Origin of the sequence: Kordiimonas sp. UBA4487, from assembly GCF_002389025.1 — a bacterium.
Lineage (GTDB): Bacteria > Pseudomonadota > Alphaproteobacteria > Sphingomonadales > Kordiimonadaceae > Kordiimonas > Kordiimonas lacus.
Map to the genome: position 1 here is coordinate 57672 of NZ_DGNR01000012.1, position 115343 is coordinate 173014.

Genomic DNA, 115343 nt, shown 5'->3' on the forward strand with positions numbered 1-115343 from the left:
TGTGGCCATCTATGCTGTCACACTGTTTTCTTTGGCCCAGTGGGTATCGCGCGAACGCGCCGGCCACGACAAAGATGCGTCCGACTATTTCCTTGCGGGCAAGAGCCTGCCTTGGTGGGCCATCGGTGCCTCGCTGATCGCGTCCAACATTTCGGCCGAGCAGATTGTCGGCATGTCCGGCTCTGGTTATGCGCTCGGGCTTGCCATCGCATCCTACGAATGGATGGCGGCGATCACGCTGATCATTGTGGGTAAGTTCCTGCTGCCGGTGTTCCTGAAGCGCGGCATCTACACCATGCCGCAGTTCCTGGAGCAGCGCTACGATCACCGCGTGCGGATGGTCATGGCCTTCTTCTGGATGGGCGTTTATGTGTTCGTGAACCTCACGTCCATCCTGTGGCTTGGCGCGCTGGCGATCAATTCCGTGACCGGCCTAGACCTGACGACCAGCCTTGTGGCGCTGGGCGTATTCGCGGCAGGCTATTCGCTTTATGGCGGCCTGAAGGCTGTGGCCTTCACCGACATCATCCAGGTGGTGCTCCTGGTGTTTGGCGGCCTGATGATCGCCTACATCATGCTCGATAAAGTCTCTGACGGCGCCGGCGTTATCGCAGGCTTCACCATGCTGATGGATCAGGCACCCGAGAAGTTCGACATGATCCTGTCCAAGGACAATCCATACTATAACGACCTGCCGGGTATTTCGGTGCTGATCGGCGGCATGTGGATCATGAATATCTCCTACTGGGGCTTCAACCAATATATCATCCAGCGCGCGCTGGCGGCCAAAAGCCTGCAGGAAGCCCAGAAGGGTATCACCTTCGCCGCCTTCCTGAAGCTCTTGATGCCGCTGATTGTGGTGCTGCCCGGCATCGCCATGTATGTGCTGGACCCGGGCCTTGAGAAGCCTGATGCGGCCTATCCAACCGCGATGAAACTGCTGCCAACAGGTCTGTTGGGCCTCGTGTTCGCGGCGCTGATTGCGGCGATCGTGTCGTCCTTGGGCTCCATGACCAACTCCATCTCCACCATCTTCACGATGGATCTTTATCCAAGCTTCGTGAAAGAGGAAAAGCGTAAGGACCCTGTTCTGGTTGGTCGTGTGGTGGCGCTGTCCGCCATGGTGCTGGCCATGATCACGGCGCAGCCGCTTCTGGGCAACTTCGATCAGGCGTTCCAGTATATCCAGGAATTCACCGGCTTCTTCACGCCGGGTATCGTGGTGATCTTCCTGATGGGGATCTTCTGGAAAAAGACAACGGCCAACGGCGCGCTTGCCGCTGCGCTTGGGTCTTTCATCCTGTCGCTGGCATTCAAATATTTCCTGCCGGGCGTGCCTTTCATCGACCGGGTCGGGATCGTGTTCCTTCTCTGCGTCGGTCTGGCTGTGGCCTTCTCTGTTGTGGGTAACGGCCATGACCAGGAAAACGCTGTGGACGTCAAGGACATCAGCTTCGCAACCACAAAAGGCTTCAATTTTGCGACCTTTTTGGTTGTGCTCATTCTGGTGGGGCTCTATGGAACATGGTGGTAGGGAGGCTGCCGGCATGGAATTTGAACCAACAATCATGACCGGAGCTACAGCTTAGGATGTTGAAGATGCGGTCAGTTACCATTGATGACGTGGCGAAAGCGGCGGGCGTTTCAATCAAAACCGTTTCACGGGTTGTGAACCGGGAGCCAAACGTACGCGCGGCGACCAAGGAAAAGGTCGAAGCAGCCATCAAGGAACTGAACTACCGGCCAAATCAAAGCGCGCGCGGGCTTGCCTCGCGCCGCTCCTATATGATCGGCCTGGTCTACGACAGCCCCAGCCCCAACTATCTGGCGAACCTGCAGGCAGGCATGATTGAAGCCTGCCGCGAAAGCCATTACGGCATGGCGTTGAACCCTGTGTCCTATCACGCCCCCGACATGGTGGACCAGGTCATGCACTGGGCACGTCAGGCCTTCCTTGACGGCGTGGTGCTGACCCCGCCTTTGACGGACAGCGAACCGCTTCTCGAGGCCCTGAGGGCGCAGGACATTCCTGTGGTGATCCTCTCCTCCAGAAGCACACTCGGCACCCCCGCCGTACTGATCGACGAAGTTGAAGCTGCTTACCAGATGACCCGTCACTTGATTGAGGCCGGCCACAGCCGCGTGGCGCTCGTCAAGGGACATCCGGACCACTATGCCAGCCGCTGCCGGGAGGAAGGTTTCCTCAAGGCCATGAAGGAAGCAGGCCTCGATATCCTCGATGGCTATGTCGCCCAGGGCTATTTCGATTTCGCCTCGGGCCGCAAGGCCGCGGCTGACCTGCTGTCGCTGCCGGTGCCGCCGACAGCGATCTTTGCGTCGAACGATGACATGGCCGCCGCTGCCATCTATGAGGCCCACAGCCGCAAGCTGAATGTGCCGGGCGATCTGGCCGTTGCGGGCTTCGACGATACGCCACTGTCGCGTCAGGTCTGGCCGGGCATGACCACCGTCAGGCAGCCGATCCGCGCCATGGGCCGCCAGGCCGCCGAAGCGCTGATGGACGCCATGACCGCCGAAGGCCGCGAAAAGCTGGCCGAACAGGGCGAAATGATCATCGATTTCGAGCTGCAGTTGCGGGGCTCCACAGCCCGCTAACCCGCCTATCCATTAATTGAACCTTGCCACAGCTGGCCAAATCATGGTTGGCTGTGCAACCGAATGCATGGTTTTTCGTACCCTTGCGTCCTGTATCTGAGTTCTGCGGAAAATTAATCGAATCAATTACTGGACTTATGGGTCTAGTAATTATATGAGAGCTGTCATGCAGGTGTGCTATGCTGCTGCCTGCCATTGGATTCACGCTTCATCAAAAGGTCTGGCCCATGTCTCTTCGTGCTGCCCTCAACCGCCCGTTCGCCTTTGTCACTCTTATCGCTGCGTCGCTTCTGCTGGCGTCTTGCGGTGATACCAAAAAGGAAGAGCGCGACCCGCCCGTAAGGGGGCTGAAGGTGTTCGAGGTAACGGAAAGCGCCGCCACCATGACCCGGCGCTACCCATCTGTGGTGCAGCCGGCAGACGAGACGCCGCTGTCTTTTGAAATTTCAGGCCAGCTCGCGGAAGTGACGCTTGAGGTGGGCATACAGGTGGATGCGGGCGATACGCTTCTGACGCTGGACCCAACGACGCTGCAGTATGAATTGCAGCAGGCCCGGGCCGCGATGGAACAGGCCGAAGCGTCCCTGAAGAACGCGCGCACTGATTTCTCCCGCAAGGAAGAACTGCTGAAAAGCGGTAACGTGACCAAGGCGGCTTACGACCAGTCTGAAACCAACCTCAAGAGCGCTGAAGCCGAGGCCGAACAGGCGCGCCAGCAATATGCCATCAGCCAGGAACGCCTCGATAAGGCCGTTCTGAAAGCGCCGTTTGACGGTGTGATCTCCAGTGTCGATGCGAAATCCTTTTCCAACATCTCACCCGGCCAGACGGTGCTGTCGCTCTATAGCGAAAACGCCTTCGAGGTAGAATTCAGCGTGCCTGCCACCGTGATCAACGCGCTCCACACCGGCGACCCGGCCAGGGTGGAAATTACTGATATTCCCAACACCTTCCTGCAGGGCCGGATCAAGGAGCTTGGGTCGCGCGCAGGGCAGGTGTCTGCCTTCCCGGCGGTGGTGTTGATCGAAGAAAACCATCCTGGCCTGAAGGCCGGGATGGCGGCGGAAGTAGCGCTGGATATCGGCCTGCTGATTGGCGAGGAAGGCTTCCTGGTGCCGGTGCATTGTTTTGCGCTTGAGGGCTCGGAAACGCTCCGCCGCGGCGAATCGATCCAGGATCATCAGGGCGGGCAGGCGCAGGTATTTGTGTTTGATCCGGCAACCTCAACCGTTCACACCCGCAACGTGCAGACGGCAGGCGTGCGCGAGAATATGATCATCGTCAGCAGCGGGCTTGAAGCGGGCGATATCATCGCCGCCGCGGGCGTATCCTACCTGCATGACGGCCAGAAGGTTCGTCTGCTCGGCACTCAAGCAAACTAGGGGGCGGCCATGTCATTCCTGACCAAGTTCGGCCTCACCCGAAGCCGTTTCACCATGCTTCTGATGCTGGCGCTTGTGGCGTCCGGCTTCCTCCTTTATGTGGATTTCTCCAAGCGTGAAGCACCTGAGATCACCATTCGCACTGCGATTGTCGAAGCGCTTTATCCCGGCATGCCGCCCATCCGGGTGGAAAACCTGGTGGCCGAGAGGGTGGAGCGCAAGATCCGCGAAATCGCCGAGGTGAAAGAAATCCGCACGGTGCTGACCACCGGGCGCATGCGCACCTATGTGGACCTGAAAGACGAGGTGACCAACCTGGAACCCATCTGGCAGTCGCTCCGCGACAAGATGACAGATGTCAGCCGGGACCTGCCCGAAGGCGCGCACGGCCCGTTCGTGAACACCGAGTTCGGTGAGGTCTCTATCGCCTCCATCGCCATGACGGCGGAAGGCTTCAGCTACCGCGAGATGGAAGAAACCGCCAAGGACCTGCAGCGGCGGCTCTATACCGTTGACGGCATCTCCAAGGCGGAACTGTTCGGCGTTCAGGAAGAGCGCATCTGGCTGGAGCTGGACAGCCGCCGCCTGCAGGCCATCGGCGGTCAGATCAATGTGTTGATCGACGACCTGCAGAACCAGAATGTGGTGTTGCCGGCAGGGGAGATCAACGCCGAAGGCTCATCGATCCTCCTCGAATCCACCGGTGATTTCAAAAGCGTTGCCGAAATCGAGAATATGCTGACCCGCGCGCAGGGGTCTGAAGACTTTGTGCGTCTCAAGGACCTTGTCACCGTGCGGCGGGGCTATGAAAGCCCAGCCGACGCGAAGGTCTATTATAATGGCCGCCCGGCGGTCGTGGTGAGCGTGCAGATGCAACCCGGCTATGACATTGGCGACGTGGGCGAACGCCTGCAGGACGCGGTGCAATCATTTGAGGACGGCCTGCCCATCGGGTATGCGCTCAATTTTGCCACCTACCAGCCGGAGGAGGTTGAAAAGACGGTCGTGGGGGCGCTCAGTAACGTTGGGCAAACCTTCGCGGTGGTGCTCCTTGTGGTGCTGCTGTTCCTGGGGCTGCGCTCGGGACTGGTGATTGCCTCCATCGTGCCGTTTGCCATCATGTTCGCGCTTCTGGGCATGAGTGTGCTGGATATCTCACTCGAGCAGGTCTCGATCGCGGCGGTGATCATCTCGCTTGGCCTTCTGGTCGATAACGGCGTGGTGATTGTGGAAGACATCCTGACCCGGGTGGATGCGGGCGCCCGGCGGCGCGACGCCGCGCTTGAGGCGGGCAAACAGTATGCCGTGCCACTACTGGTGTCGTCGCTGACCACCATTTTCGCCTTCACGCCCTTCTTCCTGATCGACGGCGCCAAGGGCGAATATGCCTTCTCGCTCGGCGCCGTGTTGGCGCTGACGCTGATCGGCTCATGGATTTCTGCCATGTATTTCCTGCCGCTGATCTCTGCCAAGTTCCTGAAGAAACGCACCGAAGGCCCGGAAGGCGAAGCGGTTGAGGTGGATGACGTGATCCCGGCCTATGCCCGTTTCTATGAAAAGCTGTTGAGCCCCATGCTGCGGGCGTCGGCGCTGGTAATCGTGGCGGTGTATGGCCTCGTGTTCATCATGATGCAGCTGTTTTCCACGCTGCCGAACGAGATGTTCCCGGAAAGCGACCGGTCTGAGGTGCTGATCTATCTGGATATGCCGAAAAGCGCGCACTTTGAAGCCACCGAGCAGATCGCGCTCGCGGTTACCGACTGGATCGCGGATGAGGCCATCAATCCCGAAGTGAAGGACCAGATTGCCTATATCGGGCAGGGCGGGCCACGCTTTTACCTCAGCCTCAACCCGATCAATCCGTCGCCCTCCAAGGCCTTCATTCTGGTCAATGGCCATACGCCGGAACAGTCGATCGAGTTCGCCGAGCGCGCCAAGCGCTACTTCTACGAAAATGTCCCGGACGCCCGCTTCACCATCAAGCGGCTGGCCATGGGGGCCAGCGAAAGCGGCCTGGTGGATATTGAAATCTCGGGACCCGACCATGAGAGGCTCCTGACCCTGGGGCGCGGCGTTGAGGAGATTTTCGCCAAGGTGCCCGGCATCATGCAGAATGAGACCGACTGGGGCGAAAAGCTGGTCAAGATGGTCATCGACGTGGACCAGGACAAGGCCCGTAGGCTTGGCATGTCATCCCAGACGCTGGCCCAGAACCTGAACGCCTATTTCGACGGCTTTGAAGTCTCCACCTACCGCGATGAGGACAGCACGATCCCGATCATGCTCAGAGCGCTTGAAGAAGACCGCGACAGCCTTGAGGACCTGCTGAACATCATCCTGCCCGCCGGCGGCAATGTGGTACCGCTGGAGCAGACGGCGGTCCTCAGGCCGACGCTGGAATATAGCCAGACCTGGCGCAAGGACCAGGAACGCACCATCACCGTGACCGGCAAAAGCTCCCTGTTCACGGCGGACCACCTGTATGACTATGTCAAAGACGACATCGCCAAGCTGGGCATCACTGGCGACTATAAGATGAAGATCGGCGGCGAGATTGAAGAAAGCCAGGAAATCTATGGTGACCTGGGCGCCGGCCTACCGTTCGCGGGCCTCCTGATGGTGCTGGCGGTGATGTTCCAGTTCAACAGCCTGCGTCGCACCGCCATCATTTTCATGAGCGTGCCTCTGGTGCTGGTGGGCGTACCTGTTGGGCTGATGGTGCTGGGCCAGCCCATTTCCTTCTTCGCCATGCTCGGGCTGATCAGCCTGGCGGGTATCGTGATCAACAACTCCATCGTGCTGGTGGACCAGATTGATATCGAACGTGCCGACAAGGGCCTGATAGATGCCATCACCAAGGCGGCGGGCATGCGGCTCAGGCCCATCCTGCTCACAAGCATCACGACCGTGATCGGCCTTGTGCCCTTGTATCTGTTCGGTGGCCCTTTGTGGGAGCCGCTGGCGGCGGTGATGATGTTCGGGCTGGCATTCGCGTCTGTCCTGACGCTCTTCTTCGTGCCAGCAGCCTACTTCCTGCTGTTCCGCAAGGAAGCCTAGGCGTTCAGCTCGCGTCCAGCGCTTGTTGACGGTATTCCTTCGGGGTCATGCCGTGCCTTTCCTTGAAGGCACGGTTGAATGGCCCGATGGAGTTGAAACCCGCGTCCAGCGCGAGGGTCAGGATGGGCGTCTTGGCCTGGGCCGGGTCGCTCAGCCCCTTTTCCACTTCGTCCAGGCGGTAACCATTCAGAAAGCTGGTGAAATTGCGCTGGCCCAATGCGCCGTTGATCAGGCGGCGCAACAGATATTCTTGTGTGCCCAGGCGCTCGGCGAGAGCTGCGATGGTCAGCTTTTCATCGCGGTAGGCTTTCGCTTCTTCCATCTCTCGCATCACAGCGGCGAGGTCATCTTGTGAAATTGCAGGCGCGCCACTGGCACCCATGGTCGCCTTCTCAGGATCGTCATCGTTCGCCGGCTGGCCGAAGGTATTGCTGTCCTGTATTGACGCAGGGAACAGGTCCCGCCGCAGCCGGGTGATCATCAGAATCAGTCCGATGCATAAAATCAGGATGGCCGCCGAGACAATCACCCCCGCCTGGCCCTGTGGGGCTTGCCCGTCGCTGATGATGTTATTCACCACAAGAACAGTAAACAGGGTGCCGACAGCCCCCACCATATAGAGCCGGATTTTGCGACGGCGTTCGATCAGGTCATTCCTGTATTCGCGGATCACATCGAACATGACATATAGCCCAAACCCGAGCCCCGTCAGCCGGAACAGGTCATTTACGGCTTCTGTCGTTTGGCTGTGGTTGCCCGCGTTGCCCTGCATTTGCGCCCAGATATAAGCAATAACAAGGGGTGTATAGGCCAACGTGCCAATAACCTCGATTTTTCCGACCTTCGCAAGGTCACCAAAAACCGCGCGGGAGAAGAGCCAGAAAACCAGGGGGATGTAATGGCATACTGTCGCGGAAACCCACCAGGCAGGCCCTTCGTGCATCATCCAGGGCGCTGTGCAGATCAGGAAACCGGCGATGGTTAAGGCCTGCAACGTGCCAAAAAGCCCGATTGGGGAGCCAAGTCCTCGACGGGTGAACAGGAAACCCAGTGTGATAGCGGTGGCGATGCCGCCGCCACGCAGCATGGCGTCGATGATGTCCATGGCGCCGCATTCTTCCTTCGTGACGTGAACCTGTCACAAGTGTCGCACAGGAAAAGACAGCGGTTCAAGCTGGAAGGTTTTTGGTGGCGCGGAAAAAGGACACCCGGCATCGCCGGATGTCCATCTCGCTGTCGGACTATATTGATTAGAAAAGTATGTCCATTGTTGTCAGGTCGGCGATTGTTAGCCCGATGAAAAAGATGCTGTCGCCGCCACCTGTGTCCAGAAGCAGGCCATCTGTGCCGTCAACCGCTGTTTCGGTGGCGGCTGCCTGAACGGAAGCCAGATCCGTGAAGTTGGTAAAGGTTTCTGAGAGGTCGGTGGTATCAACTGTCAACTCAAAACCCGAAACGCGATCGTCGCCGTGGCCACTTTCAAACACCAGAACATCGGCGCCGCCACCAGCGCGGTACATATCATCGCCGTCGCCGCCATTCAGCGTGTCGTCGCCCGCGCCGCCATAAAGCGTGTCTGTGCCCGCGCCGCCGGACACAATGTCATCGCCCACGCCGCCATAAAGCTCGTCCGCGCCTGCGCCCCCTGACACAGTGTCGTTATCCGATCCGCCGAAAATGACGTCTGTGCCGGCACCCCCGGCAAGGTTGTCGGCGCCGGACCGGCCGGCATAGATGGTGTCGTTGCCGCCGCCGCCATCGATTGTGTCGTCACCGTCGCCGCCGCCGAGCTGGTCCGCGCCCCCTGCGCCAAACACCCGATCATCGCCTGAACCGGCCCACAATTGATTGGCGGCCGTTTCTGCTGTCGTGGCGATGCCGTCGTTCCACCCGTGCGCCACAAGCAGGTCATCGCCCGACCCACCAAAGACAATGTCAGCGCCGACGCCGCCCGCCAGGGTGTCGTTGCCGCCACCACCAGCGATAATGTCATTGCCATTGTCGCCACTGACGATATCAGCGCCGATGTCACCGGGGCCGGCCCAGATAAAGTCATTGCCGTCACCGCCTGCCACAATGTCATTGCCTTGACCGCCAACGAGTGTGTCGTTGCCGGCATCGCCGACGATGATGTCGTCACCGTCGCCACCTTTAAGGACATTGGACAGGTCGTTGCCGACAATGATGTCATTACCTGCTGCGGTGGTAACATTTTCAAGTCGCGTTTCAGGGGAAACATAAACCGTCTGGTCGCGCTGGCCGACAAGTTGGTTCGAGCCATCAAAGTAGGATACGGTTGTGCCGACATCGATGAACTGCCCGCCAAGGCTGTCCTGGGCAACGCTCAGGTCGATAATCACGCTGTCGGCTTCTATGCTGCCTTTTGTGCCTAGGATCTCAATGGTGTCCGTGCCGCCGAGGTCATAGAGGGTCATGTAATGGTCTTCCGACAAGTCGAATGTGTAGGTGGTGTTGCCTGCATTTGCGTTTGGATTGACGCCATACATGTGCTGGATGGCCAGGATGTCGGCATACATGTAGGTGGATGGATAGATGTTGGTTGATGTGGCGGTGCTGAAAAAGGCCGAATCGAAATTGGTGTCCATGATGGTATATTCATCGCCATCGAATTCAGCGGGCATGGTAAAGGCCTCGGCGAATCCTTCGCCCGGGTGCGCCAACCCGATCGCATGGCCCAGTTCATGAATGACAACGCGCTGCAGAAAGCTTTGATCGAAGTCCAGCGCGCGGTCATCAAAGAAGATGTCGCCGGTGCGGTTCAGGTGAAAGGCGTCAGCGTCACCGAAAACGCCGGCGCCCATGTTGTCGGGCAGATCTGTCGTGCCGGCCAAGCGGATATGGCCAAAGTTGGCGCCGTTATCGGCAACTTCTGTTAGCGTCAGCCCACTGAAGGAGGAAATGGATGCGGCGGCTTCCCTGAACCAATCAGCCATCTGGTCGGTCACGGGGAAGAAATTGTCCGATACATCAACGCCGTTGAGGGGATACTCATCGTTAAAGACCGCGCCTTCTCCCGGGATGCTGAAGGTGACCTGATAGGACTGGTCTTCTTCCGCCGAATATTGAAAGCCGAAAAGCATTGAATCCAGCATCTGGTTGCCAGAGGGGCCGAAAAAGGTGACATCATGTACATTGTCTGTTGCAGTGCCTGGCATGCTATACTCCTACGTGCGGTTGCCATTACGTGCAGCCATTGCAGGGTTTTCTGCTATGGCGTTCATGGCGATAGGGCTATCGCGCGGTGGGGAAAGCTTCTTGCCGAAACCAAATAAAACATCGCCGATTTCGAAATCGGCGATAGTTTTACGGGTTTGCCGTTTTTCTGAAGCAGCCAGGGAAGTGGCGGAAGGCTATCGTGCGGTTTTCAATTGGTCCTATGTTCTGCAGCCTAATTTCGGGCCGCAGATCAACAGTTTGTAATAAAATTTGCTAAACTGGTCCTGTTTGGGACATTTTATGGCGTGACTTTGTGGCGATTTCTGCTACAAAGGCGCCAATTGACAGCGGTGTCAAAACTTCAAAGATGAGGATTTCAGTATGTTTGATCATCCATCCAAGGGCAAAGGCGAAGCAAGACGGGAACACCTTTCGGCGGCGTTCGATATTGCCGACGCGCTGATGGAGGGACGTCAAACACTCGAGGATCTGTCGGCAGACCTGGCGGCGCGCGGCAAGCCCTGTCTGGATGATCGGCTGTCGCGACTTGCGCGCCAATGGTCGGCGGTGCCGATGAAGGACAATCTGGCGCGCCTGGCTGCGCTGGTGGAAAAAATCGCGACGAACGCAGACGGCAGCCGCAAACCGTTTGATGAGTTCCAAGCGCTGGTGGAAGACGAGGTGGCAGGCTTCGTGGTGACCGCTCACCCGACCTTCTCCTTGTCTGACACGGCCTGGACCTACGCCAAGGCCTATATGGGTGCGGTTGCGGACGGCGAGCAGGCGGTGCAGACCGCCACGGCCAACCTGGATGTGGGCACGGTGCACCCAACCACGTCACCGACGCTCCATCAGGAACTGGATTATGCCGGGCTGGCCGTTGGCAACATGCGCCGGTCTGTGCGCACGCTGTACCGTGTGATCTTCACCGAAGCCGCCAAGCTGTATCCGGATGACTACCGGTCCTTGCGCCCGCGCCTTGCCACCATTGCAAGCTGGGTGGGCTTCGACCTTGACGGCCGGACAGATATTGATTGGTCCTTGGGCCTCCTGTTCCGCTACCGTTCCGCGCTTGCGGGCCTCGATGCCTGCCTGGGCCAAACCAGCGGCATAAGGTTCGAGGGCGAGGCGGTCGAGCACTGGACAACCATCCGCGCGGGCTTTGAAGACCTGCGCGCCTGTTTCGAGCTCGGGGCCCGCACGCTTGAAGAACACCAGAACAGCGTTGACGGCAGCAGTAAAGGCCTGGGCAAGCTGAACCAACTGGCGGTCGAGAATCAGTCCCGTAAGGAAGCCGCGGTCGAGCGGATTGGTACGGCGTTTGAAGCGCTTCTCGCCCTTGATCTTGATGACGACGCCTGGTGTGGGGCCGCGACGCTCTACAGCGAATGGCGCGCCATCGGTATGGGTCTGTCGCACATCCATTTCCGGCTGAATGCAGCCCAGCTCCATAACGCCATCTCGGCGGAAATCCAGTTGACCAAATCGCCTGACCAGTCGGCCATGCGTCGCCACTTCCTGGCCGCGATTTCGGAAAAGCTGGATCAGGTCGAAACCAAGACAATCCATTATGGCACCCTGTCGCGCGAACAAACCACGGCGCGGCGCGTGTTCATGCTGGCGGCCCAGTTCCAGAAGCACTTTGATGCCACCACGCCCATCCGCATGCTGGTGGCGGAATCCGATACGCCCTTCACGCTGCTGACCGCGCTATATTATGCCAAGCTGTTTGGCGTTGAAGACCATGTGGAGATTTCCCCGCTGTTCGAGACTGCCGTAGGCCTTGAGCGCGGTGACCGGGTGATCGCGGAACTGGTCGACAACCCCCACTTCCTGGCCTACATCCGCAAGCAGGGCCGCTTCTGCCTGCAGCTTGGTTTCTCGGACAGCGGCCGCTATATCGGCCAGCCGGCTGCGACGCTGGCGATCGAGCGTTTCAAGCTCAGGCTGATCCGGCTCTGGAAAGCGCGCGGGCTTGAAGACGTGCAGCTCTTGTTCTTTGATACCCACGGCGAAAGCGTGGGCCGGGGCGCCTTTCCCGAAAGCCTGAAGAAGCGCTTCCTCTATACCCACCCACCACGGGTGCGCCAGCAGCTGGCCACTTTGGGTCGGCCTGAAAAGCATGAGGTCAGCTTCCAGGGCGGGGAGGGGTATCTCTGGTTCCTGGCGGAAGAAATGGCGCTTGCGTCCCTGACCGACTTCCTTGAGGTGCGTTTCACGGACTATGACGCCAGCAAAGACAAATTCTATGATGAAAAGGGCTGGTCGCTCGATTTCTTCCTGACGCTGGTGGAGTACCAGAACCATCTGACGGACCATAAAGGTTATGTGCGCCTGATCGACAGCATCGGCCGCAGCCTCTTGTTCCCGACCGGGTCACGGTCGCTCAGGCGCCAGGGTGGCGGGGCTGTGCACCAGCGGCTTGACCGCATCAGCCAGATCCGCGCCATCCCGAACAATGCGGTCCTGCAACAGCTGGGCTATCTGGCCAACAGCTGTGGCGGTTTCGGCACCGCCATCGCGCGCTCGCCGGACCTGTTTGAAGCGATCCACAGCCAGTCGGACCGGCTGAAGATGGTCACCAGCCTGGCGGTCAATGCGCTGGCGCGCTCGGACGTGGGGGTGATTGAGGCCTACGCAAAGCTCCTCAGCCCGGGCTATTGGCTTGACCGCGCCGACGAGGTTTCCGATGTCGGCCGCCGCGAACAGCTCCGCCGCCTGTCGCGCCTTCTCGAGGGCCTGTTTGAAAGCGACAGCGTTGACGCCTGCATCCGCAAGCTCCGCCGCGACGCCGGCACCCTGACAGACTGCGTGCAGGACGAGGGCGTGATGGCCGCGTTCGATAGCGCATCCCCGGACGCAGAACTGTTTGAGCTGCACCAAATCAGGATCGGCCTCATTCAGTATATCTTCCTCAAGGCCATGGAAATCCCGCGCTTCAGCAGCCGGTTCGATGTGTCGCTTGAGGATGTGCTTGTGGAACTGCTCCATCTTGAGGTGGACGATACGGTCACGCAGCTCAGGAAAATCTTCCCGGAATCGCCGGTCAGGAACGATGACGAGCAGTTCGGCGAAGAGACGACCTATGAAGGCAGTGCATCATCGGGCTATGAGGACGCGCACCGGAATATCTTCGACAAGATCGAGCAGGCCTACGCCCAGGTGCTGGAAATCAGCGGCCTGATCGCGCTCAAGGCCGGCGCGTTCGGTTAAAGAGCCCTGTCATGCCGGGGCTTGACCCCGGCATCTCCACCCCCTTGCAGTGCAGAGTTACAGGGAAGGGTTGCATCGCCCTCGGTCCGCGCTACTGTTGTCACATGCGGCAACAGGAACCTTCTTATGAGTGATGGCAACACCCCAACTGAGCACCTCGGCAAATCATCCCGCGGCCGCCTTGGCGCCCTGATCGCGGTCATTCTGCTGCCGATCCTGGCATATGGCACGATCAAGTTCCTGCAGCGCCCGGACCATAAACCCACCTTCCACGCGCAAGTCACCGTGGACGTGGAGGTAAACGGCCAACCGGTGCATATCGAACGGGTCATCACCTGCCAGACCTTCGCAACTGGCGACAGCATCCAGATCAGCCTCTTGAATTTCTGGAAGACGCTGACGTCGCGCCGGGAAACCCAGTGGATATCCATCCCCCGCGCCTTTGGCGAAGTGCTGCCGGACGGCAGCGCCCTCATGGTTCGCACGCCCTATTTTTGTGGCTACCACCTTATTGGCAATCCGAATGATGCCTCCAGCTATGCAATACAAGACAGCGCGACCAATCGCACTCCCATCGTTGGCTGGACGCCGGACGCCAAGAAAGCTGAAACAATAGAATTTTACATGTCCGACGCGTTCAAGACGGCTCCGGGTGCGCGCTTCAAGAACTTCTCCATTGAGACCAAGCTGGTCGAGGACAGGAAGGCATCGCCAATTGATCAATTCGCCTGGTTTTCCGGCCTCTATCACCCGGAAGCCTTACGCAAGGGGCCGGATGAAAACGGCAATTATCCAGAGGACATGTTCTGGGGGGTGCCCGCGAAGGAAAAGCGCTCGATCGTAACCATCGGGTACAAGGGATACGCCGGATGGCGCCTAGAACATGCAGAATGGCGCGGCAAGGTTGAGGGACTCGATGCTCTCCTGGAAGGCATGACGAAACCCGCCGCACTGCCGAGCGGCGAGTTCGACTGGAAGATCAGAGAGATTGCTCAACAAAGGTTTGGCCCAGAGCGTACAAATATACGGGCGGTTGTGGTTCCCCAACAACGATGGGGGGGCTTGCGGTCAAGTCATACAAGCTGGAGCCGCGCAGCCCAAGAAGGAATGTCTCTCCACCCCGGTCTGCGCGATATGCTCTCCTTTCCAGTAATTGAAAATGAAGTTTGGCTGGATGGCCCTCTGCCGAAAGGTTACATAATCCTGCACAGGGAACACCTTTCCGACGAAGAAAAGAGGCAGTTGACCCTGCACGAATCCAACAAGCTAGCGCCGCCGATGGTCTTCCATCTGGGGGGACAGACCTTCGACCAACCTCGCTTTACGACCAAAGCATTCTTCGACCCATCTACCCAGCAGCTCTTTTTTGCCGAAGCTCATTATTTTGGCGCCCGCGTGCCACCCGACAACCCACTTGTCGATCCGTAATCATTCCATCGTTTTTTGGGGGAAACTATGCCTATTTCCAATGTCGGATATGCGCTGTTGCCAACGCATGTGCATGACATGGGCCTCTTTATGACAAATGAGCCGGTCAGATAATCTAAGAATGCCAGGAAACTGGGAAAGACAGTTCCACTAATTGTGTCGCTTTGCCGATTGGGCTAGGCCGTCGAAGGGCGCTCGATCAGCTCGGGTACGAACTCGGCTGTTGTGGTTTGCACTTCGCCTTCCGCCAACGCCTGTGGGCGCATCTCGGCAATCAGCAGCATCATGGCCTGGCGGGCGATCTCCCCAATCGACTGGGCGGCGGTTGTCAGCGGCGGGCGGCTGTGCTGGCTGAAGGGACTGTTCTCGAACCCCGCGATGGCCACATCGCCTGGCACCGTGAGGCCGGATGTCTTGACGGCTGCCAGCGCGCCAGCCGCGATTTCATCGTTACAGCCGAAGATGGCGCTGGGGCGGTCGCTGCGTTCCATCAGTTTGGTCGCGCGCTCGAACCCACTGTCGAACGAATAGGCGCCGGGTAGCACCAGGCTGTCGTCGACGCTGATGCCGTGGGCCTTCAGGGCTTCCTTGAAACCGGCGCGGCGTTCGGGGGTGGAAAGGTGTTCCTCTTCGCCCGACAGGAAAGCAATCCGCGTGTGGCCATGGTCGATCAGATGCTCGGCCACGCTTCTGGCCGCTGCGCGGTCATTGACATACACGCAGGGTGCTTTGCCTTTGGGCGGCTCGGAGGCAGAGATGATGCGCACGAAATGGATGCCGTGTTCCGCGAGTGCATTTGTGATGGCTTCATTTTCCGACACCGGGGGCGCGATCACGAGCCCTGCGAGCCGGGAATTGTTCACCAGGTCGCAAAGTTCCTGCACGATGCCGTCATGGGCGGCGTCGCACGGGTGAATCTGCAGGCTGTAGCCCATTTCGCGGCAGGCCTTCAGCACGCCTTCCTGCACATCCACCACATAGTAGGGGTTCGGGTTATCATAAACGAGCCCGATGGCGTATGACTTGTTGCCGCGCAGGTTCCGGGCCGACATGTCCGGCTGATATTTCAGGTCGTCGATCACAGCCCGCACTTTCTTGCGGGTGGCTTCCTTCACCGTGGGCTCATTGTTGATGACGCGAGAAACGGTCTTCAGCGATACCCCGGCAACGCGGGCAACATCTTTGATCGTGGCCTTGGACAAAACGCAGCCTTTTCTTCCCTAAGGGGCATTCTATCTGCCCGAATTTCAAAAGGGCATCTGGTGCCCGATTCTCCCCCGGTTTGGTCCGGAATGGTTGTGAAATTCGTTATGACCCGGCCTGACTGAATAGTCAACGTTGTCATGTTGACCAGAAGGTCAGGAATCCGGGATTCCGAGAGGATTCAATCAGTTAATAATGATAACGATGTCACAAAAATGACAACGTGAGCATTTTTTTATAAAAAGCTATGGACAACGTTGTCATTTTATCTCATGAAAAGATGGCTCTGTGAGGCCTTCCCGGGGAAGCGAGCTTGTCTCCTTCCCCACCCCTTCCGGGGAGTGAGGTGGCCTGAGCAGAAGATGAATTGGGGGTCGTAGGTCGTTTTTGGTGTTTTTCGACCGGACCCGATGAGCCTGGGGAGGGTATGTGTTTGAGTATTGGTTTAAATATATCCGCTGCGCGGGACCGGAGGCTGGGCATGGTTGAACAGGCCCCCGTTGTCGCCGCGGATATCGGTGGCACCCACTCCAGGCTCAGCTTAATTGCACGGGCTGACCGCACGGCGCGCCCGCTGACGGTGCGCAAGTACCATAAGTATCGCAACGCCGACTATCCCGGCCTGGATGCGATCCTGGACGATTTCCTGTCCGGTATGAACGCGAAAGAAATTTCCGGCGCATCAATTGCCAGCTGTGGCTATTTCATAGGCGACGACCTGATCGCCGCCAACATGCCCTGGCGCGTGTCGCTGGCGGATGTGCGCAAGAAGCTGGGCCTCGCTGAGGTCTGCGCCATCAATGATTTTGTCGCCGTGGCCTACGGCACGCAGTATCTGAACCCCGCCGATGTGCTGGTGCTGAACCGCCGGGCTGTGCGCCCCGAGCGCGGCGCCGTGGCCGTGATCGGCCCGGGCACCGGCCTTGGGGCTTCGGTTCTGATCCAGGGGCCGGCGAGCCCCGCGGCGCTGAATACGGAAGCCGGCCAGGCCTCCTTCGCGCCAGAGACAGACCTTGAGATTGAGATTTATAAGGCGCTCCGCGCCAAGCTCGGTTTCGTGTCGGTCGAGCATGTGCTGTCGGGCCCCGGACTTTTGAACCTTTATCAGGCGCTGGCGACGGTCTCTGGCCGCGCGGCGGTGCTGACCACGCCTGAAGCCATTTCGGAGGCCGCGCTTGGCGGCAAAGACAAGGATGCCGCTGAGACGCTGGCGCTCTTTTGTGAGCTGCTTGGCAGTGCCGCAGGCAATTTTGCGCTCAGCTACGGCGCGCGCGGCGGCCTGTATCTCGCGGGCGGCATCCTGCCGAAAATCAGAGAATTTTTGATCGAAAGCCGGTTCATGGACCGCTTCACGGCAAAGGGCGAGATGCGCCCTTTTCTGGAAGCGATCCCCGTGAACCTGATCGAACACGGTCAGCTTGGCGTCATTGGCGCGGCTGGCTGGTACATGGATTCGCTTAGTTGCTCATCATAAGCCATGAAAAACGAAAGAGGGCACTGATGCGAAGGGAGATAAAGAAGGCCAAAAACAGGGCGGCTGTGATTGCAGCGCCAGCGGCCGCTCAAAGGTTGGGAACCAGGAGGAAAAAATGAGTTTCACCAAACGTACGCTTTACCGCTCGGTAAGTGCGATTGCTCTGGCAAGTGTCGCCATGGCTGCGCAGGCTCAGGAGAGCCAGGACAGCGGGATGGAAGAATTCGAAGAGATCACCATCACGGGTATCCGTGGTGCTCTGCGCCAAAGTCTTGAGACCAAGCGCTCCAGCTATGCCATCGTGGATGCGATCTCTGCGGAAGATATCGGTAAGTTCCCGGACAAGAACGTGGCAGAATCCCTGCAGCGCATTTCCGGTGTGACCATTCAGCGCCAGTTCGGCGAAGGCCAAGGTGTAGCCATTCGCGGCGCCAGCCAGAATATGACACTGACCACGCTCAACGGCCAGAATGTGGCTTCCACCGGTTGGTTCGTGTTCGAGCCGGCACGCCGCAGTTTCAACTATTCGCTGCTGCCGTCTGAGCTTGTGGGCAACATCGAAGTTTATAAATCGTCGCAGGCTGACCTGAATGAAGGCGGCGTGGGCGGTACGGTTGTGATCAACACCCGCAAGCCGCTTGAGATGGACGACCTGTCGATCTATGCATCGGCTGAAGGCGCCCACACCAACGACAGCGGCGAGATTGACCCGCAGCTTTCCGGCCTCGTGAGCTGGAAGAACGAGCGCGGTAATTTCGGCGTGCTGATGTCTGCCGTTTACCAGCGCCGCCAGATGCAGCGCCAGGGTAACGAGGCATTCTGGGAATGGGGCGCAGGCCCGGTTGCGTTCGAGCAGGACCGCAAGCGTCGTGCCTTCAACACCACCGTGCAGTTCGAGCCAACAGACGCCCTGACGCTGACCGCCAACTGGGTGGACATGCAGATGAAAGCAGACAACACCAACTATGCCCTGTGGCTGACCCAAGGCAACACGTCCTGGTCTGGTGTTGATGTGCCGGAAAACTGCCTGCAGAACGCAACACCTGTGTGCGGCCCGCTTGGTGTCGCCTACTATCAGGCGCGTCCCCGTGAAGCGACCATGAAATCCCGCGTGTATGATTTCGATGCTGAATATCGTGGCGACGGCTATCAGGTGGATTTCCAGATCGGCAAGACGACGTCTTCCGGCGGCACGGACTTCGAGATGGTTCTCGAGGACGGTACGGGCGGCACGGCCATTCCTGGCGGCACCTACGATTTCACAGGCGGCAACCAGACATGGGATACGGCGTCGTTCGACATCACATCCTATGATCCCGGTTCCCTGGTGATGGGTACAGGTTCGGCCTTCAACAAGACGCCGAAGACCGACGAAGAGTTTTATGCGCAAGCCGACGTCGAGTATGACGTGGACCTGGGCCTGATCAAGTCGATCAAGACCGGCCTTCGCTATGCCGACCACAACACCACCAGCCGTCAGTTCACCTTCAACCAGGAAGCTGGTTTCGATCCGCGCATTTCCACCAGCGGCCTGAATGCGGGCCTGATTGATGTGGGTGCGGGCGACTATCAGATCCTGCGTATTGATGCCGATGCGGTGAAGGATTGGGCCAAGGCCAGTATCACGGGTGAGACCGAGATTCTGGGTGCCTACAGCGAAATCGACGAAAAGAACACGGCCGCCTACGTTATGGCCACGTTCGAAGGCGACGGCTTCCGCGGTAACGCCGGTGTACGCTATGTGCACACCAGCGCCACCAGCACCTACTATCTGAACAACCAGCTGACGTCCACGAACGCCAAATATTCCCAGTTCCTGCCAAGCTTCAACGTGGCGATGGACCTGAAGGAAGATCTGGTTCTGCGCGCCTCTGCTGCCCGCGTGATGACACGCCCACAATATGTGGACATGTATGTGAACCCGAACGTTGTGGGCGCGAATGACGACCTGCCGGACAACCAGTTCTGGATTGTTGGTAATGTGGGCCTGAAGCCTTTCATCTCCGACCAGTTCGATGTGTCGCTCGAGTATTACTTCGCTGAGGGCTCAATCCTGTCCGCAGGCTTCTTCCTCAAGGACGTGAAGAACTTCGTGTCGAACACCGAATATTCTGCAACAACGGCCGAAATTGGCTTCCCGGGCACGATGCGCGATACAGAGGTTCCGTTCGGCTGGACTGTTCAGGAAAAGATCAACGGCAAGTCGGCCAATATCAAGGGCTTCGAGCTGCAGTATCAGCAAGAGTTCGCGAACGGCTTTGGTACAGTACTGAACTATACCTACACCGACAGTGCCGCTGATGACGCCGATACCTTCACTGATGGCCAGGAAGTTCTCTCCGACGCGTCCAAGCACAGCTTCAACGCAACCGGCTACTATGAGAATGAAGACTTCCGGGCGCGCCTTTCCTACAACTACCGCAGCAAATATATGCTGCGTGAGACAGGCGCATACGGCAACCGTCTGCACAAGGCTTATGGCTCGCTGGACTTCAGCGCATCCTACTATGTCACCAGCCAGATTTCGGTGAATGTGGATGTGATCAATATCCTGGAGAAAAGCGCCAAGCAGTTCGGCAACAACGCAACGCCGACAGCCAACAGCGGCTTCACCGGTGGTTTCCCGCTCTATGAGTATGAAATGCCGCGCCGCATCCTGGTTGGTGTGAGCTTCAAATACTAAGGCTCGGAAAAAAGATTAGGGAAGGGGAGCAAGACTCCCCTTTTCCTGCAAATGCGATATAAGGAGCCGAACCTTTTATTGCATTTTAATTGTGGAGCGTAACCCGTGACCAATCTTGTAGCCCTGAATGTCGAGCAGCACGCCGACCTTAAAGTTAACGACAATATCGGTTTCGATCATGTCGCCAACCAGCATGTTGTGCCTGTTGTTGCGCACGAATTCGTTCAGGTTTCCACTGACGTGCCTGTTGTGTTTGTCAAGCATGCCGAGACCGGCCAGTTCCAGTCTGTGGCCATGCTGGGCCTGCAGCCAGGCGAAAACCTGCTGGTGAAAGACGGCAAATGGCTGGGCATGTATATTCCGGGTATCGTGGCAACCTTCCCGTTCCGTCTGATGCCGACGCAGCATGACGAAACCCAGCTGATGCTGGCGCTGGATACAGATGCCAAGCAGGTCGGCAGTGAAGGCCAGGCCCTGTTCCTTGACGGCAAGGAAACCGATTATCTGACGAACCGCAAAGAGGCCATCACAGCCTATTTCGAGCACAGCCAGATCACCCAGGGCTTGATCCAGCTGATCGCTGAGCTGGACCTCCTGGTGGAGCGTAACCTGACGGTTGAAGTGAACGGCCAGCAGATCAACCTCAACGGCATTTATGTGATCGACGAGAAGAAGCTCAATGAGCTTGACGATGAAAAATCCCTCGACCTGAAGAAGCGTGGCGTTCTGCACGTGATTTACGCGCATCTGATTTCCATCAATCAGATCCGCCGGCTTGGCAAGCTCAAGAGCGAACTGGGCGAAAGCGAGGCGTAATGGCAGCAGGTGGCGGGCATGATACATTAATCAAACATGTGCTGGTCGTCGGCGGGGGAACCGCTGGCTGGCTGGCCGCCTGTCATCTGGCTAAAGCTTTAAGGTCTGCGGACGCTACGGGCGTCCGCGTGACCCTGGTGGAATCGGCTGATATTCCCACCATCGGCGTGGGCGAGGGCACTGTCCCTGCCATCCGAAAAAGCCTTCAGCATCTGGGCATCGATGAGGCGGATTTCATCCGCGAATGCGATGCCACTTTCAAGCAAAGCATCAAATTTGTCGATTGGCTGCACGCCCCGAACCGGACCAGCCATGCCTACCATCATGTGTTCGACTATCCGGCCAACAATGGCCTAGATTTGACGCCCTACTGGCTGATGGGCGGGGCGGGCAATGCGTCTTTCGTGGACGCCGTCTCGGTGCAGGGCCAGGTGTGTGACGCGGGGCTCGGGCCCAAGGTGATGACCAACCGCCAGTATGAGGGGCTCACAAGCTACGCCTATCATCTGGACGCCGCCAAGCTTGCTGCCTTCCTGACCAAACATGCGACCTCAAAGCTCGGTGTTGAGCATAAACTGGCGAATGTCACGGACGTGGTGTTGGTCCAAGACGGGTCAATTCAGGCGGTCACGACGGACGCGTGTGGCGACTTGGAAGCCGACCTGTTTGTGGACTGCACGGGCTTCTCGTCGCTTCTTCTGGGGCAGAAGATGGGGGTCGGGTTCATAGACAAGCGCGATACGCTGTTTGTCGACCACGCGGTGGCGGCGCAGGTGCCGTACGCCAGTCCGGACGCGCCCATTCCGTGCCACACGATCTCGACCGCCAGGGAAGCTGGCTGGATCTGGGATATCGGGCTCACCGAGCGCCGCGGTACCGGCTATGTCTATGCCGCTGACTATACCGACCATGACCGCGCCGAGGCGGTGCTGCGGGACTATCTGCGCGAAAGCATCGGTGACGCGGCCGATGAGGTGGCCACCCGCCGCATCCCCATGCGCATCGGCTACCGCGAAAAATTCTGGGAAAAAAACTGTGTCGCCATCGGCATGAGCCAGGGCTTTGTCGAACCGCTGGAGGCCACGGGCCTTTTGGTGTTTGACGCCACGGCGCGCATGCTGGCAGACCAGTTCCCGCCTACGCAAGCCGCCATGCCCTTGTTGGCCAAGCGCTTCAATGACCGGGTCCGCAACGCTTGGGACCGGGTGATCGACTTCATCAAGCTGCATTATTGCCTCTCAAAGCGGGATGACACCGCTTTCTGGCGCGATAACCGCGATGAAGCCAAGCTGCCGGAAGGCCTCAGGGAAAATCTGGCGCTGTGGCGCACCCAGCCGCCGACCGTTTATGACTTCCCCAACAAGTTCGACGTGTTCGGGATCGAGAATTATCTCTATGTGCTCTACGGCATGGGGTTTGAAACCAACATGGCCCCGCTTGAGCACCGCTATACCGATACCGCCCTTGCACGCGAGGATTTCGGCTATGTGCGCCAGATGGCGGACCAGATGATGGGCCAACTGCTGCCGCACCGTCAGCTGATCGACCGCATCAAGCAGTATGGCATCCAGAAGGTGTAGGCATGGAATCTGATACCAGAAAATCGATATTGGTTGCGGGTGGCGGGTCTGCCGGCTGGATGACGGCGCTTTACCTGAACCGGCTGTATAACCACGCGGAAAAGACGGTCGATATCACCGTGGTGGAAAGCCCCGACATCGGCATCATCGGCGTAGGGGAAGCCACGGTCCACAGCGTGCGTTTCTTCTTTGCCGCTATGGGGCTGGATGAAGCCGAACTGATGCGCGAGACGAACGCGACGCTGAAGCTGGGCATCATGTTCAGGAACTGGATGAAGCCGGTGGGTGGGGAGACGCACGAATATTTCCACCCGTTCGAGCACCAACGGCTGGGGCGTGTGCTGGATATTTCCAGTATGTGGTTCCTCTCGGGCCGCGCGGCGACTGAGCGTTTTGACGAAGGCGTGTGCCTGTCTGCCGAAATGATCAAACGTGGGCACGGGCCGAAGGGGCCAAACACCCCCGCCTATCAGGGCGTGGTGCCCTATGGTTACCATCTTGATGCGACGCTTCTGGCGCGGTTCCTTCGGCGCAAGGCAGTTGAGGCGGGCGTGGTGCATGTGGAAGCCACCATCGACGATATCGATGTGGCGGGCGAGACGATCACCGCGATCCATACCAACACCGGCCAGACTTTCAGCGCCGACTGGTTCATTGATTGCACGGGTTTCCGGGGCCTGCTGATTGACAAGGTGGCGCCTGATAATTGGGACAGCTTCGAGGACGCCCTGCCGTGTAACCGCGCGGTCGCGCTACAGCGGGAGCTCGCGCCCGGCGAAGCCCCGAACCCCTATACGGTTGCAACGGCGCTGAAGAACGGCTGGGCCTGGCAGATTGACCTGACGAACCGGCAGGGCACGGGCTACGTTTATGACGGCAACCGCATGACCGCGGATGAGGCCGAAGCGGAGCTGCGGGCCTTCCTGGGGCCACAGTCGAAGGTGCTTAAATCCACGCACCTGAAGATGCGCATCGGTTGCCGCAAACGCTTCTGGGTCGGCAATGTGATCGCCACTGGGCTGGCGGGCGGCTTTATCGAGCCGCTGGAGTCCACCGGCCTGCATCTGATCAATCTGGCGGCGGGGCTGATGGGTACGCATCTGGCGGGCGCCGTGCCAACAGACGACAGCCGCATGAGCTTTAACCGGTTGATGCGCGGCTTCTACCAGGACCTGAAGCAGTTCATTGTGCTGCACTATTGCCTGACAGATCGGGACGATACCGCTTTCTGGCGCGCGGCGCCTCAGACGGTCGAGCATACCCCGTGGCTGAAGGCGCAGCTTGAGGTGTGGAAGCACAAGGTCTGTGAATATCACGACCTGGCGGGGGCTTTTTCCACCACCTTCACGGACGAGAATTACCGCTACATCCTATACGGCATGCAGCATACGCCCGCCCTTGGCCTGACGGCCAATGGGGCAGAGAGCGAGCGCATGTTCAGCCAGCTCCGCCAGATGCAGGAAAACGCCTGTGCGCTCACAATGACGCACGCGGACTATCTGGCAAAGCTGAACGGTACAGCGGAACAGGATATGGAGGCGAAAGCCTCCGCATGAATGGCAGCGAACCCGGGCTCGGTTATCTCCCGTCCGGGTTCACTATCCATGACAGTCCTTCGGGACTGGTTATTGGGGAACTGGGGCGGCACGGGCAGAGGCTCGTGCCAGCCCCGCTTTTTTCCCATGCAATAGAATTCCGGGCCGGGGAGGCCCAACAGACCGCGGGCACGCGGCGAGGATAAAGGGCGGAGACATATGGTGAAGAGTTTGATTGGCAGTATTGCCGTGGCATCGCTGTTGGCACTGACCGGCTGTGGCCAGGACAGCGCGCTTGAGACGACTGACAAGGCGCCGGCGCCGCAGGTGATCCCGGTGCCCGCGAAGCTTTCGTATGGTAACGAGGGCATCATCATGCCAGAAGTTGCGCGGGTTTCCACACCCGATAGCGGGCTTTTTGACCAGTTTTCTGCTTTGGTACAGAGCTACACAGATGTGTCGCTCAAGCGGGTAGGCGGGCAGGCGGATATCCGTTTTGTCAAAGCTCCTCTGGTCGAAGGCGAAGAAGCTTACCGGATCGATATTGACAAAGCCGGCGTGACGGTCAGTGCGTCTGGAGATGCGGGCCTGTTTTACGGCGCCATGACACTGGCGCAGATGCTGGACGGCGCGACCGATGGCACATTGGCGCCACTCGCCATCGGCACCATTGAGGACGCCCCCCGCCTTCAGTGGCGCGGCGCCATGCTGGATGTGGCGCGGCATTTCCGCTCGAAAGAGTTCATCAAGAAATTCCTCGATGTGATGGCGGCGCACAAGCTGAATGTCTTCCACTGGCATATGACGGACGACCAGGCCTGGCGGCTTGAGATCAAGAAATACCCGAAGCTGACGGAGGTGGGTGGTTGTCGCGTACCGGCCGGTGATGGCCCGGATGCGGATATCGACGAAGCCACCGGCGAAGCGCGGCTTTACTGCGGCTTCTACACGCAAGACGATGTGCGCGAGATTGTGGCCTATGCGGCCGCGCGCCATATTACGGTGATGCCGGAAATTGACCTGCCGGGCCACGCCACAGCGGCCATCAAGGCCTATCCGGAACTGGGCACGGCCAAGCTTGAGGGTGACATGTCCGACTGGGGTATTTTCCAGAACACTTTCAATCTGGAAGAAGGCACCATCACTTTCCTTGAGGATGTGATGGACGAAACGCTTGAGCTGTTCCCGTCAGAATTCATCCATATCGGTGGTGACGAGGTGGCGACCAAACAGTGGTCGGAAAGCGCCCGCATCAAGGAACGCATGGCGGAGCTGGGGATCGATGATGTGCATCACATCCAGGCCTATTTCACCCGCCATTTCGCCAATTATCTGGACGCGCGCGGCAGGCGCCTGATCGGCTGGGATGAAATCCTGGAAGGCGGGTCTATCGGCAATTCGGCCATCATGTCCTGGCGTGGCACCAAAGGCGGCATTGAGGCTGCGAAGGCCGGGCGCCAGGTGGTGATGGCGCCCTCGAGCATCTATTACACAGACTACCGCCAATCAGACAGCCGGCATGAACCACCGGGCCGCGAACATATCCAGACCCTTGAGGATGTCTATGAGTTCGAACCGGTCTCTGATGAACTGACGGCGGAAGAGCAGAAAGCCATCCTGGGCGCTGAGATGACGATCTTCAGTGAGCATATGCGCACGCCCGAGCGCGTCGAGCATATGGTGTTCCCGCGTCTGCTGGCCGTGGCTGAAAGCGTGTGGTCTGATCCCGCAAAGAAGAACTTCGATGAGTTCGCGGGACGACTTGCGCCGCATATGGACCGCTTGAAGGCGCTTGGCATCCGCCCGGCCGACAGTGCCTTCGCGCCCAAAATTGATGTGGTGAAAGGCGAGGGCAGCGAGCGCACCGTGACGCTTTCAAGTCAGACCGGCGTTGGCATGTTCCGATACACGCTGGATGGCAGTGCGCCAACTGCGGATGCCGCCCTTTATGAAGGGCCGATCAATGCAAGCGCGGGCCAGGCCGTGAAGGCTGCTGCTTTCTGGAATGGGGAGGCGCTTTCCGGCGTGCGCACCCGCGCGCTTGATGCCGTCAGCCTCTCGGAGCGCACGAGCGACGAACTGGCGCTGTGCTCCAAATGGCTGTCGATCAAGCTGGATGACGACTTCCCGCGCGACGGGGACCGCGCCGCCATGCTGGTGGATATCATCCAGCCCTGCTGGATGTATGACGTGCCCGATATGGCGGGCGTGACCGGCATTGAAGTGGCTGTCGGCAACCTGCCGTATAATTTCCAGATCGGCGACCAGATCAATGATGTGATTCTGAAGGAACCGGAAACCGACGTGGGTGAGATTGTGGTCTTTAAAAACAGCTGCGATACCGGCGAGGAAATTGCCCGCCTGCCGCTCGCACCGGCCACGAACAGTTTCGGCATCACCACGCTGACAGCGCCGCTTGACGCGCCGGACGCGAAGGCCCTCTGCTTCCACGTGGCGGCCAGCCATTATGAGCCGATCTGGGCCATCGACCGCGTGCGCCTGACGCGCGATTAGTCGCCCGGCAGTCGCATGCATGAAAGGCCGTCTTCTCCCAGGCGGCCTTTTTTCTTGGGGAATGGGGGGCAGGGGCGTATAGAAAAGCCTGTTTTGACTTTAAGGATAAGACCATGAGTGATCTGCCACCCTGCCCGAAATGCAACAGCGCCTACACCTACGAAGACGGCGCGCTGATGATTTGCCCTGAATGCGCACACGAATGGTCGCCTGCGGCGGATGCGGCGGCGGCAGATGCAAACGCGGTGCGCGACAGCGTCGGCAATATTCTGCAGGACGGTGACGATGTGACGGTGATCAAGGACCTGAAGGTGAAGGGCAGCTCATCCGTTGTCAAAGTGGGCACCAAGGTCAAGGGCATCCGTCTGGTGGACGGCGACCATGATATCGACTGCAAGATCCCCGGCATCGGCGCCATGGGCCTCAAGTCCGAGTTCGTAAAGAAGAGCTAGAGCGTTCTATCTTCAGTCACGTAGCGCTCGCATAGCACTCTCAAATAAGGCTGCGTCTTGTTTTTGGGAGAAGAGGAACGGTGGTGCGCAAAAACTGTTTAATACCCAAGGCAGGTTTGCCTCTGGATACCCTTGAAGACTGGCAAAATATGTAGGCCCAAACATTTGCACTTTTGCAGGATCGTTTTGAACGATACCAACGAGGACTTCTTGGTTCTTTAGCTTGACGAACTGGCGTTCGGTGCCTCCTTCCCAGAATATCTGCAGGTCTTGAGGAGGGACCCCCTTGAGTGATGCCACAGGTTTGATGTTCAAAATCAGGGAGCTCGGCTGGTTGGCACCAACTTGTGACTCTGGAATCGAGAAGCTAACCAATCTAGCGGTGATTATTAAATTGGCTTGCTGAATAGCTAAGTCTTGTGGGAATGATGAATTGCTTTGGGTGCAAGCTACGCTCGGTATCATCGCTGCGATAGTTGAATAAATGAGTGCTGCTGACGTCAAGAATTACGGCCCCCTTTTGCCGATGCATTCGTTTCATGTGGATGTTAGGGAATGGTATCTGAGCACGCAACTGAAAAGGCCGCGGGGTTAGCCGCGGCCTTCGTGTTTGGGAAATGAATAAATCAATCCCGCTGTCGTTCTTTTACCAGCTGCGCATCTTGTGGCCCTTGAGGGCGTAAAAGAGGATGTACAGATAGCAGGGCAGGCCGATCCAGTAGGCCGCCTGCATGTCCCCCATGCTGTGCGCGAGCTTGCCGAACGCGAGCGGCAAGACAGCACCGCCCGCAATGCCCATGATCAGAAGCGCTGAACCCTGCGCCGTGAACTTGCCAAGACCGTCAAGCGCCAGCGGCCACAGGGCGGGCCACACCAGCGCATGCGCGAGGCCCATCAGAGCCACGAACATCACGGCATTCGGCACAGTGGGTACACCTGCCCAACCGATCAGCACATCCGCGATGGCCGTCGAGTCCGTTGAGCTCAAGACCGCGCCGAGGACACACAGCATGCCCGCGACGGCAGAGCCCAGAAGCGCCTGCTGCTGGCTGATGAATTTCGGGATGCAGGTCACGCCGATCACGTACCCGATCACCATGCACACCATGGTGTAGCTGGTGAGGCTGGCGAAGTTGGTGACCCCGATGTTGGAGCCAAAGAGGCCGATGGTGTCGCCAGCGATCACCTCCACGCCCACATAGGCGAACAGCCCGACGGCCCCCAGGATCACTTGTGGGAACGCCAGGATGCTCGATTTCTCATCCTCGCCCTCTGCCACTTCTTCTTCGGGGTCGATGTGCGGCAGGTTGGAGAATTTTACCAGCCCGATCAGGGCGGTCAGGCCCACGGCCATATAGATGTAGGGCATCACCAGCTTGTCAGCCAGCGCCTGTTTTTCCGCCGCTGTCGTGATGGTTTCGGGGTCGGCAAGGTCAGACAGCACAAGGGCTGTAAACACAATCGGCGCCACAACGCCCGCGCCCTTGTTGATCAGGCCCATAATGGAAATGCGCATGGCCGCGCTTTCCTTCGGGCCTACCATCACCACATAGGGGTTCGATGCCGTCTGCAGGATCGTGAGGCCCGTGCCCAGCACGAAAAGTCCGATCAGGAAGAACAGATAATAGCTGGTCATCGCTGCCGGAATGAACAGCAGAACGCCCACCACCATGATGGCGAGGCCCAGCGCCATGCCGTTGCGGTAGCCGGTTTTTTCCAGCACCTTGGCCATCGGGTAGGCCATCACCGTATAGGCGATATAGAAGGCGAAGGTGACGAACAGCGCCTGAAATTCGTTCAGGTCACAGATGATCCTGAGGAACGGGATCAGGGACCCGTTCAGCCAGGTCACGAACCCGAAAATAAAGAACAGCACGCCGATGATGATCATCGGTATCACGCTGCTGCGCTGGCCCCCTGCCGGCATTGTTGTATCCACCATTTTTTCCTCCAACTTATCCCTTGTGGGCGACGCCGGTATGGCGCTCGCCACCGATCCAGACCTCTGTGACCTGGTCTTCCCCATCCAGCACGCATAGGTCGGCCCTCATGCCTGCGCGGATGTCCCCTATCTCATGCTCCAGCCCCAGAAAGCGGGCGGGGCTTCTTGATGCCATGCGGCTGGCGGTATCGAGTGGCACCCCCATCAGTGCCACGGCGTTGCGCACGGCTGACGCCATATCAAGGTCAGACCCTGCCAGCGTGCCGTCTGGCCCCGTGCAGCGGCCGTTCTCGACTGTGATCGGCAGCCCCTGCAGGGTGAAATTCTTTTCCTTGGCCCCCACGCTGGGCATGGCGTCGGTCACCAGCATCAGCTGGTCGGCGCCCTTGGCGTAAAGGGCCGTGCGCAGGCTGGCGCCGTGTACATGGAAGCCATCTGCGATGATGCCGGCGAACGTCATGCGGCTGTCGAGCGCCGCACCCACCACACCCGGCGCGCGGCTTGTCATCGGCGTCATGGCGTTATGAAGGTGGGTGAAGCCCGTGAGGCCTGCCTTGATCGCGGCCATGGTTTCCTCATAGCTCGCCGCCGTGTGCCCGGCGGCCACAATCACGCCTGCGCCCACAAGGCGCCTGACCATGTCAGGTGTCGTGCACTCGGGTGCCAGCGTCACCAACGTCTTCCCAAACTTGAGGCTTGAAAGCAGCTTGACGGCGTCTGCGTCCAGCGTGCGGAATTTGTCGGCATCATGGATGCCCTTGCGCGCGCCGCTCAGGAACGGGCCTTCGATATGGATGCCGATGATGCCCGGTACGCCAACCTCAATCGCTGCGTCCACGGCCTCAATGGCTTGGGCCACCACATTCAGATCATCGCTGATCAGGGTGGGCAGCATGCTCGTGGTGCCATAGGCGCGGTGGGCTTCGGCGATTTTGCGGATGCCCTCAACCGTTGGCGCGTCGTTCAGCAGCACGCCGCCACCACCGTTTACCTGGGTGTCGATAAAACCGGGCACCAGCTTGTGCCCGGTGATGTCAAATACCTCATCGGTGTCAAACGGTTCGCCCGGCTTGAGGACAGCCAGAATGCGGCCATCCTCAATGAGTGCCGTGGCGCCCTTGTGCCACAGGTTCGAGACCAGGATATCGCCGCCCTTGAGCGCGGTCCGCATCACACGGTCTCCGTCACTTTATTGAGATGCGGTGGTTCGTCCGGGTGATAGCCGCGCGCCACCGACAGGCCGTTGGCCATGCGGTAGAAGCTCTGGATCATCAGGATCGGTTCAACGAAGGCATGCGCGCCCCTGACCACAGGCAGGCTGATGCCGCCTTCAAGGCCCGCGCCTGCTGTCATCACAACGGCGTCGCGCGCGGCGAAATCCTTCACCAGGGCCTGAATGCCGTCGCGCGTTTCGTCGCTTTGGCTCATCACCAGCACGGGGAAGCCCGCATTCACGATGGCCATCGGGCCGTGCTTCACTTCGGCGGCCGAATAGGCTTCCGCGTGCAGGCCGCAGGTTTCCTTGAATTTGAGCGCGGCTTCCTGCGCCACGCCAAAGCCCACGCCCCGGCCAACCACGAAAAAGTTCCGGGCGTCCAGCAGCTTGGCGGCAGCGGGTGCCCAGTCGCACGCCCAGGCGGCGCTCAGGTTCAGCGGCAGGGTCTCAAGCGCGGTCAGAAGCTCACCGTCTTCCGTCCAGTGCGCCACCAGCTGCAGGATCGCCGTCAGGCTGGCGATATAGGTTTTGGTGGCGGCCACGCTTTTCTCCGGGCCCGCATGCATGGGCAAAACCACGTCTGCAATAGCGGCGAGGGGGGAGCTGGTCACATTGACAATGGCCACCACAAATGCACCCGCCTGCCGGGCGGCATCTGCGGTGCGCACAAGGTCAGGGCTGGCGCCCGACTGGCTGATGGCGATGAAAAGCGTGCCTTCAAGCATCTGCGTGGCGGCGTATACTGAGCTCACGCTGGGTGCAGCTGATGACACCAGCAGCCCGGCTTTGGTCTCGATCACATATTTGGCGTAGGTGGCCGCGTGGTCCGAGCTGCCGCGCGCGCAGGTCACCACGGCGGAAGGCTTCAGGTTGCGAAGCTTTTTGCCCAGCTCTTTCGCGACCAAGGCATTTTCCGTCAGTTGTTTCTGGACAACAGCGCTGGCGCTGCCGGCCTCTGAGAACATCAACGTGTCCTCTGGCAGCAGTTTTGTCATGGTGGTCATGTCTTCATACTCCTTACTCACGGCGTGCCTCACGCATGCAGTTCAGCGACAAAGTCATAGGCGTCGCCGCGGTAATAGGATTGCGTCAGTTCCACGGTTGTCCCGTTAGCGAGGAAACCGCGGCGTTCGATAAAGAGCCCGGCGTCGCCTTCCGAAACGCCTAACCGGGCTGCTTGCTCTGTGTTGAACTTGACGGCGCGCAGGCGCTGCAACGCGCGCACTGGGCGGCAGCCTGTTTCTTCAAGCGCCGTATAAAGGGACCCTTCCACCGGTCCGGCACCCGCCAGCGCGAAGGAGGGCACGATGGCGGTCTCCAGCGCCATGGGCGTGTCGTCGGCATAGCGGATGCGGGTAAAGCGGTGCACCTTGGTGCCAGGGCCCAGGCCGAGGCTCAGGCTTTCCTCAGGGGTGATGATGCCTTGTGAGCGGTCGATCCATTCGCTGCGGGCTTTCCAGCCGCGACCCGCCATGTCTTCCGAGAAGCTGGATAGGCGCGAGAAGGGCTTTTCAACCCGGCCGGCAATGAAGGTGCCTGCGCCGCGCCTGCGGTCAAGAAGGCCGTTTTCCACCAGGCCGTCCAGCGCTTTCCTGACTGTGATTCGCGACACCGCCATATCGGTGGCGATATCGCGTTCGGCCGGGAGCGCATCCCCCTTCGGCAGGGCGCCCTGCTCGATGGCGCGCTCAATCGCGCGCGACAGCTGCTGATACTTGGGCAGCGCCGTTGAAGTGTCCAGTTTGCCGATAACGTCTGAAAGCTGCATGCGGTCTTGTTCCCTGAAGGCTGGTGGGCTTGCGTCTGGCCTCTGTGGTATCATGGATATAATACCAATTAAATACCAAAAATGTATTTAGATGCTTATAAATTTACTAAATAATTGAAATACAACGATAAAAATAACAGTACCAATGAATTGTCTTTTGAATTTGACACCGCTGTCAATTGAGCGTAGGGTCCGAGGCAAGTAATTTTTGGGAAGAAAACCATGCAAGATGTGTTCGATTTGGTCATTTTCGGTGGTGGCGGCGACCTGTCGCGGAGGAAGCTGCTGCCGGCTCTCTATTCCGGTTTTGTGGCGGGGCGCGTGTCGAAAGACAGTCGCATCTATCTGACCAGTCGGAAGGGTCTTGATGGCAGCACCGAGCCATGGCTGAAGGATGTGTTCAAGGAAACGCCTCCAGCGTGCGAGATGGACGCCAAGTCGCTCAAGGAATTCGCAGGCATGGTTCGGGTCATAGAGCTTGGCCTGGTTGACGGCGGCGCGGACTGGGAAGCGCTGAAGGAGGCGCTGAAAACCGACGACGAAACCCGCCCGCTGGTGCATTTCCTGGCGATTCCCCCAAGCCTGTTCACATCAACCTGTGAGTTGTTGGGTGCCTATGGGCTTAACGGCCCGCGTGCCCGCGTGGTGCTTGAAAAGCCGCTGGGCCATGACCTTGAGAGCGCCCGGGCGATCAATGAGGATGTCGGGCGTTTCTTCCCGGAAAACCAGACGTTCCGGATTGACCACTATCTGGGTAAGGAAGCGGTGCAGAACCTTCTGGCGCTCCGTTTCTCCAACATCCTGTTCGAGGAACTCTGGAGCGGCCGCACCATCGACCATATCCAGATCACCATTGCGGAAAACCAGGGCGTTCAGGGCCGCAAGGGCTTTTATGAAGGCACGGGTGCCATGCGCGACATGGTGCAGAACCATTTGCTGCAGCTGCTGTGTCTTGTGGCGATGGAGCCGCCAGCCCGCCTGGAAGCCGACAGCATCCGCGAGGAGAAGCTGAAGGTCCTGAAGTCGCTCAAGAAGCTTGAGGGTGCGGACATCGACCGCAATGTGGTGCGCGGCCAGTATCAGTCCGGCGCCATGTTCGGCGAGGCTGTGCCCGGTTACGCCGAGGACGTGGAGCTCGAGAGCCCGTCCAACACGGAAACATTCGTGGCCCTGAAGGCGCACATCGAGAACTGGCGCTGGGCCGGGGTGCCCTTTTACCTGCGCACCGGTAAGCGCCTGCCGGACCGGTTCGCCGAGATTGTGATCCAGTTCAAGCAGATCCCGCATTCGCCGCACCCGGGCTGGGGAACCAATATCAGCCCCAACCGTTTTATTATCCGCATGCAGCCGGAAGACCATCTGGCGCTTCGGATGATGGTGAAGAACCACTCTTCCGCCGACGAGAAGCTGAAGGAAGTGGAGATGAACCTGGACGTGACAGGCGACGATCATCTGCGACTTGGGCCGTATCTGCGCCTGATCCTGGATGCCGTGCGCGGTGACCAGAGCCTCTTTGTGCACCGCGATGAGGTAGAGCACGCCTGGCGCTGGGTGGACCGGATCATCGGCCACTGGGAAGCATCTGCCGAGCCGCCTGAAAGCTATCAGGCCGGGACCTGGGGGCCATATGAAGCCCATGACCTGATGACCCGCGATCGCCGCGAATGGTTCCATGAAACCAGCGGCAAGCGAAGCGGCAAGTGAGCGACGCGATGACAGAGGCCCACAAAATTGAATGGCGCACCTTTGAGACGCGCGAGCAGATGGTTGACGAATTGACGGAAGCCTGCTGCGAAGCGCTTATGCGCGGTATCAGGAAACGCGGCACCGCCAGCTGGGCGGTGTCTGGCGGGTCCACACCCAAGCCTTTGTTTGAGGCCATGAGTGAGGCCGAGATCGACTGGGAAAACATTCAGGTGGCGCTGGTTGACGAGCGCTGGGTGGACACTGATCACCCGCGCTCGAACGAGGCCTTTATGCTCGGGGCGCTTCAGAAAGGCGAGGCCGCGGAGGCCATGTTCATTGGCATGAAAACCCCGCACGATACGCCGTTTGATGCGGTGGTTGCGGTGAATGAACGCTACGCCCAGGTGAAGCAGCCGTTCGACAGCGTGCTGCTGGGTCTGGGGTCAGACGGCCATACGGCGTCTTTCTTCCCGGACGCGGAAGGGCTTGAAGCCGCGCTGGACATCACGGGCGACAAGACATGCGTGGCCCTGACTGCGAAAAAGAGCGATGTGACGGGCGACGAGGTCGACCGCATGAGCATTTCCGCTGCCGCGATTGCCAAGGCGCCGCACGTGGTGCTGATGATCACGGGCGATGAGAAAAAAGCGGTACTTGAGCGCGCGCTTGAAGTGGATACCCACCTGCCGATCGCCCGCCTGGCAGAGAATGTCGCAATCACAGTTTACTGGGCGCCCTGACGTTTCGGGCAGCCCCACTTTTACCCACGGGAGTCTATCATGACCCATCCAAAGCTTCTTGAAGTAACCGAACGCATCAAGGCGCGGTCAAAAGACACGCGGGCCGCTTACGAAGCGCGCGTGAAGGCCATGCGGGATGCCGGTCCGGCGCGCCCGCACCTCAGTTGCGGCAACCTGGCCCACGCCATTGCGGCCTGCTCGGAAGCCGACAAGCAGAAGCTGATGGAAGAGGGCATGGTCAATATAGGCATCGTCAGCGCCTATAACGATATGCTTTCGGCCCACCAGCCTTATCACCAGAAACTGGACCAGGTGAAAGACGCAGTGATTCAGGCAGGCGGCGTGGCCCAGATGGCGGGCGGCGTACCGGCCATGTGTGACGGCGTCACCCAGGGCCAGCCTGGCATGGAAATGTCGCTCTTTAGCCGCGACGTGATCGCGCAGGCCACCGGCATCGCCATGTGCCACAATGTGTTCGATGGCGGCCTCTTGTTCGGCATCTGTGACAAGATCGTGCCGGGCCTATTGATTGGCGCGCTGGCGTTTGGCCATCTGCCGTTCGTGTTTGTGCCCGCGGGGCCCATGCCCACTGGTATCTCCAACAGCGAGAAGGCCAAAGTACGCCAACAGTTCGCCAGCGGCGAAGTGGGCAAGAAGGAGCTGCTGCAAAGCGAAAGCCGGGCCTACCATAGCCCCGGCACATGCACTTTCTATGGCACCGCCAACACCAACCAGATGATGCTGGAGATGATGGGCCTTCAGCTGCCCGGCAGCAGTTTTGTCAACCCGGGCGATGGGCTCCGTGAAAAGCTGGACGCCGCAGCAGCCAAGCAGGTGGTCAAGCTCGCGGAAGCTAAAAACAACATCGGTCTTGCTGAAATGGTCACTGCCGAAGCCGTGGTAAACGGCATTGTCGGTCTTCTGGCCACCGGCGGGTCCACCAACCACACGCTGCATATCGTAGCGATCGCGGCCGCTGCAGGTTACATCGTCAATTGGCAGGACTTCTCTGATCTTTCAGAAGTCGTGCCGCTTTTGGCGCGGGTCTACCCGAACGGCACCGCCGACGTGAACGCCTTCCAGGATGCTGGTGGCACGCCCTTCGTGATCAAGGAACTGTTGGCGGGTGGCCTTTTGAACGAGAACGTCCACACCATTCTGGGTGAGGGGCTTGAACCCTTCGGCGAAATGCCGGCGCTGGTTGAAAACCAGGCGGTGTGGCGCCTGTCCCCCGATGAGCCGGGCGACGACATGATCCTCAGGAAGATCGACAACCCGTTCCAGCACCATGGCGGCCTGACGGTCTTCAAGGGCACGCTGGGTGAAGCGGTGATGAAAACCTCCGCCATCAAGGACCGGCATCTGATTGTCGAGGCACCCGCGGTGGTGTTCGAGGACCAGGACGACCTTTTGACCGCCTACAAGGCGGGCGAGCTTGAGAAAGATTTCGTTGCCGTCATCCGCTATCAGGGCCCCAAGGCCAACGGCATGCCGGAACTGCACAAATTGACGCCAAGCTTGGGTGTGCTTCAGGACAAGGGCTTCAAGGTGGCGCTGGTGACAGACGGGCGCATGTCAGGCGCGTCGGGCAAGGTGCCTGCCGCCATCCATGTGACGCCGGAGGCCGCAAGCGGCGGAGCGATCGCCCGCGTGAAAAACGGAGATATCGTCCGCGTTGACGCAACAACAGGTGAGCTTCTGGTACTGGTGGACGAGGCCGAATTTGATGCCCGCACGCCGTCAAGCGGCCCCACCGTGCTGGACACATTCGGTCGCAACCTGTTCGCAGGCGTTCGCGGCATCGTTGGCCCGGCGGGCCAGGGCGGATCGTTCATTTAATTTTTCATCACTCCCCTGAGGGTCGAAACCATGACAGATGTATTGAAAGTTCTTGAAACCTCCCCGGTTATTCCAGTGCTGGCGTTTGAAAGCGCTGAGGAAGCGGTGGATGTATGCCGCGTGATTTTCGAGGAGGGCCTGAAGGTTCTGGAGATCACGCTTCGCCACCCCACAGCACTTGAGGCAATCGCGGCGGTCCGGAAGGACCTGCCGGCGGACGCCATTGTGGGCGCGGGCACGGTGATCACGCCGGACCTGGCCAAGAAAGCCATGGATGCGGGTGCAGAGTTCGGGGTCAGCCCGGGGCTTACAGAAGAACTTGCCAAGGCCGTGAAGGCCCTTGACTGGGCCTTCCTGCCGGGCGTTGCGACGCTCAGTGAAGCCATGCAGGCGCGCGAATGGGGTTTTTCAGAGCTCAAATTCTTCCCGGCGTCGCTCTCGGGTGGCCCGGGCTTCCTGAAGGCTGTTGGCAGTGTGTTGCCGGACCTGACCTTCTGCCCGACCGGTGGCATTTCCGCCGACACAGCACCTGAATATCGCGCGCTTAAAAACGTGGCCACAGTGGGTGGCAGCTGGATTACCCCACGCGGCCGCGACGGCAAAATTCACCTGGATGTGGTGCGGGAGCTGGCGCGCACGGCCGTGATCGCGCACTAAGCAGTTGGGCGGCATTGGCCGCCCCGCCTTTTGCTATTCGTCTGCCTTGATAGTGGCTTCGATCCAGTCCCTGTATCGGGAAAGGCGCTGCTGCACCGACGTCATACCGTACACGCCGCCTTTGAAGTTCGCCAAATCGCCTTCATACCAGCGCCAGCTTGAGAGGCCGAAAGCGTATGGTTTGCCGTCAATCACGACAACCGAGGGCCCGCCACTGTCGCCAGAACCGGTTGTGCCTTCAAGTTCCAGTGCGTCTGGTCCTGGCCGGTCAAAGTCAAAATACAGCCAGCTTTCATCTGCCTTATCAATCACATTGCGGAAATATCCCAGGCGCCTGGCGGGCTTGGTTTCCATTTGTTCGCCTGTGATGCCGTCGCCTTTGGCTCCTTTGCCGTAGACCGTGATTTCATGGGCGACTTCGTCATTGCCGTTATAGATGGCAATTGGTTCAGGCCCTTCGACGCTCTCTGATAGTTTGATCAAGACAAGGTCGGTGCGACCGGCCAGAAATCTCATCAAGGGTGCTGCGTCGCCTTGTCCGAGTTCTGGCGGCATTTCCTGCCAGTTCGGGTGAAACACCAGCTTCTGTATCACATAGTCTTTGTCGCCGATGGTCAGCGTTTTGCCATGATAGTCGTAGAAAATATTGTGGGCCACCGAGAGCACCCAGTTTGGAGCCACCAGGATGCCGCTACCCTCATGGCGCATGTCCACGAGATAGCCGGGCGCCTCTTCTGGCTGATAGGCCTCTGCAGGCTTGTCATGGCGCCGGACTTCGGCGTTTGCAATTGTGCCGAGGGCCATAACAAGTGCGGCCGCAAGGCATACGGTGTATTTCATAGTTTTCCCCATCGATCGATTTGCTGCCCTTTGCGCGGCAGCGATGGGGACGGTACCCACTGCAAGTTAGGTCCGCAACCCCTTCGATGAGCAAGAGGTGATCAATTGCGCATCTGATAGAAACACTTTTTTCAACAAATGTTGAAAAAAGTGACCATGGCCTCTTGACCGCTTGGGCGAAAGCCCACTAGGCTCGCAGCCAACACGCACGGCGGTCGCCGCGCGGCATAAGCGGAGGGGAGGCCGCCCATGAAGTTTCTGAATTCGGTTCAGCCGATTCACGTCGTTCTCGCGCTGTTGCTGGTGATTGCCGGCATCACCGCCTTCGTGCTTCTAAGCGAACCGCCGGCGGATGCCACCGGCGTGCCGCATGAGACCATCGCTGGCCTTTCTGTGGGGGGTGATGCGGGGCTTACGCTTGAAGCGCTGGGCAGCGCCCCTTTCTATTTCCAGATTGCGGTGATCCTGCTGTCGGGCGTGTTGCTTTATATGGGAGTGGCAGCGCACCGGCGTGACCATCGGCTCAGGTTGTTTTTCCTTTTGGGTATCGGCTTCGCCATCTTTTCCTGGGTTGCCCTGTTCCTGACGTACGAGCTCTGGGTCACCAGCGGCAAAACAACTGTTTTCATGGGGTTCCCGACGCCTACCAACTGGATGTTCTGGGGCATCTGGGGCAGCTTCGCCGCCTTTGATCTCTTCTATGTGATCTTCTTCCGGCGCTATTTCCTGCCGCCGGAGGACGAACAGGCCTTCAACGACCTGATGGATGAAATCAAGGCCGAGGGAGGCGACGCATAATGGAAGAGCTTCGCCAACCAATCATTCTGAGCTGTGTGGCCGCCTATATGGGCCTGTGTATCTGGGTCGGTATCTGGGCCATGCGCCGCACCAAATCTGCCGGGGACTTTTTTGTCGCCGGGCGCGGGCTGGGGCCTGTGGTTGTCAGCCTCGCGGTCTTCTCAAGCACGCTTTCGGGCTTCGGCTTCGTCGGCGGCCCGGGCCTTGTCTATGCCACGGGCATGTCATCCATCTGGATGGCTGTATGCTCGGCACTTGGCTATGCCACCGGCTTTTACCTCGTAGCCAAGCGCATCCGCATGGTGGCGGAAGTCAGGGATACCATGAGTCTGCCGGACGTGGTGTTCGCTCGTTACGGAAGCGAAACAGCCCGTCTGTTGACGGCCGGCACCATCCTTCTTGGCGTGCTCGGCTATCTGGCGACACAGATTCTGGCGATGGCGCTGGTGCTGCAGTCGATCCTGTCGGCCACCGAGATGTTCGCGGACATCAGCTTGCTTGCGAGCGTGGTGGTTTCCTCGGCCGTGCTGATCTTCTACTGCGTCACCGGCGGGATATTGGCCTCGGTCTACACCGACCTTGTGCAGGGCATTGTGATGATTGTCGCAGGTGCCCTGGTGGTGATCACGGCGGCCAGCGTTTTCGATGGCGGCTTCGCGGAAGCATCTAATATCATGCTGGCGAATGACGGCGATGACATCATGCCGTTCGGCACGCTGGGGACCATGGCGTCCCTCAGCTGGTATTTCCTGTTTGGCCTTGGCCTCGCCGGCCAACCCCATGTGGCAACCAAGATGATGATGAACCGTAACCTGGCGGACAACCGGATCATCCTGCCCATGACCGTGCTTGGCTATGTGGTGGCGGCCATGCTGTGGGTGTCCATCGGCGTGATCATGCGGGCGCTGGTGATCGGCGATATCGCGTTGCCGCTTGGCGCGGCGGACGAGGCTGCGCCGGTCTTCCTGTCGACCTACGCGCATCCGCTTCTGGCGGGCATCGTGTTCGCCGGGCTTTTCGCCGCCATCATGTCCACAGCCGACGGCTTCCTCAATATTGGCGCGGCGGCCATCATCCACGATATCCCCAAGGCCATCCGGGGCCGGTCGCTCAACAATGAACTCTTTTGGGCGCGCACGGCCACGATTGTACTTTCCGTCGTGGCCGCATCCATCGCGCTTTATTCGGACAAGCTTGTGGGGCTTTTGGGCGCCTTCGGCTGGGGTACGTTCGCGGCGGCATTGGTGCCGGTGGTGCTGATTGGCCTCAACTGGAAGGGGGCCTCGGCCCGCGGGGCAATTGTGGCGATTGCCTCTTCGCTCGCGATCAATTTCGCCATCCAGCTTTGGCAGATTGAAATCCCTTACAAGATGTCCGGCGGTTTCCTGGCCATGCTGACCTCCATGATCCTGTTCATTGTGGTGTCGATGATGGAAAAACAGAAGCCGCTGCCGAAAGATATTGATCGGGTGATGGACCTTTAGCGTACAACTCCGAAAGCCGCGGTTTTTGGAGTGATAGACACGTGAAGCCTATTCTTCTGCTGATGAACGGCACCCTTCGCCTGGATGACCATCCGGCGCTGGTGTCTGCGTGCTCGTCTGGCGCTGGCGTGATCCCGATGTTTATTCTGGATGACGCCGGGGCGGGTGACTGGAAGCTGGGCGGCGCACGGCGCTGGTGGCTGAAGGAAAGCCTCACCCGTTTGGCCGCGAGCCTGGAAGCCAGGGGCAGCAGGCTGATCCTGCGTGCAGGCGATACGGCCGATATCATTGAAAGCCTGCTGGGCGAGGTGAGTGCCATCTATATGACCCGCGCCTACAGCCCCATGGAGCGGCGCGCGCAGGAGCGAATCCACCAGCTGTGCGCCACCTGTGGCGTTGACTGTCGCCGCTTCACGGGCAACCTCTTGTTGGAGCCTGAAGATGTGCGCACCAAAACAGGCGGCATTTATGAAGTCTTCTCGCCTTTCTGGCGCCGGGCCGTGGAGCTGATTGACGGATCCCCGCCGCTCGGGGCGCCCGACCAAGTCCCCGCGCCGGACGCTTGGCCCGAAAGCCATGATATGTCTGACCTGAAGCTGGACCCCAAGCCCGCGCGTTGGGCCGAGCCCATCGCCGCCACCTGGGTGCCGGGCGAGGCGGCTGCACAGGACAGGTTGGCAAAGTTTCTGACGGAGGCCGTGCGCGACTATAAGGCCATGCGTGATGTGCCGGGCGTGGAGGCCACCTCGCGCCTGTCGCCCTATCTGGCCCACGGTGAAATCAGCCCGCGCCGCATTTGGGCCGAAGCCCAGCTGCATATGATGACAGAAGCGCAAGACCGCAAAGGCGCCGACTGGTTCCTGCGCGAACTGGGGTGGCGCGAATTCTCAAAGCACCTGTTGTTCCATAACCCCACGCTGCCGGTCAGGCCGCTGAAGGCACAGTTCGAAGACTTTCCTTGGCGCGAAGGCGTGGATGACAAGGTGGTGGCCTGGCAGAAGGGCCGCACCGGCTTTCCCATTGTGGACGCGGGCATGCGCCAGCTATGGCAGACCGGCTGGATGCACAACCGGGTGCGCATGATTGTGGCGTCCTTCCTGGTCAAGGATATGCTGTGGCACTGGCGTACGGGCGAAGACTGGTTCTGGGATACGCTGGTGGACGCGGACCTAGCCAATAATGCGGCCAGTTGGCAGTGGGTGGCCGGCTGCGGGGCCGATGCCGCGCCTTATTTCCGCATCTTCAACCCGATCACCCAGGGCGAAAAGTTTGACCCGGACGGGGATTATATCCGCACCTATGTGCCCGAGCTTGCCGATATGCCGAACGATTATATCCACAAGCCGTTCGAGGCGCCTGAAGGTGTCCTGAAAATGGCGGGCGTCAGCCTGGGGGCGACATATCCTGAGCCGATCCTGGACCGTAAAGCCTGCCGCGAACGGGCGCTGGCGGCACTCCAGAGCATCAAGAAACAAGCCTAAAAACCGCCGCATTCTTTTGCCTTTTATTGCGTCTGGGGCCAAGCTTCCCATATATGAATGGCAAACCTGAAGTATCGGGAGCTCTATGCCAAAATTCTTGCGGCGATTCATCGTCATCCTACTTGTCTTGACCGGGATTTACGTCCTCGCGTCACCTTTTGTCGTGCCCTGGTACGTGCAGAAAAAGGTGCGGGTGGTGTTCGCCGAACGCGTTGACGGCAGCCTGGCCTTCAGCCATGTGGCCTTCAACCCGGTTAGCCTGACGCTTCTGGTGCGGGACCTCGATATTACTGACAGTACGGGCAAGCCGGTCCTGAAGATGGATGCGGCGCATATCAATATCTCATGGCGCACCCTGTGGTCTGGCCAGCTGCATCTGCAGTCCGTTGTGCTGGACATGCCGGCGCTCCAGATGGCAATCGCCGAGGACGGCCGTACCTCCCTTGAAGCCATGCTGCGGCCGCCCGAAGGCGCGAGCGCGGGCAAGAGCCCCAATATTCGCATCGACAAGCTGGCTGCCAAGGGGCTTCAGCTGGCGCTCAAGAACCATGCGGGGCATGAGATTGCCGTTGGGCCGCTGGACTTGGCGCTGGACGGGTTCGCGACGGCTGAGGGCCACGCAATCAGCTTCAAGGAGTTCGGCTTTGCGCTCGGCGGCGGCAAGGTGACTGCGACCGGCGAGATTGGCCGCGCGCCCCTGTCTGCAAAGCTGCATCTGGAGCTCAGCCGGGTGCCGCTCAAGGCCATCATGGGCTTCATTCCGCTGGATGACCTGACGGTAACGGGTGGTCAGGTGACCGGGCCGGCGACCTTGACTTTCACGGACGACCTGCGCCTTCAGGGTGACTTCGATGTGTCGGACTTTGCAGCCACCACAACCGACAGCCTGGTGCGCAGGGTGCAGGTGCCTTACGCCAGCGCTGCCGGGTTCGACTATGACCGCGCCCGTGACCAGGTGTCGGTGGACAGCCTGACGCTGGGCGGCGGCGTGGCAGAGATGGTGCGAGCAACGAGGCCTGACAGTGTAGCTGAGGCCGAGGGCGAAACAGACGGTGTTGCGCTTGAAATCCGGCAGGCCCTCCTGAGCGGCGGCAAGCTGGTGTTCGAAGACCAGACCTTCGACACACCGCCTGTTGTGACCATTGACGGCGTTGGCGCCATCGTCATGGACTTCCGCCTCGCGGATACGCTTGCCTTCAGTTTCCAGGGCGATGGTTATCTGGGCCAGAACAGCCCTGTGCGCACGGCAGGCTATATTGAAGCCCGCGACACCATGAGCGCGTCCTTCACGCTTGAGATCAACAAGCTGGATCATGCCGTCTTGCAGCCTTACCTCTACCGCACGCTTGGCCGTGCCAGCAGCGCGGGGGAAGCTTATCTGCAGTTCGATTATTATATCGAGGATGGCCAGCTGGACGGCACCAACAGCTTCCTGTTTGACCGTTGGGAATGGGGCGACAGGAACCCGGCGTATGAGGGCGAGGAAATCCCGCTCAAGAGGGCCTTTAACCTTTTGGAGGATAAGGGCAGTCGGGTAGCGATGGAAATCCCGGTGGACGGTGAATATCTTGACCCCACTTTCCGGGTGGACGGCCTTGTGCGCCAGGCAACCAACAAGTTTGTCGGTAACCTGATTACTACGCCTTTCCGCCTGATCGGCAAACTGATCCCCGGCGGCAAGAAAGATGATATCGACCTGGACAAGGTGCGGTTTGACCCATCAAGTGCCGAGCTTGCGGCGCTTGAAAAAGCCCGGCTGACGGCTTTGGCCAAGGCGCTTCAGGAGCGTCCCAAAGTGCGCCTGCAGATTGATGGCGTTGCAGTGCCGGGGCTTGATCTGGCGCCTGCGGTGCCCGTAGAAGGCGAGGCCCCCATCAACCAGCAGGGACTGACCAAGTTGGCCAATATGCGCGCGGACGCGGTGTATCAATATCTGATCGCCGAAGGTATTGCGCCGCGGCGACTGGAAAAGGTGGTGCTGCCCCTGATGGAGATGCCGGACGGCAAGAAACCCATTGTCCGGCTTGAACTTCTGAAAGACTAGAGCCCCAGTTCCTTGAGGAGGGCCTCGCGGTCCGCGTCTTTGGTGATTGGGCCGTGGCGCACTTCGGGTGCCGTGCGGGAAAATTTCGGTGTTGGCGCGGGCTGGCGTGTGCCGTCCACTTCAATGAAGCTTTCGCGCGCCACATTATGCGGGTGCTCATGCGCTTCCCAGAAGGGCAGGATAGGGGCATAGCAGGCATCCGTGCCGCCCAGAAGGTCGGTCCACTCGTCCAGCGTCTTGGTCTTGAACAGCGCCGTCAGCTCTTCCTTCAGGGCGGGCCACTCGCCCGGGTTCAGGTGCTTCTGCATCCAGCTCTCGTCAAGGCCAGCACGCTCGACAAACACCTGCATGAACTGGGGCTCAATGGCGCCGAGGCTCGCATACTTGCCGTCCTTGGTTTCAAACGTGCCGTAGAAATGCGCGCCGCCGTCCAGCAGGTTGATGCCGCGCGCGGGCGCCCAGCGGTAGTTGGCCATTAGCGTGTGGAAGATGCTCATCAGCGCCGAGGAGCCCTCAACCATGCTGACATCAATGGCCTGCCCCTTGCCCGACGTACGGGCCTCAAGGATGCCGCACACAAGGCCGAACGCCAGCATCATGCCGCCGCCGCCATAGTCGCCCACAAGGTTAAGGGGGGCGGTGGGCGGTCCGTCTTTTGGCCCCATGGCATGCAGGGCGCCAGACAGCGCGATATAATTGATGTCGTGGCCCGCTGTGTGCGCCAGCGGTCCGGTTTGGCCCCAGCCGGTCATGCGACCATAGACGATCCTGGGGTTGGCCTTCAGGACTTCATCTGGCCCGAGGCCCAGCTTTTCCATCACACCGGGGCGGAAGCCTTCAAACAGCGCGTCGGCTGTTCCCGCGAGTGCGAGGAAGATCTTGCGGTCTTCCTCGCTTTTAAGGTCAAGGGCAATCGAACGCTTGCCGCGCCGGTTGATATCGCCCTTCATGTCAAGGGGGGAGGTGCCGGGGCGGTCGATGGCGATCACCTCCGCGCCCATGTCCGCGAGCATCATGCCAGCAAACGGGCCTGGCCCGATGCCAACAAGTTCCAGAATGCGTACGCCAGCTAATGGCCCCATATTGTCCCCCTTGATATTGTCTCCCGCTTACTTCGGCGCCATCCGTGCAGCGGCGTCCATGCGGATCACTTCCCCATTGAGATAGGTGTTTTCCACGATATGACCAGCCAGTTTGGCATATTCCTGTGGCTTGCCGAGGCGCTTGGGGAAGACCACCTGGTTCGTCAGGCTCTCGACCGCTGCTTCGGGCAGGCCGTCAAACAGTGGCGTGTGGATGAAGCCTGGTGCGATGGTCATCACGCGTACACCCTGGCGGGCGAACTCGCGCGCGGTCGGCAGCGTCATGCCCACGATGCCGCCCTTGGAGGCTGAGTATGCCGCCTGGCCGATCTGGCCCTCATAGGCCGCAACAGATGCCGTGTTGATGATCACGCCGCGCTCGCCGTCTTCACCGGGTTCGTTATGCTGCATGGCTTCGGCGGCCTGCGCCAGCACGTTGAAGCTGCCGATCAGGTTGATGGCGATCACCTTATTGAAGTGGGCCATCCCAAACCGGTTGCCTTCGCGGTCCAGCACCTTCTGCGGGGTGCCGATGCCGGCGCAGTTGACGGCGATATCAACGCTGCCGTAGGTGCTTTTGGCTGTGGCAATAGCATTCGCCACATCGTCTTCGCTGGTGACGTCTGTTTTCACGTAGGTGGCTGCGTCGCCCAGCTTGCCCGCCAGCTCATGGCCCATCTCGTCATTGAGATCGAGGATCACGGCGTTGGCGCCCTTGGATACAAAATATTCTACTGTCGCGCGACCAAGGCCAGACGCACCGCCTGTCACAATCGCGGTTTTACCCTTAAATTCCATCTGAAATCTCCAAACCTGAAATGTTGCGGTGCAGCATAAGGCCTCGCACATGCGAAATCAAGCGCTCGAAATCGTACAGCAAGGCCCGTCAGGTTTGGAGACAGGTTTTTACTCGGGCGTGGCAAAAATCCGCCGGATGGCCTTGAGAGCCGCCGGGTGGAAAATGGTGCCGTGACTTTCCTGTTCCATGGGGGCGTACGTCCAGTTGAGGCCTTTGGGATTAGCCGCCCGGAGCGCTTCAGCCAGCATGTCAGTGCCCTCCCGCATGGCCGCGCCTTCTGCACCAAACTGACCTTCGTTGCCAATGGTCAGGAACAGGTGCGTGCCCTCAGGCGCCGGGTTGGCGCGAATGAGCGCGGGTGCCGCTTTCGCCAAGGCTAGGTCATCCCACCACAGGGACGGGCTGACCGCGATATAACCGCTGAACAGGGCAGGGTCCTTGAGGAAAGTTTCAACCGTGAACAGGGCCGCGGCGGATTCGCCGATCAGGACCCGTTCGCCGGTGGTGCGGTAATGGCTGTTCACATAAGGGATCAGCTCGTCTTTCAGGAAGGTGCGGAACTGGGCGCTGCCACCTGCCGTCTTGAGGCGATCGAATTCGATTTCCGTCGCGGAGGGCGGCAACAGGTCATGATAGCGATCGATATTCTCAACACCGACTAGAATGAACTCCCGGATCTTCCGGTAATCTGCAGCAAGGGATGCAATGCCAGCGATATGGATAAAGTCCTCACGTACACCACCATCGGGCATATAGAGAACTGGATAAGCCTTGTCTCCGCCTTCATAGCTGGGTGGCAGATAGACGTTGATCCGGCGGGTCTGGCCAAGGACCTCGGTTTGCAGGTCAAAGCCGTGCCCAATGACGACCGGGTCGTGTTGTACGGTCTGTTCTGCCTGCGACGGCACAGCCAACAGCAGGCAAACCAGGCAGGCAATCGTGCGCCAGCAGGTGATAAAGCGGGGCATGCTTGCTCCTATATGGTGGTGTATTGGCTGATGCGCTCGTCGTCGCCCGGCAGTTGGATTTTGCGGTCGAATACCATGCCCAGCTTTTCGATCAGGCCGATGGATTTGGCGTTTTTCGGATCAACGATCGCGAGGATGCGGGTCATGCCCAGTTTGTTTCGGCCATAGTCCAGCACGGCGGCGGCAGACTCATAGCCGTAGCCCATGCGCATATGGTCGGGCAGGAAAGTGAAGCCAATGTCCGGCGCATCGAGGCCGGGTCGGTCCACCAGGCCGCACATGCCGACAGGTTCGCCGCTTGCCTTCAGTTCCACGATATAAAGGCCGAAACCGTTTTTCGCGTAGCTGCCCAGCAGGTTCTTTTCCAGGTAGGCCTTGGCGTCGTCAGTCGTACGCAGGCCGCGGTCGCCCACGAATTCGATGAAGCCGGGGCTGTTATAGATTTGCAGGGCCAAGTCTGCGTCATCCAGCGTGGCCTCTCGGAGGCGCAGGCGCTCGGTTTCGATGGCATAAGTCGGGCTACTCATAAATTATCCTCGCTGCCGATTTACGGATGGGTTCTTGTGTTTGCGACTGTAGGAAGCCTTTCCTATTAAGTTAAATGATAGTAATTCACTTTAGTATGAATTCTATTCACTATTGAGGTCGCCAATGAACCGCTTGCCACCCCTGAAAGCCATGCAGGCTTTTGAAGCCACTGCCCGCCACCTTAGCTTCAGCCGCGCGGCCGATGAATTGTGCGTGACACAGAGCGCTGTCAGCCATCAGGTGCGCGCCCTTGAAGAATTCCTGGGCAAGAAACTCCTGACCCGAAGCGGCAAGCATGTGTCGCTGACCTATGAGGGCGATACTTTCTATTCCGTGCTTGGCGACTGCTTCAAGCGCATGGCGTCGGTGACGGACCATCTGGTGGGCAAGGACCGCACGACGCTGAAGCTGATGGCCCAGACCTCGCTGGCGTCCGAGTGGCTGGTGCCGCGCCTGCATGAATTCAATGCGCTGTTCCCGGAGATCGATACTCGTCTGGACACCTTTGTGATGGCTACCACGTTTGAGGCGTCAGACTATGACATATTGGTTGGTGCCTGGCCTGCGCCCGAGGGATTTGTCTCGCAAAAGCTCAGGGATGACAGTTGGTATCCGGTCTGCGCGCCTGATCTTTACGAACAACTCAACAAGGCTGATCCGGCATCCCTTCTCAAGTATCCGCTTTACAGCACTGAGGAGGGCGCCGATTGGACGCTGTGGATGCAGCATCAGGGTATTCGCACGCCAGCGGCACCCGATATCCGGCATTTCAACCTGGCGCTCTTGTCGACGCGCGCGGCGGTGGCTGGGCACGGCATCGCGCTATCGAACGATTTCGTGGCGGGCAGCCTGATGGCGGAAGGAAAGCTGGTGCCGCTCAGGGAGCTCGGCTATTCCCTGCCATGGGGACAATATTATCTGCATCACCGGACCAGCAGCCACAACGCTGACCAGATCGGCACATTCATTGACTGGGTGTCGGCGGAAGTGGCAGCCGAATAAGCGCTGGACCTTGGGCATGATCATATTATTGTGATGCCCCGCACCGGTGCTTTGCCTTGGATTCCTATGGCAGGTGCCCATATTGCCAGAAAGCATTTCAAGTATTGGGCCCCAGGGGCCGGAGGCATGTATGACATTCGACTATGATCTTTTTGTAATCGGCGCGGGCTCAGGCGGTGTGCGCGCGAGCCGTATCGCGGCGGGTTTTGGCGCCCGTGTGGCCGTGGCGGAAGAGTTCCGTGTGGGCGGCACCTGCGTGATCCGCGGCTGCGTGCCCAAAAAGCTTCTGGTCTATGCTTCCCATTTTTCCGAAGATTTCGAAGCCGCCAAAGGCTACGGCTGGACAGTGGGCGAAACCAGCTTCGACTGGAATACCCTGATCGACCGCAAGGACGCGGAGATCGACCGGCTGAACGGCCTTTATATCCAGACGCTGTCGAATGCCGGTGTGGAGATCATTGATGGCCGCGCCGTAGTGACAGGCCCCAATGAGGTTCGGGTTGGTGACAAAACCTACACAGCCAAAACCATCCTGGTGGCGGTGGGCGGTTGGCCGCAGATGCCGGACGTGCCTGGGATCGAGCATGCCATTACATCCAACGAAGCGCTGCATTTGGAAAAATTTCCTAAGAAGATCGTGATTGTGGGCGGTGGTTATATCGCGGTTGAGTTCGCGGGCATCTTCCATGGTATGGGGTCTGAGGTGATCCAGCTGTATCGCAGCGAACAGATTCTGCGCGGCTTTGATGATGACCTCAGAAACCGGTTGGCCGACGAGATGCGCAAGAAGGGCGTAGACCTGCGCACCAATATCAATGTGACCAATATCGAGAAAACAGACGCCGGTGTGCGCCTGACGCTGACGGACGGCAGCACGCTTGACGCGGACGCTGTGATGTACGCCACCGGACGCACGCCCAACACCAAAGGGCTGGGACTCGAAGATGTGGGCGTGGCGCTTGATAAGAACGGCGCCGTCAAGGTGGATGCCTACGGCAAGACGTCGGTGGACAGCATTTATGCAGTGGGTGACGTGACAGACCGGGTGCAGCTGACGCCGGTGGCGATCAAGGAAGGCCACGCCTTTGCCCTGACGGTCTTTGGCGGTACGCCCACCTCGCCAGAGCATGACGCTATACCAAGTGCTGTTTTCAGCCAGCCGCCAATAGGCACTGTGGGCATGACGGAACAACAGGCGCGCGAGACTTTTGGCGAAATCGATATATATCAATCAGACTTCCGGCCGATGAAACATACGCTGGGGGGTGCGACAGAGCGCGCATACACCAAATTGATCGTTGACAAAGCGAGCGACAAAGTGGTTGGTGCGCACATGATTGGCATGGATGCCGCCGAAATCATTCAGGGTGTCGGAATTGCTGTGAAAGCAGGGCTGACAAAAGCCCAGTTCGACGCCACGGTTGCGGTGCATCCATCCAGTGCGGAAGAATTTGTCCTGATGCGGACGCCAAGGGCAGATTAATCGGGTGATTTCGAAATTATTGTAGAATAAAATTCTCACAATAGATCGATTTCATCCTGATGATAGAAAAATTACGTCGCCTTAGGGCTTGAAGCGGTGTATTGGTTGCGCGCATATATATGCGAGTATTGACAGCGGGCCAGAATAAGCGAAGGTCTGCGTGACAGAGGAATAAGTTAGATGGCTTCTGACGTTCAGGTTCTGGAATCTGCGGTTGTCCGTTTCGCGGGCGACAGCGGTGACGGTATGCAGCTTACCGGCAGCCAGTTCACAACATCCACCGCGCTTTCGGGCAGCGACCTTTCCACCTTCCCGGACTTTCCGGCTGAAATTCGCGCACCCGTTGGCACCACCTTCGGCGTGTCGGCGTTCCAGATCAACTTTGGCGCCAAGGCGATCAAGACCGTGGGCGACCGCCCCGACGTTCTGGTGGCCATGAACCCGGCGGCCCTGAAGGTGAACCTGACGAACTTGCGCCCCGGTGGCCTCTTGGTTGTCGATACCGGCACCTTCAACAAGCGGAACCTGCAAAAGGCCGGCTATGAAGAAAATCCGATCGGCAGCCACGAGTTTGATACCTATCAGGTGATCGAGCTTGATATTTCCAAGATGACGCTTGAAGCCGTCAAGGACATGGGCCTTGGCAACAAGGAAGCGCTCAGGTGTAAGAACATGTGGACGCTGGGGCTGATGCTGTGGATGTTCAGCCGCAAGCGCGAGCCTGTCATCAGCTGGCTTGAGAAGAAATTCGCCAAGCTGCCGGACGTAGCAGCCGCCAACGTGGCGGCCCTCAATGCCGGTCACGCCTTTGGTGAGACCGCTGAACTGTCAGCCACGTTCAAGCGCTACCAGATTGGCACCGTACATAGCGAGCCGGGCACGTATAAAACCGTTACCGGTAGCCAGGCGCTCAGCTGGGGTATTGCCGCGGCCGGTGAGCTTGCAGGCCTTGATATCGTGCTGGGGTCCTACCCGATCACGCCGGCATCACCGATCCTGCACGCGCTTTCCACCATGAAAGAGCAGGGCATCGTGACCTTCCAGGCGGAAGACGAGATTGCCGCCATCTGTGCCGCCATTGGCGCCTCCTATGGCGGGGCGCTGGGTGTTACCAGCTCAAGCGGTCCGGGCATTGCGCTCAAGGGCGAAGCGCTCGGCCTCGCGATTTCCACGGAACTGCCGGTTGTTGTGATCAACAGCCAGCGGGGTGGCCCATCCACCGGCCTGCCAACGAAGACAGAGCAATCCGACCTTTACCAGGCCGTGTATGGCCGCAACGGCGATGCACCACTGCCGGTGATCGCCACCCGGTCCCCCGGTGACTGTTTCGAGACTGCCATCGAGGCTTGCCGCCTGGCTGTCAAATATATGACGCCTGTGATGCTGCTGACCGACGGCTTTATCGCCAACGCCGCAGAGCCCTGGAAGCTGCCAGACCTGGACGCGCTTGAGCCGTTTAAGGTTGAGTTCGCCAAGGCGCCTGAGGGCGAAGAAGAATTCAGCCCGTTCGTGCGCAATGAGCAAACGCTGGCCCGCCACTGGCCGAAGCCGGGTGTGTCGGGCACCGAGCACCGTATCGGCGGCATTGAGAAAGACTTCAAATCCGGCCATATTTCCTATGACCCGGAAAACCACCAGAAGATGACGGACCTGCGCCATGCCAAGGTTGAAGGCATTGCAAATGACATTCCGCTTCAGGACGTGGACCAGGGTGAGGAAACCGGCACGCTCGCAGTCGTGGGCTGGGGGTCGACTTACGGTCCGATCTCCGAAGCGGTGAAGGCCGCGCGCGCTGACGGCCTCAATGTCAGCCATATCCATATCCGCTACATCAGCCCGTTCCCACGGAATCTGGAGACGCTCTTGAAGGGATATGATAAAATACTGGTGCCGGAAATGAATGCGGGCCAGCTGAAGACCGTGCTGCGCGACAAGTATCTGATCGACGCCAAGCCGTTCAATAAAGTTTCAGGTCAGCCGTTCAAGATCCAGGAAATCCTGGACGCGATCCGCGCTGAGCTGGCTGTGTAGGAGTAGGTGCCATGAACGAACTTAGCACCCCCAAAGAGAAGCTCACCATCAAGGATTTCACCAGCGACCAGGAAGTGCGTTGGTGCCCTGGCTGTGGTGACTATGCGATCCTCAAGTGCATGCAGCGTACGCTGCCGGAGATGGGTGTTACCCGCGAAAACACGGTGTTTGTATCGGGCATCGGCTGCTCCAGCCGCTTCCCTTACTATATGAACACCTACGGGTTCCACACAATCCACGGCCGTGCGCCCGCGATTGCCACGGGCCTGAAGCTTGCGAACCCTGATCTGGACGTGTGGGTTGTCACCGGTGACGGTGACGGCCTGTCGATTGGTGGTAACCACCTCTTGCACGCGCTTCGCCGCGATGTGGACCTGAACATTCTTCTGTTCAACAACAAGATTTACGGCCTGACCAAGGGCCAGTATTCGCCAACGTCTGATGTGGGCACACGCTCGCCGTCGACGCCAACAGGCTCTGTGGACCCGTCCCTGAACCCGATCAGCTTCGCGCTGGGCTCGGGTGCGCGTTTTATTGCCCGCACGGTGGATACGGCGCAGAAGCATATGCCGGGCGTGTTTACCCGCGCGCATGACTTCAAGGGCGCGTCCTTTGTTGAGATCCTGCAGAACTGTATCGTCTATAACGACAGTGCCTGGTCTGACATCACCGAGAAGAAGGCGGCGCCAGAGCGCCAGCTTCTGGTGGAACATGGCGAGAAGATGATCTTCGGCGCTGAGCGCAACAAGGGCATCCGCTTCAACCTGGACACCTTCAGCCTTGAGGTTGTGGTGATCGGTGAGAACGGCATCACGGAAGATGATATCCTGACCCACGACGAGACCAACCGCCGCATGGCCCAGATGCTGGGCGAACTGGGTGCGAACCCGGGCGAGCCGGTTGCCATGGGTGTGCTATATGCCCAGCAGGCGGACCACAGCTATACCGACGCGGTGCTGGGGCAGGTTGAGGCCGTGAAGGGCAAATCCACCCTGAAGGACCTGATGTATGCAGGCCAGACCTGGGAAGTGAAATAAGCCAGCCTCGCGCTGGAAAAGGAAAAGCCCGGCTGGTTGGCCGGGCTTTTTTTACGCCTACATGCCAGGTTTTCGCTACATACCTGTGGCTTCGATTTTCAAGTCGTTGGGGAACGGGCGACCTTTGCCGGTTTCCACATAGGCCTTCAGGCTCAACAGAAATGTCGCCCATTTCATGGAGCAGTGATGGAAGAAGGGCGTTTCCGCTTCCCAGTCCGTGTGCCGGAACATCAGCTGGCGGTGGGTGCCTTCATCCTGAATTTTAAACTCCACACCTGTGCCCAGCCATTCGTCCGGGCCGCCGGTGCATTCCCACACCACACTGTGGTCGTTACTTTCCTTGACCCGCATGTCAAAACCGCCGGCTTCACCGAAGCGGAAGGCGATTTTGCCGCCCGCATCCGGGTCACCGCTGGTGCCATCGGTCCACCAGGCGGCAAGGCCGGGCAGGGTGCGGACGGCGTTGGCAAGTGTGTCTTGCCGCGCCTCGGTACCAAACGTTAAACAGATATTCGCCATAAAATCCTCCTGTTGCGATCATCTGCCACCAGAGTCTAGCGCCCAGTTATGTAGTAAAAAGAAAAAATTGGAAAATATATAAATTATATAAAATATTGAAAAATAATGCTTTTATAAAATTGATTGAATATAAAATTTATTATATTTTCCATATATGGAAAATGAAGAACAGCTCGACACGCTTTTTCATGCACTTGCTGACCGCCGCCGTCGGTTGATGCTGGAGATGCTCGCGGAAAGCCCCAGGCCGGTCAGTATGCTGGCGGAGGAAGCCGGACTGAAGGCCAGCGCGGCGTCGAAGAATATTGCGGTCCTGGAAGCCGCCGGGCTTCTCTATAAGTCGCGGCAGGGGCGCGTGGTCTATTGCCACATGAACTTCGATGCCTGGAAGCAGGTGGCAGGCTATGTGGCAATGCATGCGCGCTTCTGGTCGGGCCGGTTGAATGAGCTGGAACGCTATTTGAAGGAGGCAGGCAGCGATGACGAATGACCCTTTGGTGCTGAAGCGCGTGATGCCGTGTGGGAAGCGGCAGCTGTTTGATGCCTGGTCCAGGCCCACGATCATGTCGGCCTGGTTCTTTGCAGACCAGAAGGCTGTGAAGCCCAGCACGGTTGAGAGCAGCTTCACGGTGGGCGGCAAGTGGTCGCTGACCATGCATATGGAGAATTCGGAGCCCCACATGCATGGCGAATATCGGGAAATCAATCGCTATAACCGCATTGTCTTTACCTGGAACAGCCATATTGCGACTGACAGCATCGTTGAGCTGACGTTTCGCGAACTGTCGCCGAACCGCACGGAAATGACGCTCATGCACACCCACTTCCCGAACGAGGAATCACGCACCAGTCACGATAATGGCTGGAATATGTGCCTCGACAGTCTTGAGAAGTATTTGGCGGCATGACCTCACGCGAACAACATTGGCAGCATGTTTATGAGACCAAGACCCCAAACGCGGTGTCCTGGTATCAGGTGGACCCGGCTCTGTCGCTTGGCCTGATCGATGGCCTGCACCTGCCGGAGGATGCCGCCATCGTGGATGTGGGCGCCGGGGCATCGGTGCTGGCGGACCGCTTGCTGGATCGCGGTTTTTCGGACCTGACGTTGGTGGACCTGGCGGCCTCAGCCCTGGCGCATACGCGCGACCGGCTGGGCGCGCGGGCAGCGGCTGTAGAGTTCATCCCCGGTGACGTGACCCGCTTGTCCCTCGGGCACAAGGTGGATCTGTGGCATGACCGGGCAGTGCTGCATTTCCTGACCAGTGCCGACGACCGCGCGCGCTACCGAGGCGCGCTTGATGCCCACCTCAAGCCCGGTGGCCATGCCATCATCGCAACCTTCGCCGTGGGCGGACCCGAGAAATGCAGCGGCCTGCCGGTCCGGCAATATGACGCCGCGCGTCTGATGGATTTGCTGGGGGATGGTTATGAGCTCGTGAACGAGTGTTTCGAAGAACATACAACCCCGTGGGGCAGTACGCAGGCCTTTGCCTGCTTCCTTGTGCGCAAGGTGGCTTAGGGCCTGAGGCCGTCGCAGTAGCCCAGGCTATCGAGGTAGGTCTGAAGGGATGTCTCTGGGGTGTCTTCGAAAAATTCACCGGTGAAGGTAGCCTGGTTGACCCGGTCCAGCCGGAAGTGGCGAAAATCTTTCCTGAGCTCGCACCAGCCCAGCATCATCCAGACCGGCCCGACGAACACCAGCGACAGGGGCCGGATGGTGCGCTCGGTCGAGCGCGCTTGCTCGTCCGAATAATCCAAATGGATCTTTTCCTTCTTCCGGACCGCCCGGCGAATGGCAGAAAAATTGATGTTCCACGGCGGACGGGCGCGCGAAGGCGGCGCAAACAGCGCGATGCCTTCAAATGTTTCGCGGTCACGTTCACTCAGCGCATTCCTGACTTTCCGGATCAGCGTCTGGGCCGAAACGCTCATGTCCGTGTCGGTCCAGCTGGAGACCATCGCGGCCCCCAGCATCAGAACCTCCAGTTCCTCCACATCGAACGTCATGGGCGGTAGGTAATAGCTTTTGTCCAGCATATAGCCCACGCCGGCCTCGCCGTTGATGGGCACGCCGGTGATGATCAGGTCCTGAATGTCGCGGTAAACGGTGCGGATGGAGATATCAAACTCGTCCGCGATGCGTTCTGCCGTCACCGCCATGCGGCGGCCCTGCAGGAAATTCACAATCTGAAAAAGTCGGTCAGCGCGTTTCATACCGGCCACCATACCCCACCATGCTGACAAAAAGTGTCAGTAAGGTGCGATAGGCGTCCGAATTTAGCAAGAAGGAATCTGGGCCGCATTTCCCATGCTGAAATTTCACGACGCGTTTCGGCACGCACGCGACAAGCGCTTTGATTTCCCGGATTTTCAGGTCATGATTTCTGCATCGAAGCGCCGACAGAGCTGCTCGATAGTCGTGATATAGACAGCGAGGAAATGATGAAAACGATCCTGATAATCCTGATGACAATCCTGTCAGTGGCTGTTGCCCTTTATGGCTGGGCCCTGATCTGGCCCGACAGCCCCATCCAGAATGATGGCATGGCCCACCATTTGGCGGACCGGCCGCTGGCCATGTATCTGCACTTCGGCTTCGGGCCGCTTGCATTGGCCATTGGCGGCTTCCAGTTTTTCAACCGGCTGCGGGCCCGGGCACCAAAGCTGCACCGCTGGGTGGGCCGCACTTATGTTACGGCCTGCATGCTGTCCGCGGTTGGGGGTATTTGGCTGGGGTTTGGGTCGGATGCCGGTGTGGTGGCGCAGGTGGGCTTCCTGGGGCTGGGTGTCGCCTGGGTGGTGACCACGGGCTATGGCTTTCTGACGGCCCGCGCCCGTCGCTTCCAGGACCACAAGAGGTGGATGACACGGTCTTTCGCACTGACCTTCGCGGCGGTGACGCTCAGGCTTTATCTGCCATTATCGCTGGGGGTCATGGGGCTGCCGTTCGGCACAGCCTATCCGGTGATTGCCTATGCCTGCTGGATTCCGAACCTTTTGGTCGCGGAATGGCTGGTGCGCCGGAAAGGTGTGCGCAGCGCGGTTGCGGCAGGGGCGGCCCAGGCCACCCCGTAAAACTGCCTAGATATAACAAGCCTCAGATATAATAAGCTTTCAGGGGCGGGAAGCCGTTGAATTCAATGGCGCTGTAGCTCGTGGTGTAAGCCCCGGTGGAGAACCAGTAGAGCCTGTCCCCGATGGCCAGGTTGAGCGGCAACGGCACCTTGTTGTCTTCATACATGATGTCGGCGCTGTCGCACGTCGGCCCGGCGATCACGACCTCTTCAAGCTCACCCTGCTTTTCGGTGTAGATCGGATATTTGATCGCTTCGTCCATGGTTTCAATGAGGCCGGAGAATTTACCCACGTCGGTGAACACCCAGCGGTGCAGCGAGGTGCGCGCCTTCCGTGAAATCAGCACCACTTCGCTGACCAGCACGCCGGCGTTGGCCACCATCGACCGGCCCGGTTCCAGAATAATCTCCGGCATGTCCTCGCCGAAATCTTCCTTGAGGAAGCGGGTGATCTCTTCCGCGTAGGTCTGCAATTCGTGGGCGCGCATGGTGTAGGCACCGGGGAAGCCGCCGCCCATATTGATCATTTTCAGCTCAATGCCGTCCTCAAGCTTGAGGCGCTCGAAAATGCTGGAAACCTTGGCGATGGCCGCGTCCCAGGCGCCGATGTCGCGCTGCTGGGAACCCACATGGAAGGAGATGCCATAAGGCACCAGCCCCAGGTCGCGCGCCAGGATCATCAGGTCGATTGCCATGTCGTTCTGGCAGCCGAACTTGCGGCTGAGGGGCCAGTCGGCGGTGTGGGTGCCTTCTGTCAGCACGCGCGCGTACACTTTCGCGCCCGGGGCCGCCTTGGCAATGTTCCTGAGGTCAGCTTCTGAATCTGTCGCAAACAGGCGCACGCCGCGTTCATGGAAATAGCGGATGTCCTTGGATTTCTTGATGGTGTTGCCGTAGCTCAAGCGGTCCGGTGACACGCCATGCTCCAGCACACGGTCCAGCTCATAGATGGACGCAATGTCGAAATTTGACCCTTTATCCTTCAGGAGATTGATGATCTCCGGCGCCGGGTTCGCCTTCACCGCATAATAGATTTTCGCGGTGGGGAACTTTTGTGTCAGGTCATTATAAGCCTCATCGACCATGCCGGTGTCTACCACAAGAAATGGTGTCTCCTGCGTGTCGGCCAGGGCTTTGATGCGGTTGAAGGTATCGGGCGAATAATAATCTTCGATCTGGGCACTCATTGGTGCGACGGCCTTCCTGTTAGGCGTTTTCGGCATGCTGCCGGCCCGGTTATCCGGGGAGGCGTAAAATACCATATTCGCGGGAAGGCCCAAACGAATAATGCAGGCCCCAATATATGGTTGGGCAGCCGACTAAAAGGCTCTACTTCTTGCACTAAGGGACAAAAAACGGAAAGGAACGAGGTTCATGATCAGGGTGCATCATCTCAATAATTCGCGGTCGCAGCGTATTCTCTGGATCCTGGAGGAAATGGGGCTCGAGTATGACATCGTCTCCTACGAGCGGGACAAGGAAACCCGGCTGGCGCCTGATAGCCTGAAGGCGGTTCATCCTCTGGGGAAAAGCCCGGTGCTGGAAGACGGCAGTGTCAAAATCGCGGAATCGGGCGCGATTGTGGATTATCTGGTGCGCACCTATGGTGGCGGTGAATTCGGCCCGAACCCCGGCGCGCAGGACTATAATTCCTATGTGGAATGGCTGCATTTTGCCGAAGGGTCCGCCATGCTGCCTTTCATGCTGGCGCTCTATACCGGCAGGCTGGGAGAGGCGGCGGCCCCGCTTGCCCCCCGTATCCAGAGCGAGATTGCCAATCACCTGTCCTATATGGCGGAACGCCTCGGCGAACGGGATTTCTTCGTTGGTGACCAACTGACCGGCGCGGATATCATGCTTGTATTCGTGCTTGAGGTAGCGGCCGTGAGTGGGATCATCGCCAAATTCCCGAACTTGAAGGCCTATCTTGAGCGCATGCAGGCGCGCCCGGCCTATGGCCACGCGCTGGAACGCGGCGGGCCCTACCAGCTTGGCGCGTGAAGCAGCTTTAACCTGTTATGATTTAATTAATCAGTGGTCTGTAGGCTGAACCCACTTTTGGGGTGGTTGGAAAGCCTGCCCGGGTGCCTGAGTGACGGGCAAAGGTTAAAAGGACCGTTGATAGTTGTTGGGTAATTTTTTTCGAGTGCCATTGCGTGTCAGCGCTGGGGGGCGGGCCGTTGTTTTGGCCTGGCTTGGTGCTTGTTGCCTGCTGGCCTCGCCCACGCAAGCCCAAGGCCCAGACATTGTCGTTTATACGGAAAGCTACCCACCCTATAGCTATCTGACCAAAGACGGGCGGCTAGATGGCCTGTCGACCCGGCTTGTGCGCCGGTTGCTGGACGAAACCGGCATTGAATACCGCATCATCCACGTGCCCTGGACCCGTGCCTACCGTGCCACGCTCGAGGAAGACAATGCCCTGATCTATACCATCGCCCGGCAGGAAGGCCGCGAAGACCTGTTCCAGTGGCTTGTCCAGCTGGGCAGTATCAAGTTCCACTTGTTCGCAAGGCAGGGCGATCATCGTTTCGATGCCGAAATAGATTGGAATATGGCTCATTATCGGGTGGCTTGTTTGGTCGACGATATATCCTGCCTGCTTGTGAAGGGCCTGAAGGTGCCGGAGAAAAACATCTACCGGATCGCTGAAGTGAACCGACCGGACGTGATGCTGGTGCTGGCGGGTCGTGCAGATCTTTATGTGGCGGAAGAAATCCACAACCGCTACCGGCTGAAGGCCTTTGGGGTGTCGCCAGACCGGCTGAAGCCTGTGAAAACGCTGGAGGCGGGCGGGGACCTTTTCCTCGCATCCGGCCTTGGGCTCAAACCTGATTTGCGTGCGGCGATCATGGGTGCCCGGGATAGGTTGCGGGAAGCGGGTGATCCGCTGACACTCGACCCAAGCGAGTTGGACAACCTGCCCGAATAGACGCCATGCTGACGGGTGCGCGACAGTGTGCCTCATGGCACCGCGGGCTATGGCAGGTTAAGGTTCCTTCCGAACAATTGGGGGGGGCATTTCTCATGAACATCTGGTTCCTGCTGGCGGGCTCTGCCAGTGCGCTGACCATGCTGATCCACTGCATTCTGGGCGGGCGCGAAATCGCGAGGCCGCTGCTTGCAGCCACAGATATCCACGCGGTTGCCAAATATACCAATTATTATTGCTGGCACCTGGTGTCGCTGACGCTGGCGGCGATGGCGGGTAGTTTCTTCTGGGCCGCTTTCCACCCGGACGGTATTGAGCTTGCGGTGCTTGCCACCTTCCTCTCCACAGCTTTCTGTGTCTGGAACCTTGGCCTGGTTACCTGGAAAAAGCAGCGCTTCAGCCAGATGCCGCAATGGGCGCTGTTTCTGGCAATCACTGCGCTGGCGCTGCCGGGCTTCTGGGGTTAGCGCGCGCCCTTGGGCACGCGCTTTTTCTCATAGCCGTTCTTAGGCGACTTTTCTGGCCGCTGCCGCCATATAGGCCTGCAGGTCTTCAATCGTGACCACAGCCATGGACTGTTCCTGCGCAAACTGCAGGATTTCAGGCAGCCGCGCCATGGTGCCGTCTGCATTCTGAAGTTCGCACAAGACGGCCGCCGGGCTGTGGCCAGCGCGGGTTACCAGCTCCAGCGAGGCTTCGGTATGTCCCGGGCGTGCCATCACCCCACCAGGGTGGGCCCTGAGTGGGAATACATGGCCCGGGCGCGCCAGGTCGTCTGGTTTGGCGTCTGGCGCAATGGCGGTGCGGATCGTGGTGATGCGGTCCGCCGCCGACACGCCGGTGGTCACGCCGTGCTTGGCTTCAACCGACACGGTAAAGGCCGTGCCCATGCTGGACGAATTGTCCGCCACCATTTGCGGCAGCTCAAGCGCCTTGAGTTTCTCGTCAGGCAGCGACAGGCAGACGATGCCGGTGCCTTCGCGGATCACCAGCGCCATCTGCTCGACCGTCATGGTATCTGCCGGGAAGATGATATCGCCCTCGTTTTCGCGGTTTTCGTCATCCATCACGAGGATGCCGCCGCCCGCACGCAAGCTGGCGATGGCCTTTTCCACCCGCGCGTGCGGGTTTCCGAAATCGGCCAGGGTTGGTTGGGTTGTGTTTGTCTGATTCACTGTATGTCTCCAATCATCAGAGGCGCAGGAATCAGGGCATATAAAGACGGACTGGGCGCAGGACAGGGCCGCACGCACCAGAAAGCATGCCCCAAGGGGCACACTGCTTCCACTCTCTCATCCGGACTATACCGTCGGCTCCGGCGTCTCACCGGATCTGCTGACCCCACCAAAGGTCTGGTGGGCGCTCGCGGGCTCGGCCGGGAAATCCAGGCCATACCGCCGGTCGGGAATTTCACCCTGCCCTGAGTACAAGCTTCACTTGTTGGCAGCTCCACCGTGGAACTGCCGTGAAACTGAATTAGCGCGCAGGGGTGGTGATTTCAAGCAGACACGTGTTAACCGATTATTGATGCTGCGCCCCTAAACTATGTGGTATGAGGCTGTGGGGCGTATCGAGTAGCCGTTTGTCACGGAGTAGATATGCGACTAGGGATTAAACTGGGGCTGGCGATGCTCGCACTTGTGTGCGGTGCTGCTGCGGCGCGTGCGGCAGATGGGCAGCCTCTCATCGTCTATACCGAAAATTATCCTCCCTTCAATTATGCCAAACCCGACGGATCGGTGGCTGGCCTAGCGACTGACAGGGTGCGGCAGGTATTGGATGCGGCCGGACTTCAATATGAGATCAAGATCGTACCGTGGGCACGGGCGATGAATTACGCGCGAACGCGGCCGGATGCGCTGATCTACACCATCACCCGCACGCCACGCCGCGAATATGGCTTCGATTGGCTCGTGCTGCTCGCTGAATCCAATTTTCATATTTTTGCCCGGGCAGAGGAAACGCGGCCCGTTACCCGGGAAAACCTTGAGGCGGGTATGTTCACCGCATCCTGCGTGTCTGGCGATCTGACATGCGAATTGTTGGTGTGGGCCGGTGTGCCGGTTGCCAACATCATTCCGATTGCCAAGGAGGGCACAGGTGATTTTCGTATGGTGCTGGCCGGTCGGGCAGACCTTTACATCAGCGATTTTTCCGTCAATCGGCGCCTTCGGAAAGCGGAAGGCTATTCGCTCGACCTGACCAAACCGGTCATGCGTCTGGACAGCCGTGCTGGCTTTTACCTCGCGTCCGGCCTCAATGTGCCTGCCGACATCAGGGCACGGATAAAGGCCTCTTACGAGCAGTTGAAAGCGTCAGGCGACTATCAGCTGGTGAGCACCGAGCAACAGGCAGATGGCGGCCGGTAGGAAGCCATTCTCCCGGATCAAGGCCATTGGCCTGATGGGTGATGCATGTCATAACACAGTGGATTGAGGAATTTTGAAAAGGGGGGCGCCGTGAAAGGTGTGCTGCATATTGGGATGCCGATGGCGCGGGCTTCGGCCATTCGGGACATGTTCCTGACCGACGAAAGCAATAATTTTTACTTGGGCAAAGGCCCCACCAGCCATGTGCCAAGCCAGGTGCAATTCGCGCTTGAGACGGAACTTCTGCAAATACCAAGTTATCACTATAACTCCGATCTGGTTGCCACCGTTTTCAGGCTTGGCCTGGAAAGCGCCGAAGAAAATGGGGCCACAGCCTTCATTGTAAGCGACGACAATATCGTCGGCCAAACCGGTGACGGCTACGACAGCCATATGCAGCGCCTCAAGGCAGTGATGCCGGAAGACACGCTGGTGATCCTGGTGATCCGTGAACAGGTCGATTTCCTGCGCGCGTCCTATAAGCATGCTCTTGTGCACGAAGGACTTCGGGCCAGTTTCGACAATTTCGTGAAATATCACCTGGTGCGCGGCAGCAAGGGCTTGATGTCCTGCATGGACCATGTGTCGTTGGCCGGTGTGGCGGCAAGCCATTTCCACAAATTCGAAGTGCTTCTGTATGAGGATCTGGTGCAAAACCCGCGTGCACTGCAGGATCTGCTTGCAGCCCACGATATTGTCATTAAAGCGGAAATGAGTGATGCGGAAAACGAGCTTTCCGATGCGGAGGCTTACCATTTTCAGCGGCTCTATCTGCGCCAGGGTATTGACCTCAGCGGCGACCGCTCCTTGCCGGTTGGTCCTGATGACCTGACAACCCTGGAATCCAACCGCCCGGTCTTTGATGACCTTCTGCAGGCGGAAGAGATCCGCGTCAAATCGATCCTGTCGCTGATTGAGGCGGCGCGGCAAGCGGTTGAGCAGCAACCTGATGTCTCGCTTGACTATAGCATGAGCGAACAAACCAAGGGGCTGCTGTATCCGTTCATTCGCCAGGTGAACAAGCGCATGGTCGACATCATGGGGCTGCCGCTTGGGGAACATGGCTATCTGTTGCCAGAAGCGGAAGCCGCGGCGGAGCAAAAGCTGGATTCCTGAAGCAATTGCGAACATGAAGGTCAGGGCTGCCAGCGTTTCTGGCGGCCCTTTTTTGTCGCCGGAAACGGACCTCTTTCTTGGCTGTTCCTTGACTTGAACGGGTTGCCAGAGCCATGAAAAGGCATGGCAATTCACAAGAAGAAGGCAGCGATGGCACAGGCTTCAATCCCTGAAAAATCAGAACTGGCCGCCCGCATTGGCGGCCTGCCGTGGGCCGATATCCAGCACCGGTTGCTTGAAACGGGCTACGCGGTCACTGGTCCCATCCTGACGCCCGGGGAGTGCGCGGCCTTGAAGGCAGGCTTCGGGCAGGAAGGCCTGTACCGCAGCCATATCCATATGGCACGACACGGCTTCGGGCAGGGCGAATATAAATATTTCAGCTACCCGCTGCCACCTGTGGTGGCGGAGCTGCGTCAGGCAGCCTATCCCCATGTTGCCAAGGCAGCTGACATGTGGGCGGACAGATTGGGGCTTGAGGCAGGCTACCCGGCCCGGCTTGATGACTATCTGGCACTTTGCCACGCGGATGGGCAGGCGCGCCCCACGCCCCTAATCCTGAAATATCAGGTAGGGGATTATAACTGCCTGCACCAGGACCTGTATGGTGACCGTTATTTCCCGTTTCAGATGGCAGTGCTGCTGTCGGACCCCGGCACGGACTTCGAAGGCGGCGATTTCATGCTGGTTGAAAACAGGCCGCGCATGCAGTCTGTCGGGCACGTGCCGCGCCTCAGGCAGGGGCAGGCGATCATCTTTGCCGTCAACGAACGCCCCAGGAAAGGCAGCCGCGGTTATCACCGGGTAAAACTGAGGCACGGGGTGAGCGAGATCACGTCAGGCGAGCGCTATACGCTTGGCATCATCTTCCATGACGCGCGGTAACTGGGGTGGCTGACCTGTTCGATAGCCTGCGCCCCAAGCAGGAGGTGATCACTGAAGGTGTCACATTGCTGCGTGGCTTAGCCGATAGCGCGCAGGCCTTTGTCCTGATGCAGCAGATTGCGGCTGAAGCGCCTTTCAGAAACCAGCGGACACCCGGCGGGCATGTGATCCGGGTGGCGACAACAAACGCGGGTGACCTGGGCTGGACATCCGGCTCGTCAGGATACCGCTACCGACCGGATGATCCTGAGACGGGCCAACCGTGGCCCGCGATCCCTGACGCACTGATGGATGTGGCGACACGGGCGGCAGAAGCAGGTGGCTTTGACGGGTGCCGTCCCAATGCCTGCCTGATCAACCGCTATGAACCAGGGCTCAAGCTTGGGTCCCACCAGGACAAGAATGAGCGCGATTTTCGCTGGCCCGTGGTGACCCTGTCGCTTGGGGTGCCCGCAACCTTCCAGCTGTTCGGCAGCGCGCGCGGCGGTACGCCCGTCAACATCGGACTTGAAGACGGCGACATGCTGGTGATGGGGGGTGCCGCCCGCATGGCCTATCACGGGGTCAAGACCCTCAAGGAGGGCCAACACCCACTGACAGGAAACAAGCGCTACAGCCTGACCTTCCGCGTGGCCTGACCACGAAACTACTTCAGGTCTCTTTGTGTTGCAATCGATTGCATAAATGATCTGAATTGAGTAAACATGGTGAGCAACAAGGGAGAAGCGAAGTGACGAGAGTAAAACGAGTTCTTTTTGTCTGGCGTGCCCGCTTGCTGGCGATGGCTTTGGTGGTTGCTTGGGCGCCGGTAGGTTTTTCGTCGGATGCGGCTGAGGATATCCTGCATTTCGCAGTGACAGAGGGCAAAATCTATAATGAGTTTTACCGGTCGGGCCCGGTTGCGGCCCACACTGTTCTGAGATCAGGCAGAAGACCGCGCCTTATCGTAGCATTCCCTGCTGGCAATAGTGGAGTCAGCCTATGGTTTGATACGACTGAGGAGCCAGTGGCGTGGCAAGCACTGGAGGACTTGACCCCGTTGAGTATCAATTCACCATCGGGGCCACTTAACGGCATTCAAGCCACTGTTTCAGTGCGAGCTGACACGCTGGTGGTGCGTAAAGTCGTTCAGGGCAACATTCGTACGATCCGCACCTATATGCATGAAAGCGTGGTGGACAATCGGATACAAGTGTCGCGCACCAGTGGAGTGGACACTGTACGCTGGTCCCGGGTTCGGCTTGATGGCTCGGGTGGCTATCAAATGGGCCTGACCATGCTGTCAGGCAAAATTGCTGAAGTAGAAGGCAAGCTCCGCTTGGATGCAGGGACGGACGGCATGATCCGCTTTCGTATGCAGGCGCTGACAGGGGACACGCCACTGACGCCTATTCCCATGCAGGACCTTCTGACCGACGAAGCTGCCCTGGACAGGTTGTCCCGGAACATACTTGCTTTCCTGACTTATGAGGAGAAAATGCTGGCCGGTTCCTGGCGCTTCAATACGTATTTTGGCCGCGACACACTGTTGTCAGCAGCTCTTCTGATGCCAGTCTTGAAGCCAAAGGCCTTTGAGGCTGCAGCAACTTCCGTACTGTCTCGCCTGGCAGCAGACGGGCAGGTGGCGCATGAGGAGGATATCGCTGAATTTGCTGTCTTGCGACAGCTCGATCGTGGCAATGAAGCCGTTGCCCGGCCAGTATATGATTATGCCATGGTGGATGAAGATTTCATGCTGACACCCGTGTTGGCGCGTTACTTGTCCATGGGAGAAAAGGAACATGCGCATCTCAAGGCACTGTTGGCTCAGCAAGCGACCATGGACGAGACATATGCCGACCTGTTGATGCGTAATGTTCGGTATGTGCTGAAGTGCGCACAGCCTTTCGCGCAAGACCCGGTGTTCCACACCCTGATCGAGATTGAAGAAGGTAGCCGTGTGGGTGACTGGCGTGACAGTCAGGAAGGCCTGGCAAATGGACGCTATTCATACAGTGTGAATGCTGTACTGGTGCCAGCGGCCTTGGAAGCGATTACCCAGTTGGTTGAGGCTGGTGTCGTCAAGAACGAAGGTCTTGCTCGCAATGCGGCTGCAATGGCTGAAGTTTGGACGCGTGAAGCGCCAAGTCTGTTCGAAGCGGCTTTGCCGCTGGATGTAGCCCAGAGACGGGTCGACGTCTATGCAGACGTTCTTGGAGTGCCTACGGTTGCTGTGCAGCCAGACGCTGACGATATGGTGCATTTTCCTGCGCTGGCGCTTGCGGCCGATGGTACGCCCATTAGGGTGATGCAATTAGACCCGGCATTTTTGCTGTTTTTCAGTGAGCCAAGTGCTGCCCGACTGGATATGATTATGCAGCAGACACGCCAGGCATTTCCGGCAGGCTTGATGACACCAGTGGGCATGCTGGTGTCGAATCCCGTATACGCGGCAGCAGACGTTCAGGCAATTTTCACTCGGGGGCACTATCATGGACCGGTGGTGTGGCCCTGGCAGCAGGCCATGATGGCAGCGGGACTTGACCGCCAAATCAGCCGTGAAGATTTACCTCAGGCTACGAAAGCGAGGCTCGCGGCATTTCGGGACGCACTCTGGGCCGCGATTGGCAACGGCCATGATGTAAAAACGGCAGAGCTGTGGTCATGGGAGTTCACAGATGGAGCCTACAAGGCTGTACCATATGGTCAGGGCCTGCAGCACCTGACCGAGTCAAATGCCGCTCAGCTATGGAGTACGGTCTATTTGGCAATCTCACCGCCGGAATAGTCACCCATCCCAGTCGTTCTGATCTTCCTCGTCATCGGCAACCACATGACCGTGCAGGTCATAGTCGTCGCTGCGTGCCAGGGTGGGGAGCCTGCGGCATCATGGCGTCTGCCAATAGGCAGCGCATGGTCTATGGTGTTCGGGATGAACCGGGAGGCATGTATGACTGTATATTTTCTGATGGCGGGGCTTGTGTGTCTGGTGACGACCGCCTTTCATGTTTTTGCAGGCGGGGCACGGGTGGTGCGCCCGATGCTGGCGTCACAGGACCTGAATGACACCATGAAAGCGGTGCTATACGGCTGTTGGCATGCCTTTACCCTGCTTTACCTGGGTGTGGCTGCGGTCTTTATCTGGGCGGGCTTCACGCCTTCCGGCGTTTTACCGGCGGCGGCATGCGCGGTGATGGCTGCGATGCTGGCAATATTGAGCGCCGCCGTTATCAGGCGTTTTGGGCAACGCTTTTGGCGGCTGCCCCATTGGTTGCTTTTCAGCTTGGCGGCGCTTTCAGGTGCGCTGGGGGTGATGTCGGCTTAGGGCCTTACCAGTCCCAGTCGTCCTGGTCCTCTTCATCATCGGCAACCACATGGCCGTGCAAGTCATAGTCGTCGCTGGCGTCGATGTGCGCCATCACCATATCGCCCGGCGAAAGCTCTGTGGCGCCCATCAGGTGCACCTGGCCGTCAATTTCCGGCGCGTCTGCGTACGTGCGGCCCACCGCGCCTTCATCTGTGACCTCGTCGATCAGCACGGCCATTTCCATGCCCACGCGGTCCTTGAGTTTTTCGGCAGAGATTTTCGCCTGCACTTCCATGAAGCGTTCCCAGCGTTCCTGCTTCACTTCTTCGGGCACCGGGTTCGGCAGCGCGTTGGCGGCGGCGCCGTCAACAGGCTCATATCTGAAGCAGCCAACGCGGTCCAGCTGGGCTTCCTGCATCCAGTCCAGCAAATACTGGAACTGTTCTTCGGTCTCGCCAGGGAAGCCGACAATGAAGGTGGAGCGGATAACGATTTCAGGCACAATCTTGCGCCAGTTCTGGATGCGCTCCAACACTTTGGCTTCATTGGCAGGGCGGCGCATGGCGCGCAGCACGTCCCGGTTCGCATGCTGGAACGGGATATCCAGGTAGGGCAGGATCTTGCCTTCCGCCATCAGCGGGATCACATCATCCACATGCGGGTAGGGGTAGACATAATGCAGCCGCACCCAGGCATCCAGGTTGCCCAGTTCGCGCGCCAGGTCGGTCATGTGGGCGCGTACTTCGCGGTCTTTCCACTTTTCTGTCTGGTGCTTGAGGTCAAGGCCGTAGGCTGAGGTGTCCTGGCTGATCACCAGCAGTTCCTGCGTCCCGGCTTCCACCAGCTTTTCGGCTTCCCGGAGAACCGCGCGGATCGGGCGGGATGCCAGGTCGCCGCGCAAGGATGGGATGATGCAGAATTTGCAGCGGTGGTTGCAGCCTTCTGAAATCTTCAGGTAGCTATAGTGGCGCGGCGTCAGGCGCAGGCCCGATTCCGGCACAAGGTGGGTATAGGGGTCGTGCGGCTGCGGCGCTGCCTTGTGCACCTCGCCCACCACTTGCTCATACTGGTGCGGGCCAGTGACCGCCAGAACGCCGGGCACCACTTCGCGCACCGCGCCTTCATCCACGCCCAGGCAACCGGTCACGATCACCTTGCCGTTCTCGTTCATGGCTTCCTTGATGGCGGCGAAGCTTTCTTCCTTTGCGCTGTCGATAAAGCCGCAGGTGTTCACAACCACGACATCCGCGCCTTCATATTCAGCAGCGATTTCATAGCCTTCCGAGCGGAGCTTTGTCAGAATCCGTTCGCTGTCCACCAGCGCCTTGGGACAGCCAAGGGAGACAAAACCAACCTTTGAAGTATGCGTGTTCATGAGCAAACATTTTCCTGCAATTGCATGGGCAGTACCGCCGATTTCGGCGGCTTATACAGAGTTTTCAGGGGAATTGCCAGCTAGAAGCGAAGGGGCCGAGCAACGTGGAACTGCTGTAGTTGATGGCTAAAATAAATCTGAGGTTGTTATTTCCCGAAAATACTTTCAGTTCACGTCCTATTGCGTGTATAAAGGAGACTCATTTGGTCAGATTTTAGGGCTGAATGGCGAATGGAGGCATTGATGACTCAGGCTGCCATGTCACCACGCTTTCGGGCGACCCTGATTATTCTACTGGCTGTGCTGATCAACGGCACAATGATCCACTGGTGCTGGACCCTGTACCGCGACATGGGGCTGATGAATATCGCCTGGACGCGGACATCTGAGGTGTCCATTGAGAAGGCCACCTCTCTGGCGCAGATCGAACGCTCGATCGGCTATGGCGAATTTATCCATAATTTCAAAAACTATGTCCTCAGGCGTACACCGAACTATGATCAGCGAACCCAAGCGTCGCTGGAGAAAGTTGAGGATGCCATTGAGGGCATGCGGGCCCTGTCGCTGCAGGCGGAAGACCGGGAGGACCTGCAGACAATCTCCCAAACGGTGGACACATACCGCAAGAACTTCCTGCGGGCACGGGAGGCGGACTGGCGGGCCTTGCCTCCAGCGGAATTGGACCGGCTGGTTTATGTGGATGACAGCGCGGCCGTGGCAGCGTTCACCGCCATGCGGGACCGCATTCTCCCGGCTTATATGTCCCAGATGCAAACGCATGAGCGCCAGATCAGCCAGGTTTGGCGCGAGGTCGCGACAGGGGCTCTTCTGATAATCCCGCTTATTCTGTTGAACTGTGCCGTCTGTATTTGGGGCGGGTTGAAGCTTATCCGGCGCAGGGGTAACGACATCATGATTTTCGAAGGGTCGTCAGACGCCATTCTGGTGTGTGACGAGCAAGGCCAAATCCTGCGCAACAACCAGATCGCTGAACAGATGTTCGAATATGGCCAGGATGAGCTGCGCAACAGGCAGTTGGCCGATATCATCCCGGATCTGGATGTCCTGTTTGGGTCGGGTTCGGGGGCGCACCGTAATAGCGAAAAGGCCTTGGCCTCAAAGCCGCTCAGGAACCTCAAGGCGCGGACAAAGGCGGGGCGCCATGTGCCGGTTGCCATTTCCGTGTCGTCGGTTCTGTTCTTCCGGCGCGCTGCAAAAATGGTGGTGGTGCGCGAGGCCGCGTGAGCCCCGCCAGGCATCCCATAATTCAGGCTTTGCATTGACGTTTTTTTGCCTATGATGGCCCCGTTTTTTCGGGAGCTGTTATGCGCGGGTTGCTTTTTTCTTTCTTAATTTTTCTGACATTCTTGGGCACGGCTGGTTCAGCGGCAGACCCTGACGGTGTGTGGCAAACAGAGGGCTATGGCTATCTGTTTGACGTGCGCGGCCAGGAGGTCGCGATCTATGAGACAACCGCGATCAGCTGTCTGCCAAGCGGCCTGATCCCGGGTGCGCTCGAGCAGCTTGAAGGCGAAGATGCGGAAGCGCGCTTTGGTGTAACTATCCCAGGCTTCATTGAGGCCGACATGGAAATCTGGCCTTTAGGCAAGGATAGCCGACGCTTCCACCGCAGCGACACCAGCACCTTCATGACAGCCCACAAGCTGGCGGCGCTGCCAGACGCGTGCAGGGCCACCCCCGCCGCAACCGCACAGGACACGGTTGCGGTTTTTCATGAGAATTTCAAAACTCATTATCCTTTCTTCGCGGAAGGGCACGCCGGATGGCCAGCCCCGGCGGTGGACGCAATCGTCACGGATCAGCAACTGTTTGACTATCTGACCGGCCTGTTGATGCCCCTTGAAGATGCCCACACGGCCCTTGTGGCCCCAAGCCTGGACGCCATGTATTTCGGGGCGGAAGGCGCGGGCCGGTCGGCGCCGGAAGAAAGCCGCAAAGCGGGGTTCGAGATTGTCGACGGCAGCTACCTCAGGAGCCCGCTGGCACCCTACTGCCGCGGCATGCTGGGCTATGCCGAGCTGGTGCGGGGGGTAGGCTACCTGCGCGTAAGCGGCTTTACCAATTTCAGTGAGGCGAACACGCCGGACGCCAACCTGGCGGCGTTCGAACGCGCGCTCGATGATTTTTTCGACCCGATCCACGGCCTGGCCGGACTGGTGATTGACCTGCGCGACAACGCTGGTGGGTCGGACGCCCTTGCGCTGGCGATGGCCCGCCGCCTGACGGAACAGGAGTATATCGCCTATTCCAAGCAGGCCTACAGGGGTGACGAAGGCGGGCAAGCCTGGACGGACGAAACCGCAACCTGGGTGCAGGCCAGCGACCGTGAAAGCTTCTGGGGGCCAGTGGTTGTGCTGACAGGCCCTAACAGCATGAGCGCAGCAGAAACTTTCCTGATGGCGCTGATGGACCGCGCACCGGAAGTAACACGCATTGGCGACAACACTCGTGGTGCATTTGCCGATATGCTGCCGCGCATCCTGCCGAACGGCTGGCTGTTCGCCTTGCCGAACGAGCGCTATCTGGACAGTGCCGGCAAAAGCTATGACCGGTTGGGCATTCCGCCCCATATCCGTGTGCCTGTTTTTTCCGAAGAAGACCTGGCTGCTGGCCGGGACAGTGCGCTTGATGCGGCGCTTAAGGTCCTGACGTCCGACGCACGGTAACGTCGGTTTGATTTTTCATCACAGGCTGGCGCCATTATGATTTTTCAAAAATGGGGACGTGTGTGGCAATTGATCTGACATGGATGGATGACTGTATTGAAGTGCATGTGGACGGGGATTTCCCGAACCAGATGGTTGCCATGAACAAAGCCATCACCGGTGACCCGCGCCACAAGAAGATCAGCCGCATGCTGATCAACGCGCTCGACGCAGACCATTTCTATGCCGACGACCATCTGGTGGGCACTATGGCGGAGATGGATGTCATGGCCTATGACGGTGCGCCGCGCATGCGGCTTGCGGTCGTCACTGACAATCCTAAGATGGCCAGGATTGTCCAGACATACGCCGCCCACTATGAAAGCCTGAAACCCGGCGCGGTGGTCAGCAAGGTTTTTGACAATCTTGCTGAGGCACGCACCTGGCTGGGAACCTGACCTGTCGGCCTACTTCCGGTCCACCTGCTGCGACTGGTCGTGGAACTGCCACAACACATTGATGATCTTCCACTCACCCTCATTGCCCTTCATCAGATGAAGGTAATCGATCCAGTCGTCGGCCGTCAGCTTCACCGATGCGATGCGCCCGTCAAGTGCCAGAATTTCAATGTCCTTGCGGGGTGGGTTTGGGAAGGCCTTGCCGTCCTTGTTATAGTTTTCGGCCACCCACAGCATGGTGTCGCGGCTGGTTTCCATGACATACTCTGTGCCGTCCGTCTTTTCCCAGTAAGTGCGTTTTTTCATGTCACCGTGTAGGGCCCGGTCCATGCGGCTGGGGTCTGGCTTGTGCTGGCTTTCGATATAATCCAGCGCCGCCTGTTCGATAACCTTGCGGTCGGCCATATCGTCGGCGCTGGCGGGCTGAAAGCTGGCAGCGGCAAAAAGGATTGCAATGAGCAGATGTTTCATTTGATCTTCCCCCATGTATAGTGTGCTGTCTGGGCGCCAAGGTGTACCGAACGGCTCTGTTGGCGCAACTCACAACCCCGTCATAAACGGTTGATCAGGACCAGGAGGAAAGCCTGCGATGAACAGCAAAGAGTTCCGCAAAAATGCACATGATGTGATCGACTGGATCGCCGACTATATGGACGGCGTGCGCGACTTTCCCGTACGCGCCCAGGTGGCCCCGGGCGAGGTGCGCGCCAAGCTTCCTGCTATACCGCCCCTTGAAGCCGAGAGTTTCGACCAGCTGATGACGGATTTCAAAGACATCATCCTGCCCGGTGTGACCCACTGGCAGCACCCGCGCTTTTTCGCCTATTTCCCGGCCAATGTGACGCCGGAAAGCCAGTTGGCGGAAATGCTGATCAGCGCCATGGGCATCAATGCCATGCTGTGGGAAACCAGCCCGGCAGCCACGGAACTTGAAGAAGCCATGATGGACTGGCTGAAGGACATGCTCGATTTGCCGCGTGCCTGGGCGGGGGTTATCCAGGACACGGCCTCCAGCGCTACCTTCTGCGCGGTGCTGGCCGCCCGTGAACGGTCAACCGACTGGAAGGTGAATGAAACCGGCCTGCAGCATGCGCCCAAGATGGCATTCTACACCTCGGCCGAAGCCCACAGTTCGCTGGAGAAAGCCGTCAAGATGGCGGGACTGGGGCGCGCCTCGATCCGCCTTGTGCCAACAGACAAAGATCACGCCATGCAGCCCGCAGCACTTGCCGCCATGATGGAAGAAGACCGCAAGGCGGGCATCATCCCGGCCATGGTGATGGCGACTGTGGGCTCCACCAGTGTCGGCGCAGCTGATCCCTTGAAGGCCATCGGCGTGATCGCGCGGGCCAATAAGGCCTACTTCCACGTGGACGCCGCTTGGGCCGGTAGCGCCATGGTCTGCCCGGAATTCCGCTATCAGCTGGACGGGGTGGAAGGCGCCGACAGTTTCGTCTTCAACCCCCATAAATGGATGGGCGTGCAGTTCGACTGCACGGCCCATTTCGTGCGCGATAAGGACACACTGGTGCGCACCCTGACCATCCTGCCCGCTTACCTTGAAACCCGCGAAGGCAGCACCGTGACAGACTACCGCGATTGGGGCGTCCAGCTTGGCCGCCGCATGCGGGCACTGAAGCTGTGGTTCGTGATCCGCCTGCGCGGCATTGAGGGCCTGCGCACCATGTTTAGGGGCCATGTTGCCTGGGCGAAGGACCTAGCAGCTACAGTCCGCGATACGGACGGGTTTGAACTGGTGACAGGGCCGAACCTGTCGCTCCTGACCTTTCGCCTGCTCAAGGAAGGGATGGACACGGAAGAACTGGATGCCCTGACAGAAAAACTGCTGACAGTGGTCAACGATGACGGCTTCACCTACCTGACCCGCACGCTGGTGAACGGACGCCCGGTGATCCGCTTTCAGGTGGGGCAGGTGCAGACCACCAAAGATGACGTCATGGCCGCCTGGGCCCGGGTGGTGGAGCTGGCGAAAGCCGTCTAGTCCTGCCGCAAAATTGCCCCGCATTTAAGGCGGGGGCGCACAATCTGGCCCCGCTTTCGGCACCATCCACCCCCATACCGGTTTGATCCGAAAACCGTATGGGGGAATGATCAGGATGGAAAATGATACAGGAAAGAAGCTTTTGTCGGGCCTGGGTGGCCCGGGCTTCAAGGCGGCGCTGGTGGGCATCTTGCTGCTGGTGCTTTTGATACCCATCACCATGGTACAGTCGCTGGTGAACGAACGGTCCAACCGGTCGACCGACGTGCTGGCCGGTGTTGGCGCCACCTGGGGCGGCGAGCAACAGATATCAGGACCAATCCTGGTGTTGCCCTATGACCATGTGCTGTCGCGCAGCAGTTCGGGCGAGGAAAAGCTGGAGCGCAGGACCCTGATCCTGCTGCCTGATACGCTCACTGCAACCGGTGATGTGGACGTGGAAAAGCGCGCCATCAGCATTTATGAAACCAATGTCTATACTGCGCATATGAAAATGAAGGCGGCTTTCAAACTGCCGTTCCTGATCGACGGCGTATCGCCCGAGCACATGAAATGGGACCAACTGTATGTCAGCCTGGTGCTGGGCGACATTCAGGGGTTGCAGGGCAATATGGAAATAATCTGCGGCGGCAAGCTGTTGCCCATAGAGCCCGGCACCGGCCTGGGCCGGCACAGCCAGGGCATTCATGCCGGCTTGGGCGGCACCTTACAGGGTGGTGACAGCCTGGCTGTGGACATGAGCTTTTCCCTGCGCGGGACCGGCGCACTGGATATCTGGCCGTCGGGCGCCAGAACCGATGTGACGCTGGCCTCAGGCTGGCCGTCCCCCGGTTTTCAGGGGCGCTTTTCGCCCATCAGTCACAGCATTTCGAAAGACGGCTTCAGTGCCCAGTGGCAGACGCTGCGGCTGGCGCAGGGACTTGGCCCGGTGTTGTTCGACGGACCGCCAAAGGGTCAGTCGATCAGCGTCAAGTTTGTCGACCCGGTAAACAATTATTCCATGACAGACCGCAGTGCCAAATATGGCAGCCTGTTCGTGCTGATGACCTTTGCGGTGCTTTATCTGTTCGAGGTGATTTCCGGCAGGCCTGTGCATCCAGTGCAATATATGCTGACGGGGCTGGCGCTGTGCCTGTTTTTCATGGCGCTTCTGGCGCTGTCGGAGCATCTGGACTTCGGCCTGGCGTACGGCATTTCTGCAACAATCGTGATCGCCATGGTGGCGGCGTATGGCAAGTCGGTGATGGGGTCGGGCAAATGGACATCCGGCATCACCATCACGCAGATCGCGCTGTTCGCCTACCTCTATGGCGTGCTGAAAATGGAAGACCTGGCGCTTCTGTCAGGGACAGCACTGCTGTTTGTCGCTCTCGCGGTGGCCATGTTCCTGACCCGCCGCGTTGACTGGTACAGGTCAAAAGCTTGAGGAAAAGGGCAGGCAACGCGTTTGCCTGCCCCATTGGCTTATCGGCTGTAGCCGCCTGTGGTCTGTTCGGTGGCCTGTTCGGCAGCCCGCGCCTGCAGGCGTTTGACCGGTGCGGCCGGGTTGGTGTCCACATAGTCATGCAGGATCGACACCGCTTCCCCGGCCGCCACTGCGGAAGGGACTTTCCCATCGGCCACGTCAGATGCGATCCCCAGGATCTGCATGTAAAGCTCGGACGGCTCCCCAAGCACCGTCAGGGCCACGGTGTCATTCTCTGCCATCAGAGTGTCCCATTCATCGCGGATTTCGGCCCAGAAGTCCTTTGTAGCGGCCCAATATTCGGTGCCGACTTCGGTTTTGAAGTCTGCGAAATGATTGTAGGTGTTCACGCCAATTTCGCGCACCAGCAGCTTGGGTGCATCGCCGGTCAGGATCAGCTTCGAGTTGTCCTGCTCGTGCACCCAGCCCTTGGGTGTCAGCGCGTGGCGGTTGATAGCCTCAATGGCGTGATAGTCGCCGCGCTTGGTGGCGTCCCGGCGTGGCAGGGGGCGCCAGCTTGGCGGGCTTGCCCATTCGGACGTGCCGTCTGTGTGGTCCCACGCCGCCACGGCGGCATAGCGCGGGGCGTCGTCCACCTGATAGACGGTCTGGGACCATTTCCCCGCGCGTTCCGCTTCCGTCAGCTGCTGTTTCTGCCAGGTGTTGGCGCCCTTGAAGGCCATGATGGTGGTCGGTTCATACTGCCAGTCCTGCCGCCAGTGTTTGATTGGCATGAAGGGCACCTTGTCGCCGTCACCCACCACCAGGATGTGTTGCAGGCTGATGAAGTCGCCGGTGTCCTTGATTACACGGACCATCTCGTGCCCGCCGGCCTTGTAGCGTTCCTTGGGTGTGTAGCCCTGCTGGAACGATACGGTCTCCTGAAAATCGAAGGTGACTTGATAGTCGCCTGCCATCGCCAGAATGGCGGCGCGGTCGGCCTCAAAGTGGCTGCCCGCTGCCACAGGGGCAGGGGCCTGTGCGGCCAGGTTGGCCGGGGTGTTGGTCGCGCAGGCTGACATCAGCATCAGCCCGGCAACCAGCATGGCATGCCTGAAAGGCCGCCATGGGTGGGTCAAATTTATCTTCATCTTTTGTTCCTCTTGATCTCAAAAACAATAATGATTCTGACTTGCATTATTAATAACCATCGCCTATGACGCTATTAATGAAATTAAGAATCATTTGCAATAACTAATTGAATACCTCAGGCAGGACCGTCAGAGCCCAGAAGTTTTCCAGGAAGGAATTTCAGGAGAGATTTTTCAAAACGCTCCCTGTGTGGCGTTTGAAAAATCATCGGGCTCGGCAGGTGAGATGGCAGGCGCGGTGCGGCGTGAGGGCAAATATGATCAAGGGAAGCAAGAGTATGTATCAGTCTGTAAAATTGAAATCCGCCCTATGCGCAGGTGTTTCACTGTTGGCTACGATGCCTGCGGCTGCTGAAACCGTGGCGGATATCACCGAAATCAGCGTCAGCGCCACCAAGAATGAAGTGGAGGCCTTCAGTGTGCCGGCGTCCGTCAGCGTGGTAACGCGCGAGGAAATGGATGACCTGCTGGCCGCCAGCGTGTCTGACCTTTTCGTCTCGGTCCCCGGCCTGTCGTTTGATGGCGGACCGCGCCGCGCCGGTGAAACACCCACCATTCGCGGTGTGGCTGGAGAAGGCGTGGTCGTGCTGTTTGACGGCGTGCGCCAAAGCTTCCTGTCCGGCCATGACGGGCGCTTCTTCATCGAACCCGACCTATTAGGCTCTGCAGAAGTGGTGCGGGGCGGAGGCTCATCGCTTTATGGCTCCGGCGCGGTGGGCGGGGTGATCAGCCTGCGCACCCTTGACGCTGCAAACCTTCTGGCGGACGGGGAGCGGGCCGGCTACCGCCTGAAAGCGGGCTTTCAGGGCACCAGCGATGAATGGATGACCGGCGCGACAGTGTTTGGCCGGTCCCGCGACGGGCGTCTCGACGGCTTGGCTAGCCTGACGTTCCGGCAGTCGGGCGACATCGCGCTGGGCAACGGCACGACGCTTTCGGGCGACGACGAGATCGGCTCGGGTCTTGCCAAGCTCAGCTTCCAGGCCAGCGACGCGTTGAGCCTGAGCGCCAGCTGGATGGGCTACAGGAATGACGCCGTTGAACCCAACAACGGTCAAGGCAACAGCGAAGGCGACCTGATGGCAAAACGGGTTGTCAGCGATACCTTCCGGCTGGGCACTCGCTATAACCCGGAAACCCAATTGGTGGACCTGCAGGCGGTGGCCTACATCAACAAGGCGCGGGTAGACGAGGACGACCTGGACACTGACCGCATCATCGGCCGTGACGTGGAAACCAAGGGCTTCACCATCGACAACCGCAGCCGGTTTGACCTGGGCAGCAAGGCAAACGTCACCTTCACCTATGGTGGGGAATATTACCGGGATGAGCAGGTAGGCACCGATAATCAGACCACAGACGGCACCCGCGGCGGTGTGCCGGACGCGGTGGCAAACACCACAGGCCTGTTCGCGCAGGCGGAACTGTTGCTCGATACATCACTGGGCGCCTTCTATATCGTGCCCGGCGTGCGCTATGACAGCTTCAGGAACCGGGCGGCGGGTGAAACGGTGGAGACGGACGAAAGTGCGACATCCCCCAAATTCGCCGCCACGTGGGAGCCAACAGAAAACCTGATGCTGTTCGCATCCTACGGCGAGGCGTTTCGGGCGCCGTCCTTCAACGAGATTTTCGCGGACGATGTGCATTTCACCATCCCGCTTGGCCCCGGCCTTGAGGCCCCGAATTTCTTCATCCCCAACCCGGACCTGCTGCCCGAGCGGTCAAAAACATGGGAGTTTGGTGCGGGCGTTGATTTCGCGGACCTGGTCACAGGCGGAGACCGCCTGACCATGAAAGGGTCCTATTTCACCTCTGACGTCAGGGACCTGATCGATCTCGAGGTGAACTTTGAATTTTCCATGGCCTGTTTTGTGCCCGGTTTCCCCGGCACCTGCAACGCCGGTACCAGCCGCAACATCAACACCGGCCGCGCCACCATGGATGGGTTTGAGCTGGAAGCGGTCTATAGCAGTCCGCGCGTGCGGCTCGCGGCTTCCTATTCCAGCGTTAACGGCACAGACAAGGACACGGGCGAGTATGTCGGTATCCTGTCACCGAACCGCCTGTTCACGTCGGCCGAGCTGAAGCTGCCGGAAATCGATGCCCGGATCGGTACGCGCGTTACCATCGCCGGTCGGTTCGACAAAGTAGATGACGTGGCCGAGGAACGCCCGGGTTACGAGACGGTCGATGCCTTCCTGGTGTGGGAGCCCACAGGCGGCCTCAAGGGACTGCGTGTTGACCTCGGGGTCGACAATCTCTTTGACGCCGCGCCGGAGCGCGTGTTCGCAGGCGTGGTGGATGCGGGCCGCAATGCCAAGGTCCGCGTCGGCTGGACCGGGTCGTTCTAAGAAAAGGATCAACGGAATGTGGAATAGCGAAAGCGGCTACGGCTGGCTTGCCAAGTCACTGCATTGGTTGGTGGCGCTTCTGATGGTCGGGATGTCTGTTGTCGGCTTCATTTTCGCTGACATGCCGCGCGGGGACGAGAAAACCGAACTGCTGACGCTTCACGCCTCCTTCGGGCTATTGCTTCTGGCTTTCATGGTCGTGCGGCTGGGGGTGCGCATGAAAGGCGTGCGCCCGAGGCCGCTTGACCCGTCGGCCACGCGGCTGAATGCCCTCGCCCACACTGTGCATCGGGTGCTCTATTTAGTGATATTTTTGGTAATTGCCGCTGGCATGCTGACGCTGATGACAGTGGGCTGGGATGTGCCCTTCTTTGGGCTGTTCGCCGTGCCCACTCCGTTCGAGCGCGACATGGCGCTGCACCATCTGTTCGAGGAAATCCACATCTATGGCTGGTGGGTGCTGGCCGGGCTCGTGGCGCTCCACCTTATCGGCGCTATGTACCATGCGTTTGTGCTCAAGGATGGAACACTCCGGCGCATGACGCGCGAGAAATCTGAGTGTTGATCAGCCCCGGCCCCTGGCTTTCTTGGCGGCGGGATTTTCCCCGAGTTTCATACCCAGGTCGCGCACCTTTTGTGGGGCATCGGGCAGGCAGATGGCCAGGCGGAAGGCGGCATAAAGCTGCACAGGGTTCTTTGAATGTTCGGCCACGGTCTCCAGCAGCGCGGTATATTCCCTGCCATAGCTGCGGAAGGCTTCCCGAAGCCGCATGGGCATATCGCGCCACAGCAGGTCTTCCAGGTTGTGGGGTGAGGCCAGAAGGGCGTTCAGGCGCTCAAGTTTCGCTGGTGTCGGGGACGCCAGCGCGCCCTTGAGTGTGGCGGCATAGCTTGCGGCAAAATCGAAGCTGGTCTGCGCCGTCAGGGGTTCAGGCGTGTCTGCTTCTTCAACTGGCGTGATCCACGCTGGGTCGCGCAGCGCGGCCATGATCGGACTGGTTTGCCTGCGGTCCCACAGTTTGAAAAGTCCCCAGCCTAATGCAAGGCCAAGTAACCAAATCTCAATCCAATTGAATATTACACCCACTCAATATTTCCCAGCGAGAGCATTATTTAGTCCTCGATGCCCACCAGGGCGCGGGCAAACTCGGCTGCGTCGAAGGGCTGAAGGTCCTCGATGGCTTCCCCAACGCCAATCGCATGCACTGGCAGGCCAAATTTTTCGGCGCAGGCCACCAGCACACCGCCGCGGGCGCTGCCGTCCAGCTTGGTCATGATGATGCCTGTGATGTTCGCAAGCTTCTGGAACACTTCCACCTGATGGACCGCATTCTGGCCTGTGGTGGCATCCAGCACGATCACCGTGTCGTGCGGCGCGCCCTCGACCTTCTTGCCAATCACGCGCACGACCTTCGCAAGTTCCGCCATCAGTTCCTCGCGGTTCTGCAGGCGGCCAGCTGTGTCGATCAAGAGCACGTCTGTGCCTTCTGCCGTTGCGCGCTCAACCGCTTCGAACGCGAGCGCTGCTGCGTCTGCGCCGATTTCCTTGGTGACAACCGGCACACCGTTGCGGTCCCCCCACACCTGAAGCTGCTCGACCGCGGCTGCGCGGAAGGTATCGCCTGCCGCCAGCATTACCGACTTGCCGTCTTCCCGGAACTTTTTCGCTAGCTTACCGATGGTGGTGGTTTTCCCCGCACCATTCACACCCGCCATCAGGATGATGTGGGGCTTGTTGGAGGGGTTCACAGCCAGCGGCTTGGCGACAGGGGTGAGGATTTTCTCAACCTCGGCAGCCAGTACCTTTTTCACCTCGTCGCCGGTGATTTCCTTGTCGAACCGGTCCTTGGCGAGCGTACCGGTGAGCTTGGAGGCGACAGCAACGCCCAGGTCAGACGTGATCAGAAGGTCTTCAAGTTCCTCAAGCGTGTCATCATCCAGCTTGCCCTTGGTGAAGATATCCGCAATGCCGCCAGAGATGGCGCTGGTGGATTTCTTCAGCCCTTCCTTCAGGCGCTGGAACCAGCTTTTCTTCTCTGATGGCTTCTCAGCAGGTATTTCCTCAGCCGTTGGCTCAGGCTCAGGCTCAGCAACAGGTTCGGGCTCAGGTTCAGGATCTGGCTCGGGTGCAGGTTCCGGTGTTGCTTCGGGCTCTGGCTCGGGCGCCGGGACAGGTTCTGCAACAACTGGTGTGGGGACTACTTCTGCCACTTCAGCTGCTGGCGCTACCGGTTCTTCAGGCTGCTCGGCAGGCTGTTCTGGCGCCTGTTCTTCGGCCTGCACGTCAGGCTTTGGCTGCTCTTCCGTCTCGGATTTCTTGCCAGTCAGGCGTTGGAACCAGCTTCTTTTCTCGCTCACAGGCGTTTCCTCAGGCAGGCTTATGGTTGGGTCTTGATGCCAGACATGGCGTTTTCATCGCGTGGCGTCAAGCGCACAGGCACGATATCGCCGGGCTCGGCGGGGCCTTCAATGACCACCGGGATGAATTGTTCGCTGTGGCCGATGGGGTTGCCGTCGTGGCCGATGCGTTCCACCAGCACATTGGCGTCGGCGCCTTCGGCGCGCTGGAACAGCTCAGCCACGCGCTTGTCACCGGCAGCGCGCAGGCGGGCAGCGCGTTCTTTACGCACGTCCTTCGGCACCTTGTTCGGGATTTTGGCGGCGGGCGTGCCCTCGCGTTCGGAATAGGGGAACACATGCAGCCACGTGAGGTCGCATTCCTCCACAAGGCGAAGGCTGTTCTGGAACATCTCTTCCGTCTCTGTCGGGAAACCGGCGATAATGTCAGCACCGAATACCATGTCGGGGCGCTCAGTGCGCACGCGGTTTGTGAATTCGATGGCATCGCCGCGCAGATGGCGGCGTTTCATGCGCTTCAGGATCATGTCGTCGCCAGCCTGCAAGCTCAGGTGCAGGTGCGGCATCACGCGTGGCTCATGGATGATCGCGTCATAAAGCGGCTCATCCACTTCAATGCTGTCGATGGAGGAAATCCGAAGACGCGGCAGGTCCGGCACCAAATGCAAGATTTTCTGTACGAGCGTGCCGAGGGTTGGCGTGCCCGGCAGGTCCTCGCCGAAGCTGGTGATGTCCACGCCCGTCAGCACCACTTCCTTGAAGCCGCGGTCCACCAACCGTTTGATCTGGTCGACCACTTCGCCCACGCCCGTAGACCGGCTGTTGCCGCGGCCATAGGGGATGATGCAGAAGGTGCAGCGGTGGTTGCAGCCATTCTGGATTTGCACAAACGCGCGGGCGCGCTCGCCGAAACCGTCGATCAGGTGGCCCGCGGTTTCCTTGACGGAAAAGATATCATTCACCTGGACGCGCGGCGCGTTCGACAGGTCAAGCCCCGCGCGACCAAGGCCGACGAAGCTTTTGGCTTCGAGCTTTTCCTGGTTCCCCAGAACGGTCGCGACCTCATCCATTTTGGAAAACTGCATCGGGTCAATCTGTGCCGCGCAACCGGTGACGATGATGGGCGTGTCGGGTCGTTCGCGCTTCATGCGGCGAATGCTTTGGCGTGCCTGGCGCGTGGCCTCAGCCGTGACGGCGCAGGTGTTGACGATAATCACATCATCAAGCCCGGCGTCTTCCGCGTGACGGCGCATCACCTCGCTTTCATAAGCATTGAGGCGGCAGCCGAAGGTCACGATTTCTGGTTCTTTTTTCATCATGTCGCTCACAGTGCGACCTCGCCTTTGAACGCCAGCGTCGCCGCGCCTGTCATTTGTACCGTGCCGTCCGCGAGCCACTCAACCTCAAGCGGGCCGCCGTCCAGCATTACGGTGGCCTTGCGGTCAATGAGGCCAAGGCGCGAGGCCGCGACAACACTGGCGCAGGCGGCGGTGCCGCAGGCATCGGTGATGCCAGCCCCGCGTTCCCACACACGCAGGCGGATTGTATCACCTTTCACGGTCCCAACCGAGGCATTCACACGCTCAGGGAACATCGCGTTCTTTTCAACCTGCGGGCCCCAGTAGGGCAGGTCAACCGCGTCGGCGTCCTCAACGAAAAAGACTGCATGCGGGTTGCCCATATTGACGCACGTGGGTTCGAACAGTGGGCCCATGGCGAAATCGATCTTCATCGTGTCCGTTTCGCGCGCCAGCGGGATCTCATCCCATGCCAGCCGCGCCGGGCCCATGTTGACGCTTATGCCCGCCTCTGCGCGGGTGGCGGTCAGCAGGCCTGCGTCTGTCTCGATCAGGACCTTTTCTTTGCCGCTTTCATCCAGCGCCAGCTGGCCCACGCAGCGGGTAGCGTTACCGCAAGCACCCACGCGGCTGCCGTCGGCGTTGCGAATTTCCATGAAGATGTCGGCTTTGCCGCTTGTTCTCAGGATGATCAGTTGGTCGCATCCGATGCCGCGGCGGCGGTCAGACAATGCACGCACGGCTTCATCCGCCAGCGCGAGGTCGTCCTCGCGGGCGTCAAAAATGATGAAGTCATTGCCCAGTCCATGCATCTTCAGGAACGGGCGCATATGCTGGCCTTTTTCCATGAGGCCGCTTATATGGGTTCTCATAGCGCAGAGTCTATGGATTTCTGTGCATCTGGCAGAAGATTTTGGCGGATTAAGGCAGGCTTGGTGGCAGCACGACAACAAATCATCATTCACGCGGGGTTTCACCGCTGCGCATCGACCGCAGTGCAGGACATGCTGCGCGCGCGGCGGGCGGCCATTGAAGCCACTGGCACGGCGCTGCTGCTCAGGGAAGATCTGGAAGGCTGGCTGACAGGCCGGCAGCTCCGGCTTCTGTACCGCCATCAGGATGATTCCCTGGTTTCCAGCCTGCGCCTCAAGTTGGTTGCATCCATGCTGAAGCGCATCAGGGCGGACCGCATTGTGATCAGCGAGGAATTACTGCTGGGTTTGATGCCCGGGGTGCGGGACACGGGCTTTTATCCTCATTTCGGGAATTTTCTGTCTGCGGTCAAAGCGCTGTCCCGCTCCTTCGATATTGAGCTCAGGTTCATTGCCCGGCGGCAGGACCGCTTCCTTGAATCTGCCTACGCCTTTCGGGTGCCGCGTGGGACGCGGTTATCTTTCCCCGACTTTGTGGCGCCGATCGGGCTTGAGAATGCATCCTGGATGCGCCTGTTGAGGCAGGTGGAAGAGGCTGGACTGGCTTCCGCGTGCCGATTTGGCGTGCTGGAAAGCATGCCCCGGGCGAAACGCGGGCGGTGGGCAATGAACTTCCTTGGGCTTGATGAACTGGCCCCGGGCGAGGAGATCAGGTTGAGCGGCAACCGCCGCCTGACCGAAACTGAGCTGATAGACATCCTTGGCACGCCCAAACAGGTGCGTTTCACAGACGCAGAGCGAGCAGCGTTTCTTGAACGCCTCACTGCAGACAATGCGGCCTTCCTGGCGCACCCCATGGTGAATGCGCCAGCGGATGCCTGGCGCGATTAGCCGAACACCATGGGTAGCAGGCTGTAGCACAGCGCCGCCACCACAAAGGTGCCAATCACATTGAGCCATAAGCCCGCACGCATCATGTCCGGCACATGCAGCTGCCCGGTTGAGAAGATCACCGCGTTCGGCCCCGTGGCCACCGGCAGCATGAAGGCGCAGCTGGCCGCCATGGCGGTGGGTGCCGCCAGCATGATGGGGTCAATGTCGGCGCTGGTCGCCAGCGCGCCCAGCACCGGCACAAGGGCTGCTGTGGTGGCTGTGTTGCTGGTCAGTTCCGTCAGGAAAATCACCATGCCGACAATCACCAGCATGATCACGAACAGGTGGGCGCCAGAAAGCCCCACCATATGGTTCCCCAGCCAAACCGCGAGGCCGGTGGCTTGAATGGCAGCCGCAAGGCTAAGCCCGCCGCCGAACAGCAGGATCACGCCCCATGGCAGCTCAACCGCGCTTTCCCATGACAGCAGCGCCTTGTGCTTGTTGGCTTCGCCGCCGCCCGCCGGGATCAGGAACATGGCAAGGCCTGCCGCCACGGCAATATGCATGTCTGACATGCGGGCGACGAAGGGCATCAGGTCTGTCAGCCACTGGGTGTCCACCAGCACCTGGCGGAAGCTCCACAAAAGCGCCATGCAGGTCATGACGACGGCAACCCGCTTTTCCGGCGTTGTGATGCGGCCCATGGCCTGAAGTTCGGTCTGCACCACCTCAGCCCCACCGCGCGCCAATTTGGCGTCAAACGGGAAGCAGATTTTGGTCAGCACCAGCCACGCTAGCGGCACCATGGTCAACACAACGGGAATGGCGAAGGCCATCCATTCGATGAACAGGATTTCCCGGCCCGTTGACTGCTGGATGAAAGCTTTCACAAACAGGTTCGGCGGCGTGCCGATATAGGTGCCAAGCCCCCCGATGGAGGCCGCCCAGGCGCAGCCGATCAGAAGCGCTATGGTAAAGCGGTGGCCGGTTGCTTTTTCCTTGAGGATGGTCTGCGCGACTGTCAGCGCGATGGGCACGATCATCAGTGTGGTGGCGGTGTTGGATATCCACATCGAAAGCAGCGCCGACGCCGCCATGAAGCCCGCGATCAGGGCCGCTGGGTGGTCACCGACGCGGGCGAGGATATTGAGCGCAATCCGCCGGTGAAGGTCCCATTTCTGCATGCCCATGGCAGCGATGAAGCCGCCCAGCAGCAGGAAGATTACCGGTTTGGCGTAAGGCAAGGAGGCCTCGCTTGAGCTGGCGGCCCCCAGAAGCGGCAGCATCACCAAAGGCAGCAGGCTTGTGGCCGGCACGGGGATGGCTTCGGTGGCCCACCAGGTTGCCATCAGCACAGCAAGCGCAACCACGGACCAGGCATCAGCGGACAGGGCCGCAGGCGGTGCACTGAGCATGACAGCCAGGAACAGCAGTGGCCCCAGGAACAAGCCAATGGTTTGGTACTTTGCACGTGTTTCACCGTGGCGATGAATTTCGCCCTGCTGATTGGCCATTCTGTTTCCTCCCGTTTCCCTTGTCTAAATTCAATATCGACTCGGGTGGTGGCTGTGAAGGCTTTATTGCGGATTGGCTGAAAATCTGCAGAAAAGAACCGACTTGAGACTTTTCAGGATTGGGCTATTCTGCGGTCATAAAACAACAGGGAGGATACCATGTCCGTCAAAAAATTATTGGGCGGCATTGCGACAGTCGCGGTGCTCGTGGGGGGCGTTTATGTCTCTAAACTAGTCTGGTTCAAGCCGTTCAGCTTCGATCATTTCCAGACTCGTGTGATCGTTCAGGAGGGTCTCGATAGCCCGCAAACCATGAGCTCGCTTCGCATGCTGGAGCCATGGGGCATCACTGGCCATAATGCCGAACTGGATGATCTGTCGCTGGCGCACGACGAAGTGCAGCGCGCACGGACCCAGGAAAACTACGAAATTCTGATGTCATACGATGACGACGGCCTCGATGCCGACCAACGCCTGAACAAGAGGCTGATGGCTTATGGGCTGAAGGAAGACCTGGAGCACCCGGAGTATGACTATTATAACTACCCGCTGACCCAGCTTTATGGCTGGCACAACAATTTCCCGGCCTTCATGACCGGCACCCACTCAATTCAGGATCTGGAAGAAGCGGACTATTATGTGGCGCGCCTGCGTGCGGCCCGTACCCAGTTTGACCAGATGATGGAGCAGCTGAAGAAGCGCGAAGAACTGGGCATCATTCCGCCAACCTTCATTCTGGAAAAAGTGGAAGCGCAGCTTAATCCTTTCGTCAAGGACGACCCAAAGGAAAATGCGCTTTATGCCGGGGTCAAAGACAAGATTGACGCGCTCGACGCCGACCAGGCCGAAAAAGACCGTGTGCTGGCGGAAATCGAAGCTGCGATCACCGACGTGATCAACCCGATCTGGGCTGATATGCAGACCTATGTGGCTGCGCTGAAGACGAAATCAAACAATGATGCCGGTGCCTGGAAATTCCCGGACGGTGAGCGTTTCTACCAGACCCGGTTGAAGCATTTCACTACCACTGACATGACGGCAGAAGAAATTCACCAGCTTGGCCTCAGTGAAGTGGACCGTATCCAGACCCAGATGCTGTCGATCTTTGCGGAAATGGGCTACGATACATCCATCCCGTTTGCCGATCTGATCAATGGATACGCTGATGAGCCGCGGCACTATTACCCTGATACACCCGAGGGCCGTGAGCAGATCCTGAAAGATTACGCCGCCCTGATCGAGGAAATTGATGCGGGCATCGCAGACCAGTTCAACATGAAACCGAAAGCGCCGGTTGAAGTAGTGCGGGTGCCTGAATTCATGGAGCAGGGTGCGCCTGGCGGATACTATAATTCGCCAGCCATGGATGGCAGCCGTCCTGGCCAGTTTTATGCCAACCTGTATGACATCAAGGGCACGCCCATATACGGCATGCGCGCGCTGACCTACCATGAAGCCGTGCCGGGCCACCATTACCAGATCGCGCTGCAGCAGGAGCAGGAAGACTTGCCAATGTTCCGCAAATTTGCGGGCTATGGCGCCTATATTGAAGGCTGGGCGCTTTATGCCGAACGCGTGGGTTGGGAACTTGGTTTCATGAAAACCAATGACGACAAGATTGGTGCGCTGCAGTCTGAACTGTTCCGGGCGGTGCGTCTGGTAGTCGACACCGGTATCCACGCCAAGAAATGGACCCGCGAGCAGGCGATTGACTATATGGCGTCCAATACCGGCATGGCCATGTCTGACGTGGTGACCGAGATCGAGCGCTACATCGTTTGGCCGGGCCAGGCTACCGGTTACAAGGTTGGCCAGTTGACGATGCTGCGGCTGCGCGACAAGGCAAGAGAGGCATTGGGCGAAAAGTTCGACATCAAAGCCTTCCATGACCTGGTGCTGAATGGCGGTGCAATGCCGCTCACGATCCTTGAGGATCAGGTGGACGCCTTCATCGCCGCCAACTCATAAGGCTTGAGCAGCGATAATTGTTTTGAAGGGCGGGTTTACCCGCCCTTTATCTTTTAGGAAATATAGTGCAGGCTTCGACCGCGATCTGGGGGCGGGCCTGCTTTTGGGAAGGGCAGGTTAGTATGGGAAGAGGTTGCGCCACAGGTGGTGTTGACGAAGAACGATAAAATGTCGCGGAAATCCAGCCGGGCGCGCCAGGTCCGCCAGGCTCTGGATGGCATCTATCTTGGCCAGTTGCCAACGATCACCCTGGTTATGGCGCTCTATTACCTGTTCACGGGTATTTCCCATGTCTTGGTACTTTCTGCGGACGTCCGCCTGCCGCTTGCATCTCTGTCTTTCGCCGCGTCCATGATCAGCATCATAACCTGGATATTGCTGCGGCTTCAGAAGATTCCGGAGCGGTTCAGCCACGCAGCCTTCTTGCCGTCAGCATTTGCGGTCATCTTGCTGGTTTATCTTCATGTGGAGATGACAGGGGATATCCTGCAGCTGACTAACGCCGTGCTGATTTTGCTGGCTTTCGGGTTCATTACGCTGCTGCCCAGCGTCTATATCGGCCTTGTGGCTGTCAGCTCTTTTTTCTTTGTCGGGTGCCTCTATTCGCTTGGCGGGCCGCTTACGATCCACATCGCGTTCATGGGGGTGGCCAGCCTGGTGCTCAGCGGCCTATGTTTTGTCCAGCGCTACCGAACCCTGTCGAACGTGGAACGGTTGTTGATATCCAACAGGTCCAAGTCTCATGCGCTGGCCCAGAAGGCCCGTGAGGCCCGGGCACTCCTCAAGGAGGCGGAGCAGGCTGCAGAGGAGGCCCGTCGGGCCAATGAGGCCAAAGGCATGTTCCTGGCCAACACCAGCCATGAGCTCAGAACCCCGCTGACCGGGGTTCTGGGCATGATGCGCCTCCTTGGCGATACGCGGCTGACAGGCGAGCAGCAGGAATTCCTGAAAGCGGCCCAGTTCAGCGCCAACACCCTGTTGACCCTGATCAACGATATCCTTGATCTGGCGCGGATGGAGGAAGGCAAGCTCAGGCTGACAGAGCAGGCCTTTCGGGCTGACGAGATTGCGAGCCAGGTTGTTGATTTGCTCAGGCCAACCGCCGAAGAAAAAGGCCTCAAGCTGACGTTCCATGACGCTGCGTCGGCCTGTCCCCCTACCATGGGGGACAGTGTTCGTATTGGCCAGATCCTGTTCAACCTGGTGGGCAATGCCATCAAATTTACCGATGCAGGCAAGGTGGATGTGAGCATACGCCTGGGCTCACAGGCTGAGGGCCGACAGCCTATGACGTTTGAGGTGGTCGATACCGGGATCGGATTTTCCAGTGAGGAAATGGAGCGCCTGTTCGCCAGATTTGAGCAGGCAGACGGGTCGGCGGTGAAGAAACAGGGCGGTGCGGGCCTCGGGCTGTCGATATGCCGCGAACTGGCGCGTCTCATGGACGGACACCTGTATGCCGAAGCTGCGGAAGGCCAGGGCGCGCGCTTTGTTTTCGAGGTTCAGCTGCCCCTGGCTACCAATGCTGAATTGGCGGCGAGCCAGGAAGATCAGGCTGGTAAAGCGCCAGAAGTCCTGCCGGAAAAGCTTTCGGTTCTTGTGGCCGAAGACAACAATGTGAACCGTTTGCTGATCGGGAAGCTCTTGGCCAAACTGAACTGGACCCTGCAGTTCGCCGAAGACGGCAACCAGGCTCTGGAAGCAGCGCTGGGTCAGGATTTCGATTTGATCCTGATGGATGTCCGTATGCCGGGCCTGGACGGGACAGAGGCAACCAAGGCCATTCGGACATCGGATGGGAAGCGGGGGCAGGTTCCGATTATTGCCCTGACAGCTAATACAATGGCCGAGGATGTTGCGGCATATCAGCAGGCTGGCATGGACGCCGTTGTGGGCAAGCCAATCCAGCTTGATGACCTGAAAGCCGCAGTGCAAACTGTACTTACCGAGCGCAGGGAGCACACAAGCGTATGACCCATGAGGCTGCGGATACAGACGTGAAACCGTCCGATGAGCATGGCATTGCAGCAGTGCCGGACCTGCTGGCGATAGAACTCAACAAGATTTCCCAGCGGTATCTGGGCGCGATGGCCGTTGTGCTGAGCGTTTTCTACAGCCTGCGTGGTACAGCCTTTCTTATAGACTCAAAGGGTGGGGACCCGGTTGTGCTTGCGGTTCCTGCATTCCTGACGGCTTTTTATGGGATATGGATTTCCCGGAAGGCCCAGGCGCAGCAATTGGGGCGCAAGGCAGTAGAGGTCAATTTTTTCGTTATCTGCCTGGCTTTGATCGGGAATACAGCACTCGCCTATATTGAGGGGTTCAATGCTGAAATCACGCCCAATATGGCATTTGTACTGGTTGCTGCAGGCCTGGGCACGATTTCCGTCTGGAACTGGCTTGCGCAGGTGGCTTTTGTGGTTGCCGGTTATGGTGCAGTGCTGGCGACGATCGGGCCACCTGACGACAAACCTTTCCTGTTTTATTTGCTGACGGGTGGCGCGCTCTCTTTTCTGGCGTTCAAAGCCCGCCTCTCTGTCATCCGGGATCGGATGGACCTGGAGGTTGAACTTATCGACAAGGCGCAGAAGCTTGAGGCTGCAAACAAGGCCAAGGACCGCTTCATGGCTAACGTGACCCATGATTTGCGCACGCCGATGACCGGCGTTCTGGGCATGATGGACCTGTTGCGCGACACAAAGCTGACCAAGGAACAGGCCCGCCTGCTTGAAACCGCCAAAACCAGCGCGGGATACCTGCTGGCGATCATCAATGACATCCTGGATTATTCGAAACTGGAATCCGGCAAGTTCGAGCTGAAGCCGGCGCCCATGGACGCCGTTGCCATCACGCAGGATGTGGTGGAAATGCTGCGCTCTCAGGCGCAGGCGAAGGACATTGCCCTTACGCTCAATCTGCCAGATGAAGACCTCATTGTGGTGAACGGCGATGGCGTGCGTATTGGTCAGGTACTGTTTAACCTGGTGGGCAACGCCATCAAGTTTACCGAAAAGGGCGGGGTGACGGTGACGATGCAGCTCCATACCCACCAGGATCGGCTGTCCATTGAATGGATCGTGTCCGACACGGGCGCGGGCATTCCGCAAGACCGCATCACCAAGCTGTTTGACCGGTTCGAACAGCTGGATGCTTCCAGTACCCGCCAGCAACAGCAGGGCACAGGCCTTGGCCTTGCCATCATCAAGGAGCTGCTGGCCCTGATGGGTGGACATGTGGAGGTCGCAAGTGTCGTGGGTGAGGGGACAGAGTTCAGTTTCACCGTGCCGCTGGAGCGCCTGGGTGCAGATCAGCTGAAAGCGGCGCCTGCAGTCGCAGTACCGGAAGCCGTCTTGTCCCTGCCGCTTCGGATTCTTGTGGCCGAGGATAATAAGGTCAACCAGGCCTTGATTGAACGGCTTCTGGTAAAGCAGGGCTGGACGGTGCAGATGGTGGAAAACGGTGAAACGGCCGTGGCGGCCGCCACCAAGACAGACAAGCCCTATGATTTGATTTTGATGGACGTTCAGATGCCGGTGATGAATGGCCTGACGGCCACCCGTATCATCAAGGAAAAGATGGTCAGTCCGCCCCCCGTGATCGCGCTGACAGCCAACACCATGAAGGAAGATGTGGCCCGGTATCTGGAGGCCGGCATGGACGCCCATGTGGGCAAGCCGATCAATATGGAAGAACTCAGGTCAGCCATCGCGAAAATACTGATGGCCCGACACAACCCGCCTGAGTAGGCCTGGCCCGGCGCCAGCTTGCAAGTTGCCGGTATGTGTGGGTAAATGCCTGAATCATAATTTTGGGGTTGGGGACGGAACCTGTGAGCGAAAAAGAGCCACCAGGCGGCATAGGGGTGGACCAGCATTACACGGCTGAAGCAGTTCAGGCGGAGATGAATGTCATCGCCCAGAATTACCTCAAGATGTTGGGGCTTACCCTGGCGCTTTATTACGGCCTGCGGTCAGTCGGTTATTTCCTGAAGTTTCCCCCTGAAATTGTACCCTATCTGGCTGCTATTTCCATTCCTTCTGCCCTGATCGGAATTGGGGTTTTCCTATACTGCAGGATACGCCAGTTGCCGCAGGTCAAGATCGAGCTGACCACGTTTTTTCTGGGCTGCCTGGTGATCCTGAATGTCTTCGGGAACATGTATCTTACCGGCAACAAGAACCAGTTTTTCAGTGCCGGGCTGGCGATCATCGTTTTCGGTATCAGCACAACCCAGCTCCGTGTCTGGTTTGCGCTGGTGCTTTTGTGTGTTGCCACTTTCATCGTGGCCGCGGCCAACATGCCGGTGCTGGGCGTTGAAGTGATTTCGCTGCTGATTGGGTGCCTGCTGATCTCCATCGCGGCTTTCTTCACCCGCGCGCCTGCTATCCGTAAAAGGGTGGAACTCCAGCTGCAGCTTGAGGACAAGGCCGACTCCCTTGAGGGCGCCTTGAAGGCGAAAGACCGCTTTCTGGCCAATATGTCCCATGAACTCAGGACCCCCATGACAGGGGTGCTTGGCATGATGGACCTGCTGCGAAGTACAGAGCTGAATTCAGAGCAGGACCAGCTGCTGAAAACCGCCAAGACCAGCGCAGGCTATCTGCTGGCCATTATCAACGATATCCTGGACTATTCGAAACTTGAATCCGGTAAGTTTGAACTGAATGTTGGCCCGATGGATGCGCTGGCGATGACTCGCGATGTGGCGGGCATGCTGCGCAGTCAGGCGGAGGCAAAGGGCATATCGGTCACTGTTCATACGCCTGCAGCAGGGGACCTGTGGGTGTTGGGGGACAGTGTTCGACTGGGGCAGATTTTGTTCAATCTTCTGGGCAATGCCATCAAGTTTACCGAAAAGGGCGGTGCCGATATCTATCTGGATGCCGAAGAAGAAGGCGACGCCGTGCGCCTGACCTGGCGGGTCTGTGACAGCGGTGCCGGCATCCCCAAAGACCGCATCGACACCCTGTTCGAGCGATTCGAGCAATTGGGGGACGATACGACCCGCGCCCAGACCGGCACGGGCCTCGGGCTTGCCATTATCAAAGAACTTGTGGCCCTGATGGAGGGTGATATCAGTGTCGAAAGCACCGTGGGTGAAGGGTCAGAGTTCCGGGTTGCGGTGACGCTGCCCAAATCCCAGAAAGTGCTGCGTGAGGCCTCTGTGCAGGCCGCCAGCGAAAGTATGGCGGCTGTTGGCCACCTGAAGGTACTGGTGGCGGAAGATAACCTGGTCAATCAGGTGCTGATCCGCAAGCTGATGACGGCCAAAGGCTGGGAGGTGATGGTTGTCGCGAACGGTGAGGCTGCTGTGGAAGCGGCCTTGGCGGAAAAGCCCGGATTCGACCTGGTGCTGATGGACGTGCGCATGCCGGTGATGGACGGCCCGACCGCTACGAAGGTCATCAAGGAAAAGATGAAATCGCCACCCCCGATCATTGCGCTTACAGCCAACACGCTCACGCCGGATGTGGAAAGCTATCTGGCGGCGGGCATGGATGCCCACGTGGGCAAGCCCATCGTGATCGAGGAACTGATGGAAACCATCCAGTCACTGCTCAAGTCGGGCCGCTGAAAACGCCGCGGCGCATGCCCTGTTTTACTTGACTCCTTGCCCCCTTCTTCCTATGTAAGGCGCGCTTCCCACAGGAAGAGACATTGCCGCAGCGCCTACGAAGACCCGAGCTTTGGGGTGCCCACCAGTCAGCGAGTTTCGCCCACTGGTGCGATTGGCATTTGGCTAAGTCCTTGTTGGGTAATTTGAATTTAGAACCGTTGCAAAGGTGGTTTTGCATATGTTTGATAGCCTGTCTGACCGGCTGAGTGGTATTTTTGATGGACTGAAGCGCCGTGGTGCGCTGAAGGAATCGGACGTTACCGAAGCGCTTCGGGAAGTGCGTGTTGCGCTTCTGGAGGCCGACGTTGCGTTGCCGGTCGTCAAGGATTTCGTCAGCCGGGTGAAAGAAAAGGCTATCGGCCAGCAGGTGCTGAAGTCGGTCACACCGGGCCAGCAGGTTGTCAAGATCGTCAATGACGAACTTGTTGCCATGCTCGGCAGTGAGACCAGCGCCATCAACACCGCGGGTGTGCCGCCTGTGGCGATCCTGATGGTGGGCCTGCAGGGCTCCGGTAAAACCACGACGACGGCGAAGATCGCGAAGCGCCTGACGGAAAAAGAGAACAAGAAGGTTCTCATGGCGTCACTCGACGTTCGCCGCCCGGCCGCCCAGGAGCAGTTGAAGATTCTTGGTGAGCAGATCGGCGTCAAGACGCTGCCGATCATCGAGGGCCAGATGCCGGTGGAGATCACCCGCCGTGCCATGGACGCCGCGAAGCTGCAGGGTTTTGACGTTGTGATGCTGGATACCGCCGGCCGCCTGCACATCGACCAGAGCCTGATGGCCGAGGTTGTGGCAGTGCGCAACACGGCGATGCCGCTTGAGACGCTTCTGGTGGCGGACAGCCTGACGGGTCAGGACGCCGTCAATGTGGCGAAAGAATTTGATGCGCAGGTCGGGATTACCGGCGTGGCGCTCACGCGTATGGATGGTGACGGCCGTGGCGGTGCGGCGCTTTCCATGCGGGCTGTTACAGGCAAGCCGATCAAGCTTGCGGGTACCGGCGAAAAGATGGATGCGCTTGAGGATTTCCATCCCGAGCGTGTGGCAAGCCGGATCCTCGGCATGGGCGACGTTGTCAGCCTCGTGGAAAAAGCAGCCGAAACCATTGAAAAAGAAGACGCTGAAAAGATGGCCAAGAAAATGGCCAAAGGCGAATTCGACCTTGATGACCTGCGCACCCAGCTTCAGCAGATGGCGAAGATGGGCGGCATGAAGGGCGTGCTTGGCATGCTGCCCGGTATGGGCAAGCTGAAGGGCGCCATGAATGCCGGCATGGACGACAAGGTGTTCAAGCGTCAGGAAGCGATCATTTCTTCCATGACGCAGAAGGAGCGCAAACAACCGAAAATGATCAACGCTAGCCGCAAGAAGCGGATCGCGGCGGGGTCAGGCACCAGCGTGCCAGAGGTGAACAAGCTCCTGAAAATGCATATGCAGATGGCCAAAATGATGAAGAAAATGTCCGCTATGGGCAAAAAGGGCCGTATGCCAATGATGCCAGGTGGAATGGGCGGCGGTATGCCCGGTGGCCTCCCACCAGGATTTGACAAACTGTTCTCGTAAGGGAACGCACTGAAACTTGAGAATACTCCCGGACCAAGGTTGGCCGGGGATCTGAAAGGAAAATAAAATGGCACTTGCAATTCGTCTGGCCCGTGGTGGCGCGAAGAAACGTCCTTACTACCGCATCGTTGTGGCTGACAGCCGCTCCCGTCGCGATGGTAAATTCATCGAGAAAATCGGTTCCTACAACCCAATGCTCGCGAAAGACGACGAGAACCGCGTTCAAATCGACCTCGACCGCGTAAAAGAGTGGATGGGCAAAGGCGCGAAGCCTTCTGACCGTGTTGCTCGCTTCCTTGAAGCCGCTGGCGCTGTTGAGAAAACTGTTCGCAACAACCCGAACAAAGGTAAGCCAGGCCAGAAAGCTCTCGAGCTGATCGAAGAGAAAAAAGCCAAAGCTGAAGCTGCTGCTGAAGCCGCCAAGGAAGCTGAAGAAGCTGCGAAAGCCGCTGCTGCTGCGCCTGCAGAAGAAGCCCCAGCTGAAGAAGCTTCTGAAGAAGCTGCTGCTGAGTAAGCTTTGCTGTTATCCAATTAAAGACGGCGCGTCGGGCAACCAGCGCGCCGTTTTTTATCAGATGAAATTTTGGCAGACCCACCCCACATATAAAATATGGATGGGATGCGGTTTAGCATGAAACTCAAACTGACGGCGATTGGCGTATTGCTTTTGGCCATCACCAGTGCGTGGTTTTACTGGAAGCATAATGTCGAATGGGCGGCGCGTGTGGCGTGGGGCGAAGCGCGCGGCGAGCCTGATGACGGAATGCATGCTGTCCTGAATGTCATGATGAACCGCAAGCGGGACCCACGCTTCCCGAACAGCTTGTCAGGTGTGGCACTGCAGCCCTACCAGTTTACGGCCTATAATAGGGATGATCCCAATCGGCAGAAGCTTGATGCTGTAGCTGAGGACGACCCCAGTTTTCAGCGGGCTAAATGGCTGGCGACCTTCGCGCAGATGGGGCTTCTTTGGGATATTACGGACGGTGCCACCTATTATCACAGCATCGGAATCGAACGTCCGGATTTCCTTTCAGATGCCGAAGTCAGCGCCATCATCGGCAATCATATCTTCTATGTGGCGGACTAAAGAGCGCAGAATTCTTGACTCTTCCCCCGCCGCACCATAGACACGCGGCTGACTTTTATTGTCAGGACCATAGACATGGCTAACGCATCGGAAGAACACCGCCAGCGCGGCATTGAAGACGGTTGGATCTGCGTGGGTGCCTTTGCGGGCGCGCACGGGGTTCGGGGCGACGTGCGCCTGAAGTCTTTCACCGATGTGCCGAATGCCCTGTTCGCCTATCCATCCCTTCACAAGGGGGCGAATGGCCCGGCGCTGAAGGTCAAGCTGCTCCGCGACGCTCCTGACGGTTTCATCGTGCGGGTTGACGGCGTTATGAACCGCGAAGACGCGCAGGCGCTGAAGGGCACCCGGCTTTATGTCTCCCGCGAGGCGCTTGAGGCCGAAGACGAAGATGAGTTCTATCTGGCTGACCTGATCGGGCTTGAAGCCCGCGATGCGTCGGGTGCTGTACTTGGCATCGTGCGCGCAGTTGAGAATTTCGGGGCCGAAGACCTCTTGGAACTGGTGCTGACAAAACCCCTCAAGGGCCTTGGCCGCCACGCCTTCATTCCGTTCCGCAAGGCCTATGTGCCGGTGGTGGATATCCGTGGCGGATTCGTCGAAATCGCCTTTGATGACTGGGTCGAAACCCACATCAGCGAACGCGACCCAGACGACACGGAAGAGGGCGCGAAATGATGGACCCGCTCTTTACCGCCCAGATATTGACCATCTTCCCGGATATGTTCCCGGGATGCCTTGGCCAGTCGCTCGCAGGAAAAGGCCTGAATGAGGGCAAATGGGCGCTAAAAACGCTGGACATCCGCGATTTTTCGAGCGATAAGCACCGCTCGGTGGACGATACCCCCGCGGGCGGTGGCCCGGGGATGGTGATGCGCGCCGATATTTTGGGCAAGGCAATTGATGTCGCGAGAGCGGATGCCAAGCCCGAATGGCCCCTGGTTTACATGAGCCCACGCGGCAAGCGCTTCGACCAATCGGAAGCGCAGCGCTGGCAGGAAGCAGGGGGTGTCACGCTACTGTGTGGTCGCTTCGAAGGCGTTGATGAACGCGTTCTTGAAGCCCGGGGCGTGGAAGAAGTGAGCGTTGGGGATTTTATCCTTTCGGGTGGTGAGCCCGCGGCGCTTGTGATGCTGGATGCGGTGGTTCGTCTGCTGCCGGGCATCATGGGCAAGACCGAGACGCTCGATGAAGAGAGCTTCGAAAGCGGGTTACTTGAGTATCCGCAATATACCAGGCCTCAGGTCTGGGAAGGTCGGGAAATTCCCGAGGTGCTCACAAGTGGGCACCACAAACGCGTCGCCCAGTGGCGCCGTGAAAAAGCAGAAGAGTTGACCCGTTTACGCCGGCCGGATCTCTGGTCGACCTATGAGCAGGCAAGTAAGAAAAAAGGTTGAAGACCGATGAATATTATTCAGAAGCTCGAGCAAGAGCAGATCGAAAAGCTGACCGAAGGTAAGGAAATCCCAACTTTCGGTGCTGGTGACACCCTGCGTGTTAACGTGAAGGTTCGCGAAGGCGAGCGTGAGCGTATCCAGGCTTATGAAGGCGTATGTATTGCGCGCTCCAACAAAGGTGTGAGCTCCAACTTCACCGTTCGTAAGATTTCTTACGGCGAAGGCGTTGAGCGTGTATTCCCGCTCTATGGTCCGGTTGTTGACAGCATCACTGTTGTTCGTCGCGGTAAAGTACGTCGTGCGAAGCTCTACTACCTGCGTGGCCGTACTGGTAAGTCTGCTCGGATCGCCGAGAAGAAAGACTTCAATCGCGGCAAGAACGCGAAATAATATTTCAAACTTTCGGCACTTTGCTTATTATTTGTTGCGAAGCGCTGAGGGTGGATATAAAGAACGGGGGCGGGACGCAGGTCTGGCCCCCGTTTTTCATTTTGGCCGGTTTGAAATTGCTGGCGCCGATGGCTGAAAAGGCTTTGCGCGCGAAGGGCTTCCACACCGGCAGGTACTGACTGGAGTTTGAGATGCCAAAAACGATGTATGATAAGATTTGGGACCATCATGTTGTGGAAGACCGCGGCAACGGTGTGGCCCTTCTATATATCGACCGGCATCTTGTGCATGAAGTGACCAGCCCCCAAGCGTTTGATGGCCTGCGCGCGGCGGGCCGCCCGGTACACCGGGTGGACAGCATCATCGCGGTGCCGGACCATAACGTACCGACGAAAGACCGTGACAAGCCGAACCCGGACCCCATGTCCACAGCCCAGCTGACGGCGCTTGAACAGAACGCCAAGGAATTCGGCCTCGATTATATCGACATGACCGACGACCGGCAGGGCATCGTGCATGTGGTGGGCCCCGAGCAGGGCTTTACCCAGCCAGGCGTGACGCTGGTGTGCGGCGACAGCCATACCTCCACCCACGGGGCGTTTGGCGCGCTGGCGTTCGGAATCGGCACAAGTGAGGTCGAGCATGTGCTGGCAACCCAGACGCTTGAGCTGAAGAAATCAAAGAATATGCGGGTGACGGTCACGGGCGAGCTGCCGAAGGGCTGTTCCGCCAAGGACGTCACGATGGCCATCATCGGCGCCATCGGCACCGGCGGCGGCACGGCGCATGTGATCGAGTACGCAGGCCCCGTGATCGGGGCGCTGAGTATGGAAGGACGGATGACGCTCTGTAACATGTCGATCGAGGCGGGCGCGCGCGCCGGGCTCGTGGCGCCGGACGAGAAGACATTCAACTACTTGAAGGGCCGCCCCTATGCGCCGAAAGGCGGTCAGTGGGAAGCGGCCGTGAATTTCTGGAAGTCGCTGAAGTCTGACGAGGGCGCGCATTTCGACAAGGAAATCACCATCGACGGCAGCGCCATCGTGCCGCTGGTGACTTGGGGCACCAGCCCCGAGGATGTAGTGCCGGTGACAGCGAATGTGCCCGGTCCGGATGATTTCAAAGACCCCGCCAAGCGCGAGGCGGTCGAAAAGGCGCTGGATTATATGGGCTACCCGGCTGGCACGCCGATGACCGGCTTCAAGATCGACCGGGTGTTCATCGGCAGCTGCACCAACAGCCGGATCGAGGACATGCGCGAGGCAGCCTCCATCATCAAGGGCCGCAAGGTTGCCGACCATATCATTGAGGCCATGATCGTGCCGGGCTCCGGTCTTGTGAAGCTGCAGGCCGAAGAAGAGGGCTTGGACAAGATTTTCACCGAGGCGGGCTTTGAGTGGCGTGACCCGGGATGTTCCATGTGCCTGGCCATGAACCCTGACAAGGCAGGCCCGGGCGAGCATGTGGCCTCAACCAGCAACCGGAATTTCGTTGGCCGCCAGGGCCCAGGCGCGCGCACGCATCTGGTGAGCCCCGCGATGGCGGCGGCGGCCGCGATCGCCGGCCACTTTGTTGACGTCAGAAACTTTTAAGCGAGGAGAAGACCCGTGGAAAAATTCGTCAGCGTCACCTCCATCGCCACGCCGTTCCCGCGCGTGAATGTGGACACCGACATCATCATCCCGGCCAAGCATCTGAAATCGATCAAGCGCACCGGCTTTGGCGAGCATGCGTTCGAGACCGTGCGCTATAACGCCGACGGCAGCCGGATCGAAGACAATGTCTTTGATGGGCCCAAATACAAAGGTGCCAAAATCCTTATCGTAGGCGATAACTTCGGTTGTGGTTCCAGCCGCGAGCATGCGCCGTGGGCGATTGCGGAGCTTGGTTACCGCTGCATCATCGCCCCAAGCTTCGCCGACATCTTCGCGGGTAACTGCGTCAAGAACGGCATCCTGACCGTGGCGCTCAGCCAGGACGAAGTGGATGCGCTGGTGCTGGCCGCAGAAGCCGGGCACGAGATTCATGTGAACCTGAATGACCAGACGGTCACGTGCCAGAACGCGAAATATGAGTTCGACTTCAACCCGGCGCACAAGGAAATGCTGCTCAATGGCCTCGATGAGATCGGCCAGACGCTGCAGGCCGCCAGCGTGATCAAGGGCTATGAAGACAAGCAAAAACTGATGACCCCGTGGCTGTTCCGCGGCTGATAAAGACGAGAGTTTGGATATGACCACACATAAAGTGATGCTCCTGCCGGGTGACGGCATCGGCCCTGAAATCATGGCAGAAGTGCGCCGCGTTATGGGCTGGATTGAAGGCGCTTATGGGGTGTCTTTTGATGTTTCCGAAGGCCTGATTGGCGGTTGCTCCTATGAAGAATTCGGCCATCCGCTGACAGACGACACATTGGCGCAGGCGAAAGCCTCCGACGCCATCGTCATGGGCTGTGTGGGCGGCCCGCAGTGGGACGGTAAGACAGACTATGACAAGCGCCCGGAAGCGGGGTTGTTACGGCTCCGTAAGGATCTCGATCTGTTCGCGAACCTCAGGCCCGCCATGTGCTTTGACGCGCTTGCGGATGCCTCCAGCCTGAAGCGCGAATATGTTGCCGGCCTTGATATCCTGTTCGTGCGCGAACTGGCGGGCGGCGTGTATTTCGGTGAGCCGCGCGGCATTGAAGACCTGCCCGGAGGCGGACGTGTGGGCATCAACACCCAGCGCTATACGGACCAGGAGATCATCCGCATCGCCCGCGTGGCGTTCGAGATGGCGCGCAAGCGGAACGGCCTTGTGCACTCAGCGGAAAAAGCCAATGTGATGGAATCGGGCCTTCTGTGGCGCGAGGAAGTGACCAAACTTCACGCGGCGGAATATTCGGATGTGAAGCTGGAGCATATCCTGGCCGATAACTGCGCCATGCAGTTGGTGAAGAACCCCAAACAGTTCGATGTGATCCTGACAGACAACCTGTTTGGTGACCTGCTTTCTGACGCCGCAGCGATGCTGACAGGCTCCCTGGGCATGCTCCCAAGCGCGAGCCTCGGCTCTGGCGGGCCCGGCCTTTATGAGCCCGTGCATGGCTCCGCACCCGATATCGCAGGGCAGGGCATCGCCAACCCGATTGCGGCGATCCTGTCGTTTGCCATGGCGCTTCGCTATTCGTTGGATATGGGTGACGCGGCCGATCAGGTTGAAGCCGCTGTGTCGAAGGCGCTGGATAGTGCCCGCACGGGTGACATCTGGGCCGACGGTTTTGAGAAAGTCGGCACCACTGGTATGGGTGACGCCATTTTGAAAACACTTGGCTGAAACGCCCCTAAAGCGTAGAAATACTAACTATTTGCGCAAATACTTCGTGTTTGCTTTTTTGAGTGGAGCAGTGTGAATAGACGCTCCAATTTTTGCACCCCATAGGAGATTAAGATGGGTTTTCGTGTCGCTGTTGTAGGTGCGACTGGTAATGTCGGTCGCGAAATGCTGAATATTCTGAATGAGCGGGAGTTTCCTGCCACAGAAATTATTGCGATTGCATCCCGAAAATCCATGGGCCAGAAGGTGGATTACGGCAATAAGGAACTCACCATTCAGGCGCTTGATACGTTCGATTTCACGGGCGTTAATATCGCGCTGTTTGCTGCTGGTTCCGGTGTGTCGAAAGAGTATGGCCCCAAGGCTGCCGATGCTGGCGCCATGGTGATCGACAACTCGTCCTTCTACCGCATGGACCCGGACGTGCCGCTTGTGGTGCCGGAAGTGAACCCGCATCACCTCCTGAAGATCAAGAAGAACATCATCGCCAACCCGAACTGCTCGACCGCGCAGATGCTGGTGGCCCTGAAGCCGCTGCATGACGCCGCCGTGATCAAGCGCGTTGTAGTGTCGACTTACCAGTCTGTGTCCGGTGCCGGTAACGCCGCGATGGATGAGCTTTTCAGCCAGACTCGCGCGATCTTTGTGAATGACCCGATCAAACCGGAGAATTTCACCAAGCAGATCGCCTTCAACGTGATCCCGCACATCGATGTCTTCATGGATGACGGCTACACGAAAGAAGAGTGGAAGATGGTGGCCGAGACGCACAAGATGCTGGACCCGGACATCAAGCTGACGGCCACATGCGTGCGCGTGCCTGTGTTCGTGGGCCACGCGGAATCGATCAACATTGAGTTCAAGAAGGAAATCACCGAAAAGCAAGCACGTGCCCTGCTGCGCGAAGCGCCGGGCTGCCTTGTGATCGACAAGCGCGAAGACGGCGGCTACATCACGCCACAAGAATGTGTGGGTGATTTCGCCACCTTCATCAGCCGTATCCGCGAAGACAAGACGGTCAAGAACGGCCTGAACATCTGGGTGGTTTCCGATAACCTCCGGAAGGGCGCGGCGCTGAACGCGATCCAAATTGCGGAATCGCTCCTCAATCAGGGCATCCTGAAAGCTGCTGCGTAAGCTGTTTTCGAAAGCGTGAGACATTCAAAATGCCGGGGCGATTGCTCCGGCATTTTTGCATTCAGGCCTTAGATAAAGCCGTCGTCGTCATCGATTACCAGATCGGGCGGGAACACCAGATGCGCCTTGGTGCCCTTGCCAACTTCACTCTCTATCTCCAGCCGGGCCTTCTGGCGGTCCATCAAAACCATGGTGGTGGGAATGCCAAGCCCTGAGCCTTCCTGATGCATGTCATAGGCATTCTTGAAGTTGGTCAGCGGTTCACACGCCTTGGTCAGTATGTCATCTGTCATGCCGATGCCGGTATCGATTACGCTCAGGACAGCGCTGCCGTCTTCGCGCTTTGTCACTTCAATCGCCACATGCCCGATGCTGGTGTATTTCACCGCGTTCGTCAGCATATTCATCAGGGCCTTCTTGGTATGGCCTGCATCGCCCTTCACATACAGCGGTTCGGTCCGGGTGGCGGCCAGGATCTTCAGATGCTTTTGCGCAGCCTGGTGCTGGATCATGCGGTTGCCGGTGCGCGCCAGGTCGGTCAGGTCGAACTTCTCTGATTTTGCCGTTTCATCGGAAATTTCGAGCATCGCAAGGGACATGATATCGCTGATCAGCGTCAGCAACCCTTCACCAGATGCACAAATTTCTGCCGCATATTCCTGAACCTGGGGGCCTTCGATCTGCCTGTCGCGAATAAGCGATGCATAGCCAATGATGGCGCTCAGGGGTGTTCTCAGTTCGTGGGTGATGTTGGCCATGAACATGGACTTGGAATAGTTCAACAGCAGCGACTGGCTTAGCGTTTCGCGCATGGTGTCCAGAGCCTTATGGTGCTGCAGTTCCACCTGTGTGCGGCATTGTGCGGCGCGGAGGCAGTCGAAAAGCTGGCTGTCCTCAAGCTTCATGCGGCTTTCAGCCACGACTGCGCCAATGGCGGTTCCCTGGTCGTCGAACAGCGGGAATCCCACATAGGCTTCTATCTGCTCTTTCTTCAGGAAGCTGTCTTTAGGGTAGTGGGCCTGTACCGTGGCCTCATGGAGACAGAAGTCCTTATTGACGGTTTCAAGGCAGGGGGTGTCATTGATGGGCCAACTCTGGAAGTCCATATGGGCACCGTCCCAGTAAAGCGAGACAGTTTTCATCTCTTCTCTGTCATCGGACAGCAGCCCGACATAGGCGATGTCCGCGCCCATGTCCTCACACAGCAGTTTGGTCAGGGCATTAAAATAGGCTTTGCCGACAAGACTGGCGATCTTGTCCAGCACAGATTGCCCTTGGGGCGGTGTTGATTTATTGGCCTTGTCGGTCATACGGTTTCCATCTGACCCCCGTCATGGCGGGCAGGCACGGCCCTTGCGGACAACCTTTCTCAAAACAGGTGCCTGCAGCCTCCTGATCATATCGTGAAGATGGTTAATGAATCGTCAGTGATTGTATCCAATCGTGTTGACTTATCGGGGACGATTTGTAAGACCGATATGGCTGGATCGGTGTGGGGACTCCGATAAGGCCTTGAAAGGGGATATCATGGCACAGTTTAAATCAGGACTATCAACCATCGCGCTGATGTCGGCGATGGCACTTGGGCTTGCGGCATGTGGCGATACAACCACTGAAAAAGAAAAAGCACCAACCGCAGAAGACGCGGCAGCCTTCATGGCAGATGCCGAGAAACAGCTTTTTGATGAAAGCGTCAGCCTCAGCCGCAAGGCATGGGTGCAGGCAAACTTCATCACTGTGGACACGAACGCCATTGTCGCGGAAGCGGACGAAGCCTTCACCCTTCTGGGTGTGAAGCTGGCGAACGAGACCAAACGGTTTGAGAATGTGGAGCTGCCCGCAGAGCTGCGCCGCAAAATGAACATCCTGAAGGGTGGGCTGACCCTGCCGGCACCGGATGATGCTGCGAAGACGGCTGAGCTTGCCAAGATCAAGGCGAACCTTGATGCCACATACGGCACCGGCAAGGTCGAGATGGAAGGCCAGACACTGTCGCTGGGCGGTGTGTCAGACATCATCGCGTCCGACCGCACGCCGGAGCGTCTGCTGGCGGCTTGGGACGGCTGGCACAAGATATCGAAGCCGATGAAAGGTGACTACGCCCGCATGGTGGATATCGCCAATGAAGGCGCGCGTGAGCTTGGGTACAAGGACGTGGGCGCCATGTGGCGCTCCGGCTATGACATGGACCCGGACGAATTCGCCACCATGGTTGACGGCCTTTGGGCTGAAGTGAAGCCGCTCTATGATGCGCTCCATTGCCAGGTGCGAGCGAAATTGTCTGATTTCTATGGTGACCGTGTCGTGTCAGATACCGGCCCGATCCCGGCACACCTGTTGGGCAATATGTGGGCGCAGGAATGGGGCAACATCAATGATGTGGTCCAGCCTGACGCGGCCGCGGGCGGCAGCCTGGATGTGACCAGCCTGCTGGTTGAAAAAGGCTATGACGCGAAGAAAATGGTGAAAACGGCTGAAGGCTTCTTCACCTCGCTTGGTTTTGAGCCACTGCCGGATACCTTCTGGGACCGGTCGTTGTTCGTCAAACCGGCGGACCGTGAAGTGCAGTGCCACGCTTCCGCGTGGGACATCGACAATAAAGACGACGTGCGTATCAAGATGTGCACCAAGGTGAATGCGGAAGATTTTGTTACCGTGCACCATGAGCTTGGTCACAACTTCTACCAGCGCGCCTACAAGAACCAGGACACGCTGCACCTGAATGGCGCCAATGACGGCTTCCATGAAGCCATCGGTGATATGGTTGCACTGTCGATGACGCCAGATTACCTGAAGCAGATCGGCCTGATCGACGAAGTGCCGGAAAGCACAGACCCGGTACCGGCGCTGATGCGCCAGGCGCTTGATAAAGTTGCCTTCCTGCCGTTTGGCCTGATGGTGGATAAGTGGCGCTGGCAGGTCTTCTCGGGCGAGGTAACACCAGACCAGTATAACGACGCCTGGTGGAAGCTGCGTGAGGAATATCAGGGCCTGAAGGCACCGAACGACCGCCCGGCGGACGCGTTTGATCCGGGTGCGAAATACCACATCCCAGGCAATACGCCTTACATGCGCTATTTCCTTGCCCGCATCCTGCAGTTCCAGTTCTACAAGGCCGCTTGTGACCAGGCAGGCTGGACTGGCCCTCTGTACCAGTGCTCTATCTACGGCAACAAGGAAGTAGGCGAGAAGTTCAAGGCCATGATGGAAATGGGCGCCTCGAAGCCCTGGCCGGATGCGCTTGAAGCCTTCACCGGCAGCCGCGAGATGAGCGGTGAAGCGATCATCGCCTATTTCGAGCCGCTCAAAGCCTGGCTTGACGAGCAGAACAAAGACCGCACCTGCGGTTGGTAACACGCTGAACAAGGGGCCCGGTATGCTATCATGCCGGGCCTTTTGTATCCGGAGACCATGAAATGACCTTAGCCCGCCCCCGCAGAAGCATGCTTTTCATGCCCGCTTCAAATGCCCGTGCACTTGAGAAGGCCAAAGGCTTGCCTGCTGATGGGCTGATCTTTGACCTTGAAGACGCTGTGGCGCCGGAAGCCAAAGATGAGGCGCGCACACAGGCCGCAGCTGCTGTCGCGTCTGGTGACTATGGTGGGCGCGACCTGGTGGTGCGTATCAATGGGCTGGATACTGACTGGTGGCGCGATGACCTGAAGGCCGTGGTGCCCAACCATCCCTTTGCTGTTCTTATTCCTAAGGTAGAGGACCCGGAGGCCATCCATAAGGTGGAAGAAGAAATCACCTGGCACAGCGCCCATCCGGACATGGAAATCTGGGTCATGATCGAGACGCCGAAAGGCTTCCTGAATGCAGGCGCGATTGCTGCGGCCAGCGACCGGCTGACCACCTGGGTGGTGGGCACGAACGATCTGGCCAAAGACCTGCGCGCCAAACACACGAAGGACCGTCTGCCGGTGATCACGGCGCTCGGGCTGGCGCTGTTGCATGCGCGGGCGAACGGGCTGACGATCCTTGACAGTGTTTACAGTAATTTCCGTGACGCAGAGGGGTTCGCGTTCGAATGCCAGCAGGCAAAGGAACTGGGCTTTGACGGCAAGACGCTGATCCACCCCGCGCAAGTGGACGTGGCCAACAGCACCTTTGCACCAAGCGAAGACGAGCTGATCCTCGCGCGCCGTATGCTGGCCGCCTTTGATGAAGCAAAAGCTGAAGGCAAGGGTGTGGCCGTTCTGGACGGCAGGATGATCGAGGAACTGCACCTTGAAGAGGCTCGGCGCATGGTGGCGATGGCCGAAGCCATCGCCGGATAATTTGCGTCTCGGGCCTAGTTGGCCGCGACGCGCGTGTTCAGGTGCTTTTCAAGGAAGGTCAGTGATTCCACGAGGAAGGTTTCCCGTGCTTCGCGATTGACGAGCCAGTGGGTCCCTTTGGCTATCTTGACGAACTTGACGTCTTTCTTTTGGCTCCTGAGAGCATCATACATGCGGTCTGATTGATTCAACTGAACGCGCGCATCATCTTTGGCATGGATCAGCAGAACGGGTGTCTCAAACTTATCTGCCAGATGTTTTGGTGATACGCTCTCGGGCTCCCCTTCTTTCGGATGCATATCCTTGACCCATTCCAGATCTTCGCCGCCGATAAACTTGTATTGTTTGTCGCCGATGAAGAAGGGTAAATCGGCGACACCGTTACCGCTTACAGCGCAAGCATAGAGGTTCGGGTTCTGTGCGGCCCCAATAAGGGCGGAGTAACCGCCATATGACAAGCCGAGGATACAGATGCGGTTTTTGTCCGCGATTCCTTCCTTGATCAGCCAGTGGGTGGCATCCGTAACATCACGCTGCATCACCCCACCCCACTCATGGTAACCCTTCGCTTCAAACGCCGGGCCATAGCCGGTTGATCCTCGGAAATTTGGTTGGAAAACAGCAAATCCTCGGGCGGCTATTGCCTGCACAATATAGTTGTAATAAGCGTCACTGCGTGAACGGGGACCGCCGTGTGGCATGATGACCATAGGCAGGTTTTTGGCCTCCATACCGACAGGTATCGTAAGGTAGCCGGGAATTTCCAGCCCATCCTGTGCGGTGAAGCTGACGGAAGATATTTTTGCGAGTGTTGTTGGATCAAGTTCTGGGTGTTTTGCTGTAACTTGGCTGAGCTTCTTTTCGGCCAGATCAAAATGATAGTAAACGCCAGGTTCTTGATCACTTCTGGACAGGATCAGATATGCTTTCTTATCGAGCGCTTTTCCCACGATCAGATTGTTTCTATCGGGAATCGCACGATTAATGAAGGCATGAAACTTTTTGTAATAGTCATCCCAATAGAAAATTTCACTGTGATCAAGTGTGTATGAGACGCCGATTGGACGCCGCGTGTTCGGGGCCACGACGAGGTCGTCAACATCCACCTTTGGATGAGAATAGATCTCTTCCAAAACCTTGCCGGAGTGTATATCAACCTTGAATAGACCTAGGGTTCCATGTTGGCTGGGGCCCCGGCCATAGGCAAACTGGGGATCGTCGAAGAAGCCCAGGATACCAAACCCTTTGTTGGCCCATTCGTGGTTTGAGACATTTTGCCATTCCCCATCAGGCATCCGATAGTAGGGTACAGTTTCGCCGTCCTTTTCTGCGATGCCATATCGGGCCTCATTTTGTTGGTCGAGGTGCCAGGCATATATATCCATCAGGGAGTACTGGACCACTTTATGGTTGCCTGTTGCCAGGTCAAATTCCACGACGTCTTCACCATAGGGCGCCAATATGTGGTTCGGATCATCCGGCAACAGATCGTAGTAGCCATATCCTGACTGTTTCAGAACTTGGAAATTCTGACCGTCTCGGCGAATGGCGGCCAGCATGTATTTTTCCCGCTTCGACCGGACATAGCTTCTGTCGATCTGTGTCTGAGAGTACCCGATTAGCAGGAAACCGTTGCTAGCCCAGCGAAACCAGTCGATGTCCGCGTTCTTGTGAAAGGGAACAGCCACCTGGCTACCGCCAAGCCGGTGCTGTATCATCAGAACTTTACGACCTTCAAAAGGTGTCAGGTAGGCGATGAATGCGCCGTTTGGCGACATTTGAAGCTGATCAAACGCCGGCAGCTGCGCAAACTTTTCTGCAGTTGCAGCCACTGAAGTTTGTTGTGCATGCACGGTTGCTGTCGAGGCAGCCAGCAACAGAGCCGCAGCCAAGCCACCCAACAGGCGGCGCAATGAGATTTTCATGAAGTCCCCCAAAGACCAGTTGATAAACCAAAGGTTAGCTATAGCGGCCTTTTATGTTGACGGCAACGGCCCGAGGCACCAATTTCGTCCATCAGACACTTAATCATTGCCGATATGCGCTTTCAGGAATTTTTCCGTCTCAGATAGAAGGGTTGCCCGTGATGCTGCGGTTACCATGTAATGGTCACCGCTTTCGATTTTCACGTACCGGGTTTCCTTGCCCAATTTTTCCAGTCGATCATGCAGTTTTGCCGATTGGTCATAAGGGACCCGACGGTCATCACGTGATGCCATGATCAGGACGGGCGTGTTGATTTCTTCGGCGCGATCATAGGGCGAAATATCTTCGTCTCTCTTGCCTTCCAGGCCCCATTTTTTGCCCCAGGCCTTGCCGCCTATAAAGTTGCGGTCATTGGCTTTCATGGAAGGAATGTCAGTTACGCCGTTTACGGAAATGGCGCATTGATACAGGTCTGGCTCCTTGATTACCCCCATAAGTGACGCGTAGCCGCCATAAGATGCGCCCACGATGCAGATACGGTTCGGGTCGGCATACCCTTTTTCGACGATCCAGTGTGTGGCGTCTGTGACGTCATCTTGCATCAGGCCTCCCCATTGGTTTTCGCCGGCTTCCTGGAAAGCCGGCCCAAAGCCGGTTGAGCCACGGAAGTTTGGTTTGATGACCAGATAGCCCCGGTCTGCGAGGAACTGAGCCCAATAGTCCCAATCTGCGGTGTCACGGGCTTGCGGCCCGCCATGTGGAAGAACCACTGTCGGCATAGTCCTTGGCGTGTCGGTGTGGTGTGGAATTGTCAGATAAGCGGGAATGGTGCTGCCATCCCGAACAGGAATATCGACCCGGCGCGTTACTGCAGATTTCGTGACGTCGATATTGGGATAAGCGCTGGTGATAAAGTGCAGTTGGCCCTGGTCGCGGTCGAACAGATAATAAGCACCGGGAACTGTGTCTGAGGCGCTGTAGATTAGATACAGGCGCTTCTCTTTTGCCTGGCCGGCAATATAGTTGACGGTGTCTGGCAGGGCTTTGTTTATGCTACGTTTGATCAGTGCCAGGTCCTTGTCGAAATAGGTGATCCTGTAGTGATCGTCGACATAGGCCACGCCTGATACATGACCAGTGATCGGGTGTTCGGTGACACTGGAAATGTCATATTCAGGGTGTGAGAAGAGCTTTTCGATAATCTCGCCGGTTTCGACATCGATGGAAAACAGACCTTTGGTGCCGCTGTCTGTCTGGCCACTGACATAGATGATCTGGGGGTCTGGCGAGAAGCCTTCGAAATCATATTTCTTACCCCAGTCTGTCTTGTCCAGATTGATCCAGCCGTCCTTCTCTGTCTTGTAGATGGTGAACCATTCATCAGACCGGAAACCGATGCCAAGCCGGATTTCCGAATTATGGTCAGTGTGCCAGCTGTGGATATTGTTGCGCTCGCGTCTGACCGGTCTTCTGCTACCCGACCTTACGTTGACCCTGAAGACTTCACTTTCGCCGTTGAGGTCGAAATCCATCGCCATCAGGATATTGTCCGGATCTTCCCATAGGAAGTCGACAATACGTTCATGGAGAGAGACATGCTCGTTCCCAGACCTTGTGGCCCTCAAGCGTCGCTTCGGCTTGCCAAGCCACAAGAAATTATTGGTCTCCCGATCAAAGGAAAATATCCGGGTGTTGAAGGTCTGGTCGCGAAACTCGCTCCGGCGCATAAGGGCGCCTACCTTTACCAGCAAGACACGGTCGTTCGCCCAATAGAAACTTGATATTTCGGAATCTTCGGGTGCCGGGATAAGGCCGCGTTCCGAGCCATCCAGATTCTGAAAGATCACAGCCTTTCGGCCTTCATATTGGACGCTGTAGGCCACAGACCCGCCACCAGGCGATAGTTTGGCGCCAGAGAAATCTGGTAGCGTGGCGAAGGCTTCTATGGGTGTTTCGGCCGGTGCCTCGGCAAGCGCAGGAGAGACCATGGACATGCCGGCAGCGGCGAGACAGGTAATGGCTGTGGCGAACCATGCCCTGATCAGGCTTGAAGATGAAATCACGTTTTTCCCCAATAAAAGTGATCAAGTTGTATTTGGTACACCTACAAGTTAACAAGCGATGCTGGCTTCTTCAAGTCTTTGCGCGGGAAACCTGCTTTGGCATGTTTTTCACAATCAAGCTTCGCGCCGATCGTGATGACAGCGCTGGACGTGGGGGCGAGTCACCCTAGATATTGGCGTGAAACAGGAAAAATGTCCCTTATTTCCCAATTCCTTCCTTGCGAAACCCGGGGCTGGGGCGTTAAAAACAATGCCTGATTCTTTCGCAGTGCAGCATCCGGCACGTGCGAGGCTAACAAAGTTAATTCCGCCGGAATTAAACATGTCAGGGGATTTATTCATGGCGCAAGTGAAACGCCCGCTCTCTCCCCACCTGCAGGTGTACCGCTGGGGATGGCACATGGCAGCGTCCATTATCAACCGGGCAACCGGTGTGGCGCTTGCTTTTGGCTCTATCCTCCTTACCTGGTGGCTGGTGGCTATGGCGACAGGGCACGACTATTTCGATCAAGTACAGGGCTATGCAGGCTCCATCATCGGGCGTCTCGTCCTGTTTGGCATCACCTTCGCGCTGATGCAGCATCTGGCGGGCGGCATTCGCCACCTGTTCATGGACGCCGGCAAGCTTTATGAGCTGAAGGCCAATACCTCATCGGCGCGGCTGACCTTTGTGTTCTCGATTGTCATGACAATCGTGATCTGGGTCGCGGCCTACAAAGTAATGGGGGTGATGTAAGTCATGGCTGATATGAAAACACCACTTGCCAAAGTACACGGCCTGGGCTCTGCCAAGGACGGTACGCACCACTGGATGGTGCAGCGCATGACCGCGCTGGCCAACATTCCGCTGGTGATCTTCATGGTTGTCTCTTTCGTCGGTAACGCCGGCAAGGGACACGCTGAATGGGTGGCCTGGCTGAAACAGCCGCTGGTCTCCGTTCTGGTGATCCTGTTCGTGGCAAACTTCGTATACCACATGCGCCTCGGGCTGCAGGTGGTTGTCGAGGATTATGTCCACGACAAGGGCACCAAGATTGCGACCATGGTCCTGATCACTTTCGCCTGTGTGCTCATTGCGGCGCTCAGCATCTTCTCCGTTCTTCGTATAGCGTTTGGGGGATAAATCATGACGGGCGCATATCCCATTATAACACATACCTATGATGCCGTTGTTGTTGGCGCCGGGGGCTCTGGCCTTCGCGCAACCATGGGCCTCGCGGAAGCGGGCCTCAAGACAGCCTGTATCACCAAGGTATTCCCGACCCGCTCGCACACTGTTGCGGCGCAGGGCGGTATCGCAGCATCCCTTGGCAACATGGGGCCGGACAGCTGGCAGTGGCACATGTATGACACCGTCAAGGGCTCCGACTGGCTCGGTGACCAGGATGCGATTGAATATATGGTGCGTGAAGCACCGGCTGCCGTCTATGAGCTGGAGCACTATGGTGTGCCGTTCAGCCGGACGGAAGAAGGCAAGATCTACCAGCGCGCGTTCGGCGGCATGACCACCGAATTCGGCGAAGGCCCGCCAGCACAGCGCACCTGCGCCGCCGCTGACCGGACAGGTCACGCCATGCTGCACGGCCTTTACCAGCAGTCGCTGAAGTATGACAGCGACTTCTATATCGAATATTTCGCCATCGACCTGATCATGGAAAAGGGTGAGTGTCGCGGCGTGATTGCGATGAATATGGAAGACGGCTCCATCCACGCGTTCCGGTCCCAATCTGTGGTGCTGGCAACGGGCGGTTACGGCCGGGCCTACTTCTCCTGCACATCCGCCCATACCTGCACCGGTGACGGCGGCGGCATGGCGCTTCGGGCAGGCATCGGCCTGCAGGACCTTGAGTTCGTTCAGTTCCACCCAACCGGCATTTACGGCGCGGGCGTTCTGATTACTGAAGGCGCACGCGGCGAAGGTGGTATCCTGATCAATAGTGAAGGCGAGCGTTTCATGGAACGCTATGCGCCATCCGCGAAGGACCTGGCGTCCCGCGACGTGGTATCGCGCTCCATCTCGAACGAGATCCGTGAAGGCCGCGGCGTTGGCCCGGAAGGCGACCATATGTTCCTGCACCTGGATCACCTTGATCCGGCAATCCTGGCGGAACGTCTGCCGGGTATTTCCGAATCCGCGAAGGTATTCGCCGGCGTTGACGTGACCAAGGAACCAATTCCGATCATTCCAACCGTGCACTACAACATGGGCGGTATTCCGACCAACTATCATGGTGAAGTGATCAACCCGACGAAGAAAGACCCTGACGCCGTTGTGCCAGGTCTGTTTGCGGTGGGTGAGGCCGCGTGCGTATCCGTTCACGGTGCGAACCGCCTTGGGTCCAACTCGCTTATTGACCTTGTGGTATTTGGCCGCGCGACGGCGCACCGGATTGCTGAAACCAGCAAGGCGGGTGCCACTCAGGCGCCGCTGCCGAAGGGCTATGAAGAGATGGCCATTGGCCGTCTTGACGCTGCCCGTCACGCCAACGGTTCAACATCTACGGCGGATATGCGCCTGAAGATGCAGAAGACCATGCAGAACAACTGTGCGGTATTCCGGACAGAGGAAGTCCTGGCCGAAGGCGTGAAACTGATCGACGATGTCGCGTCGGGCTTCGACGACCTGAAGACCAACGACCGTTCGCTCGTGTGGAACAGTGACCTCATCGAGACGCTCGAGCTTCAGAACCTGATCGGCCAGGCAGTCCTGACCATGCACGGTGCTGCAGCGCGGAAAGAAAGCCGCGGTGCCCACATGCATGAGGACTATCCGGACCGGGACGACAATAACTGGATGAAACACACCGTGGGTTGGTTTGACGGCAAGAAGGTCACGCTGGGCGAACGCCCTGTACATGAGTACACGCTGACCAAGGAAGTCGAATATATCAAACCTAAAGCTCGGGTTTATTAAGGGAAGGGAGACGACAAATGGCTGAATTTTCACTTCCCAAAAACTCCCGCGTTGGCAAGGGTAAAACCGTCAAGGCGGATGGGGCATCCAACACCCGGGCATTCCACGTGTACCGCTGGAACCCGGATGACGGTGAAAACCCGCGCATGGACACATTCGAAGTGGACATGGACAACTGCGGCCCGATGGTCCTCGACGCTCTGATCAAGATCAAGAACGAGATGGACAGCACGGTCACCTTCCGCCGGTCCTGCCGTGAAGGCGTTTGTGGCTCCTGCGCCATGAACATCAACGGCAAGAACGGCCTGGCCTGTACCACTGCAATTGACGATGCCAAGGGCGATGTGGCGATCACGCCGCTGCCGCACCAGGAAGTGGTGAAGGATCTGGTACCAGACCTTTCCAATTTCTATGCGCAATATGCGTCGATCAAGCCGTGGATGCAGACGCAGTCGACGACGCCAGAGAAAGAGCGCCTGCAGTCTCATGAAGACCGCGCCAAGCTCGATGGCCTCTATGAATGTATCCTGTGTGCTTGTTGCTCCACATCCTGCCCAAGTTATTGGTGGAACGGCGACAAGTATTTGGGCCCAGCGATCCTTCTGCAGGCCTACCGCTGGCTGATCGACAGCCGCGATGAAGCCACCGGCGACCGCCTCGATCACCTCGAGGACCCGTTCCGGCTTTATCGCTGCCACACCATCATGAACTGTGCAAATGCCTGTCCGAAAGGGTTGAACCCGGCGAAAGCGATTGCAGAGATCAAGAAAATGATGGTCGAGCGCAAAGGCTAGAAATCGCGAAACCGATATATCTAAAGGCCGGGTTTTCCCCGGCCTTTTTTATTGTATGCTGTCAGCACCGATTTTGATGGGGGTACAAGATGACAGATCCAGTTGATATTTCGGGCCAATGCCTGTGCGGTGCAGTGAGCTTCAAGGCACAAACGGCTTCAAAACACTTCGGTGTATGCCACTGCGGCATGTGTCGCCGGTGGGGCAGCGGTCCCTTCATGGAAATCGAGTGCGGGACCAGTGTCTGTTTTGAAGGCGAGGAGCATATCAAGGTCTATAGCTCTTCCGAATGGGGAGAGCGTGGGTTTTGCCGCGAATGCGGCTCCAACCTTTTCTACCGCATCAAGGAAAACGGCAGCACCGGGGTCGCGGCAGGGCTGGTTGATGACATGACCGGCTTCACCATGATCGCCCAGGTCTGCATTGATGACAAACCAGACTTTTACAGTTTTAGTGAGAAGACCCGCGAACTAACATGCCAGCAGATGTTCGATCTGTTTGCTCCGAAACCCTAGCGGTGCAACCGGGGCAATGCCCCGGTTTACTATTGGTTCAGATCACGGCCCAGGCCACCAGTGCGCCGTTATAGCTGGTGTATAGCCCATACGTGCGATAGATCACGCCGCCCCAGTCGCCCTGCACACTCACTGGCAGGTCTGCGTTCTGAACGGGGTCAGACACGTTCCTCACGAACCCGAACTCGATGCCTTTCTCATGGCACACCTTGCCAAGCACAGCGTCGTCCATCTCCACCACGGCCTTGTCGGCAAACGGCGAGTTTTTGGCGTCTGTCGCCACGACAAATGTGGCGGTGGTCACAAGCGGCTGCTTGTTGGGTGTCATGTCATACACCTTCACCGTATCGTCACCAAAGCACAGGCCATTGGCGTCCAGTGTGCTCAGGTCGTATTTGCCGTCCTCAAAAGCACTGGCCAGGCTTTCGAGGTCACTCTTTGTGGTCGGAATGGGGAACAGGCTTTGCGTGAAGTCGGCCTTCGCGAGGAAGCTGTCGTCCGCTGTCCAGTCACAGTAATAGGTGGCCCATTTGGAGGGGGCGGTTGGATAGTCGGTGTCATAAAGCTGGCCGCTCGAGACCACACGCACTGTGCCTTCATGGTCATGAAGCTCGGCGCCGCCAGCCGTGCCGATGGACAGCAGCAGCGACGCGCCTGTAGCGTCCAGCAGTTGGCTGGTCATCTGCTCCAGATAGCTCTGGCCCGGCCAGTCCAGGTGGGTGTTTGATTTGAATAGCAGCACTTTCTTGCCGCGCACTTCCACCAAGCGGTATTCGCCCCAGTAATCCCAATATTGCGGCCACTTGCCTGACGGCATGTCCCAGTCATACCGGTACCAACCGTCCCACTTGCTGGTATTGCGGGCGCTGTAGGGCATGGGAGTGCTGCTTTCCACAAACACCTGCTCTAGGGCGGCCCATTCGGCTTCCGCCCATGTGAGGATCACCACATCGGCCGCCGGCAGCGTGCCTGCCTCGCATGAGAGTTGTTTGGGGGCTTCGCCACCAAATTTTGACCAGGGCACAGCTGGCAGGTCAGGCAGGGATAACGTGGGCTCGGAACCGGTCTTGGCGTGACGGGTGGTGGCCATGGTCTGTCTCCTCAAAATGACATTTACAACCATATGATGGCGTTTTTCGAGATAAATCAATACCAGGAATTGTGTTTATCATTTATATAGGTTGTATTGGACAACTTTGGAAAGGGGAGCATGATGCGATATTTCAGGAAAGGCTTGGGGCTGGGCATCGGCGCGCTGGCGCTGTTGGCGCCAACTGGTGGTACCACCGTTGCGGACGATCACAG

Annotated in this window: 98 protein-coding genes and 1 riboswitch (2 of these 99 cut by a window edge); of the genes, 69 read left to right on the forward strand and 29 right to left on the reverse strand. The window is 58.5% G+C overall.

Features of this window, described 5'->3' with window-relative positions; genetic code table 11:
* The 4 genes from B3Z17_RS09780 to B3Z17_RS09795 all read left to right on the forward strand — a co-directional run.
* Nucleotides 1–1534, forward strand: partial view of a sodium/sugar symporter gene (locus B3Z17_RS09780; RefSeq protein ID WP_286829633.1) — the 3' portion only. The gene continues 26 nt to the left of window position 1, outside the view; only the last 1534 of its 1560 coding nucleotides appear in the window; its start codon lies beyond the left edge, outside the window; it ends in the stop codon at nucleotides 1532–1534.
* A gap of 65 nt (nucleotides 1535–1599) precedes the next feature.
* Nucleotides 1600–2616 carry a LacI family DNA-binding transcriptional regulator gene (locus B3Z17_RS09785; RefSeq protein WP_286829634.1) on the forward strand — a complete coding sequence of 339 codons (1017 nt, stop codon included), beginning with the start codon at nucleotides 1600–1602 and terminating at the stop codon, nucleotides 2614–2616.
* 227 nt (nucleotides 2617–2843) lie between these two features.
* Nucleotides 2844–3998 (forward strand): efflux RND transporter periplasmic adaptor subunit, encoded by a 1155-nt coding sequence (locus B3Z17_RS09790; protein WP_286829635.1) that lies wholly within the window; start codon nucleotides 2844–2846, stop codon nucleotides 3996–3998.
* A gap of 9 nt (nucleotides 3999–4007) precedes the next feature.
* A complete protein-coding gene (locus B3Z17_RS09795; protein ID WP_286829636.1) occupies nucleotides 4008–7055 on the forward strand; it encodes an efflux RND transporter permease subunit in 3048 nt (1015 codons plus the stop codon).
* A 4-nt stretch (nucleotides 7056–7059) separates the two neighbouring features.
* Here the strand turns inward: B3Z17_RS09795 and B3Z17_RS09800 are convergent, their stop codons facing one another.
* Both B3Z17_RS09800 and B3Z17_RS09805 read right to left on the reverse strand, forming a co-directional pair.
* On the reverse strand, nucleotides 7060–8160 hold the full coding sequence (locus B3Z17_RS09800) for a helix-turn-helix transcriptional regulator (RefSeq protein WP_286829637.1): 1101 nt from the start codon (nucleotides 8158–8160) through the stop codon (nucleotides 7060–7062).
* A gap of 145 nt (nucleotides 8161–8305) precedes the next feature.
* Nucleotides 8306–10231 carry a hypothetical protein gene (locus tag B3Z17_RS09805; RefSeq protein WP_286829638.1) on the reverse strand — a complete coding sequence of 642 codons (1926 nt, stop codon included), beginning with the start codon at nucleotides 10229–10231 and terminating at the stop codon, nucleotides 8306–8308.
* 55 nt (nucleotides 10232–10286) lie between these two features.
* Here B3Z17_RS09805 and B3Z17_RS09810 point away from each other — a divergent pair, with 55 nt between their 5' ends.
* The 3 genes from B3Z17_RS09810 to B3Z17_RS09820 all read left to right on the forward strand — a co-directional run bounded on the left by B3Z17_RS09810 (nucleotide 10287) and on the right by B3Z17_RS09820 (nucleotide 14873).
* Entirely contained in the window at nucleotides 10287–10496 is a 210-nt protein-coding gene (locus B3Z17_RS09810) for a hypothetical protein (RefSeq protein ID WP_286829639.1), read from the forward strand.
* A 117-nt stretch (nucleotides 10497–10613) separates the two neighbouring features.
* Nucleotides 10614–13445, forward strand: coding sequence for a phosphoenolpyruvate carboxylase (locus B3Z17_RS09815; RefSeq protein WP_286829640.1), 2832 nt, complete (start codon nucleotides 10614–10616; stop codon nucleotides 13443–13445).
* 126 nt (nucleotides 13446–13571) lie between these two features.
* Nucleotides 13572–14873, forward strand: a complete 1302-nt coding sequence (locus B3Z17_RS09820; RefSeq protein WP_286829641.1) for a hypothetical protein — start codon at nucleotides 13572–13574, stop codon at nucleotides 14871–14873.
* 176 nt (nucleotides 14874–15049) lie between these two features.
* Here B3Z17_RS09820 and B3Z17_RS09825 read toward each other — a convergent pair whose 3' ends face one another.
* Nucleotides 15050–16075 carry a LacI family DNA-binding transcriptional regulator gene (locus B3Z17_RS09825; RefSeq protein ID WP_068304525.1) on the reverse strand — a complete coding sequence of 342 codons (1026 nt, stop codon included), beginning with the start codon at nucleotides 16073–16075 and terminating at the stop codon, nucleotides 15050–15052.
* Between the two features lie 482 nt (nucleotides 16076–16557).
* Here B3Z17_RS09825 and glk point away from each other — a divergent pair, with 482 nt between their 5' ends.
* The 7 genes from glk (at nucleotide 16558) to B3Z17_RS09860 (ending at nucleotide 27130) form a co-directional block, all read left to right on the forward strand.
* Entirely contained in the window at nucleotides 16558–17550 is a 993-nt protein-coding gene (glk, locus tag B3Z17_RS09830) for a glucokinase (RefSeq protein ID WP_286829642.1), read from the forward strand.
* Nucleotides 17551–17665: 115 nt separating this feature from the next.
* Complete coding sequence (locus B3Z17_RS09835) at nucleotides 17666–20233, forward strand: TonB-dependent receptor (protein WP_286829643.1); 2568 nt, start codon at nucleotides 17666–17668, stop codon at nucleotides 20231–20233.
* 105 nt (nucleotides 20234–20338) lie between these two features.
* Entirely contained in the window at nucleotides 20339–21049 is a 711-nt protein-coding gene (locus B3Z17_RS09840; RefSeq protein ID WP_068304519.1) for a SapC family protein, read from the forward strand.
* A complete protein-coding gene (locus tag B3Z17_RS09845; RefSeq protein WP_286829644.1) occupies nucleotides 21049–22629 on the forward strand; it encodes a tryptophan halogenase family protein in 1581 nt (526 codons plus the stop codon). The genes B3Z17_RS09840 and B3Z17_RS09845 overlap by 1 nt, the downstream gene beginning before the upstream one ends.
* A 2-nt stretch (nucleotides 22630–22631) precedes the next feature.
* On the forward strand, nucleotides 22632–24185 hold the full coding sequence (locus B3Z17_RS09850; RefSeq protein WP_286829645.1) for a tryptophan halogenase family protein: 1554 nt from the start codon (nucleotides 22632–22634) through the stop codon (nucleotides 24183–24185).
* A gap of 198 nt (nucleotides 24186–24383) precedes the next feature.
* Complete coding sequence (locus B3Z17_RS09855) at nucleotides 24384–26678, forward strand: beta-N-acetylhexosaminidase (protein WP_286829646.1); 2295 nt, start codon at nucleotides 24384–24386, stop codon at nucleotides 26676–26678.
* A gap of 113 nt (nucleotides 26679–26791) precedes the next feature.
* Nucleotides 26792–27130 (forward strand): zinc ribbon domain-containing protein YjdM, encoded by a 339-nt coding sequence (locus tag B3Z17_RS09860; RefSeq protein ID WP_286829647.1) that lies wholly within the window; start codon nucleotides 26792–26794, stop codon nucleotides 27128–27130.
* Nucleotides 27131–27142: 12 nt separating this feature from the next.
* On the opposite strand, the gene B3Z17_RS09865 is transcribed toward B3Z17_RS09860, so the two are convergent.
* The 5 genes from B3Z17_RS09865 to B3Z17_RS09885 all read right to left on the reverse strand — a co-directional run bounded on the left by B3Z17_RS09865 (nucleotide 27143) and on the right by B3Z17_RS09885 (nucleotide 32056).
* Nucleotides 27143–27634 (reverse strand): hypothetical protein, encoded by a 492-nt coding sequence (locus tag B3Z17_RS09865; RefSeq protein ID WP_286829648.1) that lies wholly within the window; start codon nucleotides 27632–27634, stop codon nucleotides 27143–27145.
* A gap of 142 nt (nucleotides 27635–27776) precedes the next feature.
* Complete coding sequence (locus tag B3Z17_RS09870) at nucleotides 27777–29072, reverse strand: sugar MFS transporter (RefSeq protein ID WP_286829649.1); 1296 nt, start codon at nucleotides 29070–29072, stop codon at nucleotides 27777–27779.
* A gap of 13 nt (nucleotides 29073–29085) precedes the next feature.
* On the reverse strand, nucleotides 29086–30243 hold the full coding sequence (gene nagA, locus B3Z17_RS09875) for an N-acetylglucosamine-6-phosphate deacetylase (protein WP_286829650.1): 1158 nt from the start codon (nucleotides 30241–30243) through the stop codon (nucleotides 29086–29088).
* The gene (locus B3Z17_RS09880; RefSeq protein WP_349680321.1) at nucleotides 30243–31292 is read right to left on the reverse strand and encodes an SIS domain-containing protein; all 1050 of its coding nucleotides are present in this window, start codon (nucleotides 31290–31292) and stop codon (nucleotides 30243–30245) included. The genes nagA and B3Z17_RS09880 overlap by 1 nt, the downstream gene beginning before the upstream one ends.
* Nucleotides 31293–31321: 29 nt before the next feature.
* A complete protein-coding gene (locus tag B3Z17_RS09885; RefSeq protein WP_068304504.1) occupies nucleotides 31322–32056 on the reverse strand; it encodes a GntR family transcriptional regulator in 735 nt (244 codons plus the stop codon).
* A gap of 222 nt (nucleotides 32057–32278) precedes the next feature.
* Between B3Z17_RS09885 and zwf the strand changes: the two genes are divergently transcribed.
* From zwf to B3Z17_RS09905, 4 genes are read left to right on the forward strand one after another with little or no spacing between them, the layout of a single operon-like run.
* Nucleotides 32279–33760 carry a glucose-6-phosphate dehydrogenase gene (zwf, locus tag B3Z17_RS09890; RefSeq protein WP_286829652.1) on the forward strand — a complete coding sequence of 494 codons (1482 nt, stop codon included), beginning with the start codon at nucleotides 32279–32281 and terminating at the stop codon, nucleotides 33758–33760.
* The gene (gene pgl, locus B3Z17_RS09895; protein WP_286829653.1) at nucleotides 33757–34482 is read left to right on the forward strand and encodes a 6-phosphogluconolactonase; all 726 of its coding nucleotides are present in this window, start codon (nucleotides 33757–33759) and stop codon (nucleotides 34480–34482) included. The genes zwf and pgl overlap by 4 nt, the downstream gene beginning before the upstream one ends.
* A 39-nt stretch (nucleotides 34483–34521) precedes the next feature.
* Complete coding sequence (gene edd / locus B3Z17_RS09900; protein ID WP_286829654.1) at nucleotides 34522–36321, forward strand: phosphogluconate dehydratase; 1800 nt, start codon at nucleotides 34522–34524, stop codon at nucleotides 36319–36321.
* Nucleotides 36322–36351: 30 nt separating this feature from the next.
* Nucleotides 36352–36978 (forward strand): bifunctional 4-hydroxy-2-oxoglutarate aldolase/2-dehydro-3-deoxy-phosphogluconate aldolase, encoded by a 627-nt coding sequence (locus tag B3Z17_RS09905; protein ID WP_286829655.1) that lies wholly within the window; start codon nucleotides 36352–36354, stop codon nucleotides 36976–36978.
* Nucleotides 36979–37011: 33 nt separating this feature from the next.
* On the opposite strand, the gene B3Z17_RS09910 is transcribed toward B3Z17_RS09905, so the two are convergent.
* Entirely contained in the window at nucleotides 37012–37818 is an 807-nt protein-coding gene (locus B3Z17_RS09910) for a trypsin-like serine protease (protein WP_286829656.1), read from the reverse strand.
* Nucleotides 37819–38067: 249 nt separating this feature from the next.
* On the opposite strand from B3Z17_RS09910, the gene B3Z17_RS09915 reads away from it, so the two are divergent.
* The 4 genes from B3Z17_RS09915 (at nucleotide 38068) to B3Z17_RS09930 (ending at nucleotide 43625) form a co-directional block, all read left to right on the forward strand.
* Nucleotides 38068–38616, forward strand: a complete 549-nt coding sequence (locus B3Z17_RS09915) for a hypothetical protein (RefSeq protein ID WP_286829657.1) — start codon at nucleotides 38068–38070, stop codon at nucleotides 38614–38616.
* Nucleotides 38616–40100: a sodium:solute symporter family transporter gene (locus B3Z17_RS09920; protein ID WP_286829658.1), complete on the forward strand. Its 1485-nt coding sequence runs from the start codon at nucleotides 38616–38618 to the stop codon at nucleotides 40098–40100. The genes B3Z17_RS09915 and B3Z17_RS09920 overlap by 1 nt, the downstream gene beginning before the upstream one ends.
* A 41-nt stretch (nucleotides 40101–40141) precedes the next feature.
* Nucleotides 40142–41581 carry a cryptochrome/photolyase family protein gene (locus B3Z17_RS09925; RefSeq protein ID WP_286829659.1) on the forward strand — a complete coding sequence of 480 codons (1440 nt, stop codon included), beginning with the start codon at nucleotides 40142–40144 and terminating at the stop codon, nucleotides 41579–41581.
* Nucleotides 41582–41666: 85 nt separating this feature from the next.
* A complete protein-coding gene (locus B3Z17_RS09930; protein WP_286829660.1) occupies nucleotides 41667–43625 on the forward strand; it encodes a DUF748 domain-containing protein in 1959 nt (652 codons plus the stop codon).
* Here B3Z17_RS09930 and B3Z17_RS09935 read toward each other — a convergent pair.
* The 4 genes from B3Z17_RS09935 to B3Z17_RS09950 all read right to left on the reverse strand — a co-directional run bounded on the left by B3Z17_RS09935 (nucleotide 43622) and on the right by B3Z17_RS09950 (nucleotide 47001).
* Entirely contained in the window at nucleotides 43622–44707 is a 1086-nt protein-coding gene (locus tag B3Z17_RS09935; RefSeq protein ID WP_286829661.1) for a CaiB/BaiF CoA transferase family protein, read from the reverse strand. The two genes, B3Z17_RS09930 and B3Z17_RS09935, sit on opposite strands and share 4 nt — an antisense overlap.
* A gap of 27 nt (nucleotides 44708–44734) precedes the next feature.
* Complete coding sequence (locus B3Z17_RS09940; RefSeq protein WP_286829662.1) at nucleotides 44735–45505, reverse strand: 3-hydroxyacyl-CoA dehydrogenase; 771 nt, start codon at nucleotides 45503–45505, stop codon at nucleotides 44735–44737.
* A 108-nt stretch (nucleotides 45506–45613) separates the two neighbouring features.
* Nucleotides 45614–46474 carry an alpha/beta hydrolase gene (locus tag B3Z17_RS09945; protein ID WP_286829663.1) on the reverse strand — a complete coding sequence of 287 codons (861 nt, stop codon included), beginning with the start codon at nucleotides 46472–46474 and terminating at the stop codon, nucleotides 45614–45616.
* Between the two features lie 8 nt (nucleotides 46475–46482).
* Complete coding sequence (locus tag B3Z17_RS09950; RefSeq protein ID WP_286829664.1) at nucleotides 46483–47001, reverse strand: GNAT family N-acetyltransferase; 519 nt, start codon at nucleotides 46999–47001, stop codon at nucleotides 46483–46485.
* A gap of 124 nt (nucleotides 47002–47125) precedes the next feature.
* On the opposite strand from B3Z17_RS09950, the gene B3Z17_RS09955 reads away from it, so the two are divergent.
* From B3Z17_RS09955 to B3Z17_RS09970, 4 genes are all read left to right on the forward strand, one after another.
* The gene (locus tag B3Z17_RS09955) at nucleotides 47126–48004 is read left to right on the forward strand and encodes a LysR substrate-binding domain-containing protein (protein WP_286829665.1); all 879 of its coding nucleotides are present in this window, start codon (nucleotides 47126–47128) and stop codon (nucleotides 48002–48004) included.
* Between the two features lie 130 nt (nucleotides 48005–48134).
* Nucleotides 48135–49487, forward strand: a complete 1353-nt coding sequence (gene gor, locus B3Z17_RS09960) for a glutathione-disulfide reductase (RefSeq protein WP_286829666.1) — start codon at nucleotides 48135–48137, stop codon at nucleotides 49485–49487.
* 180 nt (nucleotides 49488–49667) lie between these two features.
* Nucleotides 49668–51518 carry a 2-oxoacid:acceptor oxidoreductase subunit alpha gene (locus B3Z17_RS09965; RefSeq protein WP_286829667.1) on the forward strand — a complete coding sequence of 617 codons (1851 nt, stop codon included), beginning with the start codon at nucleotides 49668–49670 and terminating at the stop codon, nucleotides 51516–51518.
* A gap of 11 nt (nucleotides 51519–51529) precedes the next feature.
* A complete protein-coding gene (locus tag B3Z17_RS09970) occupies nucleotides 51530–52555 on the forward strand; it encodes a 2-oxoacid:ferredoxin oxidoreductase subunit beta (protein WP_286829668.1) in 1026 nt (341 codons plus the stop codon).
* Between the two features lie 75 nt (nucleotides 52556–52630).
* Here B3Z17_RS09970 and B3Z17_RS09975 read toward each other — a convergent pair whose 3' ends face one another.
* On the reverse strand, nucleotides 52631–53074 hold the full coding sequence (locus tag B3Z17_RS09975) for an SRPBCC family protein (protein ID WP_286829669.1): 444 nt from the start codon (nucleotides 53072–53074) through the stop codon (nucleotides 52631–52633).
* Nucleotides 53075–53228: 154 nt separating this feature from the next.
* On the opposite strand from B3Z17_RS09975, the gene B3Z17_RS09980 reads away from it, so the two are divergent.
* From B3Z17_RS09980 to B3Z17_RS09990, 3 genes are read left to right on the forward strand one after another with little or no spacing between them, the layout of a single operon-like run.
* Nucleotides 53229–53564 carry an ArsR/SmtB family transcription factor gene (locus tag B3Z17_RS09980; RefSeq protein WP_286829670.1) on the forward strand — a complete coding sequence of 112 codons (336 nt, stop codon included), beginning with the start codon at nucleotides 53229–53231 and terminating at the stop codon, nucleotides 53562–53564.
* Complete coding sequence (locus B3Z17_RS09985) at nucleotides 53554–53982, forward strand: SRPBCC family protein (protein ID WP_068304465.1); 429 nt, start codon at nucleotides 53554–53556, stop codon at nucleotides 53980–53982. The genes B3Z17_RS09980 and B3Z17_RS09985 overlap by 11 nt, the downstream gene beginning before the upstream one ends.
* Entirely contained in the window at nucleotides 53979–54596 is a 618-nt protein-coding gene (locus B3Z17_RS09990; RefSeq protein ID WP_286829671.1) for a class I SAM-dependent methyltransferase, read from the forward strand. Before B3Z17_RS09985 ends, B3Z17_RS09990 begins: the two co-directional genes overlap by 4 nt.
* Here the strand turns inward: B3Z17_RS09990 and B3Z17_RS09995 are convergent.
* Nucleotides 54593–55291 (reverse strand): helix-turn-helix transcriptional regulator, encoded by a 699-nt coding sequence (locus tag B3Z17_RS09995; RefSeq protein ID WP_286829672.1) that lies wholly within the window; start codon nucleotides 55289–55291, stop codon nucleotides 54593–54595. The genes B3Z17_RS09990 and B3Z17_RS09995 overlap by 4 nt on opposite strands.
* Nucleotides 55292–55516: 225 nt before the next feature.
* On the opposite strand from B3Z17_RS09995, the gene B3Z17_RS10000 reads away from it, so the two are divergent.
* A complete protein-coding gene (locus tag B3Z17_RS10000) occupies nucleotides 55517–56152 on the forward strand; it encodes a DUF2306 domain-containing protein (protein WP_286829673.1) in 636 nt (211 codons plus the stop codon).
* Nucleotides 56153–56174: 22 nt separating this feature from the next.
* Here B3Z17_RS10000 and B3Z17_RS10005 read toward each other — a convergent pair whose 3' ends face one another.
* Nucleotides 56175–57338, reverse strand: coding sequence for a type III PLP-dependent enzyme (locus tag B3Z17_RS10005; RefSeq protein WP_349680322.1), 1164 nt, complete (start codon nucleotides 57336–57338; stop codon nucleotides 56175–56177).
* A gap of 187 nt (nucleotides 57339–57525) precedes the next feature.
* Here B3Z17_RS10005 and B3Z17_RS10010 point away from each other — a divergent pair, with 187 nt between their 5' ends.
* The 3 genes from B3Z17_RS10010 (at nucleotide 57526) to B3Z17_RS10020 (ending at nucleotide 59550) form a co-directional block, all read left to right on the forward strand.
* A complete protein-coding gene (locus B3Z17_RS10010) occupies nucleotides 57526–58152 on the forward strand; it encodes a glutathione S-transferase family protein (RefSeq protein WP_286829675.1) in 627 nt (208 codons plus the stop codon).
* A 184-nt stretch (nucleotides 58153–58336) separates the two neighbouring features.
* Nucleotides 58337–59083: a substrate-binding periplasmic protein gene (locus tag B3Z17_RS10015; protein ID WP_286829676.1), complete on the forward strand. Its 747-nt coding sequence runs from the start codon at nucleotides 58337–58339 to the stop codon at nucleotides 59081–59083.
* A gap of 95 nt (nucleotides 59084–59178) precedes the next feature.
* Nucleotides 59179–59550 carry a hypothetical protein gene (locus B3Z17_RS10020; protein ID WP_286829677.1) on the forward strand — a complete coding sequence of 124 codons (372 nt, stop codon included), beginning with the start codon at nucleotides 59179–59181 and terminating at the stop codon, nucleotides 59548–59550.
* Nucleotides 59551–59589: 39 nt separating this feature from the next.
* Here the strand turns inward: B3Z17_RS10020 and ribB are convergent, their stop codons facing one another.
* Nucleotides 59590–60258 (reverse strand): 3,4-dihydroxy-2-butanone-4-phosphate synthase, encoded by a 669-nt coding sequence (ribB, locus tag B3Z17_RS10025; RefSeq protein ID WP_286829678.1) that lies wholly within the window; start codon nucleotides 60256–60258, stop codon nucleotides 59590–59592.
* Nucleotides 60259–60363: 105 nt separating this feature from the next.
* Nucleotides 60364–60515: riboswitch (FMN riboswitch) on the reverse strand.
* 166 nt (nucleotides 60516–60681) lie between these two features.
* On the opposite strand from ribB, the gene B3Z17_RS10030 reads away from it, so the two are divergent.
* From B3Z17_RS10030 to B3Z17_RS10055, 6 genes are all read left to right on the forward strand, one after another.
* Nucleotides 60682–61452, forward strand: a complete 771-nt coding sequence (locus tag B3Z17_RS10030; RefSeq protein WP_286829679.1) for a substrate-binding periplasmic protein — start codon at nucleotides 60682–60684, stop codon at nucleotides 61450–61452.
* Nucleotides 61453–61542: 90 nt separating this feature from the next.
* Nucleotides 61543–62568, forward strand: coding sequence for a hypothetical protein (locus B3Z17_RS10035; protein ID WP_286829680.1), 1026 nt, complete (start codon nucleotides 61543–61545; stop codon nucleotides 62566–62568).
* A gap of 123 nt (nucleotides 62569–62691) precedes the next feature.
* Nucleotides 62692–63453: a 2OG-Fe(II) oxygenase gene (locus tag B3Z17_RS10040; protein WP_286829681.1), complete on the forward strand. Its 762-nt coding sequence runs from the start codon at nucleotides 62692–62694 to the stop codon at nucleotides 63451–63453.
* Nucleotides 63454–63458: 5 nt separating this feature from the next.
* Nucleotides 63459–64091 (forward strand): alpha-ketoglutarate-dependent dioxygenase AlkB, encoded by a 633-nt coding sequence (locus B3Z17_RS10045; protein ID WP_286829682.1) that lies wholly within the window; start codon nucleotides 63459–63461, stop codon nucleotides 64089–64091.
* 92 nt (nucleotides 64092–64183) lie between these two features.
* Nucleotides 64184–66220, forward strand: coding sequence for a hypothetical protein (locus tag B3Z17_RS10050; RefSeq protein ID WP_286829683.1), 2037 nt, complete (start codon nucleotides 64184–64186; stop codon nucleotides 66218–66220).
* Nucleotides 66221–66382: 162 nt separating this feature from the next.
* Nucleotides 66383–66757: a hypothetical protein gene (locus tag B3Z17_RS10055; protein WP_286829684.1), complete on the forward strand. Its 375-nt coding sequence runs from the start codon at nucleotides 66383–66385 to the stop codon at nucleotides 66755–66757.
* 4 nt (nucleotides 66758–66761) lie between these two features.
* On the opposite strand, the gene rimO is transcribed toward B3Z17_RS10055, so the two are convergent.
* Nucleotides 66762–68114 (reverse strand): 30S ribosomal protein S12 methylthiotransferase RimO, encoded by a 1353-nt coding sequence (rimO, locus tag B3Z17_RS10060; RefSeq protein WP_286829685.1) that lies wholly within the window; start codon nucleotides 68112–68114, stop codon nucleotides 66762–66764.
* Between the two features lie 243 nt (nucleotides 68115–68357).
* On the opposite strand from rimO, the gene B3Z17_RS10065 reads away from it, so the two are divergent.
* The 3 genes from B3Z17_RS10065 (at nucleotide 68358) to B3Z17_RS10075 (ending at nucleotide 71238) form a co-directional block, all read left to right on the forward strand.
* Nucleotides 68358–69359 (forward strand): PAS domain-containing protein, encoded by a 1002-nt coding sequence (locus B3Z17_RS10065; protein ID WP_286829686.1) that lies wholly within the window; start codon nucleotides 68358–68360, stop codon nucleotides 69357–69359.
* Between the two features lie 158 nt (nucleotides 69360–69517).
* Nucleotides 69518–70801 carry a S41 family peptidase gene (locus tag B3Z17_RS10070; RefSeq protein WP_286829687.1) on the forward strand — a complete coding sequence of 428 codons (1284 nt, stop codon included), beginning with the start codon at nucleotides 69518–69520 and terminating at the stop codon, nucleotides 70799–70801.
* Nucleotides 70802–70863: 62 nt separating this feature from the next.
* Nucleotides 70864–71238, forward strand: a complete 375-nt coding sequence (locus tag B3Z17_RS10075) for an STAS/SEC14 domain-containing protein (RefSeq protein ID WP_286829688.1) — start codon at nucleotides 70864–70866, stop codon at nucleotides 71236–71238.
* Between the two features lie 9 nt (nucleotides 71239–71247).
* Here the strand turns inward: B3Z17_RS10075 and B3Z17_RS10080 are convergent, their stop codons facing one another.
* A complete protein-coding gene (locus B3Z17_RS10080) occupies nucleotides 71248–71709 on the reverse strand; it encodes a nuclear transport factor 2 family protein (protein ID WP_286829689.1) in 462 nt (153 codons plus the stop codon).
* Between the two features lie 118 nt (nucleotides 71710–71827).
* Here B3Z17_RS10080 and B3Z17_RS10085 point away from each other — a divergent pair, with 118 nt between their 5' ends.
* Both B3Z17_RS10085 and creD read left to right on the forward strand, forming a co-directional pair.
* A complete protein-coding gene (locus B3Z17_RS10085; protein ID WP_286829690.1) occupies nucleotides 71828–73240 on the forward strand; it encodes a pyridoxal phosphate-dependent decarboxylase family protein in 1413 nt (470 codons plus the stop codon).
* A gap of 115 nt (nucleotides 73241–73355) precedes the next feature.
* Nucleotides 73356–74666: a cell envelope integrity protein CreD gene (gene creD, locus B3Z17_RS10090; RefSeq protein ID WP_286829691.1), complete on the forward strand. Its 1311-nt coding sequence runs from the start codon at nucleotides 73356–73358 to the stop codon at nucleotides 74664–74666.
* Nucleotides 74667–74704: 38 nt separating this feature from the next.
* Here creD and B3Z17_RS10095 read toward each other — a convergent pair whose 3' ends face one another.
* A complete protein-coding gene (locus B3Z17_RS10095) occupies nucleotides 74705–75796 on the reverse strand; it encodes a DUF6607 family protein (RefSeq protein ID WP_286829692.1) in 1092 nt (363 codons plus the stop codon).
* A gap of 278 nt (nucleotides 75797–76074) precedes the next feature.
* Between B3Z17_RS10095 and B3Z17_RS10100 the strand changes: the two genes are divergently transcribed.
* Together B3Z17_RS10100 and B3Z17_RS10105 are read left to right on the forward strand one after the other, a co-directional pair.
* Nucleotides 76075–78150, forward strand: coding sequence for a TonB-dependent receptor domain-containing protein (locus B3Z17_RS10100; protein ID WP_286829693.1), 2076 nt, complete (start codon nucleotides 76075–76077; stop codon nucleotides 78148–78150).
* A gap of 16 nt (nucleotides 78151–78166) precedes the next feature.
* On the forward strand, nucleotides 78167–78715 hold the full coding sequence (locus B3Z17_RS10105) for a cytochrome b (protein WP_286829694.1): 549 nt from the start codon (nucleotides 78167–78169) through the stop codon (nucleotides 78713–78715).
* Here the strand turns inward: B3Z17_RS10105 and B3Z17_RS10110 are convergent, their stop codons facing one another.
* From B3Z17_RS10110 to dapF, 4 genes are read right to left on the reverse strand one after another with little or no spacing between them, the layout of a single operon-like run.
* Nucleotides 78716–79237, reverse strand: a complete 522-nt coding sequence (locus B3Z17_RS10110) for a hypothetical protein (RefSeq protein WP_286829695.1) — start codon at nucleotides 79235–79237, stop codon at nucleotides 78716–78718.
* Nucleotides 79238–79263: 26 nt separating this feature from the next.
* Nucleotides 79264–80508, reverse strand: coding sequence for a signal recognition particle-docking protein FtsY (ftsY, locus tag B3Z17_RS10115; RefSeq protein WP_286829696.1), 1245 nt, complete (start codon nucleotides 80506–80508; stop codon nucleotides 79264–79266).
* Between the two features lie 20 nt (nucleotides 80509–80528).
* Nucleotides 80529–81824: a tRNA (N(6)-L-threonylcarbamoyladenosine(37)-C(2))-methylthiotransferase MtaB gene (gene mtaB, locus B3Z17_RS10120; protein ID WP_286829697.1), complete on the reverse strand. Its 1296-nt coding sequence runs from the start codon at nucleotides 81822–81824 to the stop codon at nucleotides 80529–80531.
* Between the two features lie 8 nt (nucleotides 81825–81832).
* On the reverse strand, nucleotides 81833–82678 hold the full coding sequence (gene dapF / locus B3Z17_RS10125) for a diaminopimelate epimerase (RefSeq protein WP_286829698.1): 846 nt from the start codon (nucleotides 82676–82678) through the stop codon (nucleotides 81833–81835).
* A gap of 63 nt (nucleotides 82679–82741) precedes the next feature.
* Here dapF and B3Z17_RS10130 point away from each other — a divergent pair, with 63 nt between their 5' ends.
* A complete protein-coding gene (locus tag B3Z17_RS10130; RefSeq protein WP_286829699.1) occupies nucleotides 82742–83569 on the forward strand; it encodes a hypothetical protein in 828 nt (275 codons plus the stop codon).
* Here the strand turns inward: B3Z17_RS10130 and B3Z17_RS10135 are convergent.
* Nucleotides 83566–85065: an SLC13 family permease gene (locus B3Z17_RS10135; protein WP_286829700.1), complete on the reverse strand. Its 1500-nt coding sequence runs from the start codon at nucleotides 85063–85065 to the stop codon at nucleotides 83566–83568. The two genes, B3Z17_RS10130 and B3Z17_RS10135, sit on opposite strands and share 4 nt — an antisense overlap.
* A 159-nt stretch (nucleotides 85066–85224) precedes the next feature.
* Between B3Z17_RS10135 and B3Z17_RS10140 the strand changes: the two genes are divergently transcribed.
* From B3Z17_RS10140 to B3Z17_RS10205, 14 genes are all read left to right on the forward strand, one after another.
* Entirely contained in the window at nucleotides 85225–87033 is a 1809-nt protein-coding gene (locus B3Z17_RS10140) for a DUF885 domain-containing protein (RefSeq protein WP_286829701.1), read from the forward strand.
* A 168-nt stretch (nucleotides 87034–87201) separates the two neighbouring features.
* Nucleotides 87202–89007, forward strand: a complete 1806-nt coding sequence (locus B3Z17_RS10145; protein WP_286829702.1) for an ATP-binding protein — start codon at nucleotides 87202–87204, stop codon at nucleotides 89005–89007.
* Nucleotides 89004–90779 (forward strand): hybrid sensor histidine kinase/response regulator, encoded by a 1776-nt coding sequence (locus B3Z17_RS10150; protein ID WP_286829703.1) that lies wholly within the window; start codon nucleotides 89004–89006, stop codon nucleotides 90777–90779. Before B3Z17_RS10145 ends, B3Z17_RS10150 begins: the two co-directional genes overlap by 4 nt.
* Before the next feature lie 83 nt (nucleotides 90780–90862).
* Nucleotides 90863–92608, forward strand: a complete 1746-nt coding sequence (locus tag B3Z17_RS10155) for an ATP-binding protein (protein WP_286829704.1) — start codon at nucleotides 90863–90865, stop codon at nucleotides 92606–92608.
* Nucleotides 92609–92828: 220 nt separating this feature from the next.
* The gene (gene ffh, locus B3Z17_RS10160) at nucleotides 92829–94217 is read left to right on the forward strand and encodes a signal recognition particle protein (RefSeq protein WP_286829705.1); all 1389 of its coding nucleotides are present in this window, start codon (nucleotides 92829–92831) and stop codon (nucleotides 94215–94217) included.
* Nucleotides 94218–94284: 67 nt separating this feature from the next.
* The gene (rpsP, locus tag B3Z17_RS19630) at nucleotides 94285–94731 is read left to right on the forward strand and encodes a 30S ribosomal protein S16 (protein ID WP_068304402.1); all 447 of its coding nucleotides are present in this window, start codon (nucleotides 94285–94287) and stop codon (nucleotides 94729–94731) included.
* A gap of 117 nt (nucleotides 94732–94848) precedes the next feature.
* Nucleotides 94849–95307 carry a cell wall hydrolase gene (locus B3Z17_RS10170; protein ID WP_286829706.1) on the forward strand — a complete coding sequence of 153 codons (459 nt, stop codon included), beginning with the start codon at nucleotides 94849–94851 and terminating at the stop codon, nucleotides 95305–95307.
* Between the two features lie 75 nt (nucleotides 95308–95382).
* The gene (gene rimM / locus B3Z17_RS10175; RefSeq protein ID WP_286829707.1) at nucleotides 95383–95985 is read left to right on the forward strand and encodes a ribosome maturation factor RimM; all 603 of its coding nucleotides are present in this window, start codon (nucleotides 95383–95385) and stop codon (nucleotides 95983–95985) included.
* On the forward strand, nucleotides 95985–96704 hold the full coding sequence (trmD, locus tag B3Z17_RS10180; protein WP_414672772.1) for a tRNA (guanosine(37)-N1)-methyltransferase TrmD: 720 nt from the start codon (nucleotides 95985–95987) through the stop codon (nucleotides 96702–96704). The genes rimM and trmD overlap by 1 nt, the downstream gene beginning before the upstream one ends.
* 6 nt (nucleotides 96705–96710) lie before the next feature.
* Nucleotides 96711–97094 carry a 50S ribosomal protein L19 gene (rplS, locus tag B3Z17_RS10185; protein ID WP_068304395.1) on the forward strand — a complete coding sequence of 128 codons (384 nt, stop codon included), beginning with the start codon at nucleotides 96711–96713 and terminating at the stop codon, nucleotides 97092–97094.
* Nucleotides 97095–97273: 179 nt separating this feature from the next.
* The gene (gene leuC, locus B3Z17_RS10190) at nucleotides 97274–98686 is read left to right on the forward strand and encodes a 3-isopropylmalate dehydratase large subunit (protein WP_414672773.1); all 1413 of its coding nucleotides are present in this window, start codon (nucleotides 97274–97276) and stop codon (nucleotides 98684–98686) included.
* A 15-nt stretch (nucleotides 98687–98701) separates the two neighbouring features.
* Nucleotides 98702–99307 carry a 3-isopropylmalate dehydratase small subunit gene (gene leuD / locus B3Z17_RS10195; RefSeq protein WP_286829710.1) on the forward strand — a complete coding sequence of 202 codons (606 nt, stop codon included), beginning with the start codon at nucleotides 98702–98704 and terminating at the stop codon, nucleotides 99305–99307.
* A gap of 19 nt (nucleotides 99308–99326) precedes the next feature.
* Nucleotides 99327–100409 (forward strand): 3-isopropylmalate dehydrogenase, encoded by a 1083-nt coding sequence (gene leuB / locus B3Z17_RS10200; RefSeq protein WP_286829711.1) that lies wholly within the window; start codon nucleotides 99327–99329, stop codon nucleotides 100407–100409.
* Nucleotides 100410–100523: 114 nt separating this feature from the next.
* Nucleotides 100524–101546, forward strand: a complete 1023-nt coding sequence (locus B3Z17_RS10205; protein WP_286829712.1) for an aspartate-semialdehyde dehydrogenase — start codon at nucleotides 100524–100526, stop codon at nucleotides 101544–101546.
* Between the two features lie 68 nt (nucleotides 101547–101614).
* Here the strand turns inward: B3Z17_RS10205 and B3Z17_RS10210 are convergent, their stop codons facing one another.
* The gene (locus B3Z17_RS10210; protein ID WP_286829713.1) at nucleotides 101615–102856 is read right to left on the reverse strand and encodes a GAF domain-containing sensor histidine kinase; all 1242 of its coding nucleotides are present in this window, start codon (nucleotides 102854–102856) and stop codon (nucleotides 101615–101617) included.
* Between the two features lie 217 nt (nucleotides 102857–103073).
* On the opposite strand from B3Z17_RS10210, the gene B3Z17_RS10215 reads away from it, so the two are divergent.
* The gene (locus B3Z17_RS10215) at nucleotides 103074–104900 is read left to right on the forward strand and encodes a M2 family metallopeptidase (protein ID WP_286829714.1); all 1827 of its coding nucleotides are present in this window, start codon (nucleotides 103074–103076) and stop codon (nucleotides 104898–104900) included.
* Nucleotides 104901–104962: 62 nt separating this feature from the next.
* Nucleotides 104963–105826: an HpcH/HpaI aldolase/citrate lyase family protein gene (locus B3Z17_RS10220; RefSeq protein ID WP_286829715.1), complete on the forward strand. Its 864-nt coding sequence runs from the start codon at nucleotides 104963–104965 to the stop codon at nucleotides 105824–105826.
* 14 nt (nucleotides 105827–105840) lie between these two features.
* Here the strand turns inward: B3Z17_RS10220 and B3Z17_RS10225 are convergent, their stop codons facing one another.
* Together B3Z17_RS10225 and B3Z17_RS10230 are read right to left on the reverse strand one after the other, a co-directional pair.
* Complete coding sequence (locus B3Z17_RS10225) at nucleotides 105841–107751, reverse strand: alpha/beta hydrolase family protein (RefSeq protein ID WP_286829716.1); 1911 nt, start codon at nucleotides 107749–107751, stop codon at nucleotides 105841–105843.
* A gap of 99 nt (nucleotides 107752–107850) precedes the next feature.
* Nucleotides 107851–109815 carry an alpha/beta hydrolase family protein gene (locus B3Z17_RS10230; RefSeq protein ID WP_286829717.1) on the reverse strand — a complete coding sequence of 655 codons (1965 nt, stop codon included), beginning with the start codon at nucleotides 109813–109815 and terminating at the stop codon, nucleotides 107851–107853.
* A gap of 340 nt (nucleotides 109816–110155) precedes the next feature.
* Here B3Z17_RS10230 and sdhC point away from each other — a divergent pair, with 340 nt between their 5' ends.
* From sdhC to B3Z17_RS10255, 5 genes are all read left to right on the forward strand, one after another.
* Nucleotides 110156–110551 (forward strand): succinate dehydrogenase, cytochrome b556 subunit, encoded by a 396-nt coding sequence (gene sdhC / locus B3Z17_RS10235; RefSeq protein ID WP_068304375.1) that lies wholly within the window; start codon nucleotides 110156–110158, stop codon nucleotides 110549–110551.
* A gap of 3 nt (nucleotides 110552–110554) precedes the next feature.
* Nucleotides 110555–110938: a succinate dehydrogenase, hydrophobic membrane anchor protein gene (gene sdhD, locus B3Z17_RS10240; RefSeq protein WP_286829718.1), complete on the forward strand. Its 384-nt coding sequence runs from the start codon at nucleotides 110555–110557 to the stop codon at nucleotides 110936–110938.
* Nucleotides 110939–110941: 3 nt separating this feature from the next.
* Nucleotides 110942–112729 (forward strand): succinate dehydrogenase flavoprotein subunit, encoded by a 1788-nt coding sequence (sdhA, locus tag B3Z17_RS10245; RefSeq protein ID WP_286829719.1) that lies wholly within the window; start codon nucleotides 110942–110944, stop codon nucleotides 112727–112729.
* 17 nt (nucleotides 112730–112746) lie between these two features.
* Entirely contained in the window at nucleotides 112747–113523 is a 777-nt protein-coding gene (locus B3Z17_RS10250; RefSeq protein WP_068304369.1) for a succinate dehydrogenase iron-sulfur subunit, read from the forward strand.
* Between the two features lie 89 nt (nucleotides 113524–113612).
* On the forward strand, nucleotides 113613–114038 hold the full coding sequence (locus B3Z17_RS10255) for a GFA family protein (RefSeq protein ID WP_286829720.1): 426 nt from the start codon (nucleotides 113613–113615) through the stop codon (nucleotides 114036–114038).
* Between the two features lie 37 nt (nucleotides 114039–114075).
* On the opposite strand, the gene B3Z17_RS10260 is transcribed toward B3Z17_RS10255, so the two are convergent.
* Nucleotides 114076–115128 (reverse strand): hypothetical protein, encoded by a 1053-nt coding sequence (locus B3Z17_RS10260; protein WP_286829721.1) that lies wholly within the window; start codon nucleotides 115126–115128, stop codon nucleotides 114076–114078.
* Nucleotides 115129–115248: 120 nt separating this feature from the next.
* Here B3Z17_RS10260 and B3Z17_RS10265 point away from each other — a divergent pair, with 120 nt between their 5' ends.
* Nucleotides 115249–115343 carry the start of a hypothetical protein gene (locus B3Z17_RS10265; RefSeq protein ID WP_286829722.1) on the forward strand. It continues 1387 nt past the right edge of the window, so 95 of the gene's 1482 nt are visible here — the first part of the coding sequence; it begins with the start codon at nucleotides 115249–115251; the stop codon falls past the right edge of the window.

What these genes read in the sequence shown, in the direction of transcription:
- B3Z17_RS10135 (WP_286829700.1), bottom strand. Translation starts at nt 85,065, where the DNA reads ATGGCCAATCAGCAGGGCGAAATTCATCGCCACGGTGAAACACGTGCA.
- B3Z17_RS10250 (WP_068304369.1), top strand. Translation starts at nt 112,747, where the DNA reads ATGGCTGAATTTTCACTTCCCAAAAACTCCCGCGTTGGCAAGGGTAAA.
- trmD (WP_414672772.1), top strand. Translation starts at nt 95,985, where the DNA reads ATGGACCCGCTCTTTACCGCCCAGATATTGACCATCTTCCCGGATATG.
- B3Z17_RS09855 (WP_286829646.1), top strand. Translation starts at nt 24,384, where the DNA reads ATGGTGAAGAGTTTGATTGGCAGTATTGCCGTGGCATCGCTGTTGGCA.
- sdhD (WP_286829718.1), top strand. Translation starts at nt 110,555, where the DNA reads ATGGCTGATATGAAAACACCACTTGCCAAAGTACACGGCCTGGGCTCT.
- gor (WP_286829666.1), top strand. Translation starts at nt 48,135, where the DNA reads ATGACATTCGACTATGATCTTTTTGTAATCGGCGCGGGCTCAGGCGGT.
- B3Z17_RS10100 (WP_286829693.1), top strand. Translation starts at nt 76,075, where the DNA reads ATGTATCAGTCTGTAAAATTGAAATCCGCCCTATGCGCAGGTGTTTCA.
- B3Z17_RS09805 (WP_286829638.1), bottom strand. Translation starts at nt 10,231, where the DNA reads ATGCCAGGCACTGCAACAGACAATGTACATGATGTCACCTTTTTCGGC.
- B3Z17_RS10140 (WP_286829701.1), top strand. Translation starts at nt 85,225, where the DNA reads ATGTCCGTCAAAAAATTATTGGGCGGCATTGCGACAGTCGCGGTGCTC.
- rplS (WP_068304395.1), top strand. Translation starts at nt 96,711, where the DNA reads ATGAATATTATTCAGAAGCTCGAGCAAGAGCAGATCGAAAAGCTGACC.
- B3Z17_RS09860 (WP_286829647.1), top strand. Translation starts at nt 26,792, where the DNA reads ATGAGTGATCTGCCACCCTGCCCGAAATGCAACAGCGCCTACACCTAC.
- creD (WP_286829691.1), top strand. Translation starts at nt 73,356, where the DNA reads ATGGAAAATGATACAGGAAAGAAGCTTTTGTCGGGCCTGGGTGGCCCG.
- mtaB (WP_286829697.1), bottom strand. Translation starts at nt 81,824, where the DNA reads ATGAAAAAAGAACCAGAAATCGTGACCTTCGGCTGCCGCCTCAATGCT.
- B3Z17_RS09905 (WP_286829655.1), top strand. Translation starts at nt 36,352, where the DNA reads ATGACAGATGTATTGAAAGTTCTTGAAACCTCCCCGGTTATTCCAGTG.
- B3Z17_RS10000 (WP_286829673.1), top strand. Translation starts at nt 55,517, where the DNA reads ATGATGAAAACGATCCTGATAATCCTGATGACAATCCTGTCAGTGGCT.
- B3Z17_RS10220 (WP_286829715.1), top strand. Translation starts at nt 104,963, where the DNA reads ATGACCTTAGCCCGCCCCCGCAGAAGCATGCTTTTCATGCCCGCTTCA.
- B3Z17_RS09835 (WP_286829643.1), top strand. Translation starts at nt 17,666, where the DNA reads ATGAGTTTCACCAAACGTACGCTTTACCGCTCGGTAAGTGCGATTGCT.
- B3Z17_RS10215 (WP_286829714.1), top strand. Translation starts at nt 103,074, where the DNA reads ATGGCACAGTTTAAATCAGGACTATCAACCATCGCGCTGATGTCGGCG.
- B3Z17_RS10080 (WP_286829689.1), bottom strand. Translation starts at nt 71,709, where the DNA reads ATGAAACATCTGCTCATTGCAATCCTTTTTGCCGCTGCCAGCTTTCAG.
- B3Z17_RS09970 (WP_286829668.1), top strand. Translation starts at nt 51,530, where the DNA reads ATGAACGAACTTAGCACCCCCAAAGAGAAGCTCACCATCAAGGATTTC.
- B3Z17_RS10065 (WP_286829686.1), top strand. Translation starts at nt 68,358, where the DNA reads ATGACTCAGGCTGCCATGTCACCACGCTTTCGGGCGACCCTGATTATT.
- B3Z17_RS10105 (WP_286829694.1), top strand. Translation starts at nt 78,167, where the DNA reads ATGTGGAATAGCGAAAGCGGCTACGGCTGGCTTGCCAAGTCACTGCAT.
- ffh (WP_286829705.1), top strand. Translation starts at nt 92,829, where the DNA reads ATGTTTGATAGCCTGTCTGACCGGCTGAGTGGTATTTTTGATGGACTG.
- B3Z17_RS09850 (WP_286829645.1), top strand. Translation starts at nt 22,632, where the DNA reads ATGGAATCTGATACCAGAAAATCGATATTGGTTGCGGGTGGCGGGTCT.
- B3Z17_RS10010 (WP_286829675.1), top strand. Translation starts at nt 57,526, where the DNA reads ATGATCAGGGTGCATCATCTCAATAATTCGCGGTCGCAGCGTATTCTC.
- glk (WP_286829642.1), top strand. Translation starts at nt 16,558, where the DNA reads ATGGTTGAACAGGCCCCCGTTGTCGCCGCGGATATCGGTGGCACCCAC.
- zwf (WP_286829652.1), top strand. Translation starts at nt 32,279, where the DNA reads ATGCAAGATGTGTTCGATTTGGTCATTTTCGGTGGTGGCGGCGACCTG.
- B3Z17_RS09980 (WP_286829670.1), top strand. Translation starts at nt 53,229, where the DNA reads ATGGAAAATGAAGAACAGCTCGACACGCTTTTTCATGCACTTGCTGAC.
- B3Z17_RS10255 (WP_286829720.1), top strand. Translation starts at nt 113,613, where the DNA reads ATGACAGATCCAGTTGATATTTCGGGCCAATGCCTGTGCGGTGCAGTG.
- B3Z17_RS10170 (WP_286829706.1), top strand. Translation starts at nt 94,849, where the DNA reads ATGAAACTCAAACTGACGGCGATTGGCGTATTGCTTTTGGCCATCACC.
- B3Z17_RS10005 (WP_349680322.1), bottom strand. Translation starts at nt 57,338, where the DNA reads ATGAGTGCCCAGATCGAAGATTATTATTCGCCCGATACCTTCAACCGC.
- B3Z17_RS09995 (WP_286829672.1), bottom strand. Translation starts at nt 55,291, where the DNA reads ATGAAACGCGCTGACCGACTTTTTCAGATTGTGAATTTCCTGCAGGGC.
- B3Z17_RS10020 (WP_286829677.1), top strand. Translation starts at nt 59,179, where the DNA reads ATGAACATCTGGTTCCTGCTGGCGGGCTCTGCCAGTGCGCTGACCATG.
- B3Z17_RS09885 (WP_068304504.1), bottom strand. Translation starts at nt 32,056, where the DNA reads ATGCAGCTTTCAGACGTTATCGGCAAACTGGACACTTCAACGGCGCTG.
- B3Z17_RS10260 (WP_286829721.1), bottom strand. Translation starts at nt 115,128, where the DNA reads ATGGCCACCACCCGTCACGCCAAGACCGGTTCCGAGCCCACGTTATCC.
- dapF (WP_286829698.1), bottom strand. Translation starts at nt 82,678, where the DNA reads ATGAGAACCCATATAAGCGGCCTCATGGAAAAAGGCCAGCATATGCGC.
- B3Z17_RS09815 (WP_286829640.1), top strand. Translation starts at nt 10,614, where the DNA reads ATGTTTGATCATCCATCCAAGGGCAAAGGCGAAGCAAGACGGGAACAC.
- leuB (WP_286829711.1), top strand. Translation starts at nt 99,327, where the DNA reads ATGACCACACATAAAGTGATGCTCCTGCCGGGTGACGGCATCGGCCCT.
- B3Z17_RS09810 (WP_286829639.1), top strand. Translation starts at nt 10,287, where the DNA reads ATGGCGTTCATGGCGATAGGGCTATCGCGCGGTGGGGAAAGCTTCTTG.
- B3Z17_RS10095 (WP_286829692.1), bottom strand. Translation starts at nt 75,796, where the DNA reads ATGAAGATAAATTTGACCCACCCATGGCGGCCTTTCAGGCATGCCATG.
- nagA (WP_286829650.1), bottom strand. Translation starts at nt 30,243, where the DNA reads ATGCGGACCGCGCTCAAGGGCGGCGATATCCTGGTCTCGAACCTGTGG.
- B3Z17_RS09975 (WP_286829669.1), bottom strand. Translation starts at nt 53,074, where the DNA reads ATGGCGAATATCTGTTTAACGTTTGGTACCGAGGCGCGGCAAGACACA.
- B3Z17_RS09985 (WP_068304465.1), top strand. Translation starts at nt 53,554, where the DNA reads ATGACGAATGACCCTTTGGTGCTGAAGCGCGTGATGCCGTGTGGGAAG.
- edd (WP_286829654.1), top strand. Translation starts at nt 34,522, where the DNA reads ATGACCCATCCAAAGCTTCTTGAAGTAACCGAACGCATCAAGGCGCGG.
- sdhA (WP_286829719.1), top strand. Translation starts at nt 110,942, where the DNA reads ATGACGGGCGCATATCCCATTATAACACATACCTATGATGCCGTTGTT.
- B3Z17_RS10085 (WP_286829690.1), top strand. Translation starts at nt 71,828, where the DNA reads ATGAACAGCAAAGAGTTCCGCAAAAATGCACATGATGTGATCGACTGG.
- B3Z17_RS09990 (WP_286829671.1), top strand. Translation starts at nt 53,979, where the DNA reads ATGACCTCACGCGAACAACATTGGCAGCATGTTTATGAGACCAAGACC.
- B3Z17_RS09920 (WP_286829658.1), top strand. Translation starts at nt 38,616, where the DNA reads ATGGAAGAGCTTCGCCAACCAATCATTCTGAGCTGTGTGGCCGCCTAT.
- B3Z17_RS09940 (WP_286829662.1), bottom strand. Translation starts at nt 45,505, where the DNA reads ATGGAATTTAAGGGTAAAACCGCGATTGTGACAGGCGGTGCGTCTGGC.
- B3Z17_RS09845 (WP_286829644.1), top strand. Translation starts at nt 21,049, where the DNA reads ATGGCAGCAGGTGGCGGGCATGATACATTAATCAAACATGTGCTGGTC.
- B3Z17_RS10150 (WP_286829703.1), top strand. Translation starts at nt 89,004, where the DNA reads ATGACCCATGAGGCTGCGGATACAGACGTGAAACCGTCCGATGAGCAT.
- B3Z17_RS09935 (WP_286829661.1), bottom strand. Translation starts at nt 44,707, where the DNA reads ATGGGGCCATTAGCTGGCGTACGCATTCTGGAACTTGTTGGCATCGGG.
- B3Z17_RS09955 (WP_286829665.1), top strand. Translation starts at nt 47,126, where the DNA reads ATGAACCGCTTGCCACCCCTGAAAGCCATGCAGGCTTTTGAAGCCACT.
- B3Z17_RS09795 (WP_286829636.1), top strand. Translation starts at nt 4,008, where the DNA reads ATGTCATTCCTGACCAAGTTCGGCCTCACCCGAAGCCGTTTCACCATG.
- rimO (WP_286829685.1), bottom strand. Translation starts at nt 68,114, where the DNA reads ATGAACACGCATACTTCAAAGGTTGGTTTTGTCTCCCTTGGCTGTCCC.
- B3Z17_RS10145 (WP_286829702.1), top strand. Translation starts at nt 87,202, where the DNA reads ATGTCGCGGAAATCCAGCCGGGCGCGCCAGGTCCGCCAGGCTCTGGAT.
- B3Z17_RS09870 (WP_286829649.1), bottom strand. Translation starts at nt 29,072, where the DNA reads ATGGTGGATACAACAATGCCGGCAGGGGGCCAGCGCAGCAGCGTGATA.
- B3Z17_RS09910 (WP_286829656.1), bottom strand. Translation starts at nt 37,818, where the DNA reads ATGAAATACACCGTATGCCTTGCGGCCGCACTTGTTATGGCCCTCGGC.
- B3Z17_RS09930 (WP_286829660.1), top strand. Translation starts at nt 41,667, where the DNA reads ATGCCAAAATTCTTGCGGCGATTCATCGTCATCCTACTTGTCTTGACC.
- B3Z17_RS09880 (WP_349680321.1), bottom strand. Translation starts at nt 31,292, where the DNA reads ATGACCACCATGACAAAACTGCTGCCAGAGGACACGTTGATGTTCTCA.
- B3Z17_RS09915 (WP_286829657.1), top strand. Translation starts at nt 38,068, where the DNA reads ATGAAGTTTCTGAATTCGGTTCAGCCGATTCACGTCGTTCTCGCGCTG.
- rpsP (WP_068304402.1), top strand. Translation starts at nt 94,285, where the DNA reads ATGGCACTTGCAATTCGTCTGGCCCGTGGTGGCGCGAAGAAACGTCCT.
- B3Z17_RS09950 (WP_286829664.1), bottom strand. Translation starts at nt 47,001, where the DNA reads ATGAGTAGCCCGACTTATGCCATCGAAACCGAGCGCCTGCGCCTCCGA.
- B3Z17_RS09800 (WP_286829637.1), bottom strand. Translation starts at nt 8,160, where the DNA reads ATGGACATCATCGACGCCATGCTGCGTGGCGGCGGCATCGCCACCGCT.
- B3Z17_RS10055 (WP_286829684.1), top strand. Translation starts at nt 66,383, where the DNA reads ATGACTGTATATTTTCTGATGGCGGGGCTTGTGTGTCTGGTGACGACC.
- B3Z17_RS10210 (WP_286829713.1), bottom strand. Translation starts at nt 102,856, where the DNA reads ATGACCGACAAGGCCAATAAATCAACACCGCCCCAAGGGCAATCTGTG.
- B3Z17_RS09785 (WP_286829634.1), top strand. Translation starts at nt 1,600, where the DNA reads ATGCGGTCAGTTACCATTGATGACGTGGCGAAAGCGGCGGGCGTTTCA.
- B3Z17_RS09790 (WP_286829635.1), top strand. Translation starts at nt 2,844, where the DNA reads ATGTCTCTTCGTGCTGCCCTCAACCGCCCGTTCGCCTTTGTCACTCTT.
- B3Z17_RS10030 (WP_286829679.1), top strand. Translation starts at nt 60,682, where the DNA reads ATGCGACTAGGGATTAAACTGGGGCTGGCGATGCTCGCACTTGTGTGC.
- B3Z17_RS10225 (WP_286829716.1), bottom strand. Translation starts at nt 107,751, where the DNA reads ATGAAAATCTCATTGCGCCGCCTGTTGGGTGGCTTGGCTGCGGCTCTG.
- B3Z17_RS09945 (WP_286829663.1), bottom strand. Translation starts at nt 46,474, where the DNA reads ATGCCCCGCTTTATCACCTGCTGGCGCACGATTGCCTGCCTGGTTTGC.
- rimM (WP_286829707.1), top strand. Translation starts at nt 95,383, where the DNA reads ATGGCTAACGCATCGGAAGAACACCGCCAGCGCGGCATTGAAGACGGT.
- B3Z17_RS10040 (WP_286829681.1), top strand. Translation starts at nt 62,692, where the DNA reads ATGGCAATTCACAAGAAGAAGGCAGCGATGGCACAGGCTTCAATCCCT.
- B3Z17_RS09820 (WP_286829641.1), top strand. Translation starts at nt 13,572, where the DNA reads ATGAGTGATGGCAACACCCCAACTGAGCACCTCGGCAAATCATCCCGC.
- B3Z17_RS10205 (WP_286829712.1), top strand. Translation starts at nt 100,524, where the DNA reads ATGGGTTTTCGTGTCGCTGTTGTAGGTGCGACTGGTAATGTCGGTCGC.
- B3Z17_RS09965 (WP_286829667.1), top strand. Translation starts at nt 49,668, where the DNA reads ATGGCTTCTGACGTTCAGGTTCTGGAATCTGCGGTTGTCCGTTTCGCG.
- sdhC (WP_068304375.1), top strand. Translation starts at nt 110,156, where the DNA reads ATGGCGCAAGTGAAACGCCCGCTCTCTCCCCACCTGCAGGTGTACCGC.